Annotated in this window: 95 protein-coding genes and 1 riboswitch (2 of these 96 cut by a window edge); of the genes, 36 read left to right on the forward strand and 59 right to left on the reverse strand. The window is 72.1% G+C overall.

What is annotated here, in order from left to right; genetic code table 11:
- The 7 genes from fxsT to ACF1AL_RS16695 form a co-directional block, all read right to left on the reverse strand.
- Positions 1 to 1,680, reverse strand: the 5' portion of a protein-coding gene (gene fxsT / locus ACF1AL_RS16665; protein WP_391826296.1) for an FxSxx-COOH system tetratricopeptide repeat protein. Its footprint begins 2,772 nt before the window's first position; the window shows 1,680 of its 4,452 coding nt (coding positions 1–1,680); its start codon is at positions 1,678 to 1,680; its stop codon lies beyond the left edge, outside the window.
- Positions 1,681 to 1,726: 46 nt separating this feature from the next.
- Positions 1,727 to 2,776 (reverse strand): AAA family ATPase, encoded by a 1,050-nt coding sequence (locus tag ACF1AL_RS16670; protein WP_386911692.1) that lies wholly within the window; start codon positions 2,774 to 2,776, stop codon positions 1,727 to 1,729.
- On the reverse strand, positions 2,773 to 4,323 hold the full coding sequence (locus tag ACF1AL_RS16675; RefSeq protein ID WP_391700459.1) for a hypothetical protein: 1,551 nt from the start codon (positions 4,321 to 4,323) through the stop codon (positions 2,773 to 2,775). Before ACF1AL_RS16675 ends, ACF1AL_RS16670 begins: the two co-directional genes overlap by 4 nt.
- Positions 4,324 to 4,502: 179 nt before the next feature.
- Positions 4,503 to 7,091, reverse strand: a complete 2,589-nt coding sequence (locus tag ACF1AL_RS16680) for a polynucleotide kinase-phosphatase (RefSeq protein WP_391700462.1) — start codon at positions 7,089 to 7,091, stop codon at positions 4,503 to 4,505.
- Entirely contained in the window at positions 7,088 to 8,620 is a 1,533-nt protein-coding gene (locus tag ACF1AL_RS16685) for a 3' terminal RNA ribose 2'-O-methyltransferase Hen1 (protein ID WP_391700465.1), read from the reverse strand. Before ACF1AL_RS16685 ends, ACF1AL_RS16680 begins: the two co-directional genes overlap by 4 nt.
- A 20-nt stretch (positions 8,621 to 8,640) precedes the next feature.
- The gene (locus ACF1AL_RS16690) at positions 8,641 to 9,831 is read right to left on the reverse strand and encodes an SGNH/GDSL hydrolase family protein (protein ID WP_391826298.1); all 1,191 of its coding nucleotides are present in this window, start codon (positions 9,829 to 9,831) and stop codon (positions 8,641 to 8,643) included.
- Complete coding sequence (locus ACF1AL_RS16695) at positions 9,828 to 10,412, reverse strand: TetR/AcrR family transcriptional regulator (protein ID WP_384214453.1); 585 nt, start codon at positions 10,410 to 10,412, stop codon at positions 9,828 to 9,830. The genes ACF1AL_RS16690 and ACF1AL_RS16695 overlap by 4 nt, the downstream gene beginning before the upstream one ends.
- Before the next feature lie 241 nt (positions 10,413 to 10,653).
- On the opposite strand from ACF1AL_RS16695, the gene ACF1AL_RS16700 reads away from it, so the two are divergent.
- Positions 10,654 to 12,795: a LamG domain-containing protein gene (locus tag ACF1AL_RS16700; protein ID WP_391826300.1), complete on the forward strand. Its 2,142-nt coding sequence runs from the start codon at positions 10,654 to 10,656 to the stop codon at positions 12,793 to 12,795.
- 181 nt (positions 12,796 to 12,976) lie between these two features.
- On the opposite strand, the gene ACF1AL_RS16705 is transcribed toward ACF1AL_RS16700, so the two are convergent.
- Entirely contained in the window at positions 12,977 to 13,900 is a 924-nt protein-coding gene (locus ACF1AL_RS16705) for an LLM class F420-dependent oxidoreductase (protein ID WP_391826302.1), read from the reverse strand.
- Positions 13,901 to 14,285: 385 nt separating this feature from the next.
- Between ACF1AL_RS16705 and ACF1AL_RS16710 the strand changes: the two genes are divergently transcribed.
- Positions 14,286 to 14,465: a hypothetical protein gene (locus tag ACF1AL_RS16710; protein WP_391700480.1), complete on the forward strand. Its 180-nt coding sequence runs from the start codon at positions 14,286 to 14,288 to the stop codon at positions 14,463 to 14,465.
- Positions 14,466 to 14,498: 33 nt separating this feature from the next.
- Here the strand turns inward: ACF1AL_RS16710 and ACF1AL_RS16715 are convergent, their stop codons facing one another.
- The 4 genes from ACF1AL_RS16715 to ACF1AL_RS16730 form a co-directional block, all read right to left on the reverse strand.
- A complete protein-coding gene (locus tag ACF1AL_RS16715; protein ID WP_366836631.1) occupies positions 14,499 to 14,960 on the reverse strand; it encodes a DUF6099 family protein in 462 nt (153 codons plus the stop codon).
- 260 nt (positions 14,961 to 15,220) lie between these two features.
- Positions 15,221 to 15,598: a nucleotide pyrophosphohydrolase gene (locus tag ACF1AL_RS16720; RefSeq protein ID WP_391826304.1), complete on the reverse strand. Its 378-nt coding sequence runs from the start codon at positions 15,596 to 15,598 to the stop codon at positions 15,221 to 15,223.
- Positions 15,595 to 16,767, reverse strand: a complete 1,173-nt coding sequence (locus ACF1AL_RS16725; protein ID WP_391826306.1) for an ATP-binding protein — start codon at positions 16,765 to 16,767, stop codon at positions 15,595 to 15,597. Before ACF1AL_RS16725 ends, ACF1AL_RS16720 begins: the two co-directional genes overlap by 4 nt.
- 383 nt (positions 16,768 to 17,150) lie before the next feature.
- Positions 17,151 to 17,567 (reverse strand): cell division protein SepF, encoded by a 417-nt coding sequence (locus tag ACF1AL_RS16730; RefSeq protein ID WP_366836628.1) that lies wholly within the window; start codon positions 17,565 to 17,567, stop codon positions 17,151 to 17,153.
- A 189-nt stretch (positions 17,568 to 17,756) separates the two neighbouring features.
- Here ACF1AL_RS16730 and ACF1AL_RS16735 point away from each other — a divergent pair, with 189 nt between their 5' ends.
- Positions 17,757 to 18,221 carry a DUF2199 domain-containing protein gene (locus tag ACF1AL_RS16735; protein WP_391826408.1) on the forward strand — a complete coding sequence of 155 codons (465 nt, stop codon included), beginning with the start codon at positions 17,757 to 17,759 and terminating at the stop codon, positions 18,219 to 18,221.
- A gap of 83 nt (positions 18,222 to 18,304) precedes the next feature.
- Here ACF1AL_RS16735 and ACF1AL_RS16740 read toward each other — a convergent pair whose 3' ends face one another.
- A complete protein-coding gene (locus ACF1AL_RS16740) occupies positions 18,305 to 18,484 on the reverse strand; it encodes a hypothetical protein (protein ID WP_391700489.1) in 180 nt (59 codons plus the stop codon).
- Positions 18,485 to 18,565: 81 nt separating this feature from the next.
- On the opposite strand from ACF1AL_RS16740, the gene ACF1AL_RS16745 reads away from it, so the two are divergent.
- Both ACF1AL_RS16745 and ACF1AL_RS16750 read left to right on the forward strand, forming a co-directional pair.
- On the forward strand, positions 18,566 to 20,314 hold the full coding sequence (locus ACF1AL_RS16745) for a hypothetical protein (protein ID WP_391826308.1): 1,749 nt from the start codon (positions 18,566 to 18,568) through the stop codon (positions 20,312 to 20,314).
- 104 nt (positions 20,315 to 20,418) lie between these two features.
- A complete protein-coding gene (locus tag ACF1AL_RS16750) occupies positions 20,419 to 23,544 on the forward strand; it encodes an FAD-binding and (Fe-S)-binding domain-containing protein (RefSeq protein ID WP_391826310.1) in 3,126 nt (1,041 codons plus the stop codon).
- A 176-nt stretch (positions 23,545 to 23,720) separates the two neighbouring features.
- Here ACF1AL_RS16750 and ACF1AL_RS16755 read toward each other — a convergent pair whose 3' ends face one another.
- The gene (locus tag ACF1AL_RS16755; RefSeq protein WP_391660342.1) at positions 23,721 to 24,029 is read right to left on the reverse strand and encodes a hypothetical protein; all 309 of its coding nucleotides are present in this window, start codon (positions 24,027 to 24,029) and stop codon (positions 23,721 to 23,723) included.
- Between the two features lie 184 nt (positions 24,030 to 24,213).
- A complete protein-coding gene (locus ACF1AL_RS16760; RefSeq protein WP_384214466.1) occupies positions 24,214 to 25,638 on the reverse strand; it encodes a non-reducing end alpha-L-arabinofuranosidase family hydrolase in 1,425 nt (474 codons plus the stop codon).
- 603 nt (positions 25,639 to 26,241) lie between these two features.
- Between ACF1AL_RS16760 and ACF1AL_RS16765 the strand changes: the two genes are divergently transcribed.
- The 3 genes from ACF1AL_RS16765 (at position 26,242) to ACF1AL_RS16775 (ending at position 30,401) form a co-directional block, all read left to right on the forward strand.
- On the forward strand, positions 26,242 to 27,186 hold the full coding sequence (locus tag ACF1AL_RS16765; protein ID WP_391826312.1) for an ROK family protein: 945 nt from the start codon (positions 26,242 to 26,244) through the stop codon (positions 27,184 to 27,186).
- 323 nt (positions 27,187 to 27,509) lie between these two features.
- Complete coding sequence (manA, locus tag ACF1AL_RS16770) at positions 27,510 to 28,721, forward strand: mannose-6-phosphate isomerase, class I (protein WP_391826314.1); 1,212 nt, start codon at positions 27,510 to 27,512, stop codon at positions 28,719 to 28,721.
- A 342-nt stretch (positions 28,722 to 29,063) separates the two neighbouring features.
- Positions 29,064 to 30,401: a cellulase family glycosylhydrolase gene (locus ACF1AL_RS16775; RefSeq protein ID WP_391826316.1), complete on the forward strand. Its 1,338-nt coding sequence runs from the start codon at positions 29,064 to 29,066 to the stop codon at positions 30,399 to 30,401.
- A gap of 59 nt (positions 30,402 to 30,460) precedes the next feature.
- Here ACF1AL_RS16775 and ACF1AL_RS16780 read toward each other — a convergent pair whose 3' ends face one another.
- Both ACF1AL_RS16780 and ACF1AL_RS16785 read right to left on the reverse strand, forming a co-directional pair.
- Positions 30,461 to 31,501: a LacI family DNA-binding transcriptional regulator gene (locus ACF1AL_RS16780; RefSeq protein WP_391700510.1), complete on the reverse strand. Its 1,041-nt coding sequence runs from the start codon at positions 31,499 to 31,501 to the stop codon at positions 30,461 to 30,463.
- A complete protein-coding gene (locus ACF1AL_RS16785) occupies positions 31,498 to 33,942 on the reverse strand; it encodes a glycoside hydrolase family 2 protein (RefSeq protein ID WP_391826318.1) in 2,445 nt (814 codons plus the stop codon). The genes ACF1AL_RS16780 and ACF1AL_RS16785 overlap by 4 nt, the downstream gene beginning before the upstream one ends.
- Positions 33,943 to 34,211: 269 nt before the next feature.
- Here ACF1AL_RS16785 and ACF1AL_RS16790 point away from each other — a divergent pair, with 269 nt between their 5' ends.
- From ACF1AL_RS16790 to ACF1AL_RS16800, 3 genes are all read left to right on the forward strand, one after another.
- Positions 34,212 to 35,531: an ABC transporter substrate-binding protein gene (locus tag ACF1AL_RS16790; protein WP_391826320.1), complete on the forward strand. Its 1,320-nt coding sequence runs from the start codon at positions 34,212 to 34,214 to the stop codon at positions 35,529 to 35,531.
- 104 nt (positions 35,532 to 35,635) lie between these two features.
- Entirely contained in the window at positions 35,636 to 36,592 is a 957-nt protein-coding gene (locus tag ACF1AL_RS16795) for a carbohydrate ABC transporter permease (protein ID WP_391826323.1), read from the forward strand.
- Positions 36,589 to 37,431: a carbohydrate ABC transporter permease gene (locus tag ACF1AL_RS16800; RefSeq protein WP_366836612.1), complete on the forward strand. Its 843-nt coding sequence runs from the start codon at positions 36,589 to 36,591 to the stop codon at positions 37,429 to 37,431. Before ACF1AL_RS16795 ends, ACF1AL_RS16800 begins: the two co-directional genes overlap by 4 nt.
- A gap of 283 nt (positions 37,432 to 37,714) precedes the next feature.
- Here the strand turns inward: ACF1AL_RS16800 and ACF1AL_RS16805 are convergent, their stop codons facing one another.
- A complete protein-coding gene (locus tag ACF1AL_RS16805; RefSeq protein ID WP_384214468.1) occupies positions 37,715 to 38,626 on the reverse strand; it encodes a LysR family transcriptional regulator in 912 nt (303 codons plus the stop codon).
- Between the two features lie 143 nt (positions 38,627 to 38,769).
- On the opposite strand from ACF1AL_RS16805, the gene ACF1AL_RS16810 reads away from it, so the two are divergent.
- From ACF1AL_RS16810 to ACF1AL_RS16840, 7 genes are all read left to right on the forward strand, one after another.
- On the forward strand, positions 38,770 to 39,765 hold the full coding sequence (locus tag ACF1AL_RS16810; protein ID WP_391826325.1) for a fumarylacetoacetate hydrolase family protein: 996 nt from the start codon (positions 38,770 to 38,772) through the stop codon (positions 39,763 to 39,765).
- Positions 39,762 to 40,718, forward strand: a complete 957-nt coding sequence (locus tag ACF1AL_RS16815) for a cyclase family protein (protein ID WP_391826327.1) — start codon at positions 39,762 to 39,764, stop codon at positions 40,716 to 40,718. The genes ACF1AL_RS16810 and ACF1AL_RS16815 overlap by 4 nt, the downstream gene beginning before the upstream one ends.
- Before the next feature lie 24 nt (positions 40,719 to 40,742).
- Positions 40,743 to 41,873, forward strand: coding sequence for an FAD-dependent oxidoreductase (locus ACF1AL_RS16820; protein ID WP_391826329.1), 1,131 nt, complete (start codon positions 40,743 to 40,745; stop codon positions 41,871 to 41,873).
- Positions 41,870 to 42,868: an amidohydrolase family protein gene (locus tag ACF1AL_RS16825; RefSeq protein WP_391826331.1), complete on the forward strand. Its 999-nt coding sequence runs from the start codon at positions 41,870 to 41,872 to the stop codon at positions 42,866 to 42,868. Before ACF1AL_RS16820 ends, ACF1AL_RS16825 begins: the two co-directional genes overlap by 4 nt.
- Positions 42,869 to 42,872: 4 nt before the next feature.
- Entirely contained in the window at positions 42,873 to 43,805 is a 933-nt protein-coding gene (locus ACF1AL_RS16830) for a VOC family protein (protein ID WP_391826333.1), read from the forward strand.
- Between the two features lie 93 nt (positions 43,806 to 43,898).
- Positions 43,899 to 44,864, forward strand: a complete 966-nt coding sequence (locus tag ACF1AL_RS16835) for a fumarylacetoacetate hydrolase family protein (RefSeq protein WP_391826335.1) — start codon at positions 43,899 to 43,901, stop codon at positions 44,862 to 44,864.
- A complete protein-coding gene (locus ACF1AL_RS16840) occupies positions 44,861 to 45,613 on the forward strand; it encodes an SDR family NAD(P)-dependent oxidoreductase (RefSeq protein ID WP_391826337.1) in 753 nt (250 codons plus the stop codon). Before ACF1AL_RS16835 ends, ACF1AL_RS16840 begins: the two co-directional genes overlap by 4 nt.
- A gap of 118 nt (positions 45,614 to 45,731) precedes the next feature.
- On the opposite strand, the gene ACF1AL_RS16845 is transcribed toward ACF1AL_RS16840, so the two are convergent.
- Both ACF1AL_RS16845 and ACF1AL_RS16850 read right to left on the reverse strand, forming a co-directional pair.
- A complete protein-coding gene (locus ACF1AL_RS16845) occupies positions 45,732 to 47,072 on the reverse strand; it encodes a class I SAM-dependent RNA methyltransferase (RefSeq protein WP_391826339.1) in 1,341 nt (446 codons plus the stop codon).
- 253 nt (positions 47,073 to 47,325) lie between these two features.
- Positions 47,326 to 49,380, reverse strand: coding sequence for an APC family permease (locus ACF1AL_RS16850; protein ID WP_386585019.1), 2,055 nt, complete (start codon positions 49,378 to 49,380; stop codon positions 47,326 to 47,328).
- A gap of 379 nt (positions 49,381 to 49,759) precedes the next feature.
- Between ACF1AL_RS16850 and ACF1AL_RS16855 the strand changes: the two genes are divergently transcribed.
- Positions 49,760 to 50,431 (forward strand): NAD-binding protein, encoded by a 672-nt coding sequence (locus tag ACF1AL_RS16855; protein ID WP_384214865.1) that lies wholly within the window; start codon positions 49,760 to 49,762, stop codon positions 50,429 to 50,431.
- On the forward strand, positions 50,431 to 51,102 hold the full coding sequence (locus tag ACF1AL_RS16860) for a TrkA family potassium uptake protein (RefSeq protein WP_366836600.1): 672 nt from the start codon (positions 50,431 to 50,433) through the stop codon (positions 51,100 to 51,102). The genes ACF1AL_RS16855 and ACF1AL_RS16860 overlap by 1 nt, the downstream gene beginning before the upstream one ends.
- A 121-nt stretch (positions 51,103 to 51,223) precedes the next feature.
- On the opposite strand, the gene ACF1AL_RS16865 is transcribed toward ACF1AL_RS16860, so the two are convergent.
- The 9 genes from ACF1AL_RS16865 to ACF1AL_RS16905 form a co-directional block, all read right to left on the reverse strand.
- Positions 51,224 to 52,009 carry a DUF3159 domain-containing protein gene (locus tag ACF1AL_RS16865; RefSeq protein WP_391700808.1) on the reverse strand — a complete coding sequence of 262 codons (786 nt, stop codon included), beginning with the start codon at positions 52,007 to 52,009 and terminating at the stop codon, positions 51,224 to 51,226.
- Between the two features lie 3 nt (positions 52,010 to 52,012).
- Complete coding sequence (locus ACF1AL_RS16870) at positions 52,013 to 52,411, reverse strand: OB-fold nucleic acid binding domain-containing protein (protein WP_366836598.1); 399 nt, start codon at positions 52,409 to 52,411, stop codon at positions 52,013 to 52,015.
- Positions 52,412 to 52,490: 79 nt separating this feature from the next.
- Positions 52,491 to 53,174, reverse strand: coding sequence for a response regulator (locus ACF1AL_RS16875; protein WP_366836597.1), 684 nt, complete (start codon positions 53,172 to 53,174; stop codon positions 52,491 to 52,493).
- The gene (locus ACF1AL_RS16880) at positions 53,171 to 55,723 is read right to left on the reverse strand and encodes an ATP-binding protein (protein WP_391779651.1); all 2,553 of its coding nucleotides are present in this window, start codon (positions 55,721 to 55,723) and stop codon (positions 53,171 to 53,173) included. The genes ACF1AL_RS16875 and ACF1AL_RS16880 overlap by 4 nt, the downstream gene beginning before the upstream one ends.
- A 224-nt stretch (positions 55,724 to 55,947) precedes the next feature.
- Entirely contained in the window at positions 55,948 to 56,643 is a 696-nt protein-coding gene (locus ACF1AL_RS16885; RefSeq protein WP_366836595.1) for an ABC transporter ATP-binding protein, read from the reverse strand.
- 145 nt (positions 56,644 to 56,788) lie between these two features.
- Positions 56,789 to 58,003: an alginate lyase family protein gene (locus tag ACF1AL_RS16890; RefSeq protein ID WP_391821367.1), complete on the reverse strand. Its 1,215-nt coding sequence runs from the start codon at positions 58,001 to 58,003 to the stop codon at positions 56,789 to 56,791.
- Between the two features lie 253 nt (positions 58,004 to 58,256).
- The gene (locus ACF1AL_RS16895; protein WP_366836593.1) at positions 58,257 to 59,018 is read right to left on the reverse strand and encodes a DUF3710 domain-containing protein; all 762 of its coding nucleotides are present in this window, start codon (positions 59,016 to 59,018) and stop codon (positions 58,257 to 58,259) included.
- A gap of 1 nt (position 59,019) precedes the next feature.
- Entirely contained in the window at positions 59,020 to 59,571 is a 552-nt protein-coding gene (gene dut, locus ACF1AL_RS16900) for a dUTP diphosphatase (RefSeq protein ID WP_391826341.1), read from the reverse strand.
- Positions 59,568 to 60,152 carry a PaaI family thioesterase gene (locus ACF1AL_RS16905; RefSeq protein WP_366836591.1) on the reverse strand — a complete coding sequence of 195 codons (585 nt, stop codon included), beginning with the start codon at positions 60,150 to 60,152 and terminating at the stop codon, positions 59,568 to 59,570. Before ACF1AL_RS16905 ends, dut begins: the two co-directional genes overlap by 4 nt.
- Positions 60,153 to 60,210: 58 nt before the next feature.
- Here ACF1AL_RS16905 and ACF1AL_RS16910 point away from each other — a divergent pair, with 58 nt between their 5' ends.
- A complete protein-coding gene (locus ACF1AL_RS16910) occupies positions 60,211 to 60,678 on the forward strand; it encodes a DUF3093 domain-containing protein (RefSeq protein WP_366836590.1) in 468 nt (155 codons plus the stop codon).
- Between the two features lie 593 nt (positions 60,679 to 61,271).
- On the opposite strand, the gene ACF1AL_RS16915 is transcribed toward ACF1AL_RS16910, so the two are convergent.
- The 4 genes from ACF1AL_RS16915 to ACF1AL_RS16930 form a co-directional block, all read right to left on the reverse strand.
- Positions 61,272 to 62,210: a hypothetical protein gene (locus ACF1AL_RS16915; protein WP_391826343.1), complete on the reverse strand. Its 939-nt coding sequence runs from the start codon at positions 62,208 to 62,210 to the stop codon at positions 61,272 to 61,274.
- A 13-nt stretch (positions 62,211 to 62,223) separates the two neighbouring features.
- On the reverse strand, positions 62,224 to 62,520 hold the full coding sequence (locus ACF1AL_RS16920) for a DUF4193 domain-containing protein (protein ID WP_043504706.1): 297 nt from the start codon (positions 62,518 to 62,520) through the stop codon (positions 62,224 to 62,226).
- 392 nt (positions 62,521 to 62,912) lie between these two features.
- Positions 62,913 to 64,160 carry a HAMP domain-containing sensor histidine kinase gene (locus tag ACF1AL_RS16925; protein WP_366836588.1) on the reverse strand — a complete coding sequence of 416 codons (1,248 nt, stop codon included), beginning with the start codon at positions 64,158 to 64,160 and terminating at the stop codon, positions 62,913 to 62,915.
- 6 nt (positions 64,161 to 64,166) lie between these two features.
- Positions 64,167 to 64,820: a response regulator transcription factor gene (locus ACF1AL_RS16930; RefSeq protein ID WP_010353034.1), complete on the reverse strand. Its 654-nt coding sequence runs from the start codon at positions 64,818 to 64,820 to the stop codon at positions 64,167 to 64,169.
- Positions 64,821 to 65,287: 467 nt separating this feature from the next.
- Between ACF1AL_RS16930 and ACF1AL_RS16935 the strand changes: the two genes are divergently transcribed.
- Complete coding sequence (locus tag ACF1AL_RS16935; RefSeq protein WP_366836587.1) at positions 65,288 to 65,461, forward strand: hypothetical protein; 174 nt, start codon at positions 65,288 to 65,290, stop codon at positions 65,459 to 65,461.
- 240 nt (positions 65,462 to 65,701) lie between these two features.
- On the opposite strand, the gene ACF1AL_RS16940 is transcribed toward ACF1AL_RS16935, so the two are convergent.
- On the reverse strand, positions 65,702 to 66,517 hold the full coding sequence (locus tag ACF1AL_RS16940) for an inositol monophosphatase family protein (protein ID WP_391826345.1): 816 nt from the start codon (positions 66,515 to 66,517) through the stop codon (positions 65,702 to 65,704).
- A gap of 8 nt (positions 66,518 to 66,525) precedes the next feature.
- A complete protein-coding gene (locus ACF1AL_RS16945) occupies positions 66,526 to 67,653 on the reverse strand; it encodes a ferrochelatase (RefSeq protein WP_391826347.1) in 1,128 nt (375 codons plus the stop codon).
- Positions 67,654 to 67,943: 290 nt separating this feature from the next.
- Here ACF1AL_RS16945 and ACF1AL_RS16950 point away from each other — a divergent pair, with 290 nt between their 5' ends.
- Both ACF1AL_RS16950 and ACF1AL_RS16955 read left to right on the forward strand, forming a co-directional pair.
- Positions 67,944 to 69,182 (forward strand): MFS transporter, encoded by a 1,239-nt coding sequence (locus ACF1AL_RS16950; protein WP_366836584.1) that lies wholly within the window; start codon positions 67,944 to 67,946, stop codon positions 69,180 to 69,182.
- A complete protein-coding gene (locus ACF1AL_RS16955) occupies positions 69,142 to 70,461 on the forward strand; it encodes a D-arabinono-1,4-lactone oxidase (protein ID WP_391779657.1) in 1,320 nt (439 codons plus the stop codon). Before ACF1AL_RS16950 ends, ACF1AL_RS16955 begins: the two co-directional genes overlap by 41 nt.
- On the opposite strand, the gene ACF1AL_RS16960 is transcribed toward ACF1AL_RS16955, so the two are convergent.
- Positions 70,385 to 71,182 carry a hypothetical protein gene (locus ACF1AL_RS16960; protein ID WP_391826349.1) on the reverse strand — a complete coding sequence of 266 codons (798 nt, stop codon included), beginning with the start codon at positions 71,180 to 71,182 and terminating at the stop codon, positions 70,385 to 70,387. The genes ACF1AL_RS16955 and ACF1AL_RS16960 overlap by 77 nt on opposite strands.
- Positions 71,183 to 71,672: 490 nt before the next feature.
- Between ACF1AL_RS16960 and sepH the strand changes: the two genes are divergently transcribed.
- Positions 71,673 to 72,710, forward strand: a complete 1,038-nt coding sequence (gene sepH, locus ACF1AL_RS16965) for a septation protein SepH (protein WP_384212451.1) — start codon at positions 71,673 to 71,675, stop codon at positions 72,708 to 72,710.
- Positions 72,711 to 73,047: 337 nt separating this feature from the next.
- Here sepH and ACF1AL_RS16970 read toward each other — a convergent pair whose 3' ends face one another.
- A complete protein-coding gene (locus ACF1AL_RS16970) occupies positions 73,048 to 73,899 on the reverse strand; it encodes a sulfurtransferase (RefSeq protein ID WP_391821371.1) in 852 nt (283 codons plus the stop codon).
- Between the two features lie 288 nt (positions 73,900 to 74,187).
- Here ACF1AL_RS16970 and ACF1AL_RS16975 point away from each other — a divergent pair, with 288 nt between their 5' ends.
- Positions 74,188 to 74,997: a VOC family protein gene (locus tag ACF1AL_RS16975; protein WP_384212455.1), complete on the forward strand. Its 810-nt coding sequence runs from the start codon at positions 74,188 to 74,190 to the stop codon at positions 74,995 to 74,997.
- On the opposite strand, the gene ACF1AL_RS16980 is transcribed toward ACF1AL_RS16975, so the two are convergent.
- The 4 genes from ACF1AL_RS16980 to ACF1AL_RS16995 all read right to left on the reverse strand — a co-directional run bounded on the left by ACF1AL_RS16980 (position 74,994) and on the right by ACF1AL_RS16995 (position 80,869).
- Positions 74,994 to 75,644 (reverse strand): thymidine kinase, encoded by a 651-nt coding sequence (locus tag ACF1AL_RS16980; protein WP_366836577.1) that lies wholly within the window; start codon positions 75,642 to 75,644, stop codon positions 74,994 to 74,996. The two genes, ACF1AL_RS16975 and ACF1AL_RS16980, sit on opposite strands and share 4 nt — an antisense overlap.
- Positions 75,645 to 75,723: 79 nt before the next feature.
- Entirely contained in the window at positions 75,724 to 76,914 is a 1,191-nt protein-coding gene (locus tag ACF1AL_RS16985) for an alkaline phosphatase family protein (protein ID WP_391821372.1), read from the reverse strand.
- Positions 76,914 to 77,510: a DUF5998 family protein gene (locus tag ACF1AL_RS16990; RefSeq protein WP_366836575.1), complete on the reverse strand. Its 597-nt coding sequence runs from the start codon at positions 77,508 to 77,510 to the stop codon at positions 76,914 to 76,916. The genes ACF1AL_RS16985 and ACF1AL_RS16990 overlap by 1 nt, the downstream gene beginning before the upstream one ends.
- Positions 77,511 to 77,818: 308 nt before the next feature.
- Positions 77,819 to 80,869 (reverse strand): GNAT family N-acetyltransferase, encoded by a 3,051-nt coding sequence (locus ACF1AL_RS16995; RefSeq protein WP_391821373.1) that lies wholly within the window; start codon positions 80,867 to 80,869, stop codon positions 77,819 to 77,821.
- Positions 80,870 to 81,048: 179 nt separating this feature from the next.
- Between ACF1AL_RS16995 and ACF1AL_RS17000 the strand changes: the two genes are divergently transcribed.
- Positions 81,049 to 81,330: an HPr family phosphocarrier protein gene (locus ACF1AL_RS17000; RefSeq protein ID WP_103783706.1), complete on the forward strand. Its 282-nt coding sequence runs from the start codon at positions 81,049 to 81,051 to the stop codon at positions 81,328 to 81,330.
- Between the two features lie 268 nt (positions 81,331 to 81,598).
- Here ACF1AL_RS17000 and ACF1AL_RS17005 read toward each other — a convergent pair whose 3' ends face one another.
- The 4 genes from ACF1AL_RS17005 to ACF1AL_RS17020 form a co-directional block, all read right to left on the reverse strand.
- Positions 81,599 to 82,294, reverse strand: coding sequence for a GntR family transcriptional regulator (locus tag ACF1AL_RS17005; RefSeq protein WP_366836573.1), 696 nt, complete (start codon positions 82,292 to 82,294; stop codon positions 81,599 to 81,601).
- Between the two features lie 212 nt (positions 82,295 to 82,506).
- On the reverse strand, positions 82,507 to 83,250 hold the full coding sequence (locus ACF1AL_RS17010; protein ID WP_366836572.1) for a M23 family metallopeptidase: 744 nt from the start codon (positions 83,248 to 83,250) through the stop codon (positions 82,507 to 82,509).
- A 12-nt stretch (positions 83,251 to 83,262) separates the two neighbouring features.
- A riboswitch (cyclic di-AMP (ydaO/yuaA leader) is annotated at positions 83,263 to 83,416 on the reverse strand.
- Between the two features lie 690 nt (positions 83,417 to 84,106).
- Positions 84,107 to 85,495 carry a M16 family metallopeptidase gene (locus ACF1AL_RS17015; protein WP_391821374.1) on the reverse strand — a complete coding sequence of 463 codons (1,389 nt, stop codon included), beginning with the start codon at positions 85,493 to 85,495 and terminating at the stop codon, positions 84,107 to 84,109.
- Complete coding sequence (locus tag ACF1AL_RS17020) at positions 85,492 to 86,883, reverse strand: M16 family metallopeptidase (protein WP_391821375.1); 1,392 nt, start codon at positions 86,881 to 86,883, stop codon at positions 85,492 to 85,494. The genes ACF1AL_RS17015 and ACF1AL_RS17020 overlap by 4 nt, the downstream gene beginning before the upstream one ends.
- A gap of 362 nt (positions 86,884 to 87,245) precedes the next feature.
- On the opposite strand from ACF1AL_RS17020, the gene ACF1AL_RS17025 reads away from it, so the two are divergent.
- Positions 87,246 to 89,696 (forward strand): DNA topoisomerase (ATP-hydrolyzing) subunit A, encoded by a 2,451-nt coding sequence (locus ACF1AL_RS17025; RefSeq protein WP_391826351.1) that lies wholly within the window; start codon positions 87,246 to 87,248, stop codon positions 89,694 to 89,696.
- Here ACF1AL_RS17025 and ACF1AL_RS17030 read toward each other — a convergent pair.
- Positions 89,693 to 90,805, reverse strand: a complete 1,113-nt coding sequence (locus ACF1AL_RS17030) for a CobW family GTP-binding protein (protein WP_391826353.1) — start codon at positions 90,803 to 90,805, stop codon at positions 89,693 to 89,695. The two genes, ACF1AL_RS17025 and ACF1AL_RS17030, sit on opposite strands and share 4 nt — an antisense overlap.
- 318 nt (positions 90,806 to 91,123) lie before the next feature.
- Between ACF1AL_RS17030 and ACF1AL_RS17035 the strand changes: the two genes are divergently transcribed.
- Together ACF1AL_RS17035 and ACF1AL_RS17040 are read left to right on the forward strand one after the other, a co-directional pair.
- Positions 91,124 to 91,672, forward strand: a complete 549-nt coding sequence (locus ACF1AL_RS17035; RefSeq protein WP_384212478.1) for a DUF6082 family protein — start codon at positions 91,124 to 91,126, stop codon at positions 91,670 to 91,672.
- An 81-nt stretch (positions 91,673 to 91,753) separates the two neighbouring features.
- Positions 91,754 to 91,990 (forward strand): hypothetical protein, encoded by a 237-nt coding sequence (locus ACF1AL_RS17040; protein WP_386418288.1) that lies wholly within the window; start codon positions 91,754 to 91,756, stop codon positions 91,988 to 91,990.
- Between the two features lie 194 nt (positions 91,991 to 92,184).
- On the opposite strand, the gene ACF1AL_RS17045 is transcribed toward ACF1AL_RS17040, so the two are convergent.
- Positions 92,185 to 93,363 carry a citrate synthase/methylcitrate synthase gene (locus ACF1AL_RS17045; RefSeq protein ID WP_391826355.1) on the reverse strand — a complete coding sequence of 393 codons (1,179 nt, stop codon included), beginning with the start codon at positions 93,361 to 93,363 and terminating at the stop codon, positions 92,185 to 92,187.
- A 111-nt stretch (positions 93,364 to 93,474) separates the two neighbouring features.
- On the opposite strand from ACF1AL_RS17045, the gene ACF1AL_RS17050 reads away from it, so the two are divergent.
- From ACF1AL_RS17050 to ACF1AL_RS17065, 4 genes are all read left to right on the forward strand, one after another.
- Positions 93,475 to 94,752, forward strand: a complete 1,278-nt coding sequence (locus ACF1AL_RS17050; RefSeq protein ID WP_391660381.1) for a citrate/2-methylcitrate synthase — start codon at positions 93,475 to 93,477, stop codon at positions 94,750 to 94,752.
- Positions 94,753 to 94,933: 181 nt separating this feature from the next.
- The gene (locus ACF1AL_RS17055) at positions 94,934 to 95,869 is read left to right on the forward strand and encodes a sucrase ferredoxin (protein WP_391821378.1); all 936 of its coding nucleotides are present in this window, start codon (positions 94,934 to 94,936) and stop codon (positions 95,867 to 95,869) included.
- A gap of 138 nt (positions 95,870 to 96,007) precedes the next feature.
- Complete coding sequence (locus tag ACF1AL_RS17060) at positions 96,008 to 97,690, forward strand: ATP-binding protein (RefSeq protein ID WP_391821379.1); 1,683 nt, start codon at positions 96,008 to 96,010, stop codon at positions 97,688 to 97,690.
- Positions 97,687 to 98,367: a response regulator gene (locus ACF1AL_RS17065; RefSeq protein WP_391821380.1), complete on the forward strand. Its 681-nt coding sequence runs from the start codon at positions 97,687 to 97,689 to the stop codon at positions 98,365 to 98,367. The genes ACF1AL_RS17060 and ACF1AL_RS17065 overlap by 4 nt, the downstream gene beginning before the upstream one ends.
- Before the next feature lie 110 nt (positions 98,368 to 98,477).
- Here ACF1AL_RS17065 and ACF1AL_RS17070 read toward each other — a convergent pair whose 3' ends face one another.
- The 3 genes from ACF1AL_RS17070 to ACF1AL_RS17080 are packed head-to-tail and all read right to left on the reverse strand — an operon-like array spanning position 98,478 to position 101,276.
- Positions 98,478 to 99,548 (reverse strand): ABC transporter substrate-binding protein, encoded by a 1,071-nt coding sequence (locus ACF1AL_RS17070; RefSeq protein ID WP_366836560.1) that lies wholly within the window; start codon positions 99,546 to 99,548, stop codon positions 98,478 to 98,480.
- 59 nt (positions 99,549 to 99,607) lie between these two features.
- On the reverse strand, positions 99,608 to 100,471 hold the full coding sequence (locus ACF1AL_RS17075) for an ABC transporter permease (protein ID WP_391700862.1): 864 nt from the start codon (positions 100,469 to 100,471) through the stop codon (positions 99,608 to 99,610).
- Entirely contained in the window at positions 100,461 to 101,276 is an 816-nt protein-coding gene (locus tag ACF1AL_RS17080) for an ABC transporter ATP-binding protein (protein WP_366836558.1), read from the reverse strand. Before ACF1AL_RS17080 ends, ACF1AL_RS17075 begins: the two co-directional genes overlap by 11 nt.
- 161 nt (positions 101,277 to 101,437) lie before the next feature.
- Here ACF1AL_RS17080 and ACF1AL_RS17085 point away from each other — a divergent pair, with 161 nt between their 5' ends.
- Complete coding sequence (locus ACF1AL_RS17085; RefSeq protein ID WP_366836557.1) at positions 101,438 to 102,130, forward strand: response regulator; 693 nt, start codon at positions 101,438 to 101,440, stop codon at positions 102,128 to 102,130.
- Positions 102,131 to 102,186: 56 nt separating this feature from the next.
- On the opposite strand, the gene ACF1AL_RS17090 is transcribed toward ACF1AL_RS17085, so the two are convergent.
- From ACF1AL_RS17090 to ACF1AL_RS17115, 6 genes are all read right to left on the reverse strand, one after another.
- Entirely contained in the window at positions 102,187 to 103,779 is a 1,593-nt protein-coding gene (locus tag ACF1AL_RS17090) for a cation acetate symporter (protein ID WP_391821381.1), read from the reverse strand.
- Positions 103,776 to 104,321, reverse strand: a complete 546-nt coding sequence (locus ACF1AL_RS17095; protein WP_366836555.1) for a DUF485 domain-containing protein — start codon at positions 104,319 to 104,321, stop codon at positions 103,776 to 103,778. Before ACF1AL_RS17095 ends, ACF1AL_RS17090 begins: the two co-directional genes overlap by 4 nt.
- A 68-nt stretch (positions 104,322 to 104,389) precedes the next feature.
- Positions 104,390 to 105,076: a response regulator gene (locus tag ACF1AL_RS17100; protein ID WP_391821382.1), complete on the reverse strand. Its 687-nt coding sequence runs from the start codon at positions 105,074 to 105,076 to the stop codon at positions 104,390 to 104,392.
- Positions 105,073 to 106,224 carry a histidine kinase gene (locus ACF1AL_RS17105; protein ID WP_366836553.1) on the reverse strand — a complete coding sequence of 384 codons (1,152 nt, stop codon included), beginning with the start codon at positions 106,222 to 106,224 and terminating at the stop codon, positions 105,073 to 105,075. The genes ACF1AL_RS17100 and ACF1AL_RS17105 overlap by 4 nt, the downstream gene beginning before the upstream one ends.
- Positions 106,221 to 106,745, reverse strand: a complete 525-nt coding sequence (locus ACF1AL_RS17110; protein ID WP_391821383.1) for a DUF1453 domain-containing protein — start codon at positions 106,743 to 106,745, stop codon at positions 106,221 to 106,223. The genes ACF1AL_RS17105 and ACF1AL_RS17110 overlap by 4 nt, the downstream gene beginning before the upstream one ends.
- 252 nt (positions 106,746 to 106,997) lie before the next feature.
- Positions 106,998 to 109,121 carry a DNA topoisomerase IV subunit B gene (locus ACF1AL_RS17115; protein WP_366836551.1) on the reverse strand — a complete coding sequence of 708 codons (2,124 nt, stop codon included), beginning with the start codon at positions 109,119 to 109,121 and terminating at the stop codon, positions 106,998 to 107,000.
- Between the two features lie 445 nt (positions 109,122 to 109,566).
- Between ACF1AL_RS17115 and ACF1AL_RS17120 the strand changes: the two genes are divergently transcribed.
- Positions 109,567 to 109,797, forward strand: coding sequence for a hypothetical protein (locus tag ACF1AL_RS17120; RefSeq protein ID WP_366836550.1), 231 nt, complete (start codon positions 109,567 to 109,569; stop codon positions 109,795 to 109,797).
- A 173-nt stretch (positions 109,798 to 109,970) separates the two neighbouring features.
- Here the strand turns inward: ACF1AL_RS17120 and ACF1AL_RS17125 are convergent, their stop codons facing one another.
- The 3 genes from ACF1AL_RS17125 to ACF1AL_RS17135 all read right to left on the reverse strand — a co-directional run.
- A complete protein-coding gene (locus ACF1AL_RS17125; protein WP_391821384.1) occupies positions 109,971 to 110,828 on the reverse strand; it encodes a S1 family peptidase in 858 nt (285 codons plus the stop codon).
- Positions 110,829 to 110,960: 132 nt separating this feature from the next.
- Positions 110,961 to 112,508: an RNA polymerase sigma factor gene (locus ACF1AL_RS17130; RefSeq protein ID WP_366836548.1), complete on the reverse strand. Its 1,548-nt coding sequence runs from the start codon at positions 112,506 to 112,508 to the stop codon at positions 110,961 to 110,963.
- A gap of 649 nt (positions 112,509 to 113,157) precedes the next feature.
- Positions 113,158 to 113,860, reverse strand: the 3' portion of a protein-coding gene (locus ACF1AL_RS17135; protein WP_391700882.1) for a FadR/GntR family transcriptional regulator. The gene runs 182 nt beyond the window's last position; 703 of the gene's 885 nt are visible here — the last part of the coding sequence; its start codon lies off the right edge, out of view; it ends in the stop codon at positions 113,158 to 113,160.

The raw sequence follows: 113,860 nt of genomic DNA on the forward strand, positions 1-113,860 counted from the left end.
CCGTTCGCCGTACGGCCCCGACAGCGCCCGCATCACGGCCAGTTCGCTGCGGGCCCAGCCGCGCGCGGCCGGGTCGGGCAGCGTGGCGCCGCCGGGGTCGCGCAGGGCGGCGCGCAGTGCCACGCCCCGCTCGCCGGCGGCCGGCAGGTCGCCCACGACGCTGACGGTGCGGGCGAGTTGGGAGCGGGTGGTGGTGGCCAGCAGGGCCTCGCGCACGCCGTCGGCGAACTCGGGGTGTTCGTCGCCGCTGTCCCAGTCGATCAGTCCGCCCATGAGGATCTCGGCGAGGTGGTCGGGGCGGGTCTCCGGCATGGTGCGCCGGCGCAGCTGCTCCACCAGGTCGAAGTCGAAGGGGATGGCGGCGAGTTGGGTGGCGAGGGCGCGGGCGGCGGGGGTGGCGAGGGTGAGGAAGCGGCGTACGGCGGCCGCGGCGGCGCGCGGGAAGCGCGGGGCGCGCAGTCCGGGCGCGGGCGCGCCCTTGGTGAGGGTGCCGGCGAGGACCACGGGCAGCGCGCGGCGCACTCCGCGTTCGCCGGTGACCAGGTCGGCCCAGGCGATGAGCGAGCCGGGCCGCAGGGACAGCACGGGCACGGGGACGGCGCCGTCGCCGGCGGCGGGCAGCGGCCGCAGCGGGTCGGGGCCGCCGGGTGGCGCCCAGTGGCGCAGGCCGGTGTTGGCAGCGCCGAAGCCGCCGGCCTCCAGGGTGGCGTCGTAGGGGTTGAGGGAGGTGCGGCGGCGCAGGTGCGGGGGCAGCAGGTGGACGAGGGCGGTGGGCCCGGCCTGGGCGAGCCGGCCGAGCAGGGCGTCGGCGGCGGGGGCGGCCCAGCCGTGGGCGAGTCCGTCGGTGACGACGAGGAAGACGCGGCCGCCGCGCCCGTCGAGGAGTTCGGCCGGGTCGGCCGCCTCGCGCCCGGTGGGCCAGCGCAGGGCGGCGGTGCCGGTGCGGGGCACGGTGACCCGCAGGGTGCGCACTCCGCGGAAGGCGCCGCTGTGCTCGGCGGCCTCGGCGAGGCGGGCGACGGTGTCCTCCCAGATCCGCATGGTGGGTGCGGCGTCGACGAGGAGTACGAGGTCGAAGGCGCTGGTGCGGGCGGGGCGCAGGAAGGGCAGCCACATGCCGTCCACGACTCCCTGTTCGGCGGTGGTCTCCTCGTCGAGTTCCAGGGTGTCGCGGGAGGGGATGCGGCGGGCGAGGCGGTGCAGGGCGCGGGCGAGCAGGGCGGTGGCGCGGCCGGGCCCGGGCTGGGGCCCTTCGTCCGCGGGCAGCAGCGGGCGGGCCGCGTGCAGGGTGCGGGTGCCGGTGGGGTCGGGTAACAGCACGCCGGCCGACGTGGTGTCACCGGCCGGGGGCCCGGGCGGGGTGGGGTGCTCGGGCGGGAGCGCGACGGGGCCGGCGGGCTCCGCCGCGGGCGGGGTGTCGCCGGCGGGCGGGCCGGTGTCGGCCGCGGGCGTCTCGGCGCCGCCGGGGGCGTCCTCGTCCGGCGGTGCGGCGGGGGGCCGTTCGGGTGCGGGCCGCGCCGGGGCGGGGGTGGGGACCGGGTGGTCGCCGGGGTTGCCGCCGGTGCCGGTGTGCCGGCTCCAGTGCGCGGCGAGCCAGACCGCGTCGGCGAGCTCCTGCCAGTGCGGAAGGGAGTCATCCGGTTCCGGGAACGCCGAAGCCGGCGACGACGACCCCGACACGGGTCCGCCGTCGCCCAGTCCGGATGCGCGCTCCCTACCGGTCAATTCAGCGGCCCTTCGCGAGGTCGCGGAGCAGCGTTTCGATGAGCTTACGCCCGTCACCGTCCGCCTGGAAACCACCCGCCGTAGTCATCTGGACAGCGTTCAGTAGCTGATCCAGGCTGTGGGTGCCGCCCGCCTGGACGCGCTGGACGAACTCCTCCACCAGGTCCTCGGCCCCTTCCGGCCGGGTGCCGAGATGGCCCTCGATCATCGCGAGCAGCCGCTCGCGGCCCGGCGGGCGCATCTCCAGGGGCAGGCAGCGGCGCCGGAATGCGGCCGGAAACTCTCGTTCCCCGTTGCTGGTGATCACCACGACCGGGAACTCCCGGCACTCCACGCGCCCGTGTCGCACCTCGGCGCGGCCCCCGGGGTCGCTGGTGTGGACGCGTGCCGTGTCGGCGGCGTCTCGCACCAGCTCCGGGACGTCATAGCTTCCGTTCTCCAGCACGTGCAGCAGGTCGTTGGGCAGGTCGATGTCGCTCTTGTCGAGTTCGTCGACAAGGAGCACCCGGGGACGATCGTAGGGCAGCAGAGCGGTGCCCAGGGGCCCCAGTGTGATGAAGTCACCCAGTTGCGGCGGGAGTTGACTTTCTTTTGAGGCGGGCTCGGCGTCGGCGCCGGGCAGCGCGGCCTGCCAGGCGGCGATCGCCTGGGCGCGCCCCATGGCGTCGTGGACGTACAGGCCGTCCCGCAGCGCGGTACGGCTGACGATGTTCCACTCCAGCACCCGGCCGAGGCCGAGTTCCCGGGCAAGGAGATACGCCAGGGTGGACTTGCCGACTCCGGGCGGCCCCGTGATCAGCAGGGGCCGGCGCAGCACCAGCGCCGCGTTGACGACGTCGATCTCGTCGGCGTCGAGCTGCGGCGCGAGGTCGCCGGGGCCGAGGCGGCGCAGCGCGGCCTCGGGGTCGTCGGGCGGCGGCGGCTGCGGGGGGCCGCCGCGGAAGCGGCGCCACGGCGGGGGCGCCGGCAACGGGGGCGGGTCGGCCGGGGCCCGGCCGGTGGCGTCGAAGACGCGCCAGCCGCCGCCTGCCGTCTGCTCCTGCGCGCTCATGCCGGTGCCTCCTCGCTGGCGGGATCGCCGGGGTAGGGGGTCTGAATGTCGACGAGTCTGGTCGGGTCGTCCCACAGGAATCCGATGTGCCGGCCGAGGAAACGGCCCGGTCCCTGGGTGTGCAGCGCGGCGCTCTGCCGCAGCCGGTGGATCACGGAGGGGATCTGGGCCGGGGTGGGCACGGCCGCGAAAACGGCGGTCACCACTTCCCGCCGCTCCTCCAGGAACACGCCCCTGCGGTCCCAGATCGCGAGCCCTATCCCCTCCGCGATGGCGGCCTTGAGCGCCTCCAGCGCGGGCCCGGTGTCCGGGGCGTCCAGCACGACCGCCGTGCGGGAGGTCTCCCCGGCGAGCCGGGCCTGCCAGGCATCGAGCCGTTCGGCGTCGGGTTCGCTCCAGTGCTGCACGCCGACGCCGTCCCGGCACAGGGTGCGCCAGCGCCGCAGCCACTGCTCGTGCACCGTCCCGTCGTAGGAGCGCATCCGCTCCAGGCTGCGCAGATGGACCCCGTACCGGGTGCCGAGCGGCAGCGGGCGCCCGTCGCCGATGCGGTGGGGCAGCGCGGCCACGTCATGGGTGAGGAGGTCGTACGGCAGGACGAACTCGACGTAGGGCGGCGGGATGCGGCGTCCGCCGGGGTGCGCCTCGGGCGCGGCGGACCAGAGGCGGGCGCCCTGGCGCAGGGCGTCCTCGACGGCCGGGCCGAGACCGTCGAGGGTGGTGGTGACGGGCTCGCCGGGCCGCGGGTCCCAGTGCCCGGGGGCGGTGTTGAGCCAGGGCCGGACGAGGATCTCGCCGGTGCCGTCCCGGGCCGGTTCCACGGCGACGATGAGACAGCGCGGGATGTCGGGGTCCCACACGGCCTCGGCGCGGGCCCCACGGCGCCGCTCGACCTGCTCGGTGAGGCCGGCGCGCCGGGCCCAGTCGTCGACCCAGCCGGACAGGGCGGTGCGGTGGGCGGGGGTGGCGGCGAGGGCGGCGGCGCGGTCGAGGAGGAGGACGGCGGGCGGCAGGCCGTCGGGCTGGGCGTTGGCCTCCAGGACGTAGGTGAAGAGCCGGTCCGGGGTGAGGCCGAGGGGCAGGAAGAGGCCGTTGAGTTCCTGGACGAGGTCGTCGCGCAGCCGGTCGGCGGCCAGGTCGCCCTTGGCGAGGACGGCGCGGGCGCTGTACTCGTCGTCGCCGGTGAGCGGGCCGGGCAGCAGGTCGGGTTCGGGGGCCGGGGCGGCGGGCGCCAGCAGCCGGTCGAGTTCGTCGCCGGCCGGGCCTCCCTCGAAGACGCGCACCACACCCACCAGCACGCGCTCGCCGCCCGCGGCGTTCAGCGCGGCCCGCACCAGGGTGATGACGTCCTCGCGGAGCCGGATGCCGCGGACGTCGACCTGGCGCTGGAGTTGTTCGCCGAGGACGGCGGCGAACTGGACGCGCCCCTGGGCGTCCTCCATGCAGCTCAGCTCGCACAGTGCGTCGGTGAGACGTAACAGCAGGTCCACGCCCCGCGCCTGCCCGGCTGTGTCCTCGGGCCCGTCCGCCCGCGCGCCTGTCGTCACCGACTTTCCCCCTGAGCCGGTTCATCTGCCTGATGGACCAGCGAAGTTAGCACGGCTACCAGCGGTTAACCAGGGACGAAAGGGATCGGCGTCACGATGTCCGGCCAGGACCGCCCCAGCAGGGACGACCTGGCCGGAACTCATCGCTCCGACGGCCGGGAACCGTCGTCGTGTACGACTCAGAGCCGCGGGTCGACCGGCTCCGACTCCAGCGCCAGCACCCCGAACACCGCCTCGTGCACCCGCCACAGCGGCTCGCCCTCCGCCAGCCGGTCCAGGGCCTCCAGGCCGAGGGCGTACTCGCGCAGCGCCAGCGACCGCTTGTGGTTCAGGAACCGCTGCCGCAGCCGGGCCAGCTGGTCCGGCCGGGTGTACTCCGGGCCGTAGATGATCCGCAGGTACTCGCGGCCCCGGCACTTGATGCCGGGCTGCACCAGGCGGCCCTCCGGCCCGCGCACCAGCGCGTCCAGCGGCTTGACGACCATGCCCTCGCCGCCGCGGCCGGTCATCTCCAGCCACCAGTCGACGCCCGCCCGCACCGACTCCGGGTCGCCGGTGTCGACGTACAGCCGCCGCGTGGTCTGCAGCAGACCGGTGCCGTCGTGCTCCACCAGCCGGTCCAGCAGGGCCAGCTGCCGGTCGTGCGGCAGCCCGGCGAGGCTGCGGCCCTGGACGGCGAGGAGCTGGAACGGTGCCAGGCGCACTCCGTCCAGCCCGTCGGTGGTCCAGCAGTAGCGGCGGTAGGCCTCGGTGAACGCGGCCGCGTCGGCGGCGCGCTCACGCTGCCGGTCCAGCAGGTCCGTCACGTCCACGCCCCGGGCCGAGGCCCCCTCCAGCGCGGCGAGCACGCCCGGGAACACCGCGCCCGCCGCGGCACCGACGGCCGCGTACTGCGAGCGCAGCAGCCCGGACGCCTTCAGCGACCACGGCATCAGCTCGGCGTCCAGCAGCAGCCAGTCCCCCGCGCCGGAGGCGCTGTCGGACGGCGTGAGTTCCGCCCACAGACCGGCCTCGCCGATCGCGGTGCGCAGCCGGTCGAGGATCTGCTCGGTGACCGTCCCGTCGGAGAAGAAGGGCCGGCCGGTGCGGGTGTACAGCGACCCGGTGGGCCCGTCGACACCGAACCGCTTGCGGGCCGCCTCCGCGTCCCGGCACACCAGGGCCACGGCCCGCGAGCCCATGTGCTTCTCCTCGCACACGACCCGCTCGACGCCGTCCGCCGCGTACTGCGCGAAGGCCTCCTCGGGATGCTCCAGGTAGCCCTCGACCCGCGAGGTCGCCGTCGGCGCCATGGTCGGCGGCAGGTACGGCAGCAGTCGCGGGTCGGTGGCGAAACGGCTCATCACCTCCAGCGCGGCGGCCGCGTTCTCCTCGCGGATCGCCACCCGCCCGGCGTGCCGGGTCTCCACCGCGCGGCGGCCGTGCACATCGGCCAGCGCCAGCGGCCGGCCGTCGTGCCCGCCGGGCGCCTCGGAGCGCAGCGGCTTGACCGGCTCGTACCAGACCCGCTCCGCCGGTACGTCGACCAGCTCCCGCTCCGGCCAGCGCAGCGCGGTGAGCTTGCCGCCGAAGACGGCGCCGGTGTCCAGGCAGATGGTGTTGTTGAGCCAGGTGGCCTCCGGGACGGGGGTGTGGCCGTAGACCACGGCGGCCCGGCCGCGGTAGTCCTCGGCCCACGGGTAGCGCACCGGCAGCCCGAACTCGTCGGTCTCACCGGTGGTCTCGCCGTACAGGGCGTGCGAGCGGACGCGGCCGGAGGTGCGGCCGTGGTACTTCTCCGGCAGCCCGGCGTGGCAGACGACGAGCCGGCCGCCGTCGAGGACGTAGTGGCTGACCAGGCCCTCGATGAAGTCCCGTACCTCGCGCCGGAACTCCTCGCTCTCGCCCTCCATCTGCGCGACCGTCTCGGCCAGGCCGTGGGTGTGCTGCACCGTGCGGCCCCTGAGGTGGCGGCCGAACTTGTTCTCGTGGTTGCCGGGCACGCACAGCGCGTTGCCCGACTTCACCATGGACATCACGCGGCGCAGCACGCCGGGGCTGTCCGGACCGCGGTCGACGAGGTCGCCGACGAACACGGCGGTACGGCCCTCGGGGTGGACGCCGTCGACGTAGCCCAACTTGGCGAGCAGCGCCTCCAGTTCGGCGGAGCAGCCGTGGATGTCGCCCACGATGTCGAACGGGCCGGTGAGGTGGGTCAGGTCGTTGAACCGCTTCTCGGTGACGACGGTGGCCTGCTCGACCTCCTCCACGCCGCGCAGCACGTGCACCTTGCGGAAGCCCTCGCGCTCCAGGTGGCGCAGGGAGCGCCGCAGTTCGCGGACGTGCCGCTGGATGACGCGGCGCGGCATGCCGGCCCGGTCGGTGCGCTCCGCGTTGCGGGCGGCGCACACCTCCTCGGGGACGTCCAGGACGATGGCGACGGGCAGCACGTCGTACTGCCTGGCCAGGTCGATCAGCTGCCGCCGGGCGTCGGACTGGACGCTGGTGGCGTCGACGACGGTGCGGCGGCCGGCGGCGAGCCGCTTGCCGGCGATGTAGTGCAGGACGTCGAAGGCGTCCCGGGTCGCGCTCTGGTCGTTCTCGTCGTCGGAGACCAGGCCGCGGCAGAAGTCGGAGGAGATGACCTCGGTCGGCTTGAAGTGGCGCCGGGCGAAGGTGGACTTGCCCGAGCCGGACGCGCCGACGAGGACGACGAGGGAGAGGTCGGTGACGGGCAGGACACGCCCCTGCCGGGGTGCCCTCGCCGCCTTCGGCGCTTCGATTGTCATGCCGCCTTCGCCTCCTTCTCGGTCGCGTCGGTCTCGCCGGCCTTCCCGGCCTTCCCGGTCCTGCTTGCCTTGTCGTTCTTCGTCAGGGCTGTGCTCAGCTCGAACACGGCCATCTGGGTGGGCGGGCCGACCTCGGGGTCGTCCGGGCCCACGGGGCGGAACTCCACGCCGTAGCCGTGCCGTTCGGCCACCGCCCGCGCCCAGGCGCGGAACTCCTCGCGGGTCCACTCGAAGCGGTGGTCGCCGTGCCGGACGTGCCCCGCCGGGAGGGACTCCCAGCGCACGTTGTACTCGACGTTCGGGGTGGTCACGACGACCGTGCGGGGCCGGGCGGCGCCGAACACCGCGTACTCCAGGGCGGGCAGCCGCGGCAGGTCGAGGTGCTCGATCACCTCGCTGAGCACGGCGGCGTCGTACCCCTTGAGCCGGCTGTCGGTGTACGCGAGGGAGCCCTGGAGCAGGGTGACCCGCTCCGCCTGCCGCTCGCCCATCCGGTTCAGCTTCAGCCGGCGGGAGGCGATGGTGAGCGCGCGCATCGACACGTCCACGCCGACGATCTCGGTGAACCGGGCGTCCCTCAGCAGCTCCCGCACCAGCTCGCCCTGCCCGCAGCCGAGGTCGAGGACGCGCGCGGCGCCCGTCTGGCGCAGCACGGTGGTGATGGCCTCGCGGCGCTGCACGGCGAGCGGGGTCGGCTTCTCCTCTTCCTCCGTCTCGGCCGCCACGGCGTTGTCGATCTCCTCGACGGCCGCGTCGTCGCTCTCGGCGAGCCGCACCAGCTCCAGGCGCTCCATGGCCTGCCGGGTGAGCGACCAGCGGCGGGAGAGGAAGCGGGTGGTGATCAGCTTCTGCTCGGGGTGGCCGGGCAGCCAGCCCTCGCCGGCCCGCAGCAGCTTGTCCACCTCGTCGGCGGCGACCCAGTAGTGCTTGGCGTCGTCCAGGACGGGGAGCAGGACGTAGAGGTGCCGCAGCGCCTCGGACAGCCGCAGCGCCTCCGACTCCAGGACGAGGTGGACGTAGCGCGAGTCGCCCCACTCCGGGAACTCGGCGTCCAGCGCGACCGGTTCGGCGCTCACCGTCCAGCCGAGCGGCTCGAACAGACGCCGTACGAGGGCGGGGCCGCCGCGGGCGGGGAGTGCGGGCACCTCGACGCGCAGCGGCAGCGGCTCGGCGGCGCGCTCGGGCCGGGTGGTGCACACCCCGCGCATGGCGCTGGAGAACACACCGCTCAGCGCGACGGCGAGCAGCGATGAGGCCGCGTACGGGCGGTCATTGACGTACTGAGCGAGCGCGGCGTCGGGAGCGCCGCCGCGGCCCTTGCCCTTGCCGCGCCGCACCAGCGCCACCGGGTCGACCTCCAGCAGCAGCGCCGCCGTGCAGCGCCGGGCGTCCGCCTCGGGGTAGAGGACGTGCGCGGTGCCGTAGGAGGTGGAGAACGCCTGCGCCTTGTCGGGATGCTTGTGCAGCAGGAAACCCAGGTCGGTCGCGGGGCGTTCGGCTGTGCCGGTGGTGCCGATGGTCAGGAACATGTGAGCGAGTCTCGCGGCCGTCAGGCGGCCGGGCCACCGGTTTTCCCCCCGGCGCTCCCGAGCGCCTTCGCCAGCACGTCCGCGAACCGGGTGCCGATACGGCGGTGGGTGGCGCCGTCGGGGTGGAGTCCGTCCGGCAGGGGCAGCTCGGCGTGGTCCTGCTCGCCGTACAGCTCGAGGCCGTCGACGTAGCCGAGGTGGGGGTCGTCCGCGGAGCGTTCGGCGACGATCCGGGACAGCTCCTCGCGGATGACGGTGAGCGTCAGTTTCCCGGCGGCGACCTCCGCCGGGTCGCCCATGGCCCGGAAGGCCATGCGTCCCTCGGCGAGCGCGTCCATGTCGAAGGCGCAGGGGCCGGGGGTGTCCTCGTGCATCGGGCAGTACAGCGGGGAGACGACGGTGACCGGGGTCGTCGGATGCCCGTCGCGCACGGTGTCGAGGAACCCGTGGACGGCCGGGCCGAGGGCGCGCCGGCGCATCAGGTCGAGGTTGACCAGGTTGATGCCGATCTTGAGGGTGATGAGGTCGGCGGGGGTGTCCCGGATCGCGCGGGCGGTGAACGGGTCGAGCAGCGCGCTGCCGCCGAAGCCGAGGTTGACCAGTTCCACGCCGGAGAGCCGGGCGGCGAGCGCCGGCCAGGTGGAGGTGGGGCCGTCGGCGTCGGAGCCGTGGCTGATGGAGCTGCCGTGGTGCAGCCACACCGGGCGGTCCCCGTCGGGCGCCGGCTCGACGGGGGCGTCGCTGCGCAGGGCGACCAGCTCGGTGTGCTCGTTGTGCGGCAGCCAGATCTCGACGTGCTTGTCCCGCTCGGGCAGGCCGGTGAAGCGCAGGGTGGTGACCGGGCCCGGACGCATCTCGTTGGCGCCGGTGGCCAGGTCGATGGTGACGGTGTTGCCGTCGTCCGCGGTGGCACGCCCGGCCACCCGGCCGTCGACGAGGAGTTCGTACACGCCGTGCGGGCGGGGCGGGGCGCCGCGGTAGACGCGCTTGGTGGCCAGGACGTCCAGCTCGACGGCGGTGGCCCGGGTGCGCAGGGCCAGGCGCACGCCGGACGGCTGCGACTCGGCCAGCGCGAGCTGCGGGTCGGTGTTCTGGGCGCGGGCGCGGGCGGGCAGCCGGTGCGGGAGCAGGCCGTGCGGGGTGCGTTCCAGTTCGAGCGCGCCGCGCAGCAGGGCGGCGGTCAGCGGGGTGGTGATCCAGTCGGCGGTCATCGGTCTCCCTCGGGGGGTGCGGGCCAGTTGCGCAGCAGCGCGTCCAGGGCGTCCAGGACGCGTTCCCAGCTCTCCTGGCTGTCGGGCGCGCTGTGGCTGAACCCGCCGCCCAGTTCGAGGCTGACGTAGCCGTGGAAGACGCTGCCCAGCAGGCGGACCGCGTGGGTCTGGTCGGGCTCGGTCAGGTCGTAGCCGCGCAGCAGCGCCCGGGTCATCTGCGCGTGCCGGACGCCCGCGCTCGCGGCCGCGGTGCCGGGGTCCAGGGGGAGGCGGGTCGCGGCGTAGCGGCCGGGGTGCTCGCGGGCGTAGTCGCGGTAGACGTTGGCGAGGGCGGTCAGGGCGTCCTTGCCGGCCCGTCCGGCGAGCGCGTCGGCGGCACGGTCGGCGAGTTCGCCCAGCGCGAGCAGGGCGATCCCGGTCTTCAGCTCCTGCGAGTTCTTCAGGTGCGAGTACAGACTCGCGACCTTCACGTCGAAACGCCGGGCCAACGCGGAGACGGTGACCTGCTCGAAGCCGACCTCATCGGCGAGCTCGGCGCCGGCGCGGATCAGGCGGTCGGGCGTGAGTCCTGCGCGTGCCATGGCCTCCCTTTCCTCTGCCATAAGCCAGTATGCACCTGCCTAAAGGCTTTAGGCAAATGGCGAAATAACTAAGCCTGGCTCGGAGCACGTCGCGAACGAGGGTGCGTTCGTCTTCGGCTGCGCATGGCGGAGGCCGGTGCGACGGGCGGAAATCCGATCGGCCTTGTCGGTGCCCGCTGTTAGCCTCCTGCCCGCTCGCACCACTCCATCGGGCGATGCTTCAGGGGAGGGACATCGATCCATGTCAGGAAGACTCAGAAGGCGCGGCCTCCTGTGGGCCGGCTGCCTTGCGGCGGTCGTGGGGGCGACCGCACCCGGCACCGCATACGCCACGGAGAAGGAGAATCTGCCGCCCGTCGTCCAGGACCTCCAAACCGATTTCAAGAACTGCGCGACAGGTGACACCCCGGCCTACGTCGGACAGCCTCCGGTCCTCACGGCCCGGCTGACCGACCCGGTCGAGGACGACCGCCTCGGATACCCCGAGCAGCTCACCGCAGAATTCGAGATCTGGTGGTCCGACGCGAACGGCACCGAGCAGCGCCGCTCCTTCACGACCTACCCGACCTACCCCGGCCTGATCCACCGCATCACGGCGCCGGCCGACATCCCGGCCGACACGGTCATCTCCTGGCACGTCCGTGCCAACGACGGCAGCCTGAACTCCGCCTGGAGCTCCGAGGCGCCCGGCGCCGCATGCCGGTTCGTCTACGACAACCAGAGCCCGGCCGCTCCCGTCGTGAGCTCGCCGGACTACCCCTCCGATACCTGGGACTCCGGCGGCGTGGGCGTCTACGGCAGCTTCACCGTGGACTCCCCCTCCCCGGACGTCGTCGAATACCAGTACGGCTTCACCGGCGGCCCTTACGGCACCGTCCGCCCCTCCGAGATCGGCGGACCGGCCACCATCCGCTTCGTGCCGCTGAGCAACGCCCCGCAGGTCCTCAGCGTCCACGCCCGCGACCGCTCCGGCCGGATGAGCCCGCGCACCGACTACAGGTTCTTCGTGAAGGCGGCGAGCGCGCCGGTCTCCCGCTGGAAGCTCGACGACCCGGCCGGCTCCGCCACGGCGGCGGCCGACGCGGGCCAGGCAGCACGGGCTGGACGCGGCGTGACCTTCGGCGGCCCCGCGCCCTCGGGCACCCCGCTCACTTCCACGGCCGCCCTCGACGGCAGCGGCCACGCCTTCCTCACCACCGACGCCCCGGCGGTCGACAGCAGCAGGACCTTCGCCGTCGGCGCCTGGGTACGTCCAGCGGAGTCCGGCCGCACCATGACCGTGCTGAGCCAGGACACCACGTCCGGCACGGCCTACGCCTTGAGTCTGGAGGCCCCTGAGACCGGGACCGCCACCTACTCCTTCACCCTCGACGGCGCGAAGGTCACCGGCGGCGCTCCCGAGGCCGGTGAGTGGGCCTACCTGCTCGGCGTCTACGACAAGGAGACCGGGTACGCCCAGCTGTTCGTCAACGGTCACGAGGTCGGCACCAAGGTGAAGGCCGCGCCGGCCACGGCGGACGGCGCCTTCCAGATCGGCCGGATCCGCGGCAAGAACGGCTACCGGCAGCGCTGGCACGGCGACCTCGGCGACATCCGCGCGTACGACCGTCTCGTGGTCCCCCAGGAGGTGGGCGAACTCGCCCGCCGCAAGCCGAAACTGCTCGGGCACTGGTCGTTCGGCACGGCCGTCGACGGCACCACGCCCGAGAACAACGGCGGTGCACCGCTGCGGCTCGGGACGGGCGCGTCCATCTACCGGGGTCCGGACGACTCCTGCATCCCCGACCTCGACCCCGACTGCCTGTGGAAGCCGTACCCGCTGGTCGGCGAAGGGCACCTGACGCTGGACGGCGTCAGCGGCCACGCGGTCCTCGACGGCCCCGTGGTGGACACCGGTGACAGCTTCACCCTCGGTGTCGTCGCCAGGATCGCGGACGCCGACGCCACCCGGCCGATGACGGTCCTCTCCCAGGCCGGAGAGCACACCGACGCGTTCAAGCTCCGCTATGAGCCGTCGACGTACGCCTGGCAGCTGATCATGCCGGAGCGCGACGAGGCGGGCGCGCCCGAGAAGGTCGTCACACAGGTGACGATGCCCAGCGGCGACAGCGGTCAGGGCACACAGCTGGCCATCGTCTACGACGACGCGACCGACACGGTCAAGCTGTACGCCAACGGCTACACCAACGACCGGGCCACCGCCCACCTCGCGAACGGCTGGACGAGCACCGGCCCGCTGCAGGTGGGGCGTGCGCGCACGGCCGACGGCTGGGGCGAGTACCTGAAGGGCGACGTGGACGAGATCCAGGCGTACGCGGGCGCGCTGCGCGACACCGACATCAACGGCATGGGCGGAGAGACCGAGCCCTGCCTGTGCGTCTGAGGCCGTCCGGCCCCGCCTTCGGCGGCTTTCGCGGCACCGGCCGGGGACGACGGAGCGCCGCGTGGCGGCTCATCCGCTGAAGCCGGTCGTCGGCCCGGCGGTGCCCGGAGGGCCCTGCCTCCGGGCACCGCCGGGCCCACAGGGCCCTGCCCGTGGCCTACGACAGGGCCCCGCCCGTGGCCTACGACAGCTGGGACTGCACCTGGGAGGAGATCAGCTCCAGGTGGTCCAGGTCGTGCAGGTCGAGCACCTGGAGGTAGAGGCGGCGGGAGCCGGTCTCGGCGTAGCGGCCGATCTTGTCGACGACCTCGGCCGGGGAGCCGGCCAGGCCGTTCTCCTTCAGCTCCTCGACCTCGCGGCCGATGGCGGCGGCGCGACGGGCCACCTCGGCGTCGTCCCGGCCGACGCAGACGATCAGGGCGTTGGAGTACACGAGGTCGTCCGCCGGGCGGCCGATCGCCTCGGCGGCCGCCCGCACCCGGCCGAACTGCCGCGCGCTGTCCTCGACGGAGGCGAAGGGGATGTTGAACTCGTCCGCGTACCGCGCGGCGAGCCGCGGCGTGCGGGTGGCGCCGTGGCCGCCGATGAGCACCGGGATCTTCGCCTGCGCCGGCTTGGGCAGCGCGGGCGAGTCGGTGAGGTCGTAGTGGGTGCCGTGGAAGTCGAAGGTCTTGCCGGACGGCGTCGCCCACAGACCGGTGACGATCTCCAGCTGCTCCTCCAGGCGGGCGAACTTCTCCTTCGGGAAGGGGATGCCGTACGCCCGGTGCTCCTCCTCGAACCAGCCCGCGCCCAGGCCGAGTTCGACGCGTCCGCCGGACATCTGGTCCACCTGGGCGACCTGGATGGCGAGCACGCCGGGCAGGCGGAAGGTCGCCGCGGTCATCAGCGTGCCCAGGCGGATGCGGCGGGTCTCGCGAGCGAGGCCGGCGAGGGTGATCCAGGCGTCGGTGGGGCCGGGCAGGCCGTCCGCGTCGCCCATCTTCAGATAGTGGTCGGAGCGGAAGAAGGCGTCGAAGCCGAGGTCCTCGGTGGCCTTCGCCACGGTGAGCAGGGTGTCGTAGGTCGCGCCCTGCTGGGGTTCGGTGAAGATGCGTAGATCCATGCCTTCCATCCTCCACACCACGCCCGACGGCGCGACGACCGGTCCCCGCGAGCCGGGCGGGGACGTCGGCGGCCGGGCCCGGTCGGGGGTACGGCCGGGTACCCCGGTCGGGTACGGCCTATCGCCCTGGTCCGGTACGGCTTCCCGCCCGGTCCGGTACGCGCGACCGTGCGCCCCGGTCGGGTGAACGCCGTACGGCCCGGCGCCCTCCCCCGGCGGGTGAAAAGCGTCAACCGGGTGCACGGGTGCCCTCCGGGCCAGTGACCGGGTCCGATGATGATCGTTGGCTCGGGCGGAGCCGGACCGCCCGGCGCCCGCGCCGGCGGTGGCCGCCGTCGTGTCACCGTGCCGGCCTCCACGGGGGGCCGCAGGCCGAGGAGGCCGCATGTCCGAGGAGTCCGTGGCGCAGCAGGGCGGGGGCGTCGCCCAGCCGAAGGGGCTGCTGCAGCAGATGGAGGAACTGATGGCGGCGCTGAACGCGGACCTGTCGGCACTCGACGCGGACCTGCAGTCGGCGGGAGGTGCCGCCCGGCACGCGGCGCGGGAGGACAACGAGGCGGGGTGAACCCCCTGGGCCGTACCGGCGACGGAGACCCGGTCACCGTTCCGGTAACGCCTCCTCGCGGGCGGCCAGTTTGCGGAGCATCCAGTGGACACGGTCGCGGGACTCGTCGGCCGCGTCGATGGCCTCCATGCACTGCCAGTACGTGGCCTCGCCGTCCGCTCCGCCCGCGACGCCGACGAGGGCCATGCCGACGTCGGCGAGCAGGGCGTCGAGCGCGAGCAGCGTCTGCCGGGCGTCGTCGAGGGCGGTGAGCTGGGCGGCGCGTAACGCGCCGGGGTCGAGGTCGGGCGGGTCCAGGACACCGCAGCCGCGGCCCGCCAGTTCGGTCAACCCCAGGGCCTCGCCGCGCAGTTCGGGTGGTCCGGAGACCGCGAGGCGGCTGCCGATCGCCTGGGCGAGGGCCTGGGCCTGCCAGACCTCCCGCAACACCCGTGGCGGATCACTGCTCTCCGCCAGAGCCCGTCTGTTCGTCAGGATGAGCCGCACCGCTTCCATCGCGCGCCCCCGGTGGTGATCCGACGTGGCGGCCACACGCGTCCGCCCGAACTCCCTTGTCCACTACCCAGAGTGAAGGCATGTGGGACGAAAAGCCAGAGGAAGACGGAAATCTGCGGACAACAAATCGATTGCGGGCGGCTGGACGACTGCGGAGAGTAAAAACGGACGTGCCTGCTCCTGTCTCAGGCTCCGTCGCCCGCGCCTGCTTCAGGATCCGTCCTCTCCGGCTGCTCCAGGCTCCGTGGTCTCCGGCTGCTTCAGGCCCCGCCGGCTCCGCCGCCCCCGACTTCCCCGCCGCTGCCGCCGTCCCCCGGTGCCGGGAAGCGCTTCTCGTTCCGTTCGATCTTCTCCGCCAGCGCGGTCAGCGGGTCGACGCCGAGCACCTCGCACAGCTGGAGCAGATACGCGAGCACATCGGCGACCTCGTCGCGGACCCGGTGCGCGGTGTCCGGGTCCTCCATCACGCGGGCCGACTCCTGCGGGGTCAACCACTGGAAGATCTCGACCAGTTCGGCGGCCTCCACGCTGAGCGCGGTCGCCAGGTTCTTGGGCGTGTGGTACGGCTGCCAGTTGCGGGCCGCCGCGAACTCGGCCAGCCTGCGCTGCAGCTGCGCCAGATCCAGGTGCTTCGTCACGGGTCCAGGTGTACCACCGTGACCCCGTCGATCCCGGCCGCCCAGGATGCGTCGCCGACCGTGCCGACGCAGTGCATGTGGCCGCGCTCGCCCATCCGCACGGCCAGCCGCGCGAGTTCGGTGCGCTGGCGGCCGTCCAGGCAGCGGTCGAAGCCGTCGGCCAGCACCGTGAGCGCCTGCAGCGCGTCGGGCACCTCGCCGGGCGGGTCGACCTCCAGGACGCCGGGGCCGGTGAGCAGGACCAGCGCCAGCGCGAGGTAGCGCAGCTCGCCGTCGCCGAGCCGGGCGAGTTCGGTGCGGCCGCCGTTGTCCCGTTCCAGCCAGGCGCGGACCATGCCGTCGGTGCGCAGTTCGGCCACGACGTCGGTGGCCGGGGCGGCGCAGCCGGCGCGCAGGGCGGCGACGAGGTGCGCGTGCCGGCGGCTGCACTCGGTGCGGGTGCGCCACAGGACGTCGGCGAGATTGTCGCAGCCGGTGAGCAGCCGGCCGGAGCCGTTGGGGACGGGGGCGCGCATCCGGGCGGGGTGCGGATCGCAGACGAACACCGAGCGCAGTGCGACGACCATCTGCTCGGCGGCGGCGAGCACGCGCCGCTGCCCGTCGGTCTTGCCGGCGACGCGCAGCGGCAGCAGCGCCGTACCGAGCCGGTCGTCGGGCAGCGGGGCGCGGGTGACCGGCGCGGAACCGGCGGTGTGCCAGGCGGCCTGGACGGCCGGGCGGCCAGGATCGACGAGCGCGGTCTCCAGCAGGACGGTCCCCTCGGCGCTGAGCCGCTCCCCCACGACCCGCAGTTCGGGCTCCACCTGGACGGCGAGGTCGAGCCGTACCGGGCCGGCCGGGCCGTCGGCCGTGCAGCCGATCCGGAAGCCGCGCCGCTGCTGGGCATCGGGCAGGGCCTCCTCGGGCACACAGTGCACCGGGTCGGGGAAGACCTCGCCGAGCTCGGCGCCCCCGGCGAGCCGGGCGAGCGCGGCGTAGGCGCGCAGGGCGCTCGACTTCCCGCTCCCGCTGACCCCGGCGAGCAGGGTGAACGTCCCGTCCAGCGGGATCACGGCCCGCCGGTGCACGGCGAAGGCGGACAACCGCAGCTCGGTGACCCGGGGCCGCACCGGCCGCACCACGGACGGCTCAACGGAGCCGAACGACGACGAAAGGGAAGTAACGCCCATACGGCGGACGCTAGGCCCGCCCCCACCCAGCGAACCGTTCCGCCCGCCGCATCTTCCTCCGATCGAGGGACGCGGCCCGTGGACACGGACGGTCACGGCCGACGTGAAGCCACCGCCGAGACACCCGGACGTGGCCAGGGACAGTCAACGGCCGGACGAGCCGCACCCGGCGAGACGCTCTGCCGTGGCCACGGACGGTCACGGCAGAGCGTAGAAACGCCGGGCGAGCCGCCCGCCGGACGTGGACACGGACAGACCCGGCCGACAAGGGCCCGCGCTCCGGACCGTGCACCGGCTGGACTCCCGCTCCGACACCGGCACCGGCACCGGCACCGGCACCGGCCGACACTCGCCGAGCCGGTCCCCCGCCCCCCGTCGCCCCGTCAGCCCCCGGCCAGCCCGGTGTTGTCCACCAGCCCGCTGACCTCCGTGCCCCGGGGCGTGAGGAGGAACACGTTGCGGTCGACGCGGTGCATGCCGCTGGCGAGACCAAAGACGACGCCGGTGGAGAAGTCGAGGACGCGCTTGGCGACCTCGGTCTCGGCGCCGGTGAGGTCGAGGAGGACGGGGATGCCGGCCATGAGGGTCTCGGCGACCTCGCGGGCGTCCGCGAAGACGTTGACCCGCAGGACCACGAAGCGCCGCCGGGTCTCCGTCTCCGCGTCGGGCAGGGAGCGGTGGTTCACCGCCGACGGCCACGCGTCGCGGCCACGCAGGGGTACGACCTGGGCGAGCCCCTCCCACTGTTCATCGGTGACGTCGTGACGGCTCACCGTTCCCCCGATCTGACTCGCACTCATCTCCTGCACCAGGCAATTCTTACGCCAAGTCACCTGTTCGGCCCAACACCGACACGGTCCGCGACCTGCCCGAGCGGAGAGGGCTCCCGGCCGACGGAGCGCCGGAGCCGGTCACTAGGCTCCGGCGTCGTGACCACCGATGCCGGGTTCACCTGTTCGTGCTGCGGGGCTCACCACCCCGATCTGCCGATGAACTACACGGCCGAGGCCCCGGCCGTCTGGGACCCGGCCTTCGCCGACGCCGACGACTGCCTCCTCTCCTCGGACCAGTGCGTGATCCATGGGGAGCACTGCTTCGTCAAGGGTCTGATCGAGATCCCGGTCATCGGCAGCGACGAGGTGTTCTCCTGGGGTGTCTGGGTGTCGCTCAGCCGGGAGAACTTCTCCCGTGCGGCCAACCTGTGGAACAGGCCCGGCCGCGAGGACGAGAGGCCGTACTTCGGCTGGCTCACCACCGACCTGCCGGTGTACTCGCCCACGACGCTCAACCTCAAGACCAACGTCCACACCCGCCCGGTCGGCGAACGCCCCTACGTCGAGCTGGAGCCCACCGACCACCCCCTCGCGTGCGAACAGCGCACCGGGATCACGCCGGCCCGCGTACGCGAGATAGCGGCGGCCGTCCTGCACCCGGGCAGCGGCGGGCATCGGTGACGGCCCCCGGGTCGCCAACCCCGTCGCGCCGGACCCCGTCGCGCCTGCCGGACTGAGCCCCAGGGCGCGGAGGTTCGTCGAGATCAGGTGAGGACGCGCTCATCGCCGTCCGCCGCGGCGAGGCCGTCGGTCTCGACGCACCGCGGTGCCTCGAAGCTCACGTGTACGAAGGCCTCGGCGCAGGGGGTGCGGACCGCGGCTGACCGCTTGCCGGGGCCGCCGGATCCGGGCATCGGAGCGCCGGTGACCAGCGCGAGCGTCATCGCTCATCCGCGGCACACCGGAATCTTCACCTCCGGCCGTGTGGTGTTCACCGGGTGCACTTAGCGTTCCGTGCCGTGCACATGGCAGACACACAGCTGGTGGTTCCCGGGCGCCGGCCGCGGACCGCACCGGCCGCGCCTCCGGAGGACCCCGCGCCCGCGCAGTGGCACCGCGTCCTCACCCTGCTCGCCGCGATCAGCCTCTTCATCGGCACCCGTACGGTGTGGACGCAGGCGGCGACCCACCGGCCTGCGGTCGCCCTGGTGATCACGGCGTGCTACGCGTCGATCCTGGCGTGCGGCGTGCTCACCGTCGTCGTCCGGCGCGGCAGCTCGCTGGCCCGGGTCGACCTGGGCGTCCTGCTCACCGCGATGACGCTCACGCTGTGCACCTGGGTCATGAACCACAACGGCGCCGACGAAGCGGTGCTGACCACCCAGGCCGCCCGTGAGCTGGTCGCCGGGCACCCCGTCTACGGGCAGCCCTGGCCCTGGTTGTTCGGCCCCGGCATCGCCCTGACCCCGACGGTCGACGGCGGCTACGACTACACCTACGGCTACCCCCCGCTCGCGCCGCTGCTCACCGCGCCGTTCCTGGGCCTGGGCCACGCCGGCACCCCGGCGACGGCCGTCACCACGGGCGCGCTGCTGGTGGCCGCCGTCACCCTCTGGCGGATGCTGCCGGTGCCGTGGCGCTCGGCGGCGACGATGGTCTGCCTGGGCTTCGGCTTCCTGCCCTCCTACGCCCGGCTCGGCTACCCGGCGATGCTGGGCCTCGCCCTGCTGGTCCCGGTGGTGGTGCGCTGGCCCCGGATCGGCCGGGGCGGACGGCTCGGCGCCGCCGGGATCGCCCGCGCCGCCTGCCTGGGCGCGGCCTGCGCGGCGCAGCAGCTGCCCTGGTTCGTCACCCCGTTCCTGCTGGTCGGCCTGTACGCGGTGCGCCGCGGCGAGCTGGGCGCGCGCGGCGCGGGCCTGCTCCTGCTGCGGGTGCTCGGCATCGCCGCCGCCACCTGGCTGCTGATCAACACCTACTTCATCCTTCACGAACCGCACACCTGGTTCGAAGGCATCCTGCTGCTGATCACACAGGGCGCGGTGCTGCACGGCCAGGGCCTGAACATCGTCTCGCTGCTGCTGACCGACGGCAGCGACCGGCTCGACTGGTACGGGCACGCCAGCGCGCTGCTGCTGGTGGGGCTGCTGGCGGTGTTCCTGCTGTTCGTGCGGCGGCTCGGGCCGGCGGCGACCGTGCTGCCCTGGTGCGCGTTCTATCTCGCCACGCGGTCGCAGGACGGCTACTACCTGCTGATGACGCCGCTGTGGCTGGCGGCCGTGGTCACCGCGCCCGCCGCCGAGTTCGCCCGCGCCTGGCAGCCACGGCCGCGCCGGCTGCCCTCGGGCCGCGGACGCCGCCCGGTCCTGGCCGCGGCGGGTGCGCTGCTGCTCGCGCCCGCGCTGGTGAGCGCCCTGATCGCGGCGACGGGCACGCCACCGCTGCGCATGCGGGTCACGGAGGTGCAGCACGCGACGCCGAGCAAGGTGTCACTGCTGACCGTGAGCGTCACCAACACCGGCGACCGCGCCCTCACCCCGCACTTCATGCTCACCACGGGCGAGGGCATGGGCCGCTACTGGTCGGTGCTGCGCGGCCCGGTCACCCTGCCCGCCCACGGCAGTGCCGTGTACGCGCTGCGCCCGCCCAAGGGCACCTTCCCGGTGTCGCGGAACAACGCGAAGGTGCGGGTACGGCTGCGGGTGTTCACGGGCGACCCGCAGACCCTGTCGAGCATCGACGTACGGCATCTGCTGCTGCGCACGCCGGCGCGCTGACGGACCGGCCGGCGCCCGCCCCTCCCCCGCCCCACCTCCCTTGATTCGCGCACTCGGCCTTTGGGTACCCGGCGGCTGCCGTGTGAGAGGCGAAGGAGGTCCCCATGGGTGTGTCCGGCCTGCCCGATCCCGTCGTGCGCCGATCGGCCGACCCGCCCGTCGACGTGGAACGGCTGGCGGCGGCGCTGCGTGAGCGGGTGGACGGGGAGGTGCGGTTCGACGCCGGGAGCCGGGCCGCGTACTCCACGGACGCCTCCAACTTCCGGCAGACCCCCATCGGCGTCGTCGTGCCCCGTACCCCTGAGGCCGCTGCTGAGGCGGTCGCCGTAGCCCGGGAGCACCACGCGCCGGTGCTGTCCCGCGGCGGCGGGACGAGCCTGGCCGGACAGTGCACCAACGCGGGCGTGGTGATCGACTGGTCCAAGTACTGCACCCGGATCGAGTCCGTCGACGAGGACGCCCGCACCTGCGTCGTCCAGCCCGGCATCGTGCTGGACGAGCTGAACCGGCAGCTCGCGCCGACCGGCCTGCGCTACGGCCCGGAGCCCGCCACCCACGCCAACTGCACCCTCGGCGGCATGATCGGCAACAACTCCTGCGGCGCCACCGCGCAGGCGCACGGCAAGGTCGTCGACAACATCGCCCGCCTGGAGGTGCTCCTCTACGACGGCACCCGCTTCTGGTGCGGCCCGACCAGCGACGAGGAGTACGCCGAGATCGAGGCGCGCGGCGACCTGCGCGCTTCCGTGTACCGGCAGCTGCGGGCGCTGCGCGACACCTACGCCGACGAGATCCGCCGCCGCTTCCCCGACATCCCGCGCCGCGTCTCCGGCTACAACCTCGACTCCCTGCTCCCGGAGCACGGCTTCGACGTGGCCGGGCTGCTGGTGGGCAGTGAGTCGACCCTGGTCACGGTGTTGCGCGCGGAGCTGAAGCTGGTGCCGGTGGTGCGGGAACGGACCCTGGTGGTCCTGGGGTTCGACAGCGTCGACAAGGCCGCCGACGCCGTACCGGCCGTCCTGCCGTACGAGCCGATCGCGCTGGAGGGGCTCGACAAGCACCTGATCCGCGACGAGCGGATCAAGCATCTCAACCCCGACGCGATCGGTGAACTCCCGCAGGGCACCGCCTTCCTGATGGTGCAGTTCGGCGCGGACACCCTGCACGAGGCGGAGGACCGGGCGCACCGGATGCTGGACGCGCTGCACGAGTCCGAGCACGATCCGACGGTCGCCTTCCTGGACGACCCCCGGCACGAGGACGAGTTGTGGCAGGTGCGCGAGGCCGGGCTCGGCGCGACCGCCCATCTGCCGGCCCGGCCCGACACGTTCGAGGGCTGGGAGGACTCGGCGGTGGCGCCGGAACGGCTCGGCGACTATCTGCGCCGGCTGCGGGAGCTCTTCGAGGAGTTCGGCTACCAGAGCGACACCGGGCCCAGCCTGTACGGCCACTTCGGGCAGGGCTGTGTGCACACCCGCATCCCCTTCGACCTGTACAGCGCGGACGGGGTGGCCACCTACCGCCGCTTCATGGAGCGGGCGGCGGATCTGGTGGTGGAGTTCGGCGGTTCGCTCTCCGGTGAGCACGGCGACGGGCAGAGCCGGGGCGAGCTGCTGCCGCGGATGTTCGGCGAGGAGATCGTCACCGCGTTCGGGCGGCTGAAGGCGGTCTTCGACCCGGAGGACCGCATGAACCCGGGCAAGGTCGTCGCGCCGTACGGCCTCGATCAGAACCTGCGGCTGGGCGCGGACTGGGCGCCGTACGACCCGCAGGACCTGTACTTCCGCTTCCCCCACGACGGCGGGTCGTTCGCGGAGGCCACCAACCGCTGTGTCGGCGTCGGCAAGTGCCGTCAGCACACCAACGACGGCGGCGCGGTGATGTGCCCGTCGTACCAGGTGACCCAGGAGGAGGAGCACTCCACGCGGGGCCGGGCGCGGCTGCTGTTCGAGATGATGGACGGGCACGGCGACAGCGCGATCCGCGACGGCTGGCACTCGCAGGCGGTGCGGGACGCGCTCGATCTGTGCCTGGCGTGCAAGGGCTGCAAGAAGGACTGCCCGGCCGACGTCGACATGGCCACGTACAAGGCGGAGTTCCTGGCCCATCACTACGAGGGGCGGCCCTGGCGACGGCCGCGTTCGGACTGGTCGATGGGCTGGCTGCCGGCGGTGGCGCAGGCGGTGGGGCGCGCCCGGCTCGGCCCGGTCGTCAACGCCGTCACGCACACGCCGGGCCTGGCGAAGGCGGCGCGGGCGCTGGCCGGGGTGGAGGACCGCGAGGTGCCGCTGTTCGCCGGGCAGACGTTCCAGCAGTGGTTCGCCGGGCACGAGCCGCGGGGCGACGGCGAGCGCGGCACGGTCCTGCTGTGGCCGGACACCTTCACCAACCACTTCCACCCGCACCTCGGGCGGGCGGCCGTGCACGTCCTGGAGGAGGCGGGCTGGCGGGTCGAGCTGCCCACCGAACCGCTGTGCTGCGGCCTGACCTGGATCTCCACCGGCCAGCTCGCGGTCGCCAAGCGGGTGCTGACCCGCACGGTGCGCGCCCTCGCCGACCACGTCCGGGCCGGCGGCCTGGTGGTCGGCCTGGAGCCCAGCTGTACGGCGGTGTTCCGCGCCGACGCGGGCGAACTCTTCCCCGGCGACCGGGACGTACGGCGGCTCGCCTCCCAGACGGTGACGCTGGCCGAACTGCTCACCGAGCACAGCCCGGGCTACCGGCCGCCCCGCGTGCCCGAACGCTCGGCACGGGCGCTGGCGCAGGTGCACTGCCACCAGCACGCCGTCATGGGCTGGGAGGCCGACCAGGAGCTGCTGCGCCGGGCCGGGGTGGACGCGGAGCACCTGGAGTCCGGCTGCTGCGGCCTGGCCGGCAACTTCGGCTTCGAGAAAGGCCACTTGGACGTCAGCATGGCCTGCGCGGAACGGGTGCTGCTGCCCCGGCTGCGGGAGGCGGACGAGGAGACGGTGGTCCTCGCCGACGGCTTCAGCTGCCGTACGCAGATCCACGAGGGCGACAGCGGGGGCCACGAGGCGGTGCACCTCGCGGAGCTGCTGGCGACGGCCCTGCCGAACGCCCCCGCCAGCGCCTACGGCACCGCACCCGACGCCCGCCCGGCGCCTCCCGGCCGCGCCTCCCGGGCCGCGGCACTGGCGGGCGCCCTGACCGGCGCGGGCCTGCTCGCGACAGGTGTCGTGGCGGGGCTGGGGCGGCTGCGGCGGCGCTAAGGGCTTCAAAGCCGGGCGGTGAAGGCTTCACGGCCGGCGCCAAGAGCTTCACGGCCGGGCTGGGACCGGGCACTGCGTACCGTGAACGCAGTGCCCGGCCGCGTGTTGTCACACCGATGCTCAGCAGGCAGGCTGATGCGGGCCTACGGCCGGGGGGCAGGCAGGCTGATGCGGGCCTACGGCCGGGGGCGGACCCGCTGCCATCGGGGACGCGCGTCCCCTCCGCGGTGTCCGGCCACGGACGCGCAGCGCCGGCACACCCGTCGTACACGGTCGGCGGCGCCGCCGGACTCCGGGAAGGCGTCGGGCCAGTTGACGTGCGGGAAGCGGACGAGCTGCGAGCGGCTCAGGGACAGACCGCAGACGGTCTCGTTCCGGCCGGGCTCCCAGGCGTGGGCCTCGCCGGCGGGCAGCCTGCGCCGGCCCTCCTCCTCGTCGACCCACTGGCCGGAGGCGGCGACGGCGTACTGCTTGCCGCGCCTCATGGGACGGAGCACACCGTGAGAACGCTGATCCCGGTCACCTCGGCACCGTCCTCCCTCGGCCTGCGCCTCGATCACGGTCGGGCCGTCGCGCCGAGTCGGGCGGCCCGCATCCGGCGAGTGCCACGAAAGCCGCGGCCTCACACCCGCGCCCGGCACGGGGCGGGTGTGAGGCGGAGCGGGGACGTCAGCGCCGCAGGGTGAGGACACCCGGCCGCCACGGCAACTGGTTGTAGTCGCCGCTGGCCGTGGGGGACTTGCCCTGATAGAGGAGCTGCAGGTTGCAGGGATCGATGGTCATGGTCTGGTCGGGGTTGTCGCGGACCAGGTCACCGTGGCTGATGTCATTGGTCCAGGTGGCACCGCTGTTGGCTTTGCCCGCGAAGGGGTTGCTCTCGCTCGCGGCCTGCGGGGTCCACGAACCGCTCAGGCTGGAGGCGGTGAAGGAGCGGAAGTAGCGCTGCTCGTTCGCACCCCGGGCCTCGACGATCATGAGGTACTGGTTCTGGCCCTTGACCTTGTAGACCTGCGGCGCCTCGAACAGGTTCTTCGTGGTGTCGCTCATGACAGTCGTGTACGACGAGCCGAAGTTGCCCGGGAAGTTGCCGATCGGCATGCTCGCCCGGTAGATCTTGCCGTTGTCACCGGCGAAGAACAGGTACATGTTCTGGCTGTCGGCGATCAGCGTCTGGTCGATGGGCCCGGTGCCGGAGTCGGGGAGGCTGCCGGTGAACAGGGGCTGCGGCGCGGACCAGCCGTTGGGGTTGGTGGGGTCGCTCGACGTGCGGTAGATGAACGGCCACGCACCCCACTGGTAGGCCAGCACCCAGATGTTCTTCGGCGCGAAGTAGAACAGCGTGGGCGCCACCGCGGCCTGGCTCATCCCGGTCTGCCCCGCCGACGCCATGTCCGACCAGTTGGTGAAGGGGCTGAACATCATCGACCCGTACGACGATCCGGACACGTTCGACGCGTAGACCACGTGCTTGCCGTTGTAGGTGACGGTGGTGAAGTCCTTGAGCGCGGTCCAGCCGTTCGCCGGCTGCGCCAGCACGCCCGTCGAGTCCCACCGGTACGTCGAGGGAAGGGTGCAGGTGCCGTCCGTCGGGCTCCCGGTCAGGCCGGTCCACTTCTGGTTACTGCCCCCGTTGCAGGTTCCGATCTGCACCGCCGTGCCGTTGGCCGTGCCGCCGCCCGCGGCCTCCAGGCACAGCCCGGACTCCACGCCGACGACCGTGCCGTCGGAGTTCACCCGCCACTGCTGGTTCGCACCGCCGGAACAGGACCAGATCTGCACCCGGGTGCCGGGCGCGGTGGCGTGGCCGGGGACGTCCAGGCACTTGGTGCCGTACACGGTCAGCTGACGGTCGTCCGTCAGCGTCCACTGCTGGTTGGTGCCGCCCCAGCAGTCGTAGAGCTGCAGGTAGGTGCCGTTGTCCTGGCCGGCGCCGACCACGTCCAGGCACCGGTTCGAACCGGCGCCGCGCAGGGCGCCGCTGCCGGCCGCGTGTGCCGGGGCGGCGACGAGCATCGCCGCCAGCGCGGCCAGGACCGCAGCGGTGGCGGCGAGCACCGCAGACGTGCGCCTGCGGCGGAGACTTCCTTTGTCCATGTGGCTTCCTCCACTTGGAGTGAGCGGTACCGGTCACCTCGTGAGGTGTTGGCAAGGCCATGACATACGTGAGTCGACACGGCAACTCACGGCATGCGTTCGGAATTACGAACAACGGTCGGTATGTCGAGTCCCTGATGATAGGGATCCGGGGAACGGCGTCAACACCTCTCGCACGAATCGTCGATTCAACCGAAAGATGCGAGCCTCCGAGGTGACGCGAACGACGCCGACCTCCGCAACGAAAGGCTGTACAGAGCATCAACATGGCAGCTCGGAGGGATCCGAAAGTTTCGATCCCCGGTGCACTGGGAGGCGAGGCGCGACGGGCGGCCGAGACAGCGATACCCAACCTCGACGCCGCTCTCGGCGAACTCGACGAGGATTCACCGGTACCGGTGGACGGGCGCCGCCACGCCCTCGGCTACTCCATCAGCAGCGTCGATCACTAAACCGATTTCGTGCACGCGGTACGCAGTGAAACGGGATGTTTCACTAAACCGATCACTCAACTCGCGATCAGGGCTGGACAACGTTGTCAGAGAACGGCACAGTGTCCGGTCGCGGGACACGTGGTCCCGTTTTTCTCGGAAGGGCTACGTCATGGCCGTGTACGGAGCACTCGACATAGGTGGCACCAAGATCGCCGGGGCGCTGGTCGACCCTGAGGGGCGCATCGTCGTCCGGTCGTATCGGCCCACCCCCGCCCGCGAACCGGCCGAGACCCTGCTGGGAGCCGTCAGCGCCGTGGTGGACGACCTGTCCGCGCACGCCGCCTGGGCGGATCTCGCGTGCCTGGGCATAGCGAGCGCCGGCCCGGTCGACACCGCCGCAGGCACCGTGAGCCCCGTCAACATCCCGCACTGGCGCCGCTTTCCACTGGTCGAGCGGGTCCGCTCACACCCCCGTGTGCCGCCCCACACGACTCCCGTACTGGTCGGGGACGCCGTCGCCATGACGGCTGCCGAGCACTGGCTGGGTGCGGCTCGCGGGGTGGACAACGCGCTGTGCATGGTGGTCTCCACGGGCGTCGGCGGCGGTCTGATCCTGGACGGCCGGCTGCACGCAGGCCGATCGGGGAACGCGGGGCACATCGGACACATCTCGGTCGACCTGGACGGGTCCGTATGCCCGTGCGGCGCCCGGGGATGCGTGGAGGGCCTGGCGAGCGGCACGGCCATCGCCACGCATGCCCTGGCCGCGGGCTGGACTCCGCCCCCCGGGTCCGCCGCCACCGCGGCGGATGTCGCCGCCGCGGCCCGGCAGGGCGACAGCATCGCCCGGTCTGCCTACGACCGCGCGGCACAGGCTCTGGCCGCGGGCATCGCCGCGACGGCCGCTCTCGTCGAACTCGACCTCGTCGTCATCGGTGGAGGTGTGGCGCAGGCCGGCGACACGCTGTTCGCACCCCTGCGCCGGTGGATGACCCGGTACGCGGTCCTCGACTTCGCGCGTGACCTGGCGATCGCGCCGGCCGAACTGGCCCTGGACGCAGGGCTCATCGGCGCCGCGGCCGCCGCCTCGGCCGCACCACCGCGGGAGCGGTGAGAACCGGCGGCGCAGTGATGCCGTCCCCCGCCGGCGCCATGACGCTCAGGGACCGAGCACACGTTCACCGAGCCCCGCACCGGCGCGTGACCGAGCAACCTGCGTCGACGCAGGAAAGCGGGTCACTGCTCCCGTCCGCCTGGGCGCCGCCGTCACACCCACCGGCGTCTCCGCCACGGCAGCGGTGCCCCGGCCGCCCTGCGTACGGCATGAGCGCCGCTGCCAACCGCGCCACCGGGGCTGCGGCGCCGGACCCCCGCGTGCCTGCCCACTTCACACCGCCCGCCCCCACCGGTGACAGCCGCTCGAAAGGAACTGCGCTCATGGACCGTCTCGTCAACACCGTCCGCACCTACCCTTGGGGCTCGACCACCGCACTGCCCGAACTCATGGGCATCACCCCGGACGGCTCTCCCCATGCCGAGTTGTGGATGGGAGCCCATCCTGCCGCACCCTCCCGCGTCGAGCGGGAGGGCCGCCTGCACGGGCTGGACCGCGTCATCGAGGCCGACCCCCGGGCCGAGTTGGGCGATGCTCTCGTCCGCCGCTTCGGGCCGCGCCTGCCTTTCCTCGTCAAGCTGCTGGCCGCCGACTCCCCCCTGTCCCTGCAAGTGCACCCCGACCTGGACCGGGCAGCCGCCGGATACACACGTGAGAACGCCCGGGGCATCCCGCTCGACGCTCCCCATCGCACCTACCGCGACGCACAGCACAAACCGGAGATGATCGTCGCCCTGACCGCCTTCGAGGGATTGTGCGGGTTCCGGCCACCGGGCGAGAGCGCCGATCTGCTGGATGCCCTCGGTCTGGACTGGCTGGCCGCATGCGTCATGACGCTCCGCTCGGTCCCGGAGGAGCCAGCACTGCGGGAGGTCTTTTCCACCCTCCTCTCCCTTCCCCCGGACCGGCTCGCCGAGGTCGACGGCGCTCTGGCGAGGGCCGCCCGCCGGTCCGGCCCCCTCGGCGACACACTCGCGGTGTACGCCGCCATCTCCCGGGCTCACCCGGTCGATCCGGGCGTCCCGGCAGCTCTCCTGATCAGGCACGTCCGGCTCTCGCCCGGAGAAGCCCTGTTCCTCGGAGCGGGTGTACCGCACGCTTATGTGAGGGGGCTGGGTGTCGAAGTCATGGCCGCCTCGGACAACGTCCTGCGCTGCGGCCTGACGAGCAAACACGTGGACGTGCCGGAACTGCTGCGTGTCGTCCGCTTCACCTCCCTCACGGCGCCGGTGATCCGCCCGGTGCCCGGGATGGGAGGCGAAGAGGTGTACCCGGCGCCCGTCGACGACTTCCGACTCTCCCGTCTGGTGCTGGGCGCAGGGGACAGCGCCCGCGCGCTGCCCGGATCCACGCCCCAGATTCTGGTGTGCACGGCCGGCACGATCCGTGTCGCCGGTCCGCGCCACGCGGTCGTACTCGCGGGGGGCGCATCCGTATTCGTACCGGCCGGCGAAAGGGTCGCGGTCTCGGGTGAGGGAACGGTGTTCCGGGCCACTGCCGGCGAGCAGAGGGCCCGACAGCTGAACTCCCACTAAACTTAACCGGTTTGGTCACGATGGTTGAACAGGCGGACCGATCGCCCTAGCCTCTCTCCCAGTCGCCGATCGCGAGGATCGACCGAGCCGCCTTTCCCCGTGGCGGGATAGGTGAACGGACTCCACCGGCGATTTACCGTTCCACCGTCCCGCTGCCCGGTGAGCCGCTGACCACCACCCGGGCGGCGGGATATCACACCGGCTCGCACCTTTCGCTTTCCGGTCTTCCGGCGCATCGCCGGGGCCAGGGCGAGCCGGTCGCTCGGTCTCGAAGTGAACGCCGTTGCCATGCCGCCGGCACGTCTCGTTCCGGCGCCGGGCACCACCTCCTTGGGAGCATGGATGAGGAAGAGACTGGCCACCGCGGCGGGAGCGTTGCTGGCCCTGGCGGCCTCGATACTGGCCGCGCCGTCCCCCGCTCGGGCGGACACCGGGACCGCCACGGGTTTCCACGTCACCGACGGGCGACTCCTGGACGCGAACGGCAAGGAGTTCGTCCTGCGCGGCGTGAACCACGCCCACGCCTGGTACCCCACCAGGACCGCGCAGGCGCTGAAGGACATCAAGGCGCTGGGCGCCAACTCCGTGCGTGTGGTGCTCGCCACCGGCGACCGGTGGACCAGGAACGACACCGCCGATGTCTCGGCCGTCGTCGCGCAGTGCAAGCAGAACCGGCTCGTCTGCGTTCTTGAGGCACACGACACCACCGGCTACGGCGAGCAGGACGGGGCCATCTCCCTCTCGCGTGCCGTCGACTACTGGATCAGCGTCAAGGAGGCGGTGCAGGGTCAGGAGAAATACGTCGTCCTGAACATCGGGAACGAGCCGTACGGGAATTCCGGATACACGGCGTGGACCTCCGACACCGAAAGTGCCCTCGTTCGCATGAGGGCGGCTGGATTCCGTCACACGCTCATGGTCGACGCCCCGAACTGGGGCCAGGACTGGTCCTTCACGATGCGCGATCACGCCGCGGAGGTGTTCGCCGCGGACCCCGAGCGCAACACCGTGTTCTCCATCCACATGTACGGCGTGTTCAACAGCGCCGACAAGGTCAAGAGTTACCTTGAACGGTTCACATCACAGAATCTTCCCCTCGTGATCGGGGAATTCGGCAACATGCACTCGGACGGTGACCCGGACGAGGACGCCATCATGTCGACCGCGCAACAACTGGGCGTGGGCTACCTCGGGTGGTCCTGGAGCGGCAACGGCGGCGGCGTCGAGTACCTGGACATGGCCACCGGCTTCGACGCCTCCCGCCTCACCGCCTGGGGTCAGCGGATCTTCTCCGGCCCCGACGGCATCCGGCAGACCGCCAAGGAGGCCGGCGTCTTCACCGACGCCGGCTCCTCCAGCGGAAGCTGTGCGGTCGGCTACCGCCTCAGCGACTGGGGCAACTGGTTCAACGCGGACGTCACCGTCCGCAACACCGGTACGACGGCTGTCAAGGGCTGGCAGCTCGCCTTCGCCTTCCCCGGCGGGCAGCAGATCGGCTCGGTGTGGAACGCCAAGGCGGTGCAGCAGGGCAGTGCGGTCCTGGTGAGCAACGAGTCCTGGACGGAGACGATCCCGGCCGGTGGCACGGTGAGCTTCGGCTTCAACGGCTCCTCGACCACCGGCACCAACGGCGTTCCTGCCGCCTTCAGCCTCAACGGCCTCCCCTGCGCGAAGAACTGACCACTCCCCTTGCATGCGGAAGGGCCGCGTCCCGGGGGGGACGCGGCCCTTCGGCATCGTCAGGACGGGCCCACTGCCGGCGCCGGCGCGGTGGAGCCACGGGGGATCAGTGACGGCGTCGGCACCTGGTGCCCGCCGGTGTGCGTGCCGGCGATCACGTCGAACAGCACCCGCGCCACCTCGGCGCCGAAGTGGTGCACGTCGTGACTCATGGCCGAAAGCGTCGGGTGGGTGATCCGGCACAGCTGCGAGTCGTCCCACGCCAGCAGCGACAGGTCGTCGGGGACGGTGAGCCCCATCTCAGCGGCCACGCCCGCTCCGGCGACCGCCATGATGTCGTTGTCGTAGACGATCGCGGTGGGCCGGTCGGCGGCGAGCAGCAGGGTGCGGGTGGCACGCGCGCCCTCCTTCTCGTCGAACCCGGTGACGATCTGCCGCGCCTCCTCCATGCCCAGTTCCCGGAGCGTGTCGGCGAAGGCCCGGGCCCGGATGGCGCTGTGCCCCAGCTCGGCCGGACCGCCGACGCGGGCGATGCGCCGATGGCCGAGGGCCGCGAGGTAACGGACGGCCTCGCCGACCGCCGACGCGTCGTCCGTCCACACCGCCGGGAAGGGCCCCGTGAGGGAGGGGTGGCCGACGGCCACGGCGGGCATACCGAGGCCTTGCAGGGCGGGTACCCGGGGATCGTCCTGCCGGAAGTCCACCAGGATGGCGCCGGCGATCATCCGGCCGCGCCACCACTCCTTGTAGAGCGAGATCTCCTCGTCGAGGTCGCGCACCAGCCGCAGCAGCAGCGAGCAGGAGCGCTCCGCCAGGATGCTCTCGATGCCGGAGATGAAGTCCATGTAGAACGGCTCCAGGCCGAGCAGCCGGGCCGGCCGGCACAGGGCGAGCCCGACGATGTCGACCCGGCGGCTGGACAGGCTGCGGGCGGTGGCACTGGGGGCCCAGCCCAACTCGCGAGCCACGGCGAAGATCCGCTCACGGGTGGCCGCGGAGACACCGGGCTTGTGGTTGAACGCGAGCGACACCGCTCCCTTGGACACCCCGGCACGGGCCGCGACATCCTTGATCGTGACGCGTTCCGGTGAACCGCTCACGCCACGTCCACGCAGAACAGAGCGGCCTTCGCCGCATCGGCCGTGACGGAGCCGCAGCCGCTGACACGGATGCGCGTACGCTCCCCGGGCAGCAGGGTCCGACGGCCGCTGTCGCAGACGGCGGCCGGGCCGAGCCGGTCGGGCTGGAGGAGGAGGTCTCTGACGAGGGTACGGGCGCTCACCACGACGTCGACTCTATCCCCCTGACCTGGCACCGGCTCCACGGTGACGTCATAGGCCGGGCGGGGGTGGGCGAACTCCTTGTCCGGCACGGGGAAGTGCAGGGCGCGCAGGGCTTCTGCGGTTTCCCGGCCCTCGTCGTCGTGCGGGCGGGGCGACTCCCAGGCGTCGGCCACCAGGAACTCCTTCGCGGACCGCTCGTCCGGTGTCACCGCCGCGGGAACGGCGATCCGGGCCACGGAACGCGACTCGGCCGACACCTCGACGACGGTCTCGCCGACCGTGGTGCCGTCCGCCTGCATCCGCCGCAAGGTCACCGAGGTCCGCCAGGGCGTGGCGGCCTGGTTGATCGCGGCGAGCACCAGACCGCCGGCGTCGGGCCGCAGGGTCAGCAGCCGGTCGGCGTAGACGCGACGCAGCTCGTGGTGGAGCGGCTTGGGCCGTCCGTCGCCGTCGATCGCGGACCACGAGGAGACCGGCCAGCAGTCGTTGAGCTGCCAGACGATGGTCCCGGCGCACACCGGCCAGTGCGAGCGCCAGTGCTCGATGCCCTCGGCGACCGCGCGGGCCTGTACGAGCTGGGTGAGGTAGTGCCAGCGGTCGAAGTCGTCCTCGGGCATCGGGAAGTGCCGGGTGAGGCCGCGGTTCAGCTTGCCGTTGCCGTCTTCGGCCTTCTGGTGGTGGAGCATGCCGGGCGAGTCGGGGGCGAGGTCCTCGCCGGGCAGGGCGCGGCGCAGGGTGGCCAGGGCGGGCGGTGCCTGCCAGCCGAACTCGGCGACGAACCGGGGCACGTTCGCCCGGTACTCGGCGTAGTCCTGGCGGTTCCAGACCTCCCAGGAGTGGTGGGTACCGTGGGCGGGGTCGTTGGGATGGTGGTTCCAGGAGCCCGACCAGGGGCTGCCCGCGGTGTACGGGCGGGTCGGGTCGAGTTCGGCGACGATCCGCGGCAGCAGGCCGAGGTAGTAGCCCTCCCCCCAGGAGTCGCCGGCGAGCGGTGCCTCCCAGCCCCAGTCCCGAAAGCCCCAGAGGTTCTCGTTGTTGCCGTTCCACAGCACGAGCGAAGGGTGCGGCATCAGCCGGACAACGTTGTCGCGCGCCTCCGCCTCGACCTCACCGCGCAGCGGCTGCTCCTCGGGGTAGGCGGAGCAGGCGAACTGGAAGTCCTGCCAGACCATCAGGCCGAGTTCGTCGCACGCGTCGTAGAAGGCGTCGTCCTCGTAGATGCCGCCGCCCCACACCCGGACCAGGTCGACATTGGCCTCGGCGGCCTGCGCGAGGCGGGTGCGGTAGCGCGCGGGCGTGACCCGGGAGGGGAAGGCGTCGTCGGGGATCCAGTTGACCCCGCGGGCGAAGACCCGGACGCCGTTGACGACCAGGGTGAAGCCGGAGCCGTGCTCGTCGGGCGAGCGGTCGAGTTCGATCGTGCGGAAGCCGATCCGCCGCCGCCAGGTGTCCAGGGGTCCGGTCTCGCCCACCAGGGTGACGTCGACGTTGTAGAGGGGCTGGTCGCCGTAGCCGCGGGGCCACCAGAGGCGGGGAGCGGGAACGTCCAGGCGCAGGACGGCCTCGTCGCCGCTCAGTTCGGCCTCGGTGCGCACACCGGCCACCTCGGCCCGGGCGCGCAGCGGCCGGCCCCTCCCCTGCGCGGTGCGCTCGACCCGCAGCCGCAGCTCCACCCGGCCGGCCCCGTCGGCCACGGTGACCAGGGGGCGCACTTCCGCCAGGCGGGCCGTGGACCAGTGCTCCAGCCGGACCGGACGCCAGATACCGGCGGTCACGAGCGTGGGCCCCCAGTCCCAGCCGAAGTTGCAGGCCATCTTGCGGATGTACTGCGACGGCTCGGGATAGACGTTGGGCCGCTCCCCCGTCACGGCACGCACGGCCGCGGCCTCGTCGTACGCGGAGGCGAAACGCACCTCCAGCTCACCGGTGCGTCCGGTGACGTCGAACCGGTACGTGCGGTGCATGTTGCGCGTGGTGCCGAGGGGCCGGCCCGCGAGAGTGAGGTACGCGGCCGTGTCGAGTCCCTCGAAGACGAGGTCGGTGCGTTCGTGCGCACTGTCGTGCCCGAGGTGCCGGAGGTAGGTCCAGGCGCGGCGCCCCACCCAGGCGACCTCGGCTTCGTTGCGGCCGATGTAGGGGTCCGGGATGGCCTCGGCGGCCAGCAGATCGGTGTGGACGCAGCCGGGGACCGTGGCCTCGAGCACCTCCTCCCCGTGGCGCAGACACCAGCCGTCGGTGAGCTGGGTGACGTCCTTCATGGTGCGGCTCCATTCGCCTGACGCAGACCGGTCGACGGACAACGGCGGACAACTTAACCTGCTGATCAGGACCCTGTCCATAAACCGGTCTACTTACGTGGCCGTAGGTCGATCGCCAGAAAGCCGCACGTGAGCCTGGCAACCCAGGCGCGATGGTAACGATTGGGCATCACCCTAGAATCTCCAGCTGTACCGGTTAATCGACGCCTGACATAGTGCCGACATCCCACCCACCGGAGCTGAGCCGCCATCCTGAAGGAGCTGGGCACATGAGGACGAAGAGGACGTTCACCGGAGCGTTCATGGCGACCGCGATACTGACGGTCGCCGGATGCGGGGGCGGGGGCACGGCCTCCGGCGAGACAGCCAAGGCACCCGCCGACCCGGCGGACGCCTCGGGCACGATCAAGGTGCTGACCGCCCGGACCGACCTCGTACAGAACGGGACGATGGCCCGGTACGCCGCCGAGTTCAACAAGACCTATCCCAAGGTCACGGTGAAGTTCGAGGCTCTCACCGACTACGAGGGCGAGGTCAAGATCCGGATGAACACCGAGGACTACGGTGACGTCCTCATGATCCCGGCCGCCGTCGCCAAGAACGACTACCCCAAGTTCTTCGCCCCTCTGGGCACCACCGCCGAACTGAGCGCCAAGTACCGCTTCAGCGACAAGACCGACGTCGGGGGCAAGGTCTACGGCATCGCCCAGTTCGGCACCGCCAACGGCTTCGTCTACAACAAGGCCGTGTGGAAGGAGGCCGGCGTCACCAAGTGGCCGGCCAGCCCGGAGGAGTTCCTCACCGATCTCCAGGCCGTCAAGGCGAAGACGGACGCCCTGCCGTACTACACGAACTTCAAGGACGGCTGGCCGCTGACCTCCTGGAGCAACAACATCGGCTCCGTCACCTGCGACGCCGAGGCCAACGACAAACTCGCCGGCGCAGTGTCCCCGTGGAAGGAGGGCAGCGAGCTCCGCACGATCGACTCCCTGCTCTACGGCATCGTCAAGGGCGGCCTGTCCGAGAAGGACCCCAGCACGACCAACTGGGAGGCGTCCAAGGGCATGATCGCCCAGGGCAAGGTCGCCACCATGCAGCTCGGGTCGTGGGCCATCACGCAGATGCAGGACGCGGCCAGGAAGGCGGGCAGGAACCCGGCCGACATCGGCTTCATGCCCTTCCCGGTGCAGAAGGCGGGCAAGTACTGCGCCGTCCTCGCCTCCGACTACCAGCAGGCGGTGAACATCCACTCCTCGCACAAGGCGGCCGCCCGGGCCTGGATCGACTGGTTCACCGACAAGTCGGGCTACCCGGCCAAGGAGGGCGCCGTCCCGGCCGTCAAGTCCGCCCCCATGCCGAGCACACTCAAGGACTTCACTGACAACGATGTCAGCTTCGTCGAACGGTCCGAGGCGAAGACCGGCCAGGTCAACACGATCGACAACGCCGCCGAGATCGGCCTGAACAAGCCCGACTACCGCCAGAAGCTGATCGACCTCGCGCGCGGCGCCCAGAAGGGCAGCCTCGGCGACTACTTCGCGGACCTCGACAAGCGGTGGGACGAGGCTGCCGGGACCGTCGGCTCCTGAGCGGCGCACCGCTTCCCCCTGGCACACCGCCCGCGGCCGCGGCCCCGTCCGCCCCTGACGGGGCCCGGCGGCCGGCGGGCATCCGCGAAGACGAAAGGTCCGGCATGACCGAGACGACCCACAAGGCACCCGCCAAGGTGCCACGCACAGCCGCACCGGCCCGCACGCCGCTTTCGAACGGCGGCCGCCGGAGCGGGAGTCTGCTGCGCCGACTCGCCCCGTGGCTCTTCCTGGCCGTTCCTCTGGCCCTGCTGATCACGTTCACCTACGTGCCCGTCGGGAACATGATCTACTACAGCTTCACCGACTGGGACGGCGTCAGCCCGGACCGCCACTTCACCGGCGTCGACAACTACGAGCAGATCTTCACCCGCCCGGAACTGTTCCGTGTGTTCTTCGTCAGTCTCTACTACCTCGCCGCCTCCGCCGTGCAGATCGCGATCGCTCTCTACTTCGCGACCGTGCTCAGCTTCGACCTGCGCTTCCGCAACCTCTTCAAGGGAATCCTCTTCTTCCCTTACCTGATCAACGGCGTGGCCATCGGATTCGTCTTCCTGTACTTCTTCCAGGACGGCGGCACGCTCGACTCGGTGCTCTCCTGGTTCGACGCCGGGTCCGACCACGCCTGGCTCGGCGATCCCGAGTCCGCCAACACCTCCCTCGCAGGGGTGTCCGTCTGGCGCTTCACCGGGCTGAACTTCGTGCTGTTCCTCGGCGCGATCCAGTCGATCCCCGGCGAACTGTACGAGGCGGCACAGCTCGACGGTGCCACCCGCCGGCAGCAGTTCCGGCACATCATCGCCCCGAGCATCCGACCGGTGGTCAGCCTCAGCGTCATCCTGGCGATCTCCGGCTCGCTGTCGGTGTTCGAGATCCCCTACATCATGACCGGCGGCGCGACCGGCACCACGACGTTCGTCATCCAGACGGTCAAACTCGCCTTCCAGTTCAACAAGACCGGCCTGGCCTCGGCCGCCGCCGTCGTCCTCCTCGTGATCATCCTGCTGATCACCTGGATCCAGCGCCGCCTCGTGCCCGACGAAAAGGTGGACCTCGTATGACCACGCCCCTGCCCGCGCGGCGCCGCCTCGCACCGGCCCTGACCTACCTGTCGCTGATCCTCGCGTCGCTGGTCGTCCTCGTTCCGCTCGTCGTCGTCTTCCTCACCTCGCTCAAGACCTCCAAGGAGGTCACCGACGGCGGCCCACTGTCCCTGCCGGACGACTGGCTGAATGTCGACAACTATGTGACGGCCTTCACCGACGGCCACATGCTGTCCGCCTTCTTCAACACGACCGTCATTCTGCTGTTCTCCATCACCGGCACAGTGATCATCGGCTCGATGACCGCGTACGCCGTCGACCGCTTCGACTTCCGCGCGAAGAAGCCGGTCATGGCGCTGTTCCTGATCGCCACCCTGGTGCCCGGCGTCACCACCCAGGTCGCGACCTTCCAGGTGGTGAACAGCTTCGGCCTGTTCAACAGCATCTGGGCGCCGATCCTGCTCTACATGGGCACGGACATCGTGTCGATCTACATCTTCCTGCAGTTCATCCGCGGCATTCCCGTCTCCCTCGACGAGGCCGCACGCCTGGACGGGGCGAACGCCCTCACCATCTACTGGAAGATCATTCTGCCGCTGCTCAAACCGGCGATCGCGACGGTCGTCATCATCAAGGGAATCACCGTCTACAACGACTTCTACGTCCCGTTCCTCTACATGCCGTCGGAGGACCTGGGCACCATCTCCACGGCCCTCTTCCGCTTCAAGGGCCCGTTCGGCGCACACTGGGAGGACATCTCGGCCGGCACGATCCTGGTGATCGCCCCGACGCTCGTCGTCTTCCTCTTCCTCCAGCGCTATATCTACAACGGCTTCGCACAGGGCGCGACCAAGTGACCGTGGCCGCAGGCGTCTTGTTCGGCGAGTGGGCTCGCTGCGGCCGACGAGCGCGGCGGTGACGTGCACCTGCGGCAGCACGTCGGCGAGGTCGGGCAGGGGACGGCCGGGGGTTTTGGGAGCACGAGGCGCCTCTTGCCCCTCGAAGCCCTCGTGGCCGCCGTCGACCGGTGCCGTCCGGAAAATGCCGGTGCTGATGAGCAGCGCCAAGTGGTCGTTGCCGGTCCGGTCGATGAAGTCGAGGTACGCCTGCGGGCTCCCCGCGCCCGCGTACGGCTCCCGTCTACGAGACGCCGGCCAGCCCGCTGCCGACCCGTGCCGCCGTCTCCCGCAGCCAGATGTGGGCCGCGTCATGCGTGTGGACCGGGTGCCACCACAGCGCCTCACGCAACGGCACCGCCTCGTAGGGCGGTTCCACCGTCCGCACGGCGGCGATCGGCGTCAGCATCCGCGCCAGCCGTGCCTGGATCAGGGCGATGCGCCGGGTTCCGGTGACCAGCAGGGGCAGGAGCTGGAAGCTGTCGACGGACACTTCCACGCGCGGTTCGATGCCGAGCATGCCGAGCTGGCGTACGGCCGGCGCGTCGTAGGTGCGCTGGTACGTCACCCACGGCAGCCTCGCCAGGTCCTGGCGGGTGAGCCGGTCACCGACGTCCGGATGGTCCTCGGCGACGAGGAACACCCAGCGGTCGTCGTAGAGGTCGGTGGCGGGGAAGTCGCTGATGACGCCGTGCGGCATGAGCAGGCCGTCGGTGGCGCTGAGCAGGGTGGCGGTGTCGTCGACGACGGTCGGCTGGGCCTGGGTGAAGCGGAGACGGATGCCGGGGGCCTCCTGGTGCACCACGCGGGCGAGTTCGGTGCCGAAGACGGCCACCGCGTAGTCGGACGCCACCAGCCGGAACTCCCGGCTCTCCTGGGCCGGGTCGAAGTCGGCCTGACTGGCGAAGAGGCGTTCCAGCACGTCGTAGGCGGTGGCGGTGCGGTCCAGCAGGACCTGCCCGAGCGCGGTCAGCTCGTAGTGGCCGCCGACGCGGGCGAGTAGGTCGTCGTCGAAGTGGCGGCGCAGCCGGGCGAGGGCCGCGCTCATCGCGGGCTGGCTGAGACCGACGCGCTGCCCGGCCCGGGTGACGTTCCGCTCTTCGAGCAGGGCGCGCAGGGCGACGACGAGGTTGAGGTCGAGGCGGGTCAGGTTCACGGAGGGTCCTCGCGCTGGGCGACGAGCAGGGACGGTGAGCGGCAGGAATAAATCCGGTGGATGGCGATCATCCACAGAATCTATTTCCCTGATCGCAGGGAGCGGGTCCAGATTAGTCCCACCGCGATCAGGAGGACACGTCCGTGAAACCCGAACCCTCGTCCGCGCTCTTCGCCGGACCGTTCGCCCTCGCCACCCTCTCGGCCCCGGACGGGCCGCGCTTCCCCGCCCTGGTCACCCCCGACGGCCAGGTCCTCGACCTGCGGGACGCCTTCGGCGACGACCGGCTGACCACCCTGGACGTGCTGGACCGCTGGGAGACGGCCCTGCCGCAGCTGCGCGCGCTCGCGGCCGGCACCGGCCCGGCCCGCACGGCCGTCACGGACCTGCGCGTGCACGCACCGGTGGCCCCGCGCCAGGTGTTCCAGTCGGGCGCGAACTACCGGCAGCACGTCATCGACCTGCACGTCGCCCACCGCGCCCCCGGTGACGACCGGCCGGAGAGCCAGCGCCGCGCGGAGGCCGCCGAGATCATGGACCGGCGGGCCGCCGAGGACCTGCCGTACGTCTTCATCGGCCTGCCCACCTCGATCACCGGCCCTTACGACGATGTCGTCCTGCCGGCATGGGCCGAACAGCCGGACTGGGAGCTGGAGTTGGCGGTCGTCATCGGCAAGCCCGCCTACCGGGTGCCGGTGCGGGAAGCGGCGCAGTACATCGCCGGCTACACCATCGCCAACGACCTGACCGACCGCGCGACCGTCTTCCGCCGGGACATGCCGCAGATCGGCACCGACTGGCTGCGCAGCAAGAACGCGCCCGGGTTCACCCCGCTCGGCCCGTGGATCGTGCCGGCCGAGTCGATCGCGAACCCGGACGACCTGCGCGTCACGCTGAAGCTCAACGGCGAGACCATGCAGGACGAGTCGACCAAGGACATGATCTTCAAGGTCGCGCGGATGGTGTCGTACGTCTCGCGGACCGCCCGTCTGCTTCCCGGCGATCTGGTGCTCACCGGCTCCCCGGCCGGCAACGGCATGCACTGGGGCCGGCTGCTGCGCGACGGCGACGTCATGGAGGGCACGGTCACCGGTCTCGGCGTCCAGCGCACCCGTTGCGTCGCGGAGGGCGCCGCGTGAACCGCCACGACCCGGAGGGTGCGATCGCCGAAGCCGCCAAGGCGTACTCCAACTGGGGGCGCTGGGGCGAGGACGACCGGCTCGGCACCCTCAACTTCCTGGACGAGGGCAAGCGCCGCGAGGGCGCGGCCCTGGTGCGGCGGGGCGTCAGCTTCTCCCTCGCCCAGTCCTTCGACACGAACGGCCCGCAGAAGGGCTGGCGGCGGCGCACCAACCCGGTGCACACCATGCTGGACACCGGTACCGACGCCGCCCTCGGCAACCAGGGCTTCCCGCACGGCATCGGCGGCGCCGACGACGTGATCGCGATGCCGCTCCAGTGCTCGACCCAGTGGGACGGGCTCGGCCACATCTTCGACCACGGCAAGGCGTGGAACGGGCGGGCGGCCGAGCGGGTCGTCACCTCCGACGGCGACCTGGTCACCGGCATCGAGCACATGGCGCCGTACGTCGCCGGGCGCGGGGTGCTGCTCGACGTGGGCCGGGTGCTCGGAGAGGACGGTGAGCTGCCCGACGGGTTCGCGATCACCGAGGAGCATCTGACGGCGACGGCCGAGGCGCACGGGGTGACCGTGGGCCGCGGGGACATCGTCGTCGTACGGACCGGGCAGCTCGCCCGGGCCCGTCGCGCCGGTTGGGGCGACTACGCCGGCGGTCCGGCGCCCGGTCTGTCGTTCACCACGGCCGGCTGGCTGCACGCGAGCGAGATCGCCGCCGTCGCCACCGACACCTGGGGTTTCGAGGTCCGTCCGAACGAGTTCGAGCACGCCTTCCAGCCGCTGCACCAGGTCGCCATCCCGAACATCGGGCTGCTGATCGGCGAGATGTGGGACCCGGACGCGCTGGCCGAGGACTGCGCGGCCGACGGCGTGTACGAGTTCTGGCTCACGGCCGCCCCCCTGCCCATCACCGGGGCGGTCGGCTCCCCCGTCAACCCGGTCGCCGTCAAGTAACGCACGGAACAAGGGAGTTCCCTCATGAGCACAGCCCGCACGGTCCTGGTGATCGGGGGTGGCGCCGCAGGCAACGCGGCGACGGTCCTTCTCCGCCGCGCCGGCATCGCGGTGGATCTGATCGAGGCCAAGGACGACTGGAACGCCACCGCCGGCTCCGGCATCACCCTCCAGGGCAACGCCCTGCGCGTCCTGCGTGAACTCGGCGTCTGGGACCGGGTCGAAAAGTCCGGCTTCGGTTTCGGTTCGGTCGGCATCACCACCCCAGACGGCACCGTCCTGCACGTCGCCCGGGACCTGCGCACCGGTGGTGACGACCTGCCCGCCACGGTCGGCATGCAGCGCCCGCAGCTCCAGCGGATCCTGATCGACGCCGTCCGGGCCAGTGGCGCCACGGTGCGCCTCGGCACGACGGCCGAGATCCTCGGCCAGGACGCGGACGGCGTCTCGGTGCGGTTCTCCGACGGCAGCGAGGGCCGGTACGACCTGGTCGTCGCGGCCGACGGCCTCGGTTCCTCGACCCGCGCGGCGATCGGCATCACCGACAAGCCGGAGCCGACCGGCATGGCCATCTGGCGCGTCGCCGCCCCGCGTCCGGCCGGGGTGACCCGCACCGACCTCGCCTACGGCGGCCCCGCCTACATCGCCGGCTACTGCCCCACCAGCGACACCACCCTGTACGCGTACGTAGTCGAGGCCCACCGCGACCGCGCCTCGATCCCGCCGGAGACGTACGCCGACGAGATGCGCCGGCTCGCCTCCGCCTACGGGGGCCACTGGCCGGAGATCACCGCGCACATCACCGACCCGGCGAAGGTCAACTACACCTGGTTCGACCGGCTGCTGGTCGAGGGCTCCTGGCACCGCGGCCGGGTCGTGCTGGTCGGCGACGCCGCCCACTGCTGCCCGCCCACCCTCGCGCAGGGCGCGGCACTCTCCCTGGAGGACGCACTCGTGCTCACCCGGCTGCTGGCCGCCTCGGACGCCTGGGACGACGCACTCTTCCAGGCGTACTACGAGCAGCGAGTGGCCCGCGTCCGCCCGGTCGTGGAGGCGTCCGTGCAGATCGGCCAGTGGCAGCTCGACGGCGTCCGCGACGCGGACCTCCCCGGCCTGATGGGCCGCATCATGACGATGCTGCGGGAGCTGCCGTGAGCACGCCCGTCATCGACGTCCACGCCCATGTGCTGCTCCCCGAGGTCGAGGCCCTGGTGGCCGGCCTGCCCGGGCTGGCGGAGGCGAAGGCGCTGGACGCCCGGCGCAACGGTCCGGCGGCGCTCGCCGTCAGCGGGCCCATGGTCCGCGAGCGCATCCCGCAACTGACCGACCCCACCGTGCGGCTGGCCGCGATGGACGCCCAGGGCGTGGACGTGCAACTGGTCAGCCCCTCCCCCTCCCACTACCACTACTGGGCGGACGAGGAGACGGCCGAGAAGCTGTACCGGCTCGCCAACGAGGCGACGGCCGCGCACTGCCGCGCCGCCCCCGGCCGGCTGCGCGGGCTCGGTCTCGTGCCGCTGCAGCATCCTGATCACCTGGTGCGTGCCCTCGAACACGCGCTGGACCAGGAGCTGCTGGGCGTCGAGATCTCCAGCCACGCCCCCGGACGGGACCTGTCCGACCCGGCCTACGAACCCTTCTGGTCCCGGGCCGCGGAGACCGGCGCGCTCGTCTTCCTGCACCCCTTCGGCTGCACGCTCGACGAGCGCCTGGACCGGTGGTACCTGTCCAACACCGTCGGCCAGCCGGTGGAGAACGCCGTCGCCCTCTCCCACCTGATCTTCTCCGGCGTCCTGGACCGCCACCCGGGCCTGACCCTGATCGCCGCGCACGGCGGCGGCTACCTGCCCACGCACATCGGCCGCTCCGACCACGCCTGGTCGGCCCGCTCCGACGCGGGCGCGGGCTGCGCGCACCCGCCCAGCAGCTACCTGAAGCGGCTGTACTTCGACTCCCTCGTCCACGACCCGCACGTGCTGCGCGAACTGGTCCGGGTCGCGGGCGCCGACCGGGTCCTGCTCGGCTCCGACTTCCCCTTCGACATGGGCGCCGAGGACCCCGTCGGCGCGCTGCGCGCCGCCCGCCTGCCCGACCACGCATTCCACGCCGTCAGCGGCGGCAACGCCTCCGCCCTCCTCTTCAAGGAGTGATCTCATGCGCCTGCTCACCCATCTGCGCCACGTCGACCTCGCCGTGCCCGACTACGACAAGCAGCTCGACTTCTACGCCGGCGTCTGGGGCCTGACCAAGGTCGCCGAGGACTCCGGGATCGCCTTCCTCGCCGCCGAGGGCTCCCCGGAGCAGTACGTCGTCCGGCTGCGCAAGGCCGAGGAGAAGCGCCTCGACCTGGTGTCCTACGGCGCCGCCTCCGCCGCCGACGTCGACACGCTCGCCGAACAACTGCTGGCCGGGGGTGTCCGGTTGATCACCCGGCCGGGCAAGGTGGACACCCCCGGCGGCGGTTACGGCTTCCGCTTCTTCGACGTCGACGGCCGCACCATCGAGGTCTCGGCCGACGTCGAGGTGCGCCGGCACCGCAGGATCGAGGAGAAGGAGGCGATCCCGGTCAAGCTCTCGCATGTCGTCCTCAACTCCCCCGATCTCGACCGGACTCGGGAGTGGTATGAGCGGCACCTCGGCTTCGCCCTCTCCGACACCCTGTCGTCGCCGCACATGGGCGAGGTCATGCACTTCATGCGGATCTCCAACCAGCACCACTCGATGGCGCTGGCGAAGGGCCCGCACACCTCCCTGCACCACGTCTCCTTCGAGATGCGCGGCCTCGACGAGTACATGCGCGGCTCCGGCCGCGTGATCCGCGCCGGGTACCGCAAGATCTGGGGCCCGGGCCGGCACATGGCCGGCGACAACACCTTCACCTACTTCCTCGACCCGCACGGCAACACCGTCGAGTACACCACCGAGTTGGAGTGCCTGGACGAGGACACCTGGCACCCGCACGTCTACGACTTCTCGCAGCCGGAGGTCACCGACCAGTGGGGCACCGCCAACCCCATGAACGAACTCGTCGCCAAGGAGTCCTTCAACGACCCCGACCGCGGCGTCTTCGTCGCCCCGCCGGTCTGATCCCACCCCTCGCTCCCGGAGGCGCGGCCGGCCCTGTCACCTGCCCTGGCTCAGTCCCGCCGCGCCCCGGGCCCGTCCGCCCGGAGCCGCACCATGCGTTTCGCCGCCTACGCACACCATCACCACCGCCGCGTGGCCGTCGTGGAGGACGACGGCACCCTCCTGCCCCTGCCCGGCGTCACCTCGCTCACCGACCTGCTGCGGGAGTCCGGCGGTCTGCCCGGCCTGCTCGCCGCGGCGGCGCTGGACGTGCCGCCCGGCCCGCACGTGTCGGAGGTCCGGCTGCTGCCGCCGCTCCAGCCCGCCTCCGTCCGGGACTTCGTCACCTTCGAGGAGCACGTCGAAGGCGTACGGCGGTCCGTGGACGGCGCGGCCGGCGTGCCCGAGCAGTGGTACGCCGCGCCGGCCTTCTACTTCACCAACCCGCACGCGATCCACGGCCCGCACGACGACATTCCCGTCCCGCCCGGGTCGGCCGTTCTGGACTTCGAACTCGAGGTCGCCGCCGTCGTCGGCCGCGAGGGCCGCGACCTCACCCCCGAGCAGGCCCGTGACCACATCGTCGGCTACACGGTCTTCAACGACTGGTCCGCCAGAGACCTCCAGTCCGCGGAGATGAAGGTCGGCCTCGGCCCCTGCAAGGGCAAGGACACGGCCACCACGCTCGGCCCGGTCCTGGTCACCGCCGACGAACTGGAGCCGTACCGGGATGCCGACGGCTTCCTGCGCCTGGCCCTCACCGCGGAGGTCAACGGCGAGACGGTCGGGACGGACCTGCTGTCCAACATGAGCTGGACGTTCGAGGAGATGGTGGCCTACGCCTCGCGCGGCACGAGGGTGCTGCCCGGCGACGTCCTGGGCTCCGGCACCTGCGGCAACGGTGGCTGCCTCGCCGAACTGTGGGGCCGGCGCGGTGAGCGGACGCCACCGCCGCTGAAGCCAGGTGACACCGTCACCCTCACCGTCGAAGGGATCGGCAGCGTGTCCAGCACCGTGGTGCCCGGCGCGGACCCGGTGCCGCTGCCCACGGGCCGGCGCCGGTCCAGGGAGCGGCCGTGAGCGACCTGCACCCCAGGAGGCTCCTGGGCAAGGTGGTCGTGGTCACCGGTGCGGCACGCGGCCAGGGCGCCGCCGAGGCGGAGGCGCTGACCCGGGAGGGCGCCTCGGTGATCGCCACCGACGTCCGGCCGGAAAGCGGCTGCCGCCGCCTCGACGTGACCAGCGCACAGGACTGGGCCGACCTCGCCGCCGAGCTGAAGGAGTCGTACGGACACGTGCACGGCTTGATCAACAACGCGGGCGTCACCTGGCGCGCACGTCTCGGCGACGTACGGGCCGAGGACTTCGACCGGGTGCACAGGGTCAACGTCACCGGTCCGCTGCTGGGCATCCAGCACCTCGCGCCGCTGATGCCGCCCGGCTCCTCGATCGTCAACGTCGGCTCCTCGGCAGCCCTCACGGCCCACTACCCGGTGGCCTACACCGCCGGCAAGTGGGGGCTGCGGGGACTGTCGAGGACGGCGGCGCTGGAACTCGGGCCGCGCGGCATCCGCGTCAACATGATCCACCCCGGCTACATCGAGACCGAGATGACCGCCTCGGCCGCCCCCGCCTTCCGTGCGGCCGACATCCGCGAGACCCCGCTCGGCCGCACCGGAACCGTGGCCGAGGTCGCCCCGCTGGTGGTGTTCCTGCTGTCGGAGGAGTCGTCGTTCATCACCGGCGCCGAGATCCCCGTCGACGGCGGACTCACCGCGCACGGCGGGGTCAAGTCGGTCTCCGACGCACTGCGCGAGGGGGCCTCGTGAAGCGGCTGGAGGGGAAGGTCGCACTGATCGGGATGACCTCACGGCCCACACGGACGCGCCCGTACGCCTGGACCCGTGCCGCGCGCCGGGGCGGCCGCCCCGGCGAGGAAACAGCAGGTCAGCGGCTCTTTGCGGCAGGCTCCAGAATCGCCACGCACTCCACGTGGTGCGTCATCGGGAACAGGTCGAACGCCCGCAGGGTCCGCACGCGGTAGCCGCCGTCGCGGAAGTACGCCAGGTCGCGGGCCAGGGCCGCGGGGTCGCAGGCGACGTAGGCGATGCGGCGGGCGCCGAGGGAGGACAGGTGGGCGACCGTGGAGCGGCCGGCGCCGGCGCGGGGCGGGTCGAGGACGATGAGGTCGACCTCGGTGATGCCGGTGCGCGGCAGGACCGACTCGACCTTGCCCTGTTCGATGCGGACCCGCGGGAAGTCGGCGAGGTTGTGCCGCGCGTCCTCGACGGCGCGCTTGCCGGACTCGATGCCGAGCACCGCGCCGTTCTCGCCGAGGCGGTCGGCCAGCGCGCCCGCGAAGAGGCCGACGCCGCAGTACAGGTCGAGGGCCATCTCGCCCTTGCGGGGCAGCAGGCCCTGCATGACGGCCGTGACGAGGGTGTCGGCGGCCTTCGGGTGGACCTGCCAGAAGCCGCCGCTGCCGACCCGGTGCGTCCGGCCGTCGGCGCGCTCGCGCACGAACGGGCGGCCGTGGACGCGGTGCACCCCGCCGGACTTCTCGTCCACGCGCATCACCGAGACCGGACGGTCCAGTTCCACCAGCGGCAGCCGGGCGCCCGCGCGCGGGGTCAGGATGACCTGGCGGTCCTGCGAGCCCACCGCCGCGATCGCCTCGACCGACTCCATGCCGGTCCAGTCCCGCTGCTCGATGCCCAGCTCGCTGACGCCCTCCGCCGCGATCATGCAGTGGTCGATGCGCTCCACCTCGTGCGAGCGGTGGCGGCGCAGACCGGCGTGGCCCTCCGCGTCGACGGCGTACTGGACGCGGGTCCGCCACTGCGGGACCTGGCCGGCGGGCAGCTTGTCGCCCTCGGCCGGGACCACCGTGCCGTCCCAGCCGGCCTCCTCGGGCGTCAGGCCCGCGAGCCGCTTCAGCTGCTCGGCGATCACCTCGCCCTTCAGCCGCCGCTGGGCGCCCGGCTTGGCGTGCTGCCAGTCGCAGCCGCCGCAGCGGCCCGGACCGGCGAAGGGACAGGGCGCCTCGATGCGGTCCTTGGACGCCTCCAGGATCTCCACGGCGTCGGCGCGCAGGAACCGCGCGCCCTCCTCGCCCTCGGTCACCCGCGCCACGACCCGCTCGCCGGGCAGAGCGTGCCGCACGAAGAGGACCTGGCCCTCGGGGGCGCGGGCGATGCAGTGGCCGCCGTGCGCGACGGGGCCGATCTCGACCTCGTACTCGGCCCCGACCAGCGACCCCGCCTGCGACTTGTTCTCTTCTGCCTGCATGGCGGGGTGACTCCAGATCGAATGAGGGATACGGCCGGACAACAGCCCACCAGTCTACGGGGTGCGGACCCCCGCCCGCGCCCACGCCCGAGGCGGAGCACCGCCGGGGCCACGCTCACCGTGCTTCGCCGGCGCGCACGGCGACCGAGGGGCGCGCACGACGGCCGAAAGGCACGCACAGCGGCTGAGGGCGCGCAGCACGGCCGAGGGGCGCGCACGGCGAGAGTCCCCCGCCGTCCGCGCCCCCCGCGCGCTACTGCCGCGCGTCCGGCTCCTTCGCCCGCTCCCCCTGGGTCAGGGGGCCACGGCGCACCGAACCCGGCGCGTTCCACTCCTGCCGCCTGCGGGCCCGCTTCTTCGCGGCCTCGGAGGACTGCAGCTGGTAGGGCACCGAGGTGACCATGATGCCCGGCGTGAACAGCAGCCGGCCCTTGAGGCGCAGCGCGCTCTGGTTGTGCAGGAAGTGCTCGTACCAGTGGCCGACCACGTACTCGGGGATGATGACGGAGACCGCGTCGCGCGGGCTCTCCTTGCGCAGGCTCTTGACGTACTCGATGACCGGCCGCGTGATCTCGCGGTACGGCGAGTCCAGCACCTTCAGCGGTACGTCGATGCCGCGCCGTTCCCACTCCTCGCGCAGCGCCTTGGTCTCGACCGGGTCGACGTTGACGGTCAGCGCCTCCAGCGAGTCGGAGCGCATCAGCTTGGCGTAGGCGAGCGCGCGCAGCGTCGGGCGGTGGATCTTGGAGATCAGGACCACCGAGTGGACGCGGGAGGGCCGGACGCTGTCGTCGCTGGGGCCCTCGGGGGCGGCGATCTCCGCGGCGACCCGGTCGTAGTGCTTACGGATCGCGGTCATCGTCACGTAGAAGATGCACATGCCGAGCAGGGCGACCCACGCGCCGTGCGTGAACTTGGTGATCAGCACGACGACCAGCACCAGGCCGGTGAAGAAGGCGCCGAAGGTGTTGATCGCGCGGGAGCGGATCATGTGGCTGCGCTTGGCCGGGTCCCGTTCGGTGGCCAGGTGCCGGTTCCAGTGCCGGACCATGCCGGTCTGGCTCAGCGTGAAGGACACGAACACGCCGACGATGTACAGCTGGATCAGCCGCGTGGAGTCGGCGCCGTAGATGAGGACCAGCAGGGTCGCCGTGCCGGCCAGCAGCACGATGCCGTTGGAGAAGGCGAGGCGGTCGCCGCGGGTGTGCAGCTGGCGCGGCAGGTAGCGGTCCTGGGCGAGGATCGAGCCGAGCACCGGGAAGCCGTTGTAGGCGGTGTTGGCCGCGAGGAACAGCACCAGCGCGGTGGCGGCGGCCAGCACGACGAAGAAGAAGCTGCCCTTGCCGAACACGGCCTCGGCGACCTGGGTGATCACCGGGTTCTGGACGTAGCCGGGGCCGATCCCGACGCCGTTCTTCAGCAGGTCGGTGGCCGGGTTCTCGGCCATGCGGACCTTGGTGACCAGGGCGAGCACGATGATGCCGCAGAACATGGTGACGGCCAGCAGGCCCATCATCGCCAGCGTGGTCGCCGCGTTCTTCGACTTGGGCTTGCGGAAGGCGGGCACGCCGTTGGAGATCGCCTCGACACCGGTGAGCGCGGCGCAGCCGGAGGAGAAGGCGCGCAGCATCAGGAAGACCAGCGCGAAGCCGGCCAGGCCCTGGTGCTCGGCCTTGATGTGGAAGTCGGCGGTGGGCGCCCGCATGGTGTCGCCGAGGACCAGCCCGCGGAAGGCACCCCAGGCGATCATGATGAAGACGCCCGCGACGAACACGTACGTCGGGATCGCGAAGAGCTTGCCGGACTCCTTGACGCCGCGCAGGTTCATCAGCGTCAGCAGGATGATCACCGCGACGGCGCAGGCCACCTTGTGCTCGACGACGAAGGGGATCGCGGAGCCCAGGTTCTCGATGCCGGAGGAGATCGACACGGCGACGGTCAGGACGTAGTCGACGAGCAGGGCGCTCGCCACCGTCAGGCCGGCCTTGGCGCCGAGGTTGGTGGTGGCGACCTCGTAGTCGCCGCCGCCGCTGGGGTAGGCGTGGACGTTCTGCCGGTAGGAGGCGACCACCGTGAACATCAGGACGACGACAGCGAGGGCGATCCAAGGGCTGAAGTGGTACGCCGACACGCCCGCGATGGACAGGACCAGCAGCACCTCCCCTGGCGCGTAAGCCACGGAGGACAACGGGTCGGAGGCGAAAACGGGAAGGGCGATGCGCTTCGGCAGGAGCGTCTCGCCCAGCCGGTCACTGCGCAGTGCGCGCCCGATCAGAATCCGTTTGGGCACGTCGGTCAGTTTGGACACAACAGAGGATCGTAAGCCTTCGAACAGGGGGTCGCCCACCTGCCGTGCCCGATCTGCCGCACGAGTGGAATCAGCCCGGAACAACGCGACGGATTCCGCAGGTGGCGCCGCGGCCGTGCCTAGATGACTGGACTCCCGCCCCACGCCGCACCTCGGAGGTCCCCGTGCCCGCCACCGCAGAGCTGATCGGCGCCGCCGTCGCACTCCTCGGCCTCGGATTCCTCACCCTGCGCAGCGTGCGCAGCATCACTCGCCGCCGGGCCCCGCACCCGCGGTAACCGCCCCGGGGGTGCACAGCCCGCGGTACGCCTGTGTAGCTTGGTCGCCGGTCTGAGACCCTGTTGAAGCGAGTGAAAACGTTGACACCGGAAGGACGGTCGTGCACATCGTCATCATGGGCTGCGGCAGAGTGGGTTCCGCTCTCGCCCAGACCCTGGAGCAGCAGGGGCATACGGTCGCGGTGATCGACCAGGACCCCACCGCCTTCCGGCGCCTCGGTTCCTCGTTCGGCGGCCGCCGGGTGACCGGGGTCGGCTTCGACCAGGACACCCTGCGCGAGGCGGGCATCGAGGACGCCGGCGCCTTCGCGGCGGTGTCCAGCGGCGACAACTCCAACATCATCGCCGCCCGGGTGGCCCGCGAGATGTTCGGCGTCGAGAACGTCGCGGCCCGCATCTACGACCCCCGGCGCGCCGAGGTCTACCAGCGCCTGGGCATCCCGACGGTCGCCACGGTCCGCTGGACGGCCGACCAGATGCTGCGCCGTCTGCTGCCCTCCGGCTCCGAGCCGCTGTGGCGTGACCCCACGGGTGGGGTGCAGCTCGCCGAGGTGCACGCCTCGGCCGCCTGGGTCGGGCACAAGATCAGCACGCTGCAGGAGGAGACGGGCGTCCGGGTGGCGTTCCTGACCCGCCTCGGCGAGGCGATCCTGCCCACCTCGCAGACGGTGCTGCAGGAGGGCGACCTGGTGCACGTGATGATGCGCACCGACGAGGTCGAGAAGGTCGAGGCGGCGTTCGCCAAGGGCCCTGAAGAGGAGGGCGGTCACTGATGAGGGTCGCCATTGCCGGTGCCGGCGCGGTGGGCCGCTCGATCGCGGGCGAACTGCTGGAGAACGGCCACGAGGTACTGCTGATCGACAAGGCGCCGACCGCGATCTCGGTCGAGCGCGTCCCGCAGGCGGAGTGGCTGCTCGCCGACGCCTGCGAGATCACCTCCCTGGACGAGGCGGCGCTGCAGCGCTGCAACGTCGTGATCGCCGCGACCGGCGACGACAAGGTCAACCTGGTCGTCTCCCTGCTGGCGAAGACGGAGTACGGCGTTCCGCGCGTCGTGGCCCGGGTGAACAACCCGAAGAACGAGTGGCTGTTCAACGAGTCCTGGGGCGTGGACGTCGCCGTCTCCACCCCGCGTCTGATGTCGGCCCTGGTCGAGGAGGCGGTGAGCGTCGGCGACCTGGTCCGGCTGCTGCGCTTCAGCCACGGCGACGCGAACCTGGTCGAGCTGACCCTGCCGGAGGAGTCGGCGCTGGCCGGCACGCAGGTCGGCGACGTGGAGTGGCCGCAGGACACCTCGCTGGTCACCATCATCCGCGGCACGCGGGTGCTCACGCCGTCCCGGGAGGACTCGCTGGAGCCCGGCGACGAGCTGCTCTTCGTGGCCGCGCAGGCCCGCGAGGGCCAGCTGGAGGACCTGCTGTCGGTCCGCCGCGACGACGCCTGACGGTTCACACCTGCGATACGGCGATGGGGCGCCCGGTGATCACCGGGCGCCCCATCGCCGTATCGCGTCGCGCATCCCGCCTGTCGCGGGCCGCGGCTGTCGTCCCGCCGGGGCGGCAGTGCTACGCCTGCCTGCGGTGGCGGCCGCCCGTCGGCTCCGTGGGCTCGGCGCCGTCGACGCCCTCCGCCCGCTCGGCGGCCAGCGCGGCCTTGCGCTCCTCCTCTGCCTTCTCCTCGGCCTCCATCTCGGCGAACACGTCGATCGGCGGCGGCGCCTTCGCCAGGAACACCCAGGTCAGGTAGACGGCGAGCAGGAACGGCGGGATCTTCAGGGCGACCAGGACCCAGCCGAGCTGCGTGGTGTCGGCCCACCAGTACAGCGGGAAGAGGATCGCGCACTTGGCGAGCAGGATCAGGCCCCACGCCCAGCTGGCCTTGGCGTAGGCCTTCTTGCGGCCCGGGTTGCGGGTGCGCCAGGAGAGGTTCTCCTTGAAGACCGGGCCGAGGATCAGGCCGATCAGCGGGACGCCGGCGAGCGTGGTGACGATGTACGCCAGCGCCAGGCCCAGGGTGTAGAGCATGCCCGGCAGGTAGAAGTCCTTGGCGTTGCCGGTCATCATCGCGAAGACGACACCGAAGGCGACCCCGAAGACGCCGCTGAAGGCGTGCTTGACGGTGTCCCGCATCGCGAGCCGGACCACGACTAGGACCAGGGACACGGCCACGGCGGCGATCGCCGAGAGGTGGAGGTCCTTGTTGATGGTGTAGATGGTGACGAAGAGGAGGCCGGGAAGCACCGTCTCGACCATGCCCCGCACTCCGCCGAACGCCTCGAACAGCGCGGCCTCCGTCACCGCCCGGGCGTCGTCCGCAGATGTGTGGTCGGTCGGCTTGTCGAGTGACGTCACCGGCTACTCCCGTCCGAGGGGTCGCAGTTCGTATTTCGGGTTGAACAGCACCCGGCGGCCCCGGCTCATCGAGATCCGGCCCGATGCGATCAGCTTGCGCCCCGGTTCTATCCCGACGATGGAGCGCCGGCCGAGCCACACCACGTCCAGCGCGGCGGTGCCGTCGAACAGCTCCGCCTCCAGCGCCGGAACGCCCGCGCGGGGACGCAGGGTGACCGTGCGCAAGGTACCAGTCACCGTAACGATCTGACGGTCCTTGCAGTCACCGATCCGGGTACAGCCCGCCGTCTTGGCGTCCTCACGCAGCTCCTCGGACTCCAGGTCCTCCTGCGACGAGGAGAGCCGGTCGAGCATGCGCCGGAACCGGCCCGCCGGCTTTTCGGAACGAGGAACAGCACTCATATCCAAAGCGTACCGGGGTGCACTGACCGCTACGTAGCCCTCGTGTCGGCCCTCACATCCGCCTCGCGCGAGACACCCCCTAGCGCTCGAAGCGGTATCCCATCCCCGGCTCGGTGATGAAGTGCTTGGGGTGCGACGGGTCGGCCTCCAGCTTCCGCCGCAGCTGCGCCATGTACACCCTCAGGTAGTTGGTCTCCGTCCCGTACGACGGCCCCCACACCTCCTGCAGCAGCTGCTTCTGGCTGACCAGGCGGCCGCCGTTGCGCACCAGCACTTCCAGCAGATGCCACTCGGTGGGCGTCAGCCGGACGTCCCGCCCGGCCCGGTTGACCTTCTTCGCGGCGAGGTCGACGGTGAACTCGTCCGTCTCCACCGTCACCTCGTCCTCCCCCGCCCCGACCGGCTCGGCGCGGCGCACGGCGGCCCGCAGCCGGGCCAGCAGCTCGTCCATGCCGAACGGCTTGGTGACGTAGTCGTCGGCGCCGGCGTCCAGCGCCTCCACCTTCTCGTCGGAGGAGTGCCGCGCCGACAGCACGATGATCGGCACCCGCGTCCAGCCCCGCAGCCCCCTGATCACCTCGACGCCGTCCATGTCGGGCAGTCCCAGGTCCAGGACCACCACGTCCGGATGGCGGGCGGCCGCGAGCTTCAGGGCGCCCGCCCCGTCGTGGGCGGCGTCGACGTCGTACTTGCGGGCCTTGAGATTGATCACGAGGGCGCGCACGATCTGCGGCTCGTCGTCGACCACGAGCACCCGGGTCATCTGACCTGCCTTTCCGGGGGAACCGACTGCACGAGCTCCGGCGGACGCGAGCCGGCCGCGCGGAGGCTGAGAACCATGGTGAGGCCACCGCCGGGCGTGTCCTCGGCGTTCAGGGTGCCGCCCATCGCCTCGGCGAAACCGCGTGCCACGGCCAGCCCGAGGCCGACGCCGGCGCCGCGCGGGGAGTCGCCGTAGCGCTGGAAGGGCGCGAAGATGCGCTCCTTCGCCTCGTCCGGCACGCCCGGGCCCCGGTCGACGACCCGCACCTCCACCCGGTCGGCGATGGCGCTCGCGGCCACCAGGACCCGCTGCCCGGGCGGGCTGTACTTGACGGCGTTCTCCACGAGGTTGGCCACCGACCGCTCCAGCAGCCCGGCGTCCACGGCGACCATGGGCAGCGTCTCGGGGACGTCCAGCTCGACGCTGCCCTCGGGGACACCGCCGAGCGCCATCGGCACGACCTCGTCGACGTCGATCTCGCGGACGAGCGGGGTGACCGTGCCGGTCTGCAGCCGGGACATGTCGAGCAGGTTGCCGACCAGGTGGTCCAGCCGGTCGGCGCCCTCCTCGATCGCGGCGAGCAGTTCGGCCCGGTCCTCCTCGGACCACTCGACGTCGTCGGAGCGCAGCGAGGACACCGACGCCTTGATCCCGGCGAGCGGCGTGCGCAGGTCGTGGCTGACGGCGGCCAGCAGCGCGGTGCGGATGCGGTTGCCCTCGGCGAGCTCCTTGGCCTGGTCGGCCTCCTGCCGCAGCCGCTGCCGGTCCAGCACCACGGCGGCCTGCGCGGCGAACGCGGCCAGCACCCGGCGGTCCTCGGCGGGCAGCACCCTCCCGGTCAGCGCCAGCGCCATGTGGTCGCCGACCGGCACGTCCACGTCCGCGTCCTCCGGCCGCTCCACGGGCCCGCCCGGCCCGGCGCGGCCGGCGCAGGTCCACGGCGCCACGTCGCTCTCGCGTTCCAGCAGGGCCGCCGACTCCATGCCGAAGGTCTCCCGCACCCGCTCCAGCAGCGCCTCCAGGCTGGTCTCGCCGCGCAGCACGTTCCCGGCGAGGAACGACAGGATCTCCGACTCCGCGCGCAGCCGCGCCGCCTGCTGGGTGCGCCGGGCGGCCAGGTCGACCACCGAGGCGACCGACACGGCCACCGACACGAAGATCAGAAGCGCCAGGATGTTCTTCGGGTCGGCGATCGTCACCCGGTGCACGGGCGGGGTGAAGAACCAGTTCAGCAGCATCGACCCGCACGCCGCCGCGGCCAGCGCCGGCAGCAGCCCGCCCAGCAGGGCCGCCGCCACCGTCAGCCCCAGGAACAGCAGCATGTCGTTGGTCAGGCCCAGCGAGGAGTCGTTGCCGGTCAGCGCCAGCGTCAGCAGCACCGGGCCGCCGATGCCCACCAGCCAGCCCGCCGCCACCCGGGACCGGCCGAGCCGGGCACCGCGCGCGATCGGCAGTCCGCGGCCCTTGGCGACCTCCTCGTGCGTGACGATGTGCACGTCGAGGTCGGGCCCCGACTCCCGGGCGACCGTCGCGCCGACCCCGGGGCCGAAGACGTACTGCCAGCTCTTGCGGCGCGAGGAGCCGAGCACGATCTGGGTGGCGTTCACCCCGCGGGCGAAGGCCAGCAGGGCGGCGGGGATGTCGTCGCCGACGACGTGGTGGAAGGTGCCGCCCAGGTCCTCCACGAGCGTGCGCTGCACGGCCAGCTCCTTGGGCGAGGCGGCGGTGAGGCCGTCGCTGCGGGAGATGTACACCGCGAGCACCTCCCCGCCGGCGCCCTTCTCCGCGAGCCGCGCCGCCCGGCGGATGAGCGTGCGTCCCTCCGGCCCGCCGGTCAGCCCGACGACGATCCGCTCCCGCGAACCCCAGATCGCCGACACCCGGTGCTCGCTGCGGTACCGCTGGAGGTACTCGTCGACCCGGTCCGCCACCCACAGCAGCGCCAGCTCCCGCAGCGCGGTGAGGTTGCCGGGCCGGAAGTAGTTCGACAGTGCCGCGTCCACCTTGTCCGGCTGGTAGATGTTGCCGTGCGCCATCCGCCGGCGCAGCGCTTCCGGCGACATGTCGACCAGCTCTATCTGGTCCGCCCGGCGCACCACCTCGTCCGGCACCGTCTCCTGCTGCCGCACGCCCGTGATCGACTCCACCACGTCGCCGAGGGACTCCAGGTGCTGGATGTTGACCGTGGACACCACGTCGATCCCGGCGGCCAGCAGCTCCTCGACGTCCTGCCAGCGCTTGGCGTTGCGCGCGCCGGGGACGTTGCTGTGGGCCAGCTCGTCCACGAGCGCCACGTGCGGGCGGCGGGCCAGCACCGCGTCGACGTCCATCTCGGTGAACCGCGCGCCCCGGTACTCCAGCTCCCGGCGCGGGACCGTCTCCAGTCCGTGCAGCATCACTTCCGTGCGCGCCCGGCCGTGGTGCTCGACGAACCCGACCACGCAGTCCGTACCGCGCTCGACACGCCGGTGCGCCTCGGACAGCATCGCGTACGTCTTGCCGACGCCGGGTGCCGCTCCCAGGTAGATCCGCAGCTTGCCACGTGCCATGAAACCCATTGTCTTCCGGTGACCGTCCCCCATCGCAGCGTCGACCCTACGACCCACGAAGGCGACAAAAAGGACGGGATGTCGGGCGGGGTACGTCTTTGACGCAACTCTGACGCACCGGACGGGCCGGGCACGGGTGCGCCGCACGGAACACCGGACGGGTGGCGGGTGTGCACGGGTGCGCCGCACGGAACACCGGACGGGTGGGTGGATGCGGCCGCGCCTCAGTCCCCCTCGACGATCCGCCCGTCCCGGAGCTCCAGGACCCGGTCGGCCAGGTCCAGCAGTGTCGCGTCGTGCGTGGCGACCAGGGCCGTGACCCGCTCGCTGTGGACGACCGCGCGCAGCAGCTCCATGACGGCGTGGCCGGTCTCCGCGTCCAGCTGGCCCGTCGGCTCGTCGGCTATGAGCAGCGCCGGCTCGTTGGCGAGGGCGCGGGCGATCGCCACGCGCTGCTGCTGGCCGCCGGACATCTCGCCGGGGCGCTGCGCGGCGTGGTCGGCGAGGCCGACGAGGGACAGCAGCAGCTCCACCCGCTGCTCCCGCTCACGCGGGTCGGCCCGGCGCAGCCGCATCGGCACGCCCACGTTCTCCGCGGCGGTGAGGATCGGGATGAGCCCGAAGGACTGGAACACGAAGCCGATCCGGTCCCGGCGCAGGGCCAGCAGCCCCTCCTCGCCCAGCCCGGACAGCTCCCTGCCGTCGACGGTCACCTGCCCCCGGTCCGGTGCGTCGAGCCCGCCGACGATGTTGAGCAGCGTGGTCTTGCCCGATCCCGAGCGGCCCTTGAGGGCGACGAGCTCGCCGCGCGGGATCTCGAAGGAGACGCCGCGCAGCGCGTGGACGGCGGCCGCTCCCTCGCCGTAGGACTTGTGCACGTCCTCGACGCGCACCATCGTCTCGGTGACGACCCTGGTCATCCGTACTCCCCCTGTTCCCCCGTGGACCGGGCGCCAGTATCCCCAGTGGGCGCCCGGTCCCTCAATGCTTCGCGCTGTCCGTTGTGCGATTTCGGCTTCCCGGACGTGTTCTCACTCCCTCATCGGATGAGACCCCCGCAACGGTTCACGCCGGATTGTCCCCGTGGGTCAGCGTCTCCCAGGCCACGAAGAGGTTGTTGCTGCCGGCCGGGCGGTTGCGCTGGGTCAGGGACTGGGTGTTGGTCATGGCGATGCCGAGACGGTTGTGCAGCGCGTTGTACCCGACCTCGGTGACCGGGCCCAGGCCGAGCGTGAGCGAGCCGCCGCACAGCCAGCTCGGGACGGCCGCGCCCAGTTCGTACTTGGCCTGGAAGCCGAGCGCCTGGCGCAGCCGCTCGCCGACGTCGGTGCCGTACAGGTCCTGTCCCTGGATGCGGCTGGTCTCGGCGACATGGGAGATGGCGGAGATCCCGTACCCGGTGTGGACGAAGTCGCGGCAGGTCTCCTGGGTGAGTCCGGTGACGAAGGTGGACTGCCCCTGCCAGTACTTGACGATCTTGTCCCGGGTGTCGAGGTGCTGGCTCGGCACGGTCTTCGGCTGGTCGCCGTCGGACGCCAGGTAGACGTAGGCGGCGGTCCGGGTGCGGAAGGTGGCCATGGCGCGGTCGTACGACGCCCGGTCCTCCAGGAAGACGGAGATGCCGACGGCCGCCTCCATCATCGACAGCTCCCAGTTGCCGTTGGAGTTCGAGCCGTTGATGACCTCGGGCAGGTAGACGTTCCGCAGCATGGTCGCGAAGCGGCCGGCGTTCGGCCAGCCCCCGGAGTAGGTGTACTTGACGATCTCGGCGGCGCGCGGCCAGGTGGAGCCCGCCCAGCCGGTCTGCAGCGGCGCGTTGCTGTTGGTGTGGTCCTGGACGACCGCCGACCAGGCGTCCATGAGCTGGATGGCCTTCTTCGCGTACCGCTCGTCGCGGGTGACGTACCAGGCGAGCGCGTCGGTGTAGGCGGCGATCGCGTCCTCACGCTCGTCGGTGCAGCCGTAGTTGGGGTTGGAGTACGAGCCGCACTCGACGACCGCGCGGGGCTTCGGGGTGCGGCCGAGGTCGGCGTACTTGCTCGCCAGCAGCTGGTCGAAGGCGCCCTTCCAGGGCTGGGCCCCGGCGAGCACCTGGGTGCGGGCGAAGTCGAGCTGGCTCCGGGAGACGGTGACACCGGGGTGGACGAAGGCGGCCGGAGCCAGGGAGGCCGCGAAGGGAGCGGAGGCTGAGGAGGCCGGGGCGGAGTGGGCGGCGGGCGCGGTGAGGGCACCCAGCAGCAGGGAGGACACCGCGGTGAGCAGTAAGGCACGACGACGCATAGCGACTCCGTTCGAGTACGTGAACGTGGAGCGCCTCTGTGAACGCAGGCGTTGGCCGGTGACCATAGGTACAGACCAAAGCCCCGTCAAGGGGTCACGCATGCGAAAGGGCCGCACCCGTGGGGGTGCGGCCCTCGTCATGCCCGGCTCGGGATGCCTGCGGTTCTCCTCGCCGTGCCTGGCTCGGGAAGCCTGCGGTTCTCCTCGCCGTGCCTGGCTCGGGAAGCCTGTGGTTCTCCTCGCCGTGCCTGGCTCAGCGGACCTCGGTGATCTCCGGTCCACGCTGCAGCTGGCCCATGCCACCGGAGAAGCGCGAGCCCTCCTCCTGCTGCTGGACGCCCTCGGGCACCATCTGCGCGTCGTTCGGCAGCTTCAGCACGATCGGGTCGCGCGGGGCCATCGGACCCTCGCCCCGGACCACGACCGTGTCCCGGAAGATCTGCTCGAGCAGGCCCGCGGCCTGCGGCTGCACGGCGCCCTGCCCGGAGATCACACCGCGCAGGAACCAGCGCGGACCGTCGACACCGACGAACCGCACGACCTGGAAGCCGCCCGTGCCGTCGGGCAGCTGCACCGGCACCTGGGCGCGCAGCTCCCAGCCGAGCGGGCCCTCGACCTCGTCGACGATGCCACCCTGCTGAGTGATGCCCGCGCCGATCTCCTCGCGGACCTCGCCCCAGATGCCCTCGCGCTTGGGCGCGGCGAAGGCCTGCAGCTGGATGGCGCTGTCGCGCAACACGACGGTCGCCGCGACGATCGCGTCTCCCGCGACCTCCACGCGCAGTTCCATGCCGTCGACGCCCGGCACGAACAGGCCACCGAGGTCCACCCGGCCCTCGGCCGGGTCGCGCACCTCGGAGACGTCCCAGGGCCCGTCGGGCCGCGGCTCCGGCTCGAGCCGTACGCGCTCGCGCTCGCCCTCTTCGTCCGCCTCGGTGTCGACGCTGTCGACGACCTGCTCGGCCTCGCCGGCCGCGTCCTCGGCGGCATCCCTCTTCTTGCGACGTCCGAACACGTCACTGTCCTTCCCGGTCGGATACGACCGAAGCGTATCGATTCCCACCCGTCGGGCCGCCGTCGGCGACCTGACCGCTCGTGCCGCTTTCACCGCCCACCGCGGCATGGCCCCCGGTGGACCCGAAGCCCCCCTCGGCCCGTGCCGAGCCGGGAAGTTCCGCCACCTCCTGGAAGCGGACCCTCTCGACCTGCTGGACGACCAGTTGGGCGATCCGGTCGAAGCGCTCGAACCGCACGGACTCGTGCGGGTCGAGATTCACCACGATCACCTTGATCTCCCCACGGTACCCGGCATCAACCGTCCCCGGGGCATTCACCAGGGCGACACCGCAGCGGGCGGCCAGGCCGGAGCGCGGGTGCACGAACGCCGCGTACCCCTCGGGCAGGGCGACAGACACCCCGGTGGGCAGCACCGCGCGCTCACCGGGGGCGAGTTCGCAGGCCTCGGTCGTGCGCAGATCGGCGCCCGCGTCCCCGGGGTGCTCATACGTCGGAAGGGGTACGTCCGGATCGACGCGGCGGATGAGTACCTGCAGCGGTTCGCGGCTCACGGGTTCACCTCGAAGGCGCGGGCCCGGCGCAGCTGGTCCGGGTCGCTCATGGCGGCCTGGATCTCCTCCTGCCGGCCGTGGTCGATGAAGTGGTCGACCTTGACCTCGATGAAGAGGGCGTCGGCGCGGACGGCGACGGGTCCGTCAGGGCCGCCGATGCGGCCGGTGGCCGTGGAGTAGATCTTCCGTCCGGCCACGGCCGTCACCTCGGCCTCCAGATGGAGCGTGGTGCCGACCGGGACGGGGCGCACGAAGTCGGTCTCCAGGCGTCCGGTGACGGCGATCGTGCGCAGCAGCCAGTTCAGCGAGCCGAGCGTCTCGTCCAGCGCGGTGGCCAGGACGCCGCCGTGGGCCAGGCCGGGCGCCCCCTGGTGAGCGCTCTGCACGGTGAACTCGGCGGTGATGCTGACGCCCTCGCCGGCCCGGGCCGCCAGGTGCAGTCCGTGGGCCTGCCCGCCGCCGCACCCGAAACAGTGTTCGTAGTGGGCGCCGAGGAGCTCGCCGGGTGCCGGGGCGTCGGGGTGCCGCACCGGTGGCACGGCGTCTGCCGGGGGCTGAAGAGCTGGGGAAGTACCACTCACAGCCGCAGACCTTACCCGCGCGTCGGTGCCGTCCCGACACCGTGCCAAGCTTGGCTCCATGCAGCTCTCCGCCACCCCCTACGAAGAACGCCTCACCGCCCCCCGCTCGTGGTGGCTGGTCTCCTTCCTCGTGGGCGTCGCCCTCGCGCTGGTCTTCCTGCCGTTCGGCACGCTGCCGATGCTCGGCGCCCTGGTGGGCGGTACGGCCGTGTCGGCGGTCGTGGCCAGCGCGTACGGCTCGCTGCGCATCCGTGTGGTGAACGGCTTCCTGATCGCCGGCGAGGCGAAGATCCCGGTGTCGGCGCTGGGCGAGGCCGAGGTGCTGGACGCGGAGGAGGCGCGCGCCTGGCGCACCTACAAGGCGGACACGCGCGCGTTCCTGCTGCTGCGCGCGTACATCCCGAGGGCCCTGAAGGTCGAGGTCACGGACCCCGACGACCCGACGCCGTACCTGTACCTGTCGACCCGCGAGCCGGAGCGCCTGGCCGAGGCCCTGAAGGCGGCCCAGGAGGCGGCACACCAGTAGGACCGGCCCCTGGGTGCCGCCGCCGCTGCGGCACGCTCAGCGAGCCACCGAAGCCGCGCCCCGAGCCCGCTAGGGACAGCGGGCGGCAGCCTTTCGCCGCGGGGGCGGTGCGCTGCGGGCAGGGGTCGCGTCGAGCGGCGCACCAAAGCCGCGCGCCGGGCTCTCCAAGAGGAGCGCACGGCAGCCTTTCGCCGCCGGGGCAGTGCGCTGCGGGCAGCGGCGCACGTTTTACGGATCACCGAAACCACGCGCCGGATCGCAGCAGGCAGCTGGCGGGAGTCCGTCCGCCACCGCCGGAGCGCCGCGCGCGGCGAGCGCGCAGCGCGCGGCAGCCATTCGCCGCGGGGACGATGCGCTGCGGGCAGCGCCGCACGCCAAGCGGGGCACCAAAGACGCGCGCGGAACGCCGCAGGCAGCGAGCAGGAGCCTTTCCGCCACCCGCCCGAGCGCCCCGCGGGCAGCGGGCAGCGGGCAGCGGGCAGCGGGCAGCGGGCAGCGGGCAGCGGGCAGCGGGCAGCGGGCAGCGGGCAGCGGGCAGCGGGCAGCGGGCAGGAGAACGCCCGCGGCCGCCGGTCAGTTCTCGGGGGCCCCGGTCAGTTTTCGAGGTCCTTGGTGAGCTCGTCCATCTCCAGGGGCCTGGCCGGCTGCTCCAGCGGCGGCAGGGCCGCGAGGGCGTCCCAGGGGACCTGCATCGCGCGGAGGTCCTTGCGGACGTGCTCGGCGAGTCTGCGGGTCTCGCGGCGGTTCATGACCGCGCCGACGGCGGCGCCGACCATGAACGGCATCAGGGTGGGCAGATCGCGCACCAGGCGCTTCATGATCTGCTGGCGCAGTTCGCGCTTCATGCGGCCACCGAGGGCCGCGTCGAACGTCGACGGCTTCATCACGTTGATGCCCCGCTCCCCGGACCACGAGCGCAGGTAGATGGCGCTGCGGTCCTTGAGCGTGCCGGGCGGTCGCCGGCCGTAGACCTCGTGGAGCTCGGCGATGAGCTTCAGCTCGATCGCCGCGACGCCGGTGATCTCGGCGGCCAGCTGGGCCGGCATGGCGGGCGGCACGGGCATCATCGCCGCCGCGCCCACTCCCGCTCCGACCGTCGCCGTCGCCTTCGAGGCGCCGGCCACGAGTTTGTCCGCCAGCTGTTCGGGGCCGAGGCCCGGGAACTGCCGGCGAAGCGTCGCGAGGTCGCGCACGGGCACGCGCGGAGCGAGGTCGATGATCCCGTCGGCGAGATGGGTCAGGCCCGCACGTGCACGGTCCTTGCCCTTGCTCGCGCCCGTTCTGGCCAGTTCCCCGGCCTTGGCGCGGGCTGCGGCGGCTCGCCGCCTGGCGACAGGCATACGTCCGGCCCGGTCCCGAAGACCGGCCCGGTCGCCTGCCGATTCGAGCGAGGCCGACCCCGTCGCTTCCGTAGAGGACCTAGGGGGTGAGCCTCGCTCGTCGTCACGCACGCCGTGGGGGCCGTCCTGTGGCCCCGGGTCCGCTCCCCTGCGGGAGAAGCGGCGCTTCCGAGAGGGGGTCGAGCCAGTCACGGCCGACCCCGCCTCAGTCGCAGTCGCGGCAGATCGGCTGACCGTTCTTCTCCCTGGCCAGCTGGCTGCGGTGGTGCACCAGGAAGCAGCTCATGCACGTGAACTCGTCCTGCTGCTTGGGCAGCACCCGGACGGCCAACTCCTCGTTGGAGAGGTCGGCGCCGGGCAGCTCGAGGCCTTCAGCGGCTTCGAATTCGTCGACGTCGACGGACGACGCCGACTTGTCGTTCCGTCGTGCCTTCAGCTCTTCAAGGCTGTCGGAGTCGACGTCGTCGTCGGTCTTGCGTGGGGTGTCGTAGTCGGTTGCCATGTCGCTCTCCCCCTCCGGGTGTCTGCGGTGTCTCCAGCGCACGTAACGCGTGAGAGGCCGGACTTGTGCCCGACCCGAGGCGGAGATTTTGCCTCACATCAAGGTCTGTTACTCAATCGACACCCAACCGGACTCCTCAAGAGTGATCGGCTTGGATGGCGATCGGGACCGTACACGGTCCTAATGTCGCACTTCAAAGGCGTCCCACCGTGTACTTCCCGTGATCACGACCCCTGAAAACCCGGATTTTCCGGGCTTTCCGGGGCTCCTCATGATCACTCAGAGTAGATGGCCGGGAAATCGCCTTTGTGATCGATCACACACGGGGGCCCCGGACAGGCGCCCGGAAAATTCCGCCCAAAGCGAACATCCTCCGCGCGTGTCGCGACGGCTCAGATCGGCAGGGTGACGCGCATCACGAGCCCACCCCCCTCACGGGGCGTGGCCGTGATGTGCCCGCCGTGCGCCCGGGCCACGGACCGCACGATGGACAGGCCGAGGCCCACCCCCTTGTCGCTGCCGGTGCGCTCGGTGCGCAGCCGCCGGAACGGCTCGAAGAGATTGTCGATCTCGTACGCCGGGACCACCGGGCCCGTGTTGGACACGACCAGGACGGCCTGCCCGTGCTGGACCTCCGTGGTGACCTCGACCCAGCCACCCTCGGGGATGTTGTACCGCACGGCGTTCTGCACCAGGTTCAGGGCGATCCGCTCCAGCAGGACGCCGTTGCCCTGGACGACGGCCGGCTCACGCTTGTCGCGCAGCTCCACGCCCCGTTCCTCGGCCTCGCCCCGCACCTGGTCGACGGCCTGGGAGGCCACCTCGGACAGGTCGACCGGCTTGCGCTCGACGATCTGGTTGTCGCTGCGGGCGAGCAGCAGCAGGCCCTCGACCAGCTGCTCGCTGCGCTCGTTGGTGGCCAGCAGCGTCTTGCCGAGCTGCTGCAGCTCCACGGGCGCGTTCGGGTCGGACAGGTGCACTTCCAGCAGCGTGCGGTTGATGGCGAGCGGGGTGCGCAGCTCGTGCGAGGCGTTGCCGACGAAGCGCTGCTGGGCGGTGAACGCCCGCTGGAGGCGCTCCAGCATGTCGTCGAAGGTGTCGGCGAGCTCCTTGAGCTCGTCGTCCGGTCCGTCCAGCTCGATGCGGCGGGACAGATCGGATCCGGCCACCGCGCGGGCGGTGCGGGTGATCCGGCCGAGCGGCGACAGCACCCGGCCGGCCATCGCGTAACCGAACGCGAAGGCGATCACCGCGAGACCCAGCAGGGCGAGCAGGGAGCGGCTGAGCAGGTCGTCCAGGGCGTGCTGCTGCTGGATGGCCTCGCACTGCTTGAGCGCCGCGTTCAGCTCGCCGCTGTTGGTCGCCGTGTTCAGGTTCGGACACGTCGTGCTGGTCACGTCCAGGTTGGTGCCCGACACGGTGAAGGCCGGGCCGCTGCCCTCGTGCAGGGCCTGGGCGGCCAGCAGGTAGATGATCGACAGCAGCAGGATGCCGGCGATCAGGAACATGCCGCCGTACAGCAGCGTGAGCCGTATGCGGATGGTGGGGCGCAGCCACGGGAAGGGCGGCTCCGGCTTCCTGGGGTCCCAGGTGGGCTTGGGCGGCGCCGTCGGTACCGGGGGTGCGGGGGTGGCGGCCATCGCGCGTCAGATCCGGTAACCCGAGCCGGGCACGGTGACGATCACCGGCGGCTCGCCCAGCTTGCGGCGCAGGGTCATCACCGTCACCCGCACCACGTTGGTGAACGGGTCGGTGTTCTCGTCCCAGGCCTTCTCCAGCAGCTGCTCGGCGGAGACCACCGCGCCCTCGCTGCGCATCAGCACCTCAAGGACGGCGAACTCCTTCGGCGCGAGCTGCACCTCGCGGCCGTCACGGAAGACCTCGCGGCGGTTGGGGTCGAGCTTGATGCCGGCCCGCTCCAGGACGGGCGGCAGCGGCACGCTGGTGCGCCGGCCGAGGGCACGCACGCGTGCGATCAGCTCGCTGAACGCGAACGGCTTGGGCAGATAGTCGTCGGCGCCGATCTCCAGGCCCTCCACACGGTCGCTGACGTCGCCGGAGGCCGTGAGCATCAGCACGCGCGTGGGCATGCCCAGCTCGACGATCTTGCGGCAGACGTCGTCGCCGTGCACGAGCGGGAGGTCGCGGTCGAGGACGACCACGTCGTAGTCGTTGACGCCGATGCGTTCCAGGGCGGCCGCACCGTCGTACACGACGTCGACGGCCATGGCCTCCCGGCGCAGTCCGGTGGCCACCGCATCGGCGAGCAGCTGCTCGTCCTCGACGACGAGTACGCGCACGTCGCTTGTCCTTCCTCAAAGCCGCCAGGGCACGCCGCAGGGGCGCGCGCAGGGCGGGATCCGTACCGGGGTCTACGCCTCCATCCTGCCGCGTTCGCCCATAAACCGGTTGTAAGGCGGTCGTCGGCCCCCTCTCCCCCGGCCCCTGCGGACGCGGACCGACGGGTTCTGGCCACCGCCGGGGGCATATGCGGCCACTTCCGGGCACGGGAAGAAATCTCGGGCCGCCGAGGTTTCCTCGGATGTCCACAGGGGGAGGACGGCTTTACACCCCGCGATCACGCTCCGCTTGTGCCGTGGCACCATGCGGCACGACAGACCGCTTCCGCAGAGTGGGCGCGGGTGTCCGGCACCGTCGCCGCCCAGCAGGGCAGCGCTGGGCACCTGCGAAGACGTGATCGCCCCTTCCCAACCCCGGCACACCCCCGTGCCATCGACCCACCCGACCCAGGACGAGGGGGCGCAGCATGGACGCATTCACCGCAGGACTTCTGCAGCGCATAAGGGCGACCGAGTCCGACCTGTCGCGGGCTCGTGACGAGGGCGACGACTTCCTCGTCGAGGTGGAGCAGGGCGAGCTCGACGACCTGCGCCGCCTCGCCGCCGAGCACGGTGTGGAGGTCGGCGCGTTCGGCGTCTGATCGGCCCGTCACACGAACAGAAAGCGGGGCCCCGGCGAATCCAGCGCCGGGGCCCCGCTGCGTCGCCGTCCGACGCAGTTCACCGTCCGTTGCACGGCAGGCGGCCTGCCGTACGACCACGGCGCCTGCCGTACGACCACGGTGCCTGCCGTACGCCGGTGCCGGCGCCGTCAGCTCCCGGCGCCGGTGATCATGCCGGGCGCGGTGGGAACGTGCCCGCTTGCCGTCTCGCCGGGCCCGTCAGTCGTGCCAGGCGCCGAAGTCCTCCAGGAGCCGCTGGAGGGGCTCGAAGACGCTCGGGGTGGCGGCGATCGTCAGGTCGCCCGAGAGGGGCTCTCCGGGCCGTCCACCGGTCACCGCGCCCGCCTCCCGCGCGATGAGGGCGCCCGCGCCGAAGTCCCACGGGTGCAGCCCGCGCTCGTAGTAGCCGTCGAGACGGCCCGCGGCGACGTCGCACAGGTCGATCGCGGCCGAGCCGCCGCGGCGGATGTCCCGCACCAGCGGGATCAGCCGGCGGGCGACCTCCGCCTGGTGATCACGGACGTCGGCCACGTAGTTGAAGCCGGTGGAGACCAGGGCCTGGTCCAGCGGTGCCGCCGGGCGGCAGGCGAGCCTGCGCTCCCCGTCCCAGGAGCCGGTCGCCCACGCGCCGCCGCCGCGCACCGCGTGGTACGTCTCGCCGCGCACCGGGGCGGCGACGACGCCGACCACCGTCTCGCCGTCCTGTTCGGCGGCGATGGAGACCGCCCAGGTGGGCAGGCCGTACAGGTAGTTGACCGTGCCGTCGAGCGGGTCGATCACCCAGCGGATGCCGGAGCTGCCCTCGCTGGTGCCGCCCTCCTCGCCGAGGAGGCCGTCGTCGGGCCGGCGCTCGGAGATCAGCCCGGTGATCAGCTTCTCCGCCGCGATGTCCATCTCGGTGACCACGTCGACGGAGCTCGACTTGGTCGCGGCGACGGCGAGGTCGGCGGGGCGGCCGTCGCGCAGCAGGGTGCCGGCCCGGTGGGCGGCCTCCCGGGCGAGGGCGAGCAGTTGCGTGTGCAGGGGGTCGGTCACGGCGCTCCTCACGCGTAGGGGCTGTCGGCGCCCGCGGCGGCGGGACGGGGGGCGCGGGACGGGCAGCAGCCCACCGGGCACAGCTGGTGGCTCGGGCCGAGCGCGCCCAGGGCGCACGGCGTGACCTCCTGGCCGCGCTCGATCCCGGCGCGCTCCAGGACGAGGTCGCGCACGGCGGCGGCGAAGCGCGGGTCGGCGCCCACGGTGGCCGAGCGGCGCACCGGCAGGCCCAGCTCCCCCGCCTTGGCCTTGGCCTCCGTGTCGAGGTCGTACAGGACCTCCATGTGGTCGGAGACGAAGCCGATGGGCGCCATGACGACCGCGGGCACGCCGGCCGCGTTGCGCTCCTCGAGGTGGTCGCAGATGTCGGGCTCCAGCCACGGGATGTGCGGGGCGCCCGAGCGGGACTGGTAGACGAGCTGCCAGGGGTGGTCGACGCCGGTGCGCTCGCGGACGGCGTCGGCGATCAGCCGTGCCACGTCGAGGTGCTGCCTGACGTAGGCGCCGCCGTCGCCGTGGTCCTCCACCGGGCCCGAGGTGTCGGCGGCCGCGGTCGGGATGGAGTGCGTGGTGAAGGCGATGTGGGCGCCGGCGCGGACGTCCTCGGGGAGGTCGGCGAGCGACTCCAGGACGCCGTCGATCATGGGCTCGACGAAGCCGGGGTGGTTGAAGTAGTGCCGCAGCTTGTCGATCTTCGGCAGTTCCAGCCCCTCGGCCCGGAGGGTCGCCAGGGCGTCGGCGAGGTTCTCCCGGTACTGCCGGCAGCCCGAGTAGGAGGCGTAGGCGCTGGTGGCGAGGACCAGGATGCGGCGGCGGCCGTCGCGCACCATCTCGCGCAACGTGTCGGTGAGGTACGGCGCCCAGTTGCGGTTGCCCCAGTAGACCGGCAGGTCCAGGCCGTGCTCGGCGAAGTCCTTGCGCAGGGCCTCGAGCAGGGCACGGTTCTGGTCGTTGATCGGGCTGACGCCGCCGAACAGGAAGTAGTGCTGTCCGACCTCCTTGAGGCGTTCGGTCGGGATACCGCGGCCGCGCGTTACGTTCTCCAGGAACGGAACCACGTCGTCCGGGCCTTCCGGGCCGCCGAACGAGAGCAGGAGCAGGGCGTCGTAGGGGCTGGCATCGAGCACGTCTGGCATGACTCGATCCTGCCACTCGCCGCTGACAGCCGCGGAACGGCGGGGGAGCCGGTGCGTCGGCGGCGAGGAAACCGGTGCGTCGGCGGCAAGTGAGCCCGTGCGTCGGCGGACCACCGGGCCGTGGTCGGCGTGGATGCGGCGGGCCGTCGGGCCTCCGTTCCGTCTTTGGTTACTCGTGTGCGTTAGGGCGCCCTTACTCGTAAGCTGTACCAGCTGTCTTCACGCCTTACGGGGGCAGCGATCCCACTCACCCGGCCCCGCCCGCGCCGTACCGGACCACCGGAGATCACGTGCCCAGCCCCTACCGCGCCCTGTTCGCCGCCCCCGGCTCCAAGGGTTTCTCCGCCGCGGGCTTCCTCGGCCGGATGCCGCTGTCGATGATGGGCATCGGCGTGGTCACGATGATCTCCCAGCTCACCGGGCGCTACGGCCTCGCGGGCGCGCTCTCGGCGACCATCGCGCTCGCCGCCGCGGCGCTCGGGCCGCAGATCTCGCGGCTGGTGGACCGGCACGGGCAGCGCCGGGTGCTGCGCCCGGCCACCCTGGTGGCGCTCGCCGCGGCCGCCGGACTGCTGCTGACCGCCCACTTCGGCTGGCCGGACTGGCTGCTGTTCGTGTGCGCGGTCGGCATCGGTTCGGTGCCGAGCCTGGGCGCGATGATCCGTGCGCGGTGGGCCGAGCTGTACCGGGGCACCGAGCACCTGCACACCGCGTACTCCTTCGAGTCCGTGGTGGACGAGGTGTGCTTCATCTTCGGGCCGATCATCTCCATCGGCCTGTCCACGGTGTGGTTCCCGGAGGCGGGACCGCTGCTCGCCGCGTGCTTCCTCGCCGTCGGCGTCTTCTGGCTGACCGCGCAGCGCGCCACCGAGCCCGCGCCGCACCCGCGCGAGCACCAGGGCGGCGGCTCGGCGCTGCGCGCCAAGGGGCTGCAGGTGCTGGTGGCGACCTTCGTGGCCACGGGCACGATCTTCGGCGCGGTGGACGTCGTCACGGTGGCCTTCGCCGACGAGCAGGGCCACAAGAGCGCGGCGAGCGTCGTCCTGGCGCTGTACGCGGCCGGGTCCTGCGTCGCCGGCATCGTCTTCGGGCTGCTGCGCTTCACGGGGGCGCCCGCCCGTCGCTGGCTGCTGGGCGTGTGCGCCATGGGCGTGAGTATGATCCCCCTCCTACTGGTCGGGAACCTGCCGTTTCTGGCCGCGGCGCTCTTCGTTGCGGGCCTGTCCATCGCACCCACGATGATCACGACGATGGCCCTCATCGAGGAGCACGTACCACGCGCGCATCTGACCGAGGGCATGACCTGGGTGAGCACCGGGCTCGCGGTCGGGGTCGCGCTCGGCTCCTCGATGGCCGGCTGGGTGATCGACTCGGCCGGAGCGCGGGCCGGGTACGCGGTTCCGGCGGTGTCCGGAGCGGTCGCGGTGGCGGTCGGTTTCCTCGGGTACCGCCGGCTCAGCAGGCCGGTTCCGCGTCGGGGAGGCACCGTTGAGCACCACAGCGAGCGGGAAGAACGGCACGTGGCGTAACTGGGGCGGCAATGTCACCGCCCGCCCCGCGCGGGAGGTCACGCCCGCCTCCGTCGACGAGCTGGCCGCCGCGGTGCGGCGGGCCGCCGAGGACGGCCTGACGGTGAAGGCCGTCGGCACCGGGCACTCCTTCACCTCGATCGCGGCGACCGACGGCGTCCTCATACGCCCTCAACTGTTGACCGGTATACGCACCATCGACCGTCAGGCCATGACCGTCACGGTGGAAGCCGGCACCCCGCTCAAGAGACTCAATGTGGCCCTGGCGCGCGAGGGACTGTCCCTCACCAACATGGGCGACATCATGGAGCAGACCGTCTCCGGCGCCACCAGCACCGGCACCCACGGCACCGGCCGCGACTCCGCCTCGATCGCCGCGCAGATCAAGGGCCTGGAGCTGGTGACGGCCGACGGCTCGGTGCTCGCCTGCTCCGAGAAGGAGAACCCGGAGGTCTTCGCGGCCGCCCGGATCGGCCTCGGCGCCCTGGGCATCGTCACCGCGATCACCTTCGCGGTGGAGCCCGTCTTCCTGCTCACCGCGCGCGAGGAGCCCATGCCGCTGGAGCGGGTCCTCGCCGACTTCGACGAACTGTGGGCCGAGAACGAGCACTTCGAGTTCTACTGGTTCCCGCACACCGGCAGCACCAACACCAAGCGCAACAACCGCAGCGCCTGGCCGGCCCGTCCGGTGAGCCCGGTCAAGGGCTGGATCGAGGACGAGTTCCTCTCCAACGGCGTCTTCCAGGTGGCCAACTGGGTCGGCCGCGCGGCGCCCGCCGCCATCCCGGCGATCGCGCAGATCTCCAGCAAGGCGCTGTCCGCGCGGACGTACACCGACATCCCCTACAAGGTCTTCACCTCGCCGCGCCGGGTGCGGTTCGTGGAGATGGAGTACGCCGTTCCGCGCGCGGCCGTGACCGAGACGCTGCGGGAGCTGAAGGCCATGGTGGACCGCTCGGGCCTGCGGGTCAGCTTCCCCGTCGAGGTGCGCACCGCCCCGGCCGACGACATCACCCTCTCCACGGCCTCCGGACGCGACAGCGCCTATGTCGCCGTGCACATGTTCCGGGGCACGCCCTACCAGCGGTACTTCACCGAGGCCGAGCGGATCTTCACCGCGCACGAGGGCCGGCCGCACTGGGGCAAGGTGCACACCCGGGACGCCGCGTACTTCTCCCAGGTGTATCCGCGCTTCGCCGAGTTCACGGCGCTGCGGGACCGGTTGGATCCGGAGCGGCGCTTCCAGAACGACTATCTGCGCCGGGTGCTGGGGGCGTAGCCGTCGCGGTCGGGTCGGGCGTGGCGCCGCCGGCCGAGCCGTCACCGGTGGCGCCGGCCGTCGGGGTCGGCGTGGGGGTCGGCGTCGCGCCCGGTGCCGTACCGCCGGAGCCGGAGGGCGTCTTGTCCGGCGAGGTGCCGCCGCCGTCCGCCGAGGGAGCGCCGGAGGGCGAGCGGGTTCCGCCGTCCTCCCCGGAGCCGGAGGACGGGGACGGCCTGGTGGACGACGAGGAGGCGCGGCCGGTGAACGCGTCGCTGACCGTGGTGCCCTTGCCGCCGCTGAAGCTGTTGCCGGAGGCGAGTTCGTAGGCGGTGATGCCGGCCATCGTCACGCCGAAGACCACGGCCGCCGCGAGGACGGGGCGCCGCCAGCTCTTGACCCGGGCCCGGTAGACGGTGCCCTCGGTGTACTCGCCGGGGGCGGCCGGCCGGGGCTGTTCCCTGGTCTTGCCGGTCACCGCGACCGTGCGCAACTGCTCGCCGGTCTGCTTGAAGAAGTGCTGGAAGACCGTGCCGCCGCAGGTGGCGATGACACTGACCACTCCGGCGCCGAGGATGGTGCCGTAGACGCCGAAGTAGGAGGCCAGCTTGGCGGCCACCACCGCGGCCACGGCGCTGCCGGCCACCTGAGGCAGGCTCAGCTCGATGCGTTTTCTGCCCCGCGCAAGCGTCACCTCCTCCCCGCCGCTCGTCTCCTCGACGACCTCGGGCCGTACGCGCATACCCGACCCCTGCCTGCCTTTCCCGGACGTGATCGACTTTTCCTACTTGATCGACCCACTGCACGAGAAAGGGACGTACGAACGAAACCAATAGTTCCGTTTCTGTGGATTGCGTGAAGTACGCCACGTTCAAGATCGGGGAAACCCGGCCAGGGGCGGCCAAGTCCCGCCCCTTGCCAGAAGTTGAGCGGCGTGCCAATCCACGCACGTGGCCCAAATGGAGTACTGTTGCGAGCCCTGGGCCCGGTCTCCCGCCAGGACGTCCGGGGCCTTGCTGGACCGCCGGAAGGGGGGCTTGTTGCACAGGGTGACCGACTTGGTCACTTAGCGTGGCGAATAGGTAACCGTGCCATAACGGCGATCCAGGGCCCGTGCCCGACACGCCGGGCAACTCGGCAAGGTTGTGGCAGGCTGCACCCGGGCAGGCCACACTCGACTAGCGGAAGCAGCGACGCACGTGACGTCGGCAGGCACCACCCGGGAGGTCCCCATGCCCGAACTGCGTGTCGTGGCCGTCTCCAATGACGGCACACGGCTGGTGCTGAAGGCTGCGGACAGCACGGAGTACACGCTTCCGATCGACGAACGGCTCCGCGCCGCCGTGCGCGGCGACCGTCCCCGCCTCGGCCAGATCGAGATCGAGGTGGAGAGCCATCTCCGCCCCCGAGACATCCAGGCGCGTATACGCGCCGGCGCGACCGCGGAAGAGGTCGCGCAAATGGCCGGCATCCCCGTCGACCGCGTTCGCCGGTTCGAGGGCCCCGTGCTCGCCGAGCGTGCCTTCATGGCCGAGCGCGCACGCAAGACACCCGTCCGCCGCCCCGGTGAGAACGCCGGTCCGCTGCTCGGCGAGGCCGTGCAGGAACGGCTGCTGCTGCGCGGCGCCGAGAAGGACAGCGTGCAGTGGGACTCCTGGCGCCGCGACGACGGCACATGGGAAGTGCTGCTGGTCTACCGGGTGGCCGGTGAACCGCACTCGGCGAGCTGGACCTACGACCCGCCGCGGCGGCTCGTCCAGGCCGTCGACGACGAGGCGCGCTCGCTGATCGGCGAGTCCGACGACTTGGCACCGCCGGAGCCCAGCTTCCCCTTCGTGCCGCGCATCGCCCGTCTGCCGCGTGACCGTCCCCTGGACCGCACGCACGACCGGGAGCGCCCGACGCTGCCCGCGCAGCCGTCCGAACCGGCGGAGGAGACCACCGGCGAGCGCGACTCGCTCACCAGCCTGCTGGAGGCGGTGCCGAGCTTCCGGGGCGACCTCGTGGTGCCGGAACGCGCGACGTCCTCGGAACCGGACGAGGAACCGGACTCGGAGCCCGCGGCGGAGGAGCCGCCGGCGCCCGCGGCCTCGGCGGGTTCCGCCTACGCGGACGTGCTCATGCCGCGGTCCGTCGGCAGCCACCGGGAGCGTCTGATCGGCGCGACGGACCGTCAGGCCGAGGCCGACGGCGTCCGCCCCGGCCGCCGCGCGGCGGTGCCGAGCTGGGACGAGATCGTCTTCGGCACGCGCCGGAAGAAGCAGGAGTAGCGAGCGGAAGCGGCGGCGGTGGCGGGGTTACGGCGCTGAGGCGTACCCGCGTGCCGGGAGCCGTGTCGCGCGCGTGCCCTTGACGTCGTCGCCGCACGCGCGCGTGACGGGCTCGTCGCGTAGGCCCGATTCGCTGCTCGTCGCGCGGGTGCGCATTCGCTGCGTACCGCGGTGTGCGTTGCCCGTTGGCGAGTTGTGCGGTGCAGCCCCGACCAGAGAGCGGGACGGCTCGCGCCGCACGCGCGCGTGATCCTGCCGGACAGCCTTCTGCTCACACCGGACGCGGCGTCGTCCGGAGCGGAGTCGTCATCCCGCCCCGGACGGCCCGGCGTTGCGGCTACTGCGGGTCAGGTCCCGTCGCGACCGGGCGGGTCGGGTCGGAGGACCACTCCGACCACGAACCGACGTACAGGGCCGCCGGGATGCCCGCCACCGCCAGGGCCAGCACCTCGTGCGCCCCGGAGACGCCCGAGCCGCAGTACACGCCGACCTCCGTGCCGCCGGCCGCGCCGAGGTCCTTGAAGCGGGCGCCGAGCTCCTCCGCGGGCAGGAAGCGGCCGTCGGGGCCGACGTTGTCCGTCGTCGGCGCGGAGACCGCGCCCGGGATGTGGCCGCCGACCCGGTCGATCGGCTCCACCTCGCCCCGGTACCGCTCCCCCGCCCGCGCATCGAGCAGCAGCCCCGTGCGGGCCAGCGCGGCCGCCCCGTCCGCGTCGAGCAGCCCCACGGTACCCGGCACCGGCTCGAAGTCGCCCTCCGCCGGCTGCGGCACCGCCGTCTCCAGCTCGCCCTCCCACGCCGTCAACCCGCCGTCGAGGACCCTCACGTCCGGGTGACCCGTCCACCGCAGCAGCCACCACGCGCGTGCCGCGGCCCAGCCCTGCCCGCCGTCGTAGACGACCACCGGCCGCGCCGCCGACACGCCGGACCGGCGCATCGCCGTACGGAACACGTCGAGGTCGGGCAGCGGGTGGCGGCCGGACGGGCCCGGCGCGGACGCCAACTCCCGGTCCAGGTCGACGAAGACGGCGCCGGGGATGTGCCCCTCCTCGTACGCGGCACGGCCGTCGAACGGCGGCTCGCCGGCCGCCTTGGCCACGCTCAGCTGCCAGCGGACGTCCAGCAGGACCGGCGGGTGGGCGCCGGCCAGCTCACCGGCGAGTTCGGATGCGGAGATGATGGCGTTCATGGCCCCATCCTCGCGCACGGGGTGGCCGCATCGCCCGGGTCCGGCTACTCTGCTCGGCCGGACAGGCTCGGTCACCATGCGTACGGGATCGAGCACATGCCGTACCATCCATCGACACCCGCCGCCGGTACACCGCGACGTGCGGGACACCGCGCTCCGGGCACGGCCCGACGTACCGACCGCCCCGTACCGCGTGGCGGGCCAGGTCCGCGGCTGGTGTGCGTACCCGCACGGGTCCGGTGAGCGGAAGGGACACGGCCACCGCGAGGGGCCGAGAAGAGGATGACGATGACCGAGGCAGGCGGGTCGGCCGACCGGAACGGCACGGCGCACGCCCGGTACGCGCCGGGGACACCCTGCTGGGTGAGCCTGATGGCGCACGGGATGACCACGATCCAGGAGTTCTACTCGGCGCTGTTCGGCTGGGAGTTCCAGCCGGGTCCGCAGCAGCTCGGCCCGTATGTGCGGGCCCTGCTCGGCGGACGGGAGGTGGCGGGCATCGGCCAGTTGCCGCCGGACCGGCATCTGCCGGTCGCCTGGACGCCGTACCTCGCCTCCGAGGACGCGGACACCACCGCGGAGTCGGCGCGACTGTGCGGCGGCACCATCGGCGTCGGCCCGCTGGACGCCGCCGACGCCGGCCGGCTGGCGATCGGCTCCGACCCGTCGGGCGGGGTGTTCGGCATCTGGCAGGCCGCCGCGCATCTGGGGACGAGCCTCACCGGCGTGCCCGGCACCCCGGTCTGGAACGAGCTGCTGACCTTCGAGACGGCGACCGTCGCCAAGTTCTACGAGACGGTGTTCGGCTTCGAGGAGGAGCCGCGGGCGTCCACCGCGGAGGACCGCGTGGTGCTGCGCGTCGGCGGCCGGCCGGTCGCCGGGATCCGCGGGATGGGCCACGCGCTGCCGCGCGACCGGGGCCCGCACTGGATGACGTACTTCCAGGTGGCCGACGTCGACGAGGCCGTCACCCGGGTCGTGGAACTGGGCGGCCGGGTCCACGCGCCCGCCCGGGACAGCGTGTTCGGGCGCATGGCGACCGTGTCGGATCCGGAAGGGGCGCGGTTCTCGCTGCTCCAGCCGCCCGGCGCGGGTTAGGCGGGCGACACCGGCAGGACGTCCGGGGACAGGGCCGCCGCGCGGGCCGTCGCGGCTGTCATCCGGCGGCGGTGGTGACGGCGGCACAGCACCTCGTAGCCGATCTCGTCAGCGGACTGGTTGACGTCGCCGACGACGACCTGGGCGCCCTCGACGACCATCACGCCGCCCACCGTGCGCGCGTTGTGCGTGGCGCGGGCGCCGCACCAGCACAGGGCCTCCACCTGGAGGACCTCGACCCGGTCGGCCAGTTCCACGAGCCGCTGCGAGCCGGGGAACAGCTTGGTGCGGAAGTCGGTGGTGATGCCGAAGGCGTAGACGTCGAGCTCCAGGTCGTCGACGATCCGCGCGAGCTGGTCGATCTGCTCGGGCGCCAGGAACTGCGCCTCGTCCGCGATCACGTAGTCCGCGCGGCCGCCGTGCGAGAGGTGGTCGACGAGATAGGCGTACAGGTCCATCCCGTCCGCGACCTCCACCGCGTCGGTGACCAGGCCGAGGCGGGAGGACAGCTTGCCCTCGCCGGCACGGTCGTCGCGGGTGAAGATCATGCCGGCCAGGCCGCGGGCGGACCGGTTGTGCTCGATCTGCAGAGCCAGCGTCGACTTCCCGCAGTCCATGGTTCCGGAGAAGAACACCAGCTCGGGCATGGGGAGATGAGCACCTTTCGGTGGAGGAGACGGGCGGAGGGCGGCTCGCGGGGCGCCTGGTGGACGTCCTTCGGGCGCCTCAGGAGCGTACTTCGAGCAGCGGGACGAGTTGTTCGGCAGGGGTCATCGAGCCGTGGTTGCCGACCATCGCCGACTCGTTCGGCTCCCGCTGGGAGGCGATGAGCAGCACGTCGTCGTGGGCGGCCGCGACGATGTCGCCGATGCGCGCGTACACGCGGTCGTCGATGTGCGGGCCGAACCAGCCGGCCTCGATGGCCTCGTCCCGGGAGGCGACCCAGAAGCGGTCGCCGAGCACCTCGCGCCAGACGGTCACGACGTCGCCCGCGGCGCCGTCCACCGCGTAGACGTGCCGGGCGCGGCCCTCTCCGCCGAGCAGGGCGACGCCGGCGCGCAGCTCCCAGTCCTCGTCGAAGTCGATGCGGTGGTCCTCGTCGAACGGGATGTCGACCATGCCGTGGTCGGCGGTGATGTACAGCGCGCTGCGCGGCGGGAGCTGCTCGGCCAGCCGCTGGGCGAGCCGGTCGACGTACATGAGCTGGCCGCGCCAGGTGTCGGAGGCGACGCCGTAGCGGTGGCCGGAGCCGTCCAGCTCGGCGTAGTACGTGTAGACCAGGGAGCGGTCCGCGGCGGCCAGTTGCTCGGCCGCGAGGTCCATCCGCTCCTCGCCGGTGAGCCGCCCGTGGAAGGTGCCGCCGCTGAGGGCGACCTTGGTGAGCGGGGTGTTCTCGAAGGTGGGCGAGGACACCTGCGCGGCGTGCACCCCGGCCTCGTGGGCCTGCTGGAAGACCGTGGGATACGGCTGCCAGGGGCGCGGCGAGGTCCACGGGTGCCAGCGCAGCTGGTTCATCAGCTCGCCGGTGTCGGGGTTGCGGGCGGTGTAGCCGGGCAGGCCGTGCCGGCCCGGGGGCAGCCCGGTGCCGACGGAGGCGAGGGAGACCGCGGTGGTCGCCGGGTAGGCGGCGGTGATCGGGCGGCCGGTGCCGCCGCGCGAGGCCGCCAGCAGGGAGGTGAGGAAGGGGGCCTCGTCCGGGTGGGCGGTGAGCTGCTCCCAGCCGAGGCCGTCGATCAGGAAGACGCAGTTGCGGTCGGCGGGCGCCAGCTCCGGGATCGCGGCGTCCAGGCCGGGCACGCCCATGCCGGCGGCGAGGGTGGGGAGCAGGTCGGCCAGGGAACCGCTGCCGTACTCGGGGACGGGGGCGGAGGCGAGGGCGAGGGGTTCCGGGTGCGGCTCCCAGGCGGTGTGGACCATCAGCGGGTGATGTCCGCCGTGGCCTCGGAGATGGCCTGGGCGAAGGCGAGCGCCTGGCGGACGGTCTCCGGGCCGTCACCCGCCTCGCTGACGCGCAGGCTCAGGTCGTCCGCGGTGGAGTTGCCGGTGTAGCCGTGGTCCGCGTCGCAGTTCGGGTCGCCGCAGGCGGCGGGCTCCAGGTCGATGCGGGAGACGGCGCCCCAGCCGATGGTCAGCACGACCTCGCGCGGCAGCGTGCCCGGCGTGTACGACTCCGGGTTGGCGACCACGCGGCTGACCACGACCGACGAGATCCGGTCCAGCTTGACCGACTCCGTGGACGTCGTGGCGTAGGGCGTCGGGGAGGTGCTGTCGGCGCTCTGCTCGTCGGTGTGGCTGACGATGAAGCGGGTGCCGGTGAGGACGAGCACGGTCACGTGCCGCCGCACCTCGTTCTGGTCGAAGGTGGTCTCCTGGTGGACCAGGTACGACCGGATGGGCTCGCCGCCCACGGCGGCCTCCACCGCCTCGGCCACGAGGGCCGGGTAGTAGCCGCTGCGTTCGATCGCCGCACGCAGCCCCTGGGTCGTCGTACTGGTCTTGGCCATGCGCCCCATCCTACGGGGGACCACTGACTGCGAGGGACCCGTCACGGGGTACCGGTGGGCCTGACAGGGGACCTGTGAGGACCGTCATGTCCGCGGACGGTCGCGGTCCGGGTCGTCGGCACGCCGGGCCCTGCGACGGCCGGGGTCCGCGCGGGGGGCGTACGTCGCGCCGGCGACGGCCGGGGTCCGCGCGGGGGGGGGCGTGCGTCGCGCCGGCGGCGGCCGGGGTACGCGCGGGTCCGTGCGTCACGCCCGCACCGCGCGGGGGCGTGCGCCGCGCCCGCGGCCGCGGGGTCCGGTCGGGGCCGGCCGCGGTCTCAGTACGCCGGCAGTGTGCGCGGGCCGAGGTCGTCGCGGGCGGGCGGCGGGGCCAGGCGTACGGAGGCGCCGAGCACGCTCAGGCCGTGCGGGGCCACGACGACGGGTTCCAGGGTGACCGCGACGACCTCGGGGTGATCGTCGACCAGCCGGGACACTCGCAGCATCAGCTCCTCCAGGGCGGGCGTGTCGACCGGCGTCGAGCCGCGCCAGCCGAACAGCAGCGGGGCCGTGCGGATCGACCTGACCAGGGAGGTCGCGTCCCGGTCGGTGACCGGTATGAGCCGGTGCGCCGTGTCGCCGAGCAGCTGGGAGGCCGCTCCGGCCAGGCCGAAGGACAGCACGGCTCCGGCGGCCGGGTCGATGACGGCCCGGACGACCGTGTCGACACCGCGCGGTGCCATGACCTGCACCACCGGCCGCAGCTCCTCCGGCTTGCCGAACAGCTCAGTCAACTCGGTGTAGGCCCGGCGCAGTTGCTCCTCGTCCGCCAGGTCCAGGCGTACGCCGCCGAGGTCGGCGCGGTGCCTGAGGTGCGGGGCGGTGGCCTTGAGGGCGACCGGGTAGCCGAGGGCGCGGGCGGCCTCGGCGGCGTCGTCCGGGGTGGGCGCGGGCAGGGCGGGGCGGACGTGGATGCCGTAGTGACCGAGGAGTTCGCCGGTGTCCTCGGCGGAGAGCGTCAGGCCCTGGCCGCGGGCCAGCAGGGCGTCGATACGGCGGGCGGCGCCCTTGACGTCGATGTCGTCGTACTCGGGCACCTTGCCGGGGTCGGCGGCCTCGCGGCGCCACTGGGCGTACCGCACGGCCTCGGCCAGCGCGCGGACGGCCCGCTCGGCGGCGGGGTAGGCGGGGATCAGGTGGGTGTCCTCGGGGGCGCCGGCGGGCGGGCCGTCGGGCGTGTCGGCGGGGGGTGCGGGGTCTGCGGGAGTCGTCGCCGGGGCCGTGGCGCCCCAGCCGATCGTCGGTCCCGCGCCGCCGCTCGTGAGTCCCGCGCCGCCGGTCGTGAGCCCCGTGCGGCCGACCGTCGGTCCCGCGCCGTCGGTCGTGGCCGTCAGCCCCCTGCCGTCCGGCGCCGGCGTCACCGCCGGTGCGCCTGCCGTCGCCGTCCGCGCCCCGGCACCGGGGACGGGCGCGGCGGGGGTGCCGCCGCGGCCCGGCGTGGCCGGTACGCGCGTGTCCGTCTGCGGCGCGGTGCTGGCCGCGGCGGACAGGGCCTCCGCCAGGCCGCCGAGTTCGACGTGCACCACCAGCACCGGCTTGCCGGGGGCGGCCGCCACCGCGGAGCGCAGGGCCTGCGCCAGCTCCGCGTCGCCCGGGGAGCCCTCGCCGATCGCCGGGATGGCGGTCACCACGACGGCGTCGCAGGTGTCGTCGGCGAGGGCGTGCGCCAGTGCGGCGCGGAAGTCCTCGGCCGAGGCCGCGGTGGTCAGGTCCAGCGGGGGGTGCGGGCGCAGGCCGTGGGCCAGGCACTGGTCGTAGGTGAGCACGCCCAGGGACTCGGAGTTGCCGAGGATCGCCACGCGCGGTCCGGCGGGCAGCGGCTGGCGGGCGAGCAGGAGGCCCGCGTCGACCAGCTCGGTGATCGTGTCGACGCGGATGACGCCGGCCTGGCGCAGCAGCGCGGACACCGTGGCGTGCGGCAGGCGGGTCGCCCGGACGGCGTGCCCCTGCGGCGCGGAGCCGGCGCTCTGGACGACGACCAGCGGCTTCGCGGCCGCCGTACGCCGGGCGAGGCGGGTGAACTTGCGCGGGTTGCCGATGGACTCCAGGTACATCAGGGCCACGTCGGTGTCCGGGTCGTCGTACCAGTACTGCAGGACGTCGTTGCCGGAGACGTCCGCACGGTTGCCGGAGGAGACGAAGGTCGACACGCCGGTGACGCCGGTGACACCGCCGCCGCGCCGGTGCAGCCGGGACAGCAGGGCGATACCGATGGCGCCGGACTGGGCGAACAGGCCGATGCGGCCCGGGCGCGGCATCTCGGGGGCCAGGGAGGCGTTCAGCCGGACGTCCGCGGAGGTGTTGATGACGCCGAAGGCGTTGGGGCCGATGATCCGCATGCCGTACGTGCGTGCCTGGCGGACGAGTTCGCGCTGGCGCTCACGTCCGTCGGGGCCGCTCTCGGCGTACCCGGCGGAGATCACCACGAGGCCCTGCACGCCGTGCTCGCCGCACTCGGTGACGATCGCGGGCACGTGGTCGGCCGGGACGGCGACGACGGCGAGGTCGACGGGGCCGTCGATCTCGCGCACCGAGCGGTGGGCGGGCACGCCGTCCAGCTCGGTGACGTCGGGCCCGAAGGCGCGGTTCACGGCGTACAGGCGGCCGGTGAAGCCGCCCTCGCGGAGGTTGCCGAGGATGCTGCGGCCGACGCCGCCCAGGGCGCGGCCGGTGCCGACGACGGCGACCGAGCCGGGCATGAGCAGCCGTTGCACGGAGCGGGCCTCGGCGCGCTGCTCGCGCGCGTACTGCACGGCGAGGGAGCGCTCGGTGGGCTCCAGGTCGAACTCCAGGCGGACGACGCCGTCCTCGAAGCTGCGCTTCTGGGTGTACCCGGCGTCCGTGAACACCTTGATCATCTTGGTGTTGGCGGGCAGCACCTCGGCGGCGAAGCGGCGGATGCCGCGCTCGCGGGCGACGGCGGCGATGTGTTCGAGCAGGGCGGAGGCGACGCCGCGGCCCTGGTGGGCGTCCTGGACTAGGAAGGCGACCTCGGCTTCGTCGGCCGGTGCGGACGCGGGCATTCCGTTCGCGCCGATCCGGTCGTAGCGTACGGTTGCGATGAACTCGCCGCCGATCGTGGCCGCGAGTCCCACCCTGTCCACAAAGTCGTGGTGTGTGAAGCGGTGGACGTCCTTCGCGGACAGGCGCGGGTAGGGCGCGAAGAAGCGGTAGTACTTCGACTCGTCCGACACCTGCTCGTAGAAGCTGACCAGGCGGTCCGCGTCATCGACGGTGATGGGGCGGATCCGCGCGGTGCCGCCGTCGCGCAGCACCACGTCGGCCTCCCAGTGGGCGGGGTACTCCTGCCTGTCCGACGCGCTCTGCATGGGGCCCAGAGTACGGCTCGCGTACGACAACGGCGCGGGGCACTCTGTGGAGGACGGATGCCGGGTCGAGGCCGAGGCCCGGTGATCGCGTCCGGATGGGGTCCATGGACCTCTCCGGGCATGCTTCACCGTATGGGAAACTGGTCTAGACAACCCTGAGAACTGAAGGGCAGCAACACATGGCTGAGCGCCGCGTCAACGTCGGCTGGGCCGAGGGCCTCCACGCCCGCCCCGCCTCCATCTTCGTCCGAGCCGCCACGGCCACAGGCGTCCCGGTGACGATCGCCAAGGCCGGCGGCACCCCGGTCAACGCGGCCTCCATGCTGGCCGTCCTCGGCCTGGGCGCCCAGGGCGGCGAGGAGATCGTCCTCGCGTCCGACGCCGAGGGTGCGGACGCCGCACTGGACCGTCTGGCGAAGCTGGTCTCCGAGGGCCTCGAGGAGCTCCCCGAGACCGTCTGAGTCACGGCATGAAAGAAACCGCGTCGGCCTTTCCGGTCGGCGCGGTTTCGCGTTTTCCGGTCGACGCGGTCTCGCGCTTTCCGGTCGGTGCGGTCTCGCTTTCCGGTCGGTGCGGTCTCGCGCTTTCGGCATTTACGGTGGGTACGTCCGCGGAATTCGCGGAGTGCCCGGGAAATGGGCGCGCCGATGAGCGGGTCATGAGCAGGTCTCATTATTCGACCCCGAGGGCAGGAACCGAATATCCCACTCTTTGTATACGGCGCCCGTGTTAATGCCGCAGGCCCGGTGTGTTGACGGCATGTTGCGAAGTCCTCACGCGCTCGGGGCGGTCGCCGGCGCCGGGGCGGCGCAGCCGGTGGGCGGCCGTGGAGCGCTCGGTGTGCAGCGCGGCAACCGCCCGCGCCCGCTCGCTGTCGCCGCGCGCCACCGCGTCCACGATGGCGCCGTGCTCCGCCCACACGTCCACGGGGCCGGCCGACGGCTCCACCGTGTACAGCCAGGCGATCTTGTGCCGCAGCTGGGTGAGCGCCGCGGTCAGGGCCTGGCTGCCGCAGGCCTGGGCGAGCGTCTCGTGGAACCAGCCGTCCAGGGAGCGCAGCTCGTCACCGGTGCCGTGCCGGGCGCGCTCCCGGCCGAGCCGCACCAGGCCGCGCAGCACCTTCAGATGCGCCTCGGTGCGCCGCTGGGCGGCCCGCGCGGCACCCAGCGGCTCCAGCAGCGTCCGCATCTCCAGCAGATCGGCCGCGTCCTGCTCGGTGGGCTCGGCCACGCACGCGCCCGCGTGCCGCCGCGTCACGACGAAACCCTCGGCCTCCAGGGTGCGCAGCGCCTCGCGCACCGGTACCCGGGAGACGCCGTAGCGGCGGGCGAGCACTTCCTCGGTGAGCCGGCTGCCGCGCTCGTGGATACCGGCGACGATGTCGTCCCGGATCGCCGTGCACACCGAATGCGCCGGAATACGCATGTCCGACCTCCGTCTTGATCCCCGTGAAACGCCGACGATGGACGCGTGTTCCGTGACTCTATTCCAAGGGGCCGGAATTTCCGACGGCGGGCCGGATTCCATGGATATTTTTTGGTCGGCAGGATGGCGGGACGGGGTGGAGGGGCGGAAAAACGGCGAAAGCCCCGGCTCGGTGATCCGGGGCTTTCGTTCGACGCTTGCTGCCGGGGACGTCAGAGGTTGACGCCGTGCGCGCGCAGATAGGCGACCGGGTCGATGTCGGAGCCGTACTCCGGGGAGGTGCGCGCCTCGAAGTGCAGGTGCGGACCGGTGACGTTGCCGGTGGCGCCGGACAGGCCTATCTGCTGGCCGGCCACGACCTGCTGGCCCACGACGACGCCGATCGACGACAGGTGCCCGTACTGGGTGTACGTGCCGTCGTGCATGCGGATGACGATCTGGTTGCCGTAGGCGCCGCCCCAGCCGGTCTCGACGACGGTGCCGTAGCCGACCGCGTGCACCGTGGTGCCGGTCGCGGCGTGGAAGTCGATGCCGGTGTGGTGGCCGGAGGACCACAGGGAGCTGCTCGCCTCGTACCCCGTGGAGACGTACGAGTGAGCGATCGGGGCCACGTACGTGGTCAGGAGCTTGCGCTGGGCCTCGCGGGCGGCGCGCTCCTTGGCCTCGCGGGCCCGCTCGGCGGCGGCCTTGCGCGCGGCCTCCTCGGCGGCCTTCTGCTCGGCGGCCTGCTTCTGCGCCTCGGCCTGCGCGTCGATCTGCTGGGCGACCGAGTCGTCGGCGGTGATCACGGGGAGCAGGCCGGTCTGCTCGGCGGAGGTTTCGGCCGCGAGCGCGGGGGCGGCGAGGGTGCCGATGACGCCGGTGGTGGTGAGGGCGGCGATACCGGCGGCCTGCGCGGTGGTGCGCTTCATGCGGCTCGGACGGCGGTGCTTCCCGGTGGCGCAGACGAACGCCATGTGGTGGCTGATCCTTTCCTTCCCTCTCGCCTACCGGGTTAGCTGACGGGTTCGGAGCAGGAAGGTCTCCTACGGGCCCCCTCGCGGGCGCCCGATTCACCCCAGGGACGTGTGGGTCCCCGGCTCCCCTGGCTCGCGCCGTACGGGGACTCGGCGATGGCTGTCCGGTGCCGCGGGTGCGGCGCACTGCCTGACGGACAGCCCGGATGAAGCTACGGTGAGCGACCTTCAAAGCTCAAACGAATCAGTGGTTTTGTAGCGCATCCCACAGGTCAGACAGGCAACCTCCGCCCCAATTCGGGCATTCGGGCGATGCGACGCCTTCGATCCCAAACGACGCGGGGTGCGCGGGGATGGCGGCTGTCGGCGGCGGGGGCGGGGCGCCGGGAGACAGGGGAAGGCCCCTGGTGGTCCGTCAACCACCAAGGCCCTGCGTGCGGGTGTGTCCGCGGCCGGGGGGCGCGGTGCGGGTGTGCCTGTGGCCAGCGGGGCTCGCGGTGCGCATGCGTCTGCGGCCAGTGGTGTGCACGGTGCGGGTGCGGGTGCTCCTGCGGCCAGTGGGCGCGTTGTGCGTATCTGCGGCCACGGGGATCTGCGGTGACGGTGCGCATCGGCTTGCCTGGGCCCCCGGTACCCGGTGCGCCCACTGGGCACCGGGGCGGCCGTAGAGCACCAGGGCGGCCGTGAGGCGGCCGCAGCGCGCGCCTGGACGCGCGGCACTGCGGCGGGCGGGCGGTACGCACGCGCTCACGCCCCCGGGACGCGACGTGTGCGGGCCTAGCGGCCGCCAGGCCATCAGGGCGCCACGCGCGCGTGCACGCTCCGCCGCCGGCAGGGCATGCACGCGCGGGTGCGTCTACTCCGCGCTGACCACCGAGACCGTGCCGATGCCGAGGGCCTCGACGGGCTCCTTGATCTGCCCGGCGTCGCCGACCAGAACGGTCACCAGGCGGTCCACCGGGAACGCGTTCACGACGGCCGCGGTGGCCTCGACGGTGCCGGTCGCGGCGAGCTGCTGGTACAGCGCCGCCTGGTAGTCGTCCGGCAGGTGCTGCTCGACCTGGTCGGCCAGCGTGCCCGCGACGGCCGCCGCGGTCTCGTACTTCAGCGGGGCCACCCCGACGAGGTTCTGTACGGCGACGTCGCGTTCGGCGTCGGTCAGGCCCTCGGCCGCCAGGGTGCGCAGCACGGTGAAGAGGTCGTCGAGCGCCGGACCGGTGTTCGGCGTGTCGACGGAACCGCTGATGGCGAGCATCGCGGCGCCCGAGCCGTCGGGGGCGGAACGCAGCACCTGGCTGAAGGCGCGCACGCCGTAGGTGTAGCCCTTCTCCTCGCGCAGGACGCGGTCCAGGCGGGAGGTGAGGGTGCCGCCGAGGCAGTACGTGCCGAGCACCTGCGCCGGCCACACGCGGTCGTGCCGGTCGGGGCCGATCCGCCCGATGAGCAGCTGCGTCTGGACGGCGCCGGGACGGTCGACGATGACGACGCGGCCGGTGTCGTCGGCCGTCACCGCCGGCACGGGCCGCGGCTCGGTGCGCGAGCCCGTCCAGGCGCCCAGGGTGTCGCCGAGGAGCGCGTCCAGGTCGATGCCGGTCAAGTCGCCGACGACGACCGCGGTGGCGGTGGCGGGGCGTACGTGCCGCTCGTAGAAGGCCCGCACGGCGGCCGCGTCGATCGCGGTGACCGTGTCCTCGGTGCCCTGGCGCGGGCGGGACATGCGCGAGGTCGCCGGGAAGAGCTCCTTGGACAGCTCCTTCGCGGCGCGGCGGGAGGGGTTGGCCAGCTCGTGCGGGATCTCGTCGAGGCGGTTGCGCACCAGCCGCTCGACCTCGCTGTCGGCGAAGGCGGGCGCCCGGAGCGCGTCGGCGACCAGGCCGAGGCCCTTGGCCAGCCGGGAGGCGGGCACCTCCAGGCTGATGCGGACGCCGGGGTGGTCGGCGTGCGCGTCGAGGGTGGCGCCGGCGCGCTCCAGCTCGGCGGCGAACTCCTCGGCGGTGTGCTTGTCGGTGCCCTCGGAGAAGGCGCGCGCCATGATCGTGGCGACGCCGTCGAGGCCGGCCGGCTCGGCGTCCAGGGGCGCGTCGAGGATCACCTCGACGGCGACGACCTGCTGGCCGGGGCGGTGGCAGCGCAGCACGGTCAGGCCGTTGTCGAGCGTGCCCCGCTCGGGGGCCGGGAACGCCCACGGCTTGGCCTCGCCCGCCTGGGGCTGCGGGTGGAACTCCATGGTGGCGAGCTCGGTCACTTGGCCGTCTCCTCGTCGTCGTTGCCGGCCTCTACGGTCGCTTCCTGCTCGGGGTCCTCGGGCACGGCGGCGTCCGGGGCTGCCTGCGTCTTCGGCTCGTACACGAGCACGGCGCGGTTGTCGGGACGCAGACGGGCCTTGGCGACCTCCTGCACCTCCTCGGGCGCCACCTCCAGCACGCGCTGGACGGCGGTGAGGGCGAGCTGCGGGTCGCCGAACAGGACGGCGTAGCGGCACAGTTCGTCGGCGCGGCCGGCGACGGTGCCGAGCCGGTCCAGCCACTCGCGCTCCAACTGGGCCTGGGCGCGTTCCATTTCCTCCGGCGTGGGGCCCTCCGCGGCGAACCGGGCGAGCTCCTCGTCGATAGCGGTCTCGATGACGGGCACCTCGACGTCGCCGGAGGTCTTCACGTCCAGCCAGCCCAGGGAGGGCGCGCCGGCCAGCCGCAGCAGGCCGAAGCCGGCCGCGACGGCCGTGCGGTCGCGGCGCACGAGCCGGTTGTACAGGCGGGAGGACTCGCCGCCGCCCAGGATGGTCAGCGCCAGGTCGGCCGCGTCGCACGCGCGCGTGCCGTCGTGCGGCAGCCGGTAGGCGGCCATCAGCGCGCGGGCCGGGACCTCCTCGTGGACGACCTCGCGCAGCTGGCTGCCGATGATGTCGGGCAGCGTGCCGTCGCGCGGCGCGGGCTTGCCGTCGTGGGCCGGGATGGAGCCGAAGTACTTCTCGATCCAGGCGAGCGTCTGCTGGGGGTCGATGTCGCCGACGACCGACAGCACCGCGTTGTTCGGCGCGTAGTAGGTGCGGAAGAACTGGCGCGCGTCCTCCAGGGTGGCCGCGTCCAGGTCCGCCATGGAGCCGATCGGCGTGTGGTGGTAGGGGTGGCCCTCGGGGTAGGCGAGCGCGGTCAGCCGCTCGAAGGCGGTGCCGTAGGGGACGTTGTCGTAGCGCTGGCGGCGCTCGTTCTTGACGACGTCGCGCTGGTTCTCCATGGACTCCTCGTCCAGGGCGGCCAGCAGCGAGCCCATGCGGTCGGCCTCCAGCCAGAGCGCCAGCTCCAGCTGGTGGGCGGGCATGGTCTCGAAGTAGTTCGTGCGCTCGAAGCTGGTGGTGCCGTTCAGCGAGCCGCCGGCGCCCTGCACCAGCTCGAAGTGACCGTTGCCCTTGACCTGGGCGGAGCCCTGGAACATCAGGTGCTCGAAAAGGTGAGCCAGGCCGGTACGCCCCTTGACTTCGTGGCGTGAGCCGACGTCGTACCAGAGGCAGACCGCCGCGACCGGGGTCAGGTGGTCCTCGGAGAGCACCACGCGCAGGCCGTTGGCCAGGCGGTGCTCGGTTGCTGTCAGGCCGCCGGAGCCTGCCTCGGCTGTGGCCGTGTGACCCATGGGCATGTACGTCCCTTCGATCGCGGAGGCGGTCGTGAAACCGCGCGTTTCCTGCCGGTCCTGCCACTGTATGCAAGCGTGCGGACCGGCGGCGAAGTTCCCGCACGACGTACGCCGACAGCGAGATCGCGTAGCCTGCCGCAAACGCTCCGGCCGCGGAGGTCCGGTACGGCTCCGTGAGGCCGGGTGCGGGGACTCCGCACGGCTCGCGCCGAGCCGGGGACGGGGACGCCCCGTGACTCGCGCCGAGCCGGGCGCGGGGACTCCCCGTGGCTCGCGCAGAGGGTCCGGGCCCGGCTTGTCAGTCCCACGGTCCACAATGGTCCGCGTCAGATACCGTTCACGCTTCAGCAAGGAGCCAGGCAGCGATGGCCCGCCGCAGCACGAAGACCCCGCCGCCCGACGACTTCGAGGAGAAGATCCTCGACATCGACGTCGTCGACGAGATGCAGGGCTCCTTCCTCGAGTACGCGTACTCGGTCATCTACTCCCGCGCCCTGCCGGACGCCCGGGACGGCCTCAAGCCGGTGCACCGCCGCATCGTCTACCAGATGAACGAGATGGGCCTGCGCCCCGAGCGCGGCTACGTCAAGTGCGCCCGTGTCGTCGGCGAGGTCATGGGCAAGCTGCACCCGCACGGCGACGCGTCGATCTACGACGCCCTGGTGCGCATGGCGCAGCCGTTCTCCATGCGCGTGCCGCTGGTCGACGGGCACGGCAACTTCGGCTCGCTCGGCAACGACGACCCGCCGGCCGCCATGCGGTACACCGAGTGCCGGATGGCCGAGGCCACGAGCCTGATGACGGAGTCGATCGACGAGGACACCGTCGACTTCCAGCCCAACTACGACGGCCAGGAGCGCGAGCCGGTCGCCCTGCCCGCCGCCTTCCCGAACCTGCTGGTCAACGGCTCGTCCGGGATCGCGGTCGGCATGGCGACGAACATGCCGCCGCACAACCTGCGCGAGGTCATCGCCGCCGCGCGGCACCTGATCAGGTACCCGAACGCCGACCTCGACGCGCTGATGAAGCACGTCCCGGGCCCCGACCTGCCCACGGGCGGCCGCATCGTCGGCCTGTCCGGCATCCGCGACGCCTACGAGACGGGCCGCGGCACCTTCAAGATCCGGGCGACGGTGTCCGTGGAGGACGTGACGGCGCGCCGCAAGGGCCTGGTCGTCACGGAGCTGCCCTTCACGGTCGGCCCCGAGAAGGTCGTCGCCAAGATCAAGGACCTGGTCGGTTCGAAGAAGCTGCAGGGCATCGCCGACGTCAAGGACCTCACCGACCGCGAGCACGGGCTGCGCCTGGTCATCGAGATCAAGAACGGCTTCGTGCCGGAGGCGGTTCTGGAGCAGCTGTACAAGCTGACGCCGATGGAGGAGTCCTTCGGCATCAACAACGTCGCGCTGGTCGACGGCCAGCCGCTGACGCTGGGCCTGAAGGAGCTGCTGGAGGTCTACCTCGACCACCGCTTCGACGTGGTGCGGCGCCGCTCGGAGTTCCGCCGCACCAAGAAGCGCGACCGGCTGCACCTGGTGGAGGGCCTGCTGACGGCGCTCGTCGACATCGACGAGGTGATCCGGCTGATCCGCTCCAGCGAGAACTCCGCGCAGGCCAAGCAGCGCCTGATGGAGCGCTTCTCGCTCAGCGAGGTCCAGACCCAGTACATCCTCGACACGCCGCTGCGCCGGCTCACCAAGTACGACCGCATCGAGCTGGAGGCGGAGAAGGACCGGCTCAACGCCGAGATCGAGGAGCTGACGCGGATCCTGGAGTCGGACGCCGAGCTGCGCAAGCTGGTCTCCAACGAACTGGCGGTCGTGGCGAAGAAGTTCGGCACCGACCGGCGTACGGTCCTGCTGGAGTCCGCGGGCGCCACGGCGGCCACGGTGCCGCTGCAGGTCGCCGACGACCCCTGCCGTGTGCTGCTGTCCTCGACGGGTCTGCTGGCCCGCACGGCGACCGCCGATCCCTTCGAGGACGGCGACGGCCGGCGCACCAAGCACGACGTGATCGTCTCGGCGGTGTCGACGACGGCGCGCGGTGAGATCGGCGTGGTCACGTCCGCCGGCCGGCTGCTGCGGCTGAACGTGATCGACCTGCCGCAGCTGCCGGACACGGCGGCCGCGCCGAACCTCTCGGGCGGGGCGCCGCTCACGGAGTTCGTGTCGCTGGAGGGCGACGAGCGGGTGGTGTGCCTGACCACGCTCGACGAGACCTCCCCCGGTCTGGCGCTCGGCACCGAGCAGGGCGTCGTCAAGCGCGTGGTGCCCGACTACCCGGCCAACAAGGAGGAGCTGGAGGTCATCACCCTCAAGGATGGCGACCGGATCGTCGGCGCGGTCGAGCTGCGCACCGGTGAGGAGGACCTGGTCTTCATCACGGACGACGCCCAGCTGCTGCGCTTCCAGGCGGCGCAGGTGCGTCCGCAGGGGCGGCCGGCGGGCGGCATGGCGGGCATCAAGCTCGCCGACGGCGCGAAGGTCATCTCGTTCACCGCGGTGGACCCGGCGGCGGACGCCGTCGTCTTCACGGTCGCGGGATCGCGCGGCACGCTGGACGACTCGGTGCAGACGACGGCCAAGCTGACGCCGTTCGACCAGTACCCGCGCAAGGGCCGGGCCACCGGTGGGGTGCGCTGCCAGCGGTTCCTGAAGGGCGAGGACTGCCTGTCCGTGGCCTGGGCGGGACCCGCGCCGGCCCGGGCCGCGCAGAAGAACGGCACGCCGGCCGAACTGCCGGAGCCGGACCCGCGCCGCGACGGCTCGGGCGTGTCGCTGCCGAAGACGGTCGCGGCGGTGGCCGGCCCGGTCTAGACCGACGGCTCGTCGGCGGCCCCGGGCTCGTCCTCGGGGCCGTCTTCCGGGTCGCCCTCCGGGTCGCGGACGTAACGAAGGACGCCCCACATGCCGTGCTCGTCGGCGTGCGGGGCGTCGTTCTTGCACGCGTCGAGCTGCTTGGCGAGGGCGTCGGTGTCGATGCCGGCGCCGATGAGGACGAGCTGGGTGAGCCGGGTGTCCGCCGGGGCCCACGGCTCGGGGTAGAAGCGCAGGAACCGCCCGACGGCGTGGACGGCGTACCGGTTACGGGGGTCGTACGGACCGAAGTCGACGTACCCCTTGATCCGGTACAGGCCCTCGGGCCGGCTGTCGAGGAACTCCATCAGCCGCCGGGGTTCCAGGGGCAGCTCCGAGGTGAAGCCCAGGCTGTCGTACCCGGTGTGCAGATGCCCGCCGTGGTCGCCTGCCTCGTCGTCATGGAAGTGCAGGTCGTCGAAGGAGAGCTGGCCGATGCGCTCCTCGCTGGGCCGGCAGTCGAAGAGGAACTCCGGGTCGATCCGGCCGTAGGTGGCGGGGACGACGGCGGCCCGGTCGGTGAGAGAGCGGACGAGCCCCAGGACGCGCTCGCCGTCGGCGGCCCGGTCGAGCTTGTTGACGACGACCAGATCGGCGAGGGCGAGATGCCGGTCGATCTCCGGGTGACGGGCCCGGGTGTCGTCGAACTCCGCGGCGTCCACCACCTCGACGAGCCCGCCGTAGACGACCCGCGGGTTCTCGCTGGCCAGCAGCATGCGGACGAGTTCCTGCGGCTCGGCCAGTCCGCTGGCCTCGATCACGACGACGTCGATGCCCAGGGACGGCTGGACGAGCCGGTCAAGGTATTGATCAAGTTCGCTCGCGTCGACGGCACAGCACAGGCATCCGTTGCCCAGGGAGACCGTGGAGTCGCCGAGCGCGCCCGCGACCGCCATGGCGTCGATCTCGATGGCCCCGAAGTCGTTGACGATCGCGCCGATACGGCTGCCGCCGCTGCGGTGCAGGAGGTGGTTGAGAAGCGTGGTCTTGCCGGAACCAAGGAATCCGGCGAGTACGACGACCGGGATCTGCGGGCTCGGGCTCTGCTGGGGGCTCGGGCTCTGACCCACCGTGCGACCTCTCTCACGCCTGTGCGCACTCCGGCTCGCGGGCCGGCGTACGTCGGGGAAGTTCCGTGCCGACCCAGGATACGAGCCGAAAGAATCACCGCGAAGTGAACGATTGTTAGCAGCTCTTGCGGGGCAGATGTGGGGAAGGCGCCGGATTGTGCGACCCTCGCTTCCCTCCGTGCGCCTCCTCTCCGCCTCCCCGCCGATCAGAGCCGCTCGGCACCCTGGAGGCGGCAAGCGCCGCCCATCGCTCGCCGGTCCCCGTCATTCGGCCCACACCCGACGACCGGCGGACGGCCGCCTGATTCGGGGGTTGACATGGTCACACGGAAGTCTGTCGCAGGGAGGTTCGGCTCCGCCGCAGGCCTGCTGCTCGCCGCGGCCGGAATGACGCTGGCGTCCCGCCGGCACCGGCTCGAAGCGGAACGACTGCAGCTGAAGCGACTCGAACTCGAAGAACTGGCCTCACGCCGCCAGGCCCTCGCCCATCAGCAGCGCATGCACTGGGAGCTGCTCACCAAGGCCATCGACGACCCCACACTCGCGCCGGTGATCGACACCTACGACAAGAGCATCCCGGCGGAGAAGCGCCGCCAGTTCCTGTACGCCAACGCCTGGTACGCCTATCTGTTCCACGTCTACCGCGCGGGACTGCTGACCCGGGAGGAGCTGTACAGCCATCTGCGGGAGTTCTTGCAGAACCCGGCCTTCCGGGACTACTGGGACGCGTCCCGCGCCATGCGGGCGACGCTGGTGGAGTCCTCCGAGGAGGCGCGCCTCGGACGCATGGTGGACGACCTGGCGAGGGAACTGGACGAAGCGGACACGGACGAGTGGTGGGTGGTCGGCATCCCTCCGTCCGAGTGATGTTCCCTTCACTTGCCGCCGGTTACTTGTACGGTGCTGCCCTGCACTGTCACCAGAATCCTCATAAGGACCGGTAACCCCTTGAAGATCGTGCGCCGCATCGGTGTTCCTCCCAGCGCCCGGGGCAGCAACTCAGGGGCGAACTGCCCCGACGTCTTCGAACTGAGCGACGGCAACTTCGCCGTCATCGGCACGGAGGCCACCGCCGAGCTGGAGCGTGAGCTCCCCTCAGACGCCTCCCGCGCCGACTACGAGCGCATCGTCATCGTCAGCCGGGAGACACTGATCCGCGCCAAGGCGGACATCCCGGACGCCTGACGTCCGTCGGCGACCGTCCGCCCCTCGGAGCGCACGCGTCTCTCACGCACCGGCCGCACGCCAACCGCACACCGCGCCGGTCCCCCACCCGTCGAGCAGCCCGGCACCCCGCTCCCGCCCGACGCCCACAAGGCCTGGCGCCGCAAACCGGCACCAGGCCCCACGTATGCCGGGGGTTACGGCATGCGCCTGACTCAGACCGCCGCCGGCACCCGCGCCGGCGCCTGCGGCCCCACATACCGCGCCACCGGACGGATGATCTTCTTGTCCTCCGCCTGTTCCAGGAGGTTGGCGCTCCAGCCCACCACCCGGGCCGCCGCGAACGTCGGGGTGAACATCTCGCGGGGCAGGCCGCACAGTTCCATGACCACACCCGCGTAGAACTCCACGTTGGTGTGCAGCTCGCGGCCCGGTTTCAGTTCGGCGAGGATCGCCTCGACCCGGCGTTCCACCTCGACGGCGAAGTCGACGCGGGGGCCGCCGAAGCTCTGCGCGATCTCGCGGAGCATCCGTGAACGAGGGTCCTCGGTGCGGTAGATCGCGTGCCCGAAGCCCATGATCCGCTCTCCGGACAGCACCCGGTCCCGTATCCACGTGTCGACGCGGTCGGGGCTCCCGATCGCGTCCAGCGTGTCGAGCGCCCGGCTCGGCGCCCCGCCGTGCAACGGCCCGGACAGCGCCCCCACCGCGCCGACCAGGCAGGCGGCCACATCCGCGCCCGTCGACGCGATGACGCGCCCCGTGAAGGTGGACGCGTTGAAGCCGTGATCAATGGTGGAGATCAAGTACTGCTCGATCGCCCGCGCCCGCTCCGGGTCGGGCTCCGTCCCGGTGAGCATGTACAGATAGTTCGCGGCGTACGAAAGGTCCTCGCGGGGCTCCACCGGCTCCAGCCCCCGCCCCAGCCGGTGCAGCGCCGTCAGCAGCGTCGGTACGGCCGCCGCGGCCACGAGCGTGTCCTGCCGTCGCCGGTCGGCGTCGATGTCGTACACCGGACGGAAGCCCTGCGCGGCGCCCAGCAACGACAGCGCGGTCCGCATCCCGGCCAGCGGTCCGGAGGCGGAGCCGGCCGCCGCGATGGCCGGGAGTGCGGCCCGCACCCCGTCGGGCAGTCGCCGCAGCGCCGCGGTCCGGGCGGCGAAGGCGGCGCCGCGCTCGGCGTCCGGGAGCTCCCCGAAGATCAGCAGGTGCCAGACGTCCTCGAAGGAGCGGGTGCGGGCGAGATCCACGGCGGAGTACTGGCGGTAGTGGTAGAAGCCCTCCAGCCCGCGGACGTCACCGATCTCGGTGTCGGTCACGACGACGCCTGCCAGACCGCGCGGCGCCTCGATCAAAGGGGCGGCAGACCTGGTGGCGGATCCACTGACGGACATGTGTCCTCCTCGGCTTTCCTCCTCGGTATTGATTCGACTGTCTATGCTTGACTTGAATCCTGTCAACGTTGATTCAATCAATGCAGAGGGGAGGCGGCTACGGTGACCCCCATGCGTGACCATGAACCTCACCCCGGCCACCCGGGACGGCGGCTGACCACCAAAGAGGCCGCCGAACTGCTGGGCGTGAAGCCCGAGACCGTGTACGCGTATGTGAGCCGCGGTCAGCTCAGCAGCCGCCGTGCGCCCGGCGGCCGGGGCAGTACCTTCGACGCCGCGGAGGTCGAGGCACTCGCCCGGCGCAACCGGCGGGAGAGCGCCGTGAGTTCGGGCTCCGGGGCCGAGCTGTCCGTCCGGACCCGCATCACCCTGATCGAGAAGGACCGCTACTACTACCGCGGCGTCGACGCGACCGAGCTGGCCGCCCGGCACTCCTACGAGGAGATCGCCGAGTGGGTGTGGACGGGCCGGCTGCGCCCGGGCGCCGCGTTCACCGCGCCGGAGGCCTCGGTCGCGGCGGCCCGCGACGCCGTGCTCTCCCTGCCCGAACACACCGGCCCCGCCGACCGGTTGAGGGTCGCCGCGGTCGCCGCGGCCGTCGAGGACCCCCTGCGCTTCGACCTCTCCGAGGAGGCCGTCCTCGGCACGGCGCGCACCCTGATCCCCACGCTCGTCGCCGCCCTGCCGCCCGTGCACCGCTCGCACCGCGACAGCGGCTCGCTGGCCCGGCGCCTGTGGGCGCGACTGAGCCCGCGGGAACCCGACGAGGCCTCGCTGCACATCCTCGACACCGCCCTCGGTCTGCTCGTCGATCACGACCTCGCCGCCTCCACGCTCGCGGTGCGTGTCGCCGCCTCCGCCCGCGCACACGCCTACGCGGCCGTCTCCGCGGGTCTCGGCGTGATCGAGGGTCCCCTGCACGGCGCCGCCAGCGGTCTCGCCCACCGCCTGCTGCAAGAGGTGCTGGAGGAGGGCAACGCCGGCCCGGTGATCGCGGAGGAGCTGCGGGCCGGCCGCCGTATCCCGGGGCTGGGCCACCGGCTCTACTCCGGCGAGGACCCACGCGCGCGTGCACTGTTCGCGCTGCTGGAGCAGATCCCCCGGGCCGAGCCCGCGCTGGCCGCCGCCCGCGACATCGTGGCCACCACCGCCCGCCACACGCCGCTGCACGCCAATGTCGACCTGGCGCTCGCCGTGTTCACCGCCTCCAGCGGGATGCTGCCCACGGCCGGCGAGACGATCTTCGCCGTGGCCCGTACGGCGGGCTGGATCGCGCACGCCCTGGAGGAGTACGCCGAACGACCCCTGCGGATGCGGCCGAGCGGTCAGTACGTGGGCCCGAAACCACCGCAGCCGCTCCCGGAGGCACCCGTACCGGTCGCGGACTAGCCCCGGGGCCCCTCCCGGCGTTGCCGAGCCGATCCGGAGTCAGCCGAGCCGGTCGCGGAGTCGCCGAGCCGGTCGCGCAGTGGCCGAGCCGGTCGCCGAGTAACCCGCGCTCCGGACGCAAGCCCCTGACACCGGCGCGACCGGAAGTCATCGGACGGCGGCTCAGGTTAGGCTCACCTGTGTGAGTACGTGCGCGACCGTCTCGCGGGCCCTCGACGAGCCCGTTTCCGGCACCGCGCCCACGGCGACGACCTGGCTGCTGCTGGAGCAGCCCGGCCCGTGGGGCGCCAAGGCGCTCGTATCCAGCCACCTGGATCGAGCGCTGGGCCGCGCCCTGGAGGCCGCCGCCGAGGGCACCGGCGTCCGCGTCGCGCTGATCCGGCGCCCCGGCCGCCACGCCGACCTCGGCACGCCGGCCGTGCGCCAGGTGTACGCCGCGCACACCGTCCCCGGCGGCGTCTGGCTGCACGGCGCCGCCCTCACCGACCCCCGGCGCCTGCTCGACCTGGACTTCGCCGCGCTGGGCCGCGGCGACCACACCACGTTCGACACCGCACTGGACGGCAGCCCGCACACCGGCGACCCGCTCGCGCTGGTGTGCACCAACGGCAAGCGGGACCGCTGCTGTGCCCTGCTCGGCCGGCCCCTCGCCGCGGAGCTCATCTCGTCCGGCGTGGCGGGCGTCTGGGAGGTCACCCATCTGGGTGGTCATCGCTTCTCGCCGACCGTGCTGGTGCTGCCGTACGGCTACGCCTACGGCCGCGCGCAGGCGCATGCCGTCAAGGAAGTGCTGCACCAGGCCCATGAGGGCCGTGTCGTGGTCGAGGGGTGCCGGGGCGCGTCGGCCTGGGAGCGTCCCGGACAGGCGGCGGAACTGGCCGTGCGCAGGAGCGTGGGCGAGTACCGCGCGGAGGCGCTGCGCGTCGTGGAGACGAGGGGCACGGCCGCCGGCTGGGAGGTGGTCGTCGCGCACGTCGACGGCCGCCGCTGGCGGGTCACCGTGGAGCAGGGCGCGTCGCAGCCGCCGCGCCCGGAGAGCTGCGGGGCAGCGGTCCTCGGCACGCCCGCGCGGATGGACGTGGTGGCCGTCGAGGAAGTGCACGCGACGCCGTCTTGATCACGCATTGACGCGCCCCGGGACGCTCGCTGATCAAGGGTCGAGACCTCGGCGATCAAGGTACAGGTCAAGCACTGGTCAAGAGATCCGGGCCACACCCCTACGGCTCCACCGGCAGGGCCACGTACCGTCTGGGGTATGAGCCCCACTCCCCCCGCACGCCGTCTGCGCCTCGGGCTGCCTCGGCGGGTGTTCTCGCAGGTACTGCTGATGCAGGTGGCGATCGCCGCGGGCGTCGCGGTGCTGGCGACCGGGCTGTTCCTGGCGCCGCTCAGCCATCAGCTGGACGACCAGGCGATGCACCGGGCCCTCGCCATCGCGCAGACCACCGCGCAGCAGCCGCAGATCGCCGAGGACCTGCAGACCACCGCGCCCAGCGTCACCGGCCCGGTGCAGCGGGAGGCGGAACGGATCCGCACGGCGACGCACGCCGAGTACATCGTGATCATGAACCGGGACGGCACCCGCTGGTCGCACACGGACCCCGAGCAGATCGGCCGCCACGTCTCCACCGACCCGCGTCAGGCGCTGTCCGGCGAGGAGGTCATGGAGATCGACAGCGGCACCCTCGGCCGCTCGGCACGCGGCAAGGTGCCCCTGCGCGACGCGGACGGCAACATCATCGGGGCGGTGTCCGTCGGCATCGCCTACGACAGTGTGCGGGCGCGCCTGATCAGCGCGATACCCGGGCTGCTCGCCTACGCCGGCGGGGCCCTCGCCGTCGGCGCCCTGGCCGCCTGGCTCATCTCTCGGCGCGTCCAGCGGCAGACCCGGGACCTGGCGTTCTCCGACATCTCCGCACTGCTCGCCGAGCGCGAGGCCATGCTCCACGGCATCCGCGAGGGCGTGGTCGCCCTGGACCGCGCCGGCCGGATCCGGCTGCTCAACGACGAGGCACAACGTCTGCTGGGCATCGGCGAGGAGGCGGTGGGGCGCTCCCCCGACGAGGCGCTCGGGGACGGCCGTACCGCCGACGTGCTGGCCGGCCGGGTCACCGGCACCGACCTGCTCACCGTCCGCGGGCACCGCGTCCTGGTCGCCAACCGGATGCCCACCGACGACGGCGGGGCGGTCGCCACGCTGCGCGACCGGACCGAGCTGGAACAGCTGGGCCGCGAGCTGGACTCCACGCGCGGGCTCATCGACGCGCTGCGCGCCCAGGACCACGAGCACGCCAACCGCATGCACACGCTGCTCGGCCTGCTCGAACTGGAGATGTACGACGACGCCGTCGAGTTCGTCGGGGAGGTCGTCGGCGACCACCGGGTCACCTCGGAGCAGGTCACGGAGAAGATCCAGGATCCCCTGCTGGCCGCGCTGCTGGTGGGGAAGGCGACCGTGGCGGCCGAGCGCGGTGTCGCCCTGTGGATCTCGGACTCCACCTGGCTGCCGGACCGCCTGGTGGACCCGCGCGGGCTCGTGACCATCGTGGGCAACCTGGTGGACAACGCGCTGGACGCCGTCGGTGGCACTCCGCACGCGCGCGTGGAGGTCGAACTGCGCGCCGAGGACCGTACGGCGGTGCTCCGGGTGCGCGACACCGGGCCCGGCATCCCGGAGGAGCAGCGGGAGCTGGTGTTCACGGAGGGCTGGTCGACGAAGAAGCCCCCGGCGCACGGCAAGCGGGGCATCGGCCTGTCGCTGGTGCGCCGGCTCGCCGAACGCCAGGGCGGCAGCGCGACGGTGGGTGAGGCCGAGGGCGGCGGCGCGCAGTTCACGGTCGTCCTGCCGGAGGCGCTGGCCGCGCCCGAGCTGGAACTGGAACCGGCCCTGGCCGCGCCCGCGGACCCGGCCACGGCCGGCGAGGAGGAGGCCCGATGATCGAGGTCCTGGTCGTGGACGACGACGCGCGGGTCGCCCGGGTCAACGCCGCCTACGTGGAGAAGGTGCCGGGCTTCCATGTCGCCGGGGAGGCGCACAGCGCGGCCGAGGCGCTGCGGCAGATCGAGACGCTGCCCCGCCTGGACCTGATCCTCATGGACCACTACCTGCCCGACGAGACGGGTCTGGAGGTCGTCTCGCGGATGCGGCGGCGCGGCCTGGAGACCGACGTGATCATGGTGACGGCGGCGCGGGACGTCTCCACGGTTCAGGCGGCGATGCGGCAGGGAGCGCTGCAGTATCTGGTCAAGCCGTTCGCGTTCGCGGGGCTGCGCGCCAAGCTGGAGGCGTACGCGCAGCTGCGGCGCACCCTGGACGGCGGCGGCGAGGCGGAGCAGGCGGACGTGGACCGCATCTTCGGCGCCCTGTCGGCGCCGTCCGAGCCGGGGCTGCCCAAGGGGCACTCCCCCACCACCGCGGAGCTCGTCCGTCAGGCGCTGATGAACGCCGAAGGGCCGCTGTCGGCCCAGGAGATCGCGGAGCGGACGGGGCTGAGCCGGCAGACCGCGCAGCGCTATCTGAAGCTGCTGGAACGCACCGGGCGGGCGCGGCTGACGCTGAAATACGGCGACGCGGGCCGCCCGGAACACCGTTACGTGTGGGCGACCCGCGCCTGAGGCACGGCCGTGGGGCGTGGGAAGGGGCCGTACCCGCCCTGGGATACGGATGACGGCCCCCGGGCTTCTCGACGACGCTGCGGATGCCCGTCGCCGGCCCTCCCGACGTGTCAGCCGGTCGCCTTCTTGACGAACTCGGTCGTGTAGGTCTTGTCGAGGTCGACCTCGGCGTTCTTGATGTTGGGGTTGAACGCCTTGAGCACCTTCTCGACGGTCTCGGGACCGTTCGCCGGCATCACGCCGTCCTTGGTGAACATCGGCAGCGTGCTCTTGATGGCGGCGGCGTAGAGGACCTTGTTGCCCTGGGAGTAGTCGGCGGGCATCTTGTCGGCTATCTCGGAGGCGCTGTGCGTGGACATCCACTTGAGCGTCTTGACGAATGCATTGGCCAACTTCTGGACGGTGGCCTTGTGGCTGTTCACCCAGTCCGTCTGCATGTACAGACTGGACGACGGGTACGGTCCGCCCAGCGCCGCCTGCGAGCCCTCGGGCGTGCGCATGTCGAGCAGGATCTTCCCGGCGTTCTTGTCCAGGATCGTGGTGACGGTCGGGTCGGTGGTCATGCCGCCGTCGATCGAGCCCTTCTGGAGGGCGGAGATGAAGGTCGGTCCGGCGCCGACGGCGACCGGGGTGAACTCGCTGACCTTCACGCCGTTGGTGACCGCGAGGTACTTGGTGAGGAAGTCCGTCGAGGAGCCGAGGCCGGTGACACCGAGCTGCTTGCCCTTGAAGTCCTTGGGCGAGGTGATGTCCTTCGCGGCCTTGTTGGAGACGACCTCCACCTCGCCGGGCGCGTGCGAGAACTGCACGACCGACTCGACGGCCTTGCCCTTCACCTGGAGGTCCAGCGTGTGGTCGTAGAAGCCGACGGCTCCCTGGACCTGCCCGGAGACGAGCGCGGTCTCGGCCTGCACACCGGCCGGCTCGCTCAGCAGCTCCACGTCCAGGCCCTCGGCGTCGAAGTAGCCGAGGCGCTGGGTGAGCATCGCCGGCAGGTAGATGACCTTGTCCAGGCCACCAACCATGATCTTGACCTTCTCCCCCTTGCCGTCACCCTTGCTGCCCGCCTGGGCGGAGCCGCTCGCGGCGTCGTTGGCGCAGGCGGTGAGGGTGGACAGGGCGAGCAGGCCGGCGGTGGCCAGGGAGGCGTATCTGACGGTCCGGCGGGGGTTCGTGCGCATGTGGGTCACGTCCTTGACAGAGGGCTGGGCAGACGGCGGGGGTGAAAGGGGGCGGGGCGTCAGCTGTCGGAGCCGGAGGTCTTCCAGCGGAAGATGCGGCGTTCGGCGAAGGTCAGCAGTCCCTCGGCGAGCAGGGCGACCACAGCGAGGATGACCATCGCCGCGTACACACCGGCGGCGTTGAAGGTGCCCTGGGACTGCGCGACGAGCAGGCCGATGCCCTTGGTGGCACCGATGTACTCGCCAACGATGGCGCCGATGAGGGCGAAGCCGAAGCTGACGTGGAGGCTGGTGAAGATCCAGGACGTGGCCGACGGGATGACCACCTGGAGGGTCACCCGGCGGTCGCTCGCGCCGAGGATCCGCGCGTTGGCGACGAGGTTGCGGTCGACCTCGCGGGCGCCCTGGAAGGCGTTGAAGAACACCGGGAAGAAGACCAGGACGACGGCGGAGGCCACCTTGGAGACGGGGCCGAGGCCGAACCAGATGACGAAGATCGGAGCCAGCACGATCCTCGGGATCGAGTTGAGCACCTTGATGTAGGGCCCGAGGACATCGGCGAGGAAGGCGATCCGCCCGAGGGCGATACCGAGGACCACACCGGCGATGACACCGACGATCCACCCGACCAGGGCCTCGTACAGCGTGTACCAGATCTGCTCGCCGAGGGATCCGAGCGCCGTGCCGTGCAGGACCCACGTGGAGATCTGGTCCCAGATCTGCGAGGGCATCGAGAAGTTGAACGGATCGATGACCTTGGTCCGGGAGAGCAGTTCCCACAGGCCGAGCACGGCGACCAGCAGCAGGGCGCGGGCGGACGTGACGACGACCTTGCGTCTGCGGGCGGCACGCGCGCGTGTGGACGCGCGGTCCGGGGTCTTGGCGGTCTCGACGACCGGTGTGCTGAGCACCTCAGGCGACATGGGCGGCACCCCTCTCGCGGGTGATGCGCACCTCTTCGCCGAGGCACTCCCAGATCTCGCGGTAGATCTCCAGGAACCGCGGCTCCAGGCGGACCTCCTCGACCTTGCGGGGTCGCGGCAGGTCGATGTCGAAGACCTGCTTGACGGTGGCCGGGCCGGCCGTCATCACGACGACCTTGTCGGCCAGGGCGATGGACTCCTCCAGGTCGTGGGTGACGAACACGACGGACGCGCGCGTGCCCTCCCACAGCTCCAGCAGCTCGTCCGACATCAGGGCCCTGGTCTGCACGTCGAGCGCAGAGAACGGCTCGTCCATGAGGAGGATCTCGGGGTCGTTGACGAAGGTCGCGGCGAGCGCGACACGCTTGCGCTGGCCTCCGGAGAGCTGGTGGGGGTAGCGGTCCTCGAAAGCGGCGAGACCGACCCGGGCCAGCCAGGCGCGCGCCTTCTCCCTGGCCTCCGCCTTCGGTACGCCGCGGAAGCGGGGGCCGGCCATGACGTTGGACAGCACCGTGCGCCAGGGGAAGGTGGCGTCCTGCTGGAAGACGAAGCCGACCTTGTCGCCGACGCCGCGCACCGGCTCCCCGGCGACCAGGACCTCGCCCTCGCTGGGCTCCTCCAGACCGCTGACCAGCGTCAACGTGGTCGACTTACCGCAGCCGGTCGGTCCGACGACCGCCACGAACTCGCCCCGCCGCACGACGAGGTCCAGGTCCCTGACGGCCGTGTGCAGACCGCCGGACGGAGTCCGGAAGGTTTTGCCTGCGCCCCGCAGCTCGATGGCGGGGCTGGTGTCTGTGCTCATGGGCCGGGACCGTAGATGTGGCCCGGGCCACAGCAGCAGTCTTGTGAGCACATGCGGTTCTTTTGCTTTCAACAGCCTGTTGTGCTCGTTTTGCTCGCGCTACAACAACGGAGCCGAAACACGGGTGAAACACCCGTCAGGCCTTGACGGAAAGAGGCCCGATGATTGACGTCCTGGTCGTGGACGACGACTTCCGCGTCGCCGAGATCAACGCGAAGTACGTGGGAAAGGTTCCCGGCTTCCGGGTGGCCGCCCGCGCACACAGCGCTGCGCAGGCCCTGGCCGCCGTGGAGCGGGGCGGGATCGACCTGGTGCTGCTCGACCACTACCTGCCCGACCAGACCGGTCTCCAGCTCGTGCACCGCATGCGCCAGCAGGGTCACGGCACCGACGTCATCATGATCACGGCGGCCGGCGATGTGACGACCGTGCAGACCGCGATGCGCCTGGGCGCGCTGCACTACCTGGTGAAACCGTTCACCTTCGCCGCGCTGCGCACCCGCCTGGACTCCTACGCCGCCCTGCGCCGCACCGTGGACCGGGTCGGCGGCCGGGGCGTCGCCGGCCAGGAGCAGGTCGACCGCATCTTCGGCGCTCTGCGGACCGCCCCGGCACCCTCGTCACCGGGGCTGCCGAGCGGGCACTCGGAACCGACCACGGACCTGATCTGCTCGGTGCTGCACCGCGCCGGCCAGCCGCTGTCGGCGCACGAGGTCGCCGCCCGCACGGGCCTGAGCCGCTCCACCGCCCAGCGCTATCTGCGCCATCTGGAACAGGCCGGCCGCCTGCGGCTCTCCCTGAAGTACGGCGACACGGGCCGCCCGGAACACCGGTACGCCTGGGTGGCGCCGTAGGGCGCCCGGGACTCCGTCGTACGTCCCCGACGGCCCCGGGGCCCGGGCAGCGGCTCCTAGACGGCGCCCGCGCCCGTCAGGGACCGCACCTCGGTCTCCGCGTGCTTGGCCTCGTCGGGTGCCTCGGAGGAGGTGACCGTGCCGAGCCAGCCCGCGAGGAAACCCAGCGGGATCGAGACCAGGCCGGGGTTCTCCAGCGGGAAGAACTGGAAGTCGACGCCCGGGAAAAGCGAGTCAGGGCTGCCGGAGACCACCGGGGACAGGGCGACGAGCAGCAGGGACGGGACGAGCCCGCCGTAGACGGCCCATACCGCGCCGCGCGTGGTGAAGCGGCGCCAGAACAGCGAGTAGAGCAGCACCGGCAGGTTCGCCGACGCGGCCACGGCGAAGGCGAGACCCACCAGGAAGGCCACGTTGAGGTCGCGGGCGAGCAGTCCGAGGGCGATCGCGACCACGCCGATGCCGACGGCGGCGGTCCGCGCGACGGCGACCTCGCTGCGGGGCGCGCTTCCGCGGCGTCGCAGTGAGGCGTACAGGTCGTGGGCGACGGAGGCGGAGGAGGCCAGCGTGATGCCGGCGACGACGGCGAGGATCGTCGCGAAGGCGACGGCGGCGACGACCGCGAACAGCACGGTGCCGCCGGTGGAGTCGGGTCCGCCGCCCAGGTCGAGCGCCAGGAGCGGCACCGCGGTGTTCCCGGCCGCGTTGGACTGCCGTACCGCCTGCGGGCCGACGATCGCCGCGGCGCCGAACCCGAGGACGATCGTCATCAGGTAGAAGCCGCCGATCAGGCCGATCGACCAGATCACCGAGCGCCGGGCGGCCCGGGCCGTGGGCACGGTGTAGAAGCGGGACAGGATGTGCGGCAGCCCGGCCGTGCCCAGGACCAGCGCCAGTCCCAGGCTGATGAAGTCGAACCGGGCGGTCCAGTCCGCGCCGTAGCGCAGCCCCGGCGCCAGGAACGCCTCCCCGTGACCGCTGCGGTCGGCGGCGGTCAGCAGCAGCCGGTCGAAGTCGCCGTGGAAGCGGACCAGGACGAGCACGGTCAGCGCGATGGTGCCGCCGAGCAGCAGCACCGCCTTGACGATCTGGATCCAGGTGGTGGCCCGCATCCCTCCCAGCGACACGTAGATCACCATCAGCGCCCCGACGCCGATGACGGTCCAGGACTGCGCCGCGCCGCTCGTGCGCCCCAGCAGCACGGCGACCAGGCTGCCCGCACCCACCATCTGCGCCACCAGGTACAGAACGGACACGGTGACCGAGGACGTGCCCGCCGCGATCCTCACCGGCCGCTCCCGCATCCTCGCCGCGACCACGTCGGCGAGGGTGAACCGGCCGCAGTTGCGCACCAGTTCGGCGACGAGGAACAGCACCACCAGCCACGCCACGAGGAAGCCGACCGAATACAGCAGCCCGTCGTAGCCGTACAGCGCGATGAGTCCGGAGATGCCGAGGAAGGAAGCGGCCGACATGTAGTCACCGGCGATGGCAAAACCATTTTCCATCGGGGAGAAGAGCCGCCCGCCGGCATAGAACTCCTCGGCCGAGCCGCGCCGATGGCGGCTCACCCAGGTCGTGATCGCCAGGGTGACCGCGACGAACATGCTGAACAGGGCCAGCGCCAGCGTCTGGTGGTTTCCCGTCATACGGCACCGCCCCGTACGCCCCGGGTCATCTCCTGGGTGTCCCAGCGCAGTTCGAGCGCCGCCCGGTCCCGGCGCAGCCGCGCGTGCCGTGCGTACGCCCAGGTGAGCAGGAACGTGCTGAGGAACTGCCCGAGCCCGGCGACCATCGCCACGTTCACCGCGCCGACCACCCGGTGGGCCATGAGGCCCGGAGCGGTCGTCGCCGCCACGACGTACCCGACGTACCAGACGAGGAATCCGGCGACCGCCGGCACCACGAACCGCCGGTACCGGCTGCGGACCTCCTGGAAGGCCGCGCTGCGCTGCACTTCGAGGTAGACGTCGGCTGCCGCCACCTGCTCCCGCTCCCGGCGCGCGGCCGGAACGGCGGCCGCCGCCGGGGAACCGGCGACCGACTCGCCCCACCCGGAGGCGAGCGCGTCGTACCAGGGGTCGTCGTACCGGGTGCCCTCGGGCGCACCGACGGCGGAGGGAGCGGAGCGTTCCCCGGGCGCGGAACCGTCGTGGCCGCCCCCGTGTGGGCGACCGTTACGTGACTGCATGCCCAAGGATGGACAGAACGGGAAGATCCCTGACTCTTCTTCCTCCGCTCTTCACCCCATCAGGTGACTCACCCCGCCGGCGGCCGTGCCAGCCCCTTCGCGTAGGCGTAACGCACCGCCTGCGCCCGGTCCTTCAGCCCGGTCTTGGCGAACAGGTTGTTGATGTGTGTCTTCACCGTCGCCGTGGACACGTGCAGCCTCTCGGCGATCTCCTGGTTGCTCAGGCCCTCCGAGATCAGCCGCAGGACCTCCGTCTCGCGCGCGGTGAGCCCGTCCGGCGCCTCGGCGGGCGCCCGCGGCGGCGGCTCGGGATCCGACAGCCGCTCCAGCAGGCGCCGTTGGATGCTCGGGGACAGCCCGGCGTCACCGGACAGCACGCTGTGCACGGCCCGCACGATCTCGTCCCCGCCCGCGTCCTTGGTCAGATAGCCGCGTGCGCCCGCGCGCAGGGCCGGGAACAGCGAGTCGTCGTCGGCGAAGGTGGTCAGGACCACGACCTGGGTGCGGGGATGCTCCGCGCGGATCCGCCGGGTGGCCTCCACGCCGTCGCAGCGGGGCATGCGCAGGTCCATCAGCACCACGTCGGGGTCGAGTTCCGCGACGAGCTTCACCGCCTCGTCCCCGTCCCCCGCCGCGCCGACCACCTCCACGCCGGGCAGCAGCCCCAGCAGCATCACGATGCCCTCCCGGACGACGGTCTGATCGTCCGCGACCACGACCCGGGCGGCGGCGGCCGCCCCCTCCCCCTCGGTCATACCGGCACCCTCAACGTCACCACGAACCCTTCCTCACCCGGTCCGGCGTCGAGCGAGCCGCCCAGCAGCTCGGCACGCTCGCGCATCCCGAGCAGACCGTACCCGGCGCCCGCCCCGGCGAGCTCCCCCGGTTTGCCCCCCGAGTCCCGTACCTGGAGGGCCACTTCGTGCTCGGCGTAGTCCAGCCGGATCTGGACCTTGGCCCCGGGAGCATGCTTGCGGACGTTGGTCAGGGCCTCCTGCGCGACCCGGCGCACGGCCTGCGACGCCTCGGCCGGCAGCGGGCGGCGATCACCCGTGACGGTGACCCGCGCGCCGTCGGTCTGCCGGACGAGCTCGCCGAGGAAGTCCTCCACCGGGGTCAGCTCGCCGCGCAGCGCGGAGAGCGCCTGCCGGGTCTCGGCGAGCCCGTCGCGGGCCATGCCTCTGGCCGCCACGACCCGTTCCAGGATCTGGTCGCGGTCCGCGCCGCGCTCGATCAGCAGCCGGGCCGCCTCCAGGTGCACGAGCTGCGCGGAGAGGCTGTGGGCGAGCACGTCGTGGATCTCCCGGGCGATCCTGGCCCGCTCCGCCAGGGCCGCCGACTCCGCCTCGGCGGCCCGCGCGGCCCGCTCCTGGGCGAGCAGCCGCTGGGCGTTGCCGCGGGCCTCCGCGTCCAGGCGCAGGGCGTACCCGCCGAGGGCCAGGCCGGCCGTCGTCACGGCGGTGGTCAGCCACGCGTCGTTGTTGACGGTGGCGTACGCCTGGAAGGAGACCCAGGTGACGGGCAGCGCCGCCGCGAGGGGCAGCCGCTCCAGCGCGGCGACCCCGCATGCGCACCAGATGACGAGCGCCGGCACCTTGAACCCGGCGGCCTGCGCGCCGACCGCCAGGGCCACGAGCACCAGGGCCAGGGCCAGCGAGGGCACAAGCCGGTGGCCGAGGGTGGTGCGGAAGAAGCCCCAGCCGGCGACGGTGGCCGCGACCACGATCGCCACCGCGGCCGTGACGCCCCATCCGTGGACCCGCCCGCTGGTGAAGGAGCTCCACAGCAGCGCCCCGATCGCCACGAGCCGGACCGACCAGGCGAGCAGGCGCCTGGCCCGGGAGATCCCTTCGCGGCCGAGGGCTTCCCGGGAGGGCCAGCGCGTCCAGGCGTTGTCCTTCACACGCGTTCCTTCTCTGCCCACAGGGCCCTGTCGTCGTCGTACGCCGTCGCGGAGCCGATCTCGGGAGTCAGGGACCGGGCCCGCAGCACCAGGATCCCGGAGCGGACGAGGAGTGTGCACGCGAGGCCGAGCATGAGGGCGGAGCTGCCCTGGTGAATGCCCAGGGCCAGACCGAAGGCGATGAATCCCACGCGCAGGGCGACACCGGCGGCCCAGACCGCGCCGCTGGCCTTGGTGCTCTTGCTCCAGGTGGTGCCGTCCGCCTCCACCCACATACGGGTGGTCCACGCCCAGCCGGCGCCGGTGGCGACGGCTATGAGCAGCTCACCGGCCAGGAGCAGCACGGAACCGACGCGGTGGTGGGCGTCCAGCACGCCCGGTGAGCGCAGCGCCATGGCGGCGAGGACGACGGGCACCAGCCACCAGCGGCGGTCGGCGCTGACGCGGCGGGCGCTGAACTGGCGCCCGATCACCAGGGCGGCGACCGCGACGATCACCAGCGCGTTGACGAGCCCGGACATGGAGGCCTCCGTGAGCGGAACGAGGACCGGCAGCGGATGCCGCCGACGCCTACGAAGCTACGGAAAAGGCCAGGTGGGAGGGATCGGAGCGAGGGTGGAAAGCCGGGTGGAATCACGTGGCGCCTTGTCTCCACCCGTGGGTGGAGACAAGGCGCCACGGTCATGAACGTCGGCCCGGTTGAAAGCCCGCCGGCCGCCGGCGGCGCCGGCACCGGCACCGGCTTCAGCACCGGCACCGGCCCCGCGCAGCGGTCACGCGTCGATACGGGAGCGGTCCAGCGTCGCCGCCGAGCTGGAGATGAACTCCTTGCGGGGCGCCACGTCGTTGCCCATGAGCAGGTCGAACACCTGCTCAGCCGCTTCCAGATCGGTGAGGTTGATCCGGCGGAGGGTGCGGCGACGCGGGTCCATGGTCGTCTCGGCCAGCTGGTCGGCGTCCATCTCGCCGAGACCCTTGTAGCGCTGGATGGAGTCCTTGTACCGGATGCCCTTGCTCTGGAACTCCATCAGCTTGTCGCGCAGCTCGCGGTCCGAGTACGTGTAGACGTACTTGTCCTGCCCCTTCTTGGGCTGGACCAGTTCGATGCGGTGCAGCGGCGGCACCGCGGCGAACACCCGGCCCGCCTCGACCATGGGCCGCATGTAGCGGTGGAACAGGGTCAGCAGCAGGGTGCGGATGTGGGAGCCGTCGACGTCGGCGTCGGTCATCATGATGATCTTGCCGTAGCGGGCGGCGTCGAGATCGAAGGTCCGCCCGGATCCGGCTCCTATGACCTGGATGATCGCGCCGCACTCGGCGTTCTTCAGCATGTCGGTCACGGAGGACTTCTGGACGTTGAGGATCTTGCCGCGGATCGGCAGCAGCGCCTGGAACTCGGAGTTCCGCGCGAGCTTGGCCGTGCCGAGCGCGGAGTCGCCCTCGACGATGAACAGCTCGCTGCGCTCGACGTCGTCGCTGCGGCAGTCGGCGAGCTTGGCCGGCAGCGAGGAGGACTCCAGGGCCGTCTTGCGGCGCTGGGCGTCCTTGTGCTGGCGCGCCGCGATACGCGTGCGTGCGGCGGCGACGGCCTTCTCCAGGACGACCCGGGCCTGGGCGGCGGCGTCACGCTTCGTGGACGTCAGGAACGCCTTCAGTTCCTTGGTGATCACGTTGTTCACGATGCGCCGGGCCGCCGAGGTGCCGAGGACCTCCTTGGTCTGGCCCTCGAACTGCGGCTCGGCCAGCCGGACGGTCACGACGGCGGTGAGGCCCTCCAGGGCGTCGTCCTTGACGATGTCGTCCTCGGCGACGCGCAGCAGCTTCTTGGCGCGCAGCACCTCGTTCATCGTCTTGGTGACGGCCTGCTCGAAGCCGGCGACGTGGGTGCCGCCCTTGGGGGTGGCGATGATGTTGACGAAGGACCGGAGCGTCGTGTCGTAGCCGGTGCCCCAGCGCAGCGCCACGTCCACGCCGAGCTCGCGGGTGACCTCGGTGGGCGTCATCTGGCCGTGCTCGTCCAGGACCGGCACGGTCTCCTTGAAGGTGCCCTGGCCGGTGAGGCGGAGCACGTCGCAGATCGGCTTGTCGCTCGCGAGGTACTCGCAGAACTCGCTGATGCCGCCGTCGAAGCGGAACGACTCCTCGCCCTTGCTGCCGCCCTCGCCCAGGCCGTACTCGTCGCGGACGACGATGGTCAGGCCGGGCACCAGGAAGGCGGTCTGGCGGGCGCGCTGGTGCAGCGTGTCCAGGGAGAGCTTGGCGTCCTTGAGGAAGATCTGGCGGTCGGCCCAGTAGCGCACGCGCGTGCCGGTGCGGGTCTTGGGGATCTTCTTGGTCTTGCGCATACCCCCCTTGGCCTCGAACTTCGCGTCCGCGCCATCGCCCGCGAAGGCACCGGGGACACCTCGGCGGAAGCTGATCGCGTGGGTGTGCCCCGCGCGGTCCACCTCGACGTCCAGCCGCGCGGACAGGGCGTTCACCACGGAGGCGCCGACGCCGTGCAGACCGCCGGAGGCCGCGTACGAGCCACCGCCGAACTTGCCGCCCGCGTGCAGCTTGGTCATGACGACCTCGACGCCGGACAGGCCGGTCTTCGGCTCGACGTCGACGGGGATGCCGCGGCCGTTGTCGCGGACCTCGACCGAGCCGTCGTCGTGCAGGATCACCTCGATGTGATCGCAGTAGCCGCCGAGGGCCTCGTCCACGGAGTTGTCGATGATCTCCCAGAGGCAGTGCATCAGGCCACGGCTGTCGGTGGACCCGATGTACATGCCCGGACGCTTGCGCACGGCTTCGAGCCCCTCGAGGACGAGCAGGTGCCGCGCGGTGTAGTTGGAACCGTCCCGCTCTGCTCCTGCCAGCAGCGCTGTGGACGACACGGACGTCTCGGCGGTCACGCGGTTCGCTCCTCGCTGAATTTCAGATGGGGCCCTGGTGGGTAAGGCTCCGGCTTCAGTCACCGCTCAGAGGGTACCGAGGCCTGGTAGAGCCGTTGTAACGCCACCCTCGTGCTCTGTTCAGACTAGTGCAGAGTCGCATGCCTGTTCGATCCCTCGTTGGGGTGAAGTGCACATCACGTTCCCTTGGAGGCATGAACCATTTAGGCTCCGGGCACGTCCTCTTGAACAAACCGGCACTCCCGCCGGGAGGGCGAAACCATGACCGACAGAGCGAAACCGTAGGACACGACAGACACGCAATACGGCACATTCGCCGCCAACCCGGCAGCAGACAGCCGCCTCGGAAAGATTTTTTCGAGGAAAAGCCGCGAGCGGGAACGTTTTGGGGCTGGTTGGATGTTGACCCTGGTACGACAGCTCGTCGAGCTAGAGAAGAGGCGACGTGACTACTGTTCTGACTTCCGCAAGCCCGCTGACGGCCGCAGACCGGTGCGACCGCTGCGGCGCCCAGGCCTACCTGCGCGTCGTCCTGCTGAGCGGCGGAGAACTGCTCTTCTGCGCCCACCACGGTCGCAAGTTCGAGCCGGAACTCAAGAAGATCGCCGCTGAGATACAGGACGAGACGGAGCGGCTGACCTCCGTTCCGAACACCGCCTCCAACGAAGAGCGCTGACCTTCGACCCACGACGAGCCAGCTCCGGCACAGGCCGGCGTACGGGCGGTCGTCCCCACAAGGGGCGACCGCCCGTCCTCGTCACAGTGGTACGGCAGGGTCCGGACGCGATGCCCCGGACGGGCGCAGACCTGCGGCACCCTCGGTGGCTCGGTCCCGGCCCGGGCGCTCCGTCAGGAGCTGTGCGGCACCTCTGCGGGCGTCGCAGCGGCGCTGAGCGTCCGTACGACCTCGGACACGCGCGTGTAGACGCCCGGGCTCCCGGAGCGTCCACAGCCGCTCCCCCACGACACCAGGCCGATCAGCCGGCCCCCGGCGACCAGCGGCCCCCCGCTGTCGCCCTGGCAGGCGTCCCTGCCCCCTGACTGCTCCCCCGCGCAGACCATGCTCTCGGCGACGTAGGTGCCATCGCCGCCGCCCGGATAGGCGCGCTCACAGAGCGCGTCCGACAGGACGTGCACGGGCGCGGCCCGCAGGCTGGCGGCGTAGTCCCCGGCCCCGGTGAGGTCACCCCACCCGTAGACCATCGCGCGCGTCCCGGGCGTGTACCCCGGATCGCCGTCGGCGGCCATGGGAAGGGCGGATCCGCCGGGGAGCGGCTGCGACAGCGTGAGGACGGCGAAGTCGCCGGCGTTGCTGCCCGCGTCGTAGTCCGGGTTCACCCAGGTGCCGCGGACCGGGATCTCCTTGCCCTGGTCCGACAGCAGATTCGTACGCCCGGCGATGACCTTGAAGTCCCGCAGGCTGCCCGGGGGCCCGCCGAGGACGTCCTCGCCGAGGCAGTGGGCGGCCGTGAGGACCGTGGAGCGGCCGATCGCCACCCCTCCGCAGAACTGTCCGGCTCGCGTACCCCCGAACCGGTCACGGCTCGACAGCGCCACCGTCCAGGGGCTCTGGGCGATGTCCACGGGAAAGCCCCCGACCACCACACTGTCGGCGGACGCGGGGGCGGCGGCTGTCAGCGGTATGGCCCCTGCCGCGGCCGCCAGTACCAGCGGCCGGATCAAGGCGCGGGCAATGGAACGACGCATGCATGCTCCTCACTCCGAGGTCGTCATGGAACACCCAGAGTGATCCAGCCCCGGGCGGCCCGCACCCGCTGGCCATGCGAAAGGCCCGGCTCCCGCAGGGGAGCCGGGCCTTCGGCGTCGTACGACCGCGACCTAGTCGAGGTAGTCGCGCAGCACCTGGGAACGGGACGGGTGGCGCAGCTTCGACATGGTCTTCGACTCGATCTGGCGGATGCGCTCACGCGTCACGCCGTACACCTTGCCGATCTCGTCGAGGGTCTTCGGCTGACCGTCGGTGAGACCGAACCGCATGGAGACGACGCCCGCCTCGCGCTCGGACAGGGTGTCCAGCACGGAGTGCAGCTGCTCCTGCAGCAGCGTGAAGCTGACGGCGTCGGCGGGGACGACGGCCTCGGAGTCCTCGATGAGGTCACCGAACTCGCTGTCGCCGTCCTCGCCCAGCGGGGTGTGCAGCGAGATGGGCTCGCGGCCGTACTTCTGGACCTCGATGACCTTCTCCGGGGTCATGTCGAGTTCCTTGGCCAGCTCCTCCGGGGTGGGCTCGCGGCCCAGGTCCTGGAGCATCTGGCGCTGCACACGGGCGAGCTTGTTGATGACCTCGACCATGTGCACCGGGATACGGATGGTGCGGGCCTGGTCGGCCATGGCGCGGGTGATCGCCTGACGGATCCACCAGGTGGCGTACGTGGAGAACTTGTAGCCCTTGGTGTAGTCGAACTTCTCGACCGCGCGGATCAGACCGAGGTTGCCCTCCTGGATCAGGTCCAGGAAGAGCATGCCGCGGCCGGTGTAGCGCTTGGCCAGGGAGACCACCAGACGGAGGTTGGCCTCCAGCAGGTGGTTCTTGGCGCGGCGGCCGTCCTCGGCGATGATCTCCAGCTCGCGCTTGAGCTTCGGGGCGAGCTTGTCCGAGTTGGCCAGCTTGTCCTCGGCGAACAGACCCGCCTCGATGCGCTTGGCCAGCTCGACCTCCTGCTCGGCGTTGAGCAGGGGGACCTTGCCGATCTGCTTGAGGTAGTCCTTGACCGGGTCGGCGGTGGCGCCGGCCGCGGCGACCTGCTGCGCGGGCGCGTCGTCCTCGTCCTCGTCGGACAGTACGAACCCGGCGCTCTCGGCACCCTCGGGCTCGTCGCCGACCTTGGTCTCCTCGAGGACTTCCTCTTCGAGGAGCTCGACGTCGTCCTTCTTGGCGGCCGTCTTCTTCGCCGCCGTCTTCTTGGCGGGCGCGGCCTTCTTGGCCGCCGCCTTCTTCGCGGGGGCGGCCTTCTTGGCCGCCGCCTTCTTGGCGGGCGCGGACTCCTCGGCAGGGTCGGCCGCGGGATCGGCCGGCGCCGCCGGGGCAGCCGCGGTCGTGGCGGTGGCCTTGCGGGTGGTCACCGTCTTCGCCGCGACCGTCCTGCTGGCGGTGCGCTTGGCCGGACTCTTCGCTGCGACGCTCTTTCGGGTGCGCTTGGGTTCTGCGGCACTGACCATCAGCGTCACACCCTCTTCCTCGAGGATCTGGTTGAGGCTGCGCAGTACGTTCTTCCACTGAGTGGCCGGGATCTGGTCAGCTTCGAAGGCCCGACGCACATCGTCGCCGGCGATCTGCCCCTCAGCCTTTCCCCGCTCGATGAGCGCCATGACAGAGACGGACTCGGCAATCTCCGGCGGGAGCGTACGGGATGTGCTGGCCGACACGAACAACCTCTCGGAACGTTGGAAAACGGCTTCCGGCCCCGTCCACTGAGGACAGGAACCGACCACCGGCTTGGGGATGGGCCGACGGCGCGGGCGGGCGCCGGGAAGATGCACAGCGCCATGAACGGCGTCCGTATTCCCTCCGCGGCTGTCACCTCTTAGGTCATCGCGTTGTTTCCACGAGCGTTACGCCCAATCTTCGTGGCCCGAGTCACACCCCGTAAGCGCTCAAAAGCGGTCAGACACGGGCACACACGGTCACCTGTACCCGTGGACGGGGCGCCGAATCCCCGTACGGAGCAGTTCCCGGCCCTTCCCTCGACGCGAAGCCGGGGCCGAAGTCGGGGCCGAAGTGGCGGGGCGGATCCTCGCGAAGCCGGGCTGGCGCCCCGGCGCGAAGCCGGGACGGATGCCCGGCACATCGGGACACGGCGGGCATGGCTGCCGCGACACGGAGTCGACACGGACGTGGAGAGTGCGCGGCCGACCCCAGTCGAGGGCCGCCTCTGATGGCCGCAGAGGCGCCTCGCACCGCCGGACCCGCGGTCCCGGGGATATCCCTGGGGTCCCGGGTCCCGAGGGGGCTACCGGCCGGGGGATGCCACAGGAGGGGGGCGGCGCCCCCCGGCCGGGCCGTCCGCGGGCCGGGTCAGTGCTCGCGCGGTGCGGGCACCACGCGCTCCACCTCGGGGTGGACGGTGAGCAGTTGCCGCATGGCCGTCTCGGCCGCCCCGCCGTCCGCCGCGGCGAGGGCGTCCACGATCCTGCCGTGCAGCGCCAGAGACGCCTCGTTCGGCCGGTCGCAGCCGGTGACCGGGCCGCCGGACACCTGCAGCGCCGCGGAGACGATCCCGGAGAGGTGTTCGAGCATGCGGTTGCCGGCGATCTGGATGAGCAGACTGTGGAACTCGGCATCCGCGCGTGAGAACGTCAGCGCGTCCCCCTGCGCCAGCGCGTGCCCCATGATCTCCACCATGTCGGCCAGGCGCTGCTGGACGTCCTCGCGCCCGTGCCCGGCCGCCAGGCGCGCGGCCAGCGGCTCGATCGTCCAGCGCAGCTCGCTCAGCTCCCGCCGCTGGTCGTCGCGCTGCGGCCCGAAGGCACGCCACTCGATGATGTCCGGGTCGAGCAGATTCCAGTCGCTGACGGGACGCACGCGCGTGCCGACGTTCGGGCGGGCGCTGACCAGTCCCTTGGCCTCCAGGACGCGGAGCGACTCGCGGACGACGGTGCGGGACACTTCGAAGCGCTGGCCGATCTCCTCGGGCACCAGCGGGCGGTCGGCACCCAGGTCACCAGAGACGATCATCTGTCCCAGCTGCTGGACGAGTTGGCCGTGCAGCCCGCGTCCG

Source organism: Streptomyces sp. NPDC014801 (genome assembly GCF_043082085.1).
Taxonomy (GTDB): Bacteria; Actinomycetota; Actinomycetes; order Streptomycetales; family Streptomycetaceae; genus Streptomyces.

What these genes read in the sequence shown, in the direction of transcription:
- ACF1AL_RS16835 (WP_391826335.1), top strand. Translation starts at nt 43,899, where the DNA reads ATGCGTTTCGCCGCCTACGCACACCATCACCACCGCCGCGTGGCCGTC.
- ACF1AL_RS16695 (WP_384214453.1), bottom strand. Translation starts at nt 10,412, where the DNA reads ATGGCACGCGCAGGACTCACGCCCGACCGCCTGATCCGCGCCGGCGCC.
- ACF1AL_RS16820 (WP_391826329.1), top strand. Translation starts at nt 40,743, where the DNA reads ATGAGCACAGCCCGCACGGTCCTGGTGATCGGGGGTGGCGCCGCAGGC.
- ACF1AL_RS16705 (WP_391826302.1), bottom strand. Translation starts at nt 13,900, where the DNA reads ATGGATCTACGCATCTTCACCGAACCCCAGCAGGGCGCGACCTACGAC.
- ACF1AL_RS17045 (WP_391826355.1), bottom strand. Translation starts at nt 93,363, where the DNA reads ATGTCCGTCAGTGGATCCGCCACCAGGTCTGCCGCCCCTTTGATCGAG.
- ACF1AL_RS16670 (WP_386911692.1), bottom strand. Translation starts at nt 2,776, where the DNA reads ATGAGCGCGCAGGAGCAGACGGCAGGCGGCGGCTGGCGCGTCTTCGAC.
- ACF1AL_RS16735 (WP_391826408.1), top strand. Translation starts at nt 17,757, where the DNA reads ATGAACTACACGGCCGAGGCCCCGGCCGTCTGGGACCCGGCCTTCGCC.
- ACF1AL_RS16920 (WP_043504706.1), bottom strand. Translation starts at nt 62,520, where the DNA reads ATGGCAACCGACTACGACACCCCACGCAAGACCGACGACGACGTCGAC.
- ACF1AL_RS16775 (WP_391826316.1), top strand. Translation starts at nt 29,064, where the DNA reads ATGAGGAAGAGACTGGCCACCGCGGCGGGAGCGTTGCTGGCCCTGGCG.
- ACF1AL_RS16880 (WP_391779651.1), bottom strand. Translation starts at nt 55,723, where the DNA reads ATGGCACGTGGCAAGCTGCGGATCTACCTGGGAGCGGCACCCGGCGTC.
- ACF1AL_RS16755 (WP_391660342.1), bottom strand. Translation starts at nt 24,029, where the DNA reads ATGAGGCGCGGCAAGCAGTACGCCGTCGCCGCCTCCGGCCAGTGGGTC.
- ACF1AL_RS16870 (WP_366836598.1), bottom strand. Translation starts at nt 52,411, where the DNA reads ATGAGTGCTGTTCCTCGTTCCGAAAAGCCGGCGGGCCGGTTCCGGCGC.
- ACF1AL_RS17035 (WP_384212478.1), top strand. Translation starts at nt 91,124, where the DNA reads ATGGTCACACGGAAGTCTGTCGCAGGGAGGTTCGGCTCCGCCGCAGGC.
- ACF1AL_RS16860 (WP_366836600.1), top strand. Translation starts at nt 50,431, where the DNA reads ATGAGGGTCGCCATTGCCGGTGCCGGCGCGGTGGGCCGCTCGATCGCG.
- ACF1AL_RS16690 (WP_391826298.1), bottom strand. Translation starts at nt 9,831, where the DNA reads ATGACCGCCGACTGGATCACCACCCCGCTGACCGCCGCCCTGCTGCGC.
- ACF1AL_RS16715 (WP_366836631.1), bottom strand. Translation starts at nt 14,960, where the DNA reads ATGGAAGCGGTGCGGCTCATCCTGACGAACAGACGGGCTCTGGCGGAG.
- ACF1AL_RS16975 (WP_384212455.1), top strand. Translation starts at nt 74,188, where the DNA reads ATGACCGAGGCAGGCGGGTCGGCCGACCGGAACGGCACGGCGCACGCC.
- ACF1AL_RS17050 (WP_391660381.1), top strand. Translation starts at nt 93,475, where the DNA reads ATGCGTGACCATGAACCTCACCCCGGCCACCCGGGACGGCGGCTGACC.
- ACF1AL_RS16710 (WP_391700480.1), top strand. Translation starts at nt 14,286, where the DNA reads ATGTCCGAGGAGTCCGTGGCGCAGCAGGGCGGGGGCGTCGCCCAGCCG.
- ACF1AL_RS17025 (WP_391826351.1), top strand. Translation starts at nt 87,246, where the DNA reads ATGGCCCGCCGCAGCACGAAGACCCCGCCGCCCGACGACTTCGAGGAG.
- ACF1AL_RS16795 (WP_391826323.1), top strand. Translation starts at nt 35,636, where the DNA reads ATGACCGAGACGACCCACAAGGCACCCGCCAAGGTGCCACGCACAGCC.
- ACF1AL_RS17100 (WP_391821382.1), bottom strand. Translation starts at nt 105,076, where the DNA reads ATGACCGAGGGGGAGGGGGCGGCCGCCGCCGCCCGGGTCGTGGTCGCG.
- ACF1AL_RS17080 (WP_366836558.1), bottom strand. Translation starts at nt 101,276, where the DNA reads ATGAGCACAGACACCAGCCCCGCCATCGAGCTGCGGGGCGCAGGCAAA.
- ACF1AL_RS16945 (WP_391826347.1), bottom strand. Translation starts at nt 67,653, where the DNA reads ATGCCAGACGTGCTCGATGCCAGCCCCTACGACGCCCTGCTCCTGCTC.
- manA (WP_391826314.1), top strand. Translation starts at nt 27,510, where the DNA reads ATGGACCGTCTCGTCAACACCGTCCGCACCTACCCTTGGGGCTCGACC.
- ACF1AL_RS16845 (WP_391826339.1), bottom strand. Translation starts at nt 47,072, where the DNA reads ATGCAGGCAGAAGAGAACAAGTCGCAGGCGGGGTCGCTGGTCGGGGCC.
- ACF1AL_RS17090 (WP_391821381.1), bottom strand. Translation starts at nt 103,779, where the DNA reads ATGACGGGAAACCACCAGACGCTGGCGCTGGCCCTGTTCAGCATGTTC.
- ACF1AL_RS16740 (WP_391700489.1), bottom strand. Translation starts at nt 18,484, where the DNA reads ATGACGCTCGCGCTGGTCACCGGCGCTCCGATGCCCGGATCCGGCGGC.
- ACF1AL_RS17125 (WP_391821384.1), bottom strand. Translation starts at nt 110,828, where the DNA reads ATGCGTCGTTCCATTGCCCGCGCCTTGATCCGGCCGCTGGTACTGGCG.
- ACF1AL_RS16925 (WP_366836588.1), bottom strand. Translation starts at nt 64,160, where the DNA reads ATGGCCGCCACCCCCGCACCCCCGGTACCGACGGCGCCGCCCAAGCCC.
- ACF1AL_RS16790 (WP_391826320.1), top strand. Translation starts at nt 34,212, where the DNA reads ATGAGGACGAAGAGGACGTTCACCGGAGCGTTCATGGCGACCGCGATA.
- ACF1AL_RS16910 (WP_366836590.1), top strand. Translation starts at nt 60,211, where the DNA reads ATGCAGCTCTCCGCCACCCCCTACGAAGAACGCCTCACCGCCCCCCGC.
- ACF1AL_RS17020 (WP_391821375.1), bottom strand. Translation starts at nt 86,883, where the DNA reads ATGCCCATGGGTCACACGGCCACAGCCGAGGCAGGCTCCGGCGGCCTG.
- ACF1AL_RS17000 (WP_103783706.1), top strand. Translation starts at nt 81,049, where the DNA reads ATGGCTGAGCGCCGCGTCAACGTCGGCTGGGCCGAGGGCCTCCACGCC.
- ACF1AL_RS17075 (WP_391700862.1), bottom strand. Translation starts at nt 100,471, where the DNA reads ATGTCGCCTGAGGTGCTCAGCACACCGGTCGTCGAGACCGCCAAGACC.
- ACF1AL_RS17010 (WP_366836572.1), bottom strand. Translation starts at nt 83,250, where the DNA reads ATGGCGTTCGTCTGCGCCACCGGGAAGCACCGCCGTCCGAGCCGCATG.
- ACF1AL_RS16935 (WP_366836587.1), top strand. Translation starts at nt 65,288, where the DNA reads ATGGACGCATTCACCGCAGGACTTCTGCAGCGCATAAGGGCGACCGAG.
- ACF1AL_RS16785 (WP_391826318.1), bottom strand. Translation starts at nt 33,942, where the DNA reads ATGAAGGACGTCACCCAGCTCACCGACGGCTGGTGTCTGCGCCACGGG.
- ACF1AL_RS16890 (WP_391821367.1), bottom strand. Translation starts at nt 58,003, where the DNA reads ATGCGTCGTCGTGCCTTACTGCTCACCGCGGTGTCCTCCCTGCTGCTG.
- ACF1AL_RS16985 (WP_391821372.1), bottom strand. Translation starts at nt 76,914, where the DNA reads ATGGTCCACACCGCCTGGGAGCCGCACCCGGAACCCCTCGCCCTCGCC.
- ACF1AL_RS16885 (WP_366836595.1), bottom strand. Translation starts at nt 56,643, where the DNA reads ATGACCAGGGTCGTCACCGAGACGATGGTGCGCGTCGAGGACGTGCAC.
- ACF1AL_RS16875 (WP_366836597.1), bottom strand. Translation starts at nt 53,174, where the DNA reads ATGACCCGGGTGCTCGTGGTCGACGACGAGCCGCAGATCGTGCGCGCC.
- ACF1AL_RS16960 (WP_391826349.1), bottom strand. Translation starts at nt 71,182, where the DNA reads ATGCGCGTACGGCCCGAGGTCGTCGAGGAGACGAGCGGCGGGGAGGAG.
- ACF1AL_RS17065 (WP_391821380.1), top strand. Translation starts at nt 97,687, where the DNA reads ATGATCGAGGTCCTGGTCGTGGACGACGACGCGCGGGTCGCCCGGGTC.
- ACF1AL_RS16765 (WP_391826312.1), top strand. Translation starts at nt 26,242, where the DNA reads ATGGCCGTGTACGGAGCACTCGACATAGGTGGCACCAAGATCGCCGGG.
- ACF1AL_RS17095 (WP_366836555.1), bottom strand. Translation starts at nt 104,321, where the DNA reads ATGCAGTCACGTAACGGTCGCCCACACGGGGGCGGCCACGACGGTTCC.
- ACF1AL_RS16750 (WP_391826310.1), top strand. Translation starts at nt 20,419, where the DNA reads ATGGGTGTGTCCGGCCTGCCCGATCCCGTCGTGCGCCGATCGGCCGAC.
- ACF1AL_RS16685 (WP_391700465.1), bottom strand. Translation starts at nt 8,620, where the DNA reads ATGTTCCTGACCATCGGCACCACCGGCACAGCCGAACGCCCCGCGACC.
- ACF1AL_RS16730 (WP_366836628.1), bottom strand. Translation starts at nt 17,567, where the DNA reads ATGAGTGCGAGTCAGATCGGGGGAACGGTGAGCCGTCACGACGTCACC.
- ACF1AL_RS17085 (WP_366836557.1), top strand. Translation starts at nt 101,438, where the DNA reads ATGATTGACGTCCTGGTCGTGGACGACGACTTCCGCGTCGCCGAGATC.
- ACF1AL_RS16970 (WP_391821371.1), bottom strand. Translation starts at nt 73,899, where the DNA reads ATGAACGCCATCATCTCCGCATCCGAACTCGCCGGTGAGCTGGCCGGC.
- ACF1AL_RS16980 (WP_366836577.1), bottom strand. Translation starts at nt 75,644, where the DNA reads ATGCCCGAGCTGGTGTTCTTCTCCGGAACCATGGACTGCGGGAAGTCG.
- ACF1AL_RS17110 (WP_391821383.1), bottom strand. Translation starts at nt 106,745, where the DNA reads ATGTCCGGGCTCGTCAACGCGCTGGTGATCGTCGCGGTCGCCGCCCTG.
- ACF1AL_RS16745 (WP_391826308.1), top strand. Translation starts at nt 18,566, where the DNA reads ATGGCAGACACACAGCTGGTGGTTCCCGGGCGCCGGCCGCGGACCGCA.
- ACF1AL_RS16680 (WP_391700462.1), bottom strand. Translation starts at nt 7,091, where the DNA reads ATGACAATCGAAGCGCCGAAGGCGGCGAGGGCACCCCGGCAGGGGCGT.
- sepH (WP_384212451.1), top strand. Translation starts at nt 71,673, where the DNA reads ATGCCCGAACTGCGTGTCGTGGCCGTCTCCAATGACGGCACACGGCTG.
- ACF1AL_RS17005 (WP_366836573.1), bottom strand. Translation starts at nt 82,294, where the DNA reads ATGCGTATTCCGGCGCATTCGGTGTGCACGGCGATCCGGGACGACATC.
- ACF1AL_RS17070 (WP_366836560.1), bottom strand. Translation starts at nt 99,548, where the DNA reads ATGCGCACGAACCCCCGCCGGACCGTCAGATACGCCTCCCTGGCCACC.
- ACF1AL_RS16830 (WP_391826333.1), top strand. Translation starts at nt 42,873, where the DNA reads ATGCGCCTGCTCACCCATCTGCGCCACGTCGACCTCGCCGTGCCCGAC.
- ACF1AL_RS16760 (WP_384214466.1), bottom strand. Translation starts at nt 25,638, where the DNA reads ATGGACAAAGGAAGTCTCCGCCGCAGGCGCACGTCTGCGGTGCTCGCC.
- ACF1AL_RS17060 (WP_391821379.1), top strand. Translation starts at nt 96,008, where the DNA reads ATGAGCCCCACTCCCCCCGCACGCCGTCTGCGCCTCGGGCTGCCTCGG.
- ACF1AL_RS16800 (WP_366836612.1), top strand. Translation starts at nt 36,589, where the DNA reads ATGACCACGCCCCTGCCCGCGCGGCGCCGCCTCGCACCGGCCCTGACC.
- ACF1AL_RS16700 (WP_391826300.1), top strand. Translation starts at nt 10,654, where the DNA reads ATGTCAGGAAGACTCAGAAGGCGCGGCCTCCTGTGGGCCGGCTGCCTT.
- ACF1AL_RS16725 (WP_391826306.1), bottom strand. Translation starts at nt 16,767, where the DNA reads ATGGGCGTTACTTCCCTTTCGTCGTCGTTCGGCTCCGTTGAGCCGTCC.
- ACF1AL_RS16990 (WP_366836575.1), bottom strand. Translation starts at nt 77,510, where the DNA reads ATGGGGCGCATGGCCAAGACCAGTACGACGACCCAGGGGCTGCGTGCG.
- ACF1AL_RS16995 (WP_391821373.1), bottom strand. Translation starts at nt 80,869, where the DNA reads ATGCAGAGCGCGTCGGACAGGCAGGAGTACCCCGCCCACTGGGAGGCC.